A 94,260-nucleotide genomic window follows, 5' to 3' on the forward strand; every position below is an offset into this window, starting at 1 on the left:
GTCGCTCACCGAAGGATCTCTTGGAAGACACGTCGGAGGCACTGGCAGAGTCGGAACGCCTCATCGAGAAGTACCACGGTTCGTTCGACGACCGCATTCGGTATGCCGTCACCCCGCGGTTCGCTGTCTCCTGTACCGAGGAGTGTCTGCGCGGCGCTCGCGAACTCGCCGACGAGTACGAGGGCGTCAGAATCCATACGCACGCGAGCGAGAATCAGAGTGAAATCGAAACCGTCAAGGAAGATACCGGAATGCGAAACATTCACTGGCTAGACGAGGTCGGCCTCACCGGTGACGATGTCGTCCTCGCCCACTGTGTCTGGACGGACGAAAGCGAACGACGGGTCCTCGAAGAAACAGGGACTCACGTCACTCACTGTCCGTCCTCAAATATGAAACTCGCAAGCGGCATCGCCCCAATCTGGGACTATCTCGATCGAGATATCAACGTCGCGCTCGGCAATGACGGGCCACCCTGTAACAACACCCTCGATCCGTTCACGGAAATGCGACAGGCGAGCCTCCTGCAGAAAGTGGATCGGCTCGATCCGACCGCAACTCCTGCCAGCGAGATATTTGAAATGGCCACGATAAACGGCGCGAAAGCGGCCGGCTTCGACCGTCTGGGAGCACTCCGCGAAGGCTGGCACGCCGACATCGTGGGCATTCGGACGGACATCACGCGTGCGACGCCGTTACACGATGTTCTCTCTCATCTCGTGTTCGGCGCTCACGGGGAGGACGTGATGTTCACGATGGTCGATGGCGATGTCCTCGTCGAAAACGGCGAAGTAACGACCGTCGATGCAGAAATTATTCGCCAGCAGGCAGACGATGTCGGACTCTCGATCGAGTCTCACCGCGAGGCGGCAAAGGAAGTGAAGCCGTGACTCCGAACGACTGTTTCCGCTGTGGTGTCTCTCTCGATAGCGACTAAACTAGCTTCCTGGTCGAGTACGTAATACCGTGGCAGCCGGCCGCAGATCAGGGATCGTCGAGTTTCGCGGCGACAAACACACCGCATCGCCGCTAGCCGTTATTTCCAGTATCGCGCTGAGCCGGACCACTTTTCCGCACCCTGTTTCGGCGCATCTGCGTCTGCGAGCGACCGATTTTCGGTAGCGTGAACTGCAGGCGTGTTCGCATCGTCATCGCCTGGACGAGGCCGGCGTAATCCGATGTCGTGAGCAGGTCGACTGACACGTCCAGTTCGGACTCGAGATACGTGGCGAGTTCGGTATTTTGCTCGATAGCCGTGTCGGGGTCGACGTCCGGAATGACTCCCATAGTGAGCGTCGGGGAGCGCTGCCCGGTCTGGAGGCAATTGCCGACGAGGCCAGTCCCAACCGTTCCGAGAACCGACCGTCTCGTTCTACCAGTGGTCACAGATTCTATCTATCTCGAGCGGAGTATGAATAGGTTGCCGTGACAGCAATCTTCCGGAGGCAGACCCCAACGGATAGCCGGTGTGTCGCGTCGTGCCGTTTCGGTGCTGGGACAACGTTATGGGTGTGTGTGCGCTGTCGTGTCATATGGAGATCGACGTGAGTGGCACAGTGTGTCCCCAGACGGTACTAATCGTGAAACGGTGTCTGGAGGAACTCGAGCCCGGTGACGAACTCACGGTAGTCGGAGATTATCCGCCAGCAGAACGGAGCATCCGACGCTCGTGCCATAAACACGGGTACGGCGTATCGACGGCGTCCACCACGGACTCCGAGTCGGAGTTCGCGCTGCGAATCCGCGTGACCAGCGCAGCAAAATCGTGACAAACCGGACAGAATCAGTGCGGGTCCTCGAGCCGGATGCAGGGTTCCGTGAACGGATCCCTAGCCGTCAGTTCACTCGCTCGACGCGATCGCTTCGATCTCGACACCGACTCCTTTGGGGAGGTTTGCAACTTCGACGGCACTACGGGCAGGAGGCTCGTCGTCGAAGAATTCGCTGTAGGTGTCGTTCATTTCCTCGAAATCGTCGATATCGTCCAGGAACACGGTCACCTTCAAGATATCGCTCATGTCCAGTCCCTCAGTCGACAGAACGCCCTGGATGTTGGACAGAGACTGATCGGCCTGCGTGGCGATCGGTTCGTCGGAGAGCAACTCACCGTCGGGCGTCATCGGTATCTGACCGGCGGTAAACACGAGGTCGCCATCGGTCGTCGCCTGACTGTACGCACCGACTGCCTCTGGAGCATCGCTCGAGCTGATAACTCGCTTCATACAGAGAGAGTCCCAGGCTTGCCTCTTAATAGTATTCTCTGACAAGGGAGACGACTACTGGGATGGCTCATGTGTGACGTCTGTGCGCCGAACGGTGGTCCGGCCGGCTCCCGATGCGAGCCGAAAGCCCTGATCGCGCAACCACTGGGTCGCGTGGCCCTCTCCGTGAAGCAGTAATTCTGCGAGATCGTCCGGTTCATCGACGTCGGTCGCGAGACGGTACGAATCGATCTCCGCCACCGCGGCGCCTATTTCGCGCGCTGTGGACCGATGGGCGAGATAGGAGTTGCCGTGATAATCGACTTCGAAGTCGGACGTACGGGAAACGAGCGCGTTCGTCCCGCCCCCTACGCCGCGCGCGAGCACGACATCCCCCTCCCTGGTGCACAGTCGCTCGAGCGCTGCGTCTGTAATCAACGGTAGATCGGCCATGACGACGGCTACCGCTGACGAAGCGGCCTGAAGTCGTTCGTTGACAGCACGCGAAAGCGACCGTTCGTCGACAGATACGGGACAGTCCCCGATCTCAAGCGGTGTCGAAGAGAGGATGAGTGGATCCCTTCCAGTGTCCTGAACGACGGAGACGACGTCTTGTAACATTGCCCGTGCGAACTCGTTCCGGTCGCCGTAATCGAAGAGCGCCGACAGCCTCGTTTTCGGGTCCCGACCGTCAAAGGGCACGATGACTCGCATGGTGATTCTCTCTCGTGGTTACCGGTACGACACCATCAATCTCCGCGTTTTGGTGTCGGATCGCTCCCGACACAATTCGCGGCTGTGGCTCGAATCCAGCACACAGATCTGGCAAACTGTGGTCACTGGGACGACGGCGGTTGTCCGTCGTTGCTATTTATGTTATCCGGAAATACTATCAGTTCGTGTCACACCACCCCACGTGTGACAGAGTCTAACGAGCAACAGTCGAAGGTGGCATCGTTCTTCGGCTACGAGAAGTACGGTACCGACACGAAAACGGAGGTCATTGCGGGGATAACGACGTTTCTGACGATGTCGTACATCATCGTCGTCAATCCGGTGATCCTCTCAGCTGCGATCAGCATCGACGGCTACTCCGACGGAGAGGTGTTCCAGATGATCGCGATCGCGACGATTCTCGCAGCGGTCGTGGGAACGGCCGTCATGGCCTTCTACGCGAACCGCCCGTTCGGACTCGCACCCGGAATGGGACTCAACGCGTACTTCGCGTTCACCGTCGTCATCACGCTCGGTGTCCCGTGGCAAACTGCGCTCGCGGCGGTGTTCGTCGAGGGACTCATCTTCATGGCGATGTCCTCGGTCGGCGCGCGGCGGTACATCATCGAGTTCTTCCCGAAACCGGTCAAGTTCGCCGTCGGGGCTGGTATCGGGCTGTTCCTCCTTCTGCTGGGACTCATCGAGATGAACGTCGCGGCCGCACACGATTCGACGTTGGTTACCTTGGGGAGCGTCGCCTCCGATCCGGTCGCTATCCTCTCCCTCGTGGGCCTGGCGTTTACGCTCATCCTTTATTCGCGTGACGTGACCGGTTCGATTATCATTGGGATCCTCACCACGGCCGTTGCCGGCTGGGGGCTGACGATCTCCGGCGTGGTCAACGATGGTCTCCTCACCCCTGGTTCCGTCCCCGAACCACATTACGATATTACGCCGCTGTTCGGCGCATTCCTGCAGGGGTTCCAGAACATCGAACCGGTCACGTTCATGATCGTCGTATTTACATTCTTCTTCGTGGACTTCTTCGACACGGCTGGAACGCTCATCGGCGTCTCCCAGTTCGGCGGGTTTCTGGACGACGATGGGAACCTACCGGAGATGGAAAAGCCGCTGATGGCGGACGCGATCGCGACGACCTTCGGAGCGATAGTCGGAACGACGACTGTCACGACCTACGTCGAGAGTTCCACGGGGATCGAAGAGGGAGGCCGGACCGGGATGACCGCTCTCGTCGTCAGCCTCCTGTTCCTACTCTCGCTCGTCGCGATTCCGATTGTCGCTGCCATTCCGACGTACGCGTCGTACTTAGCACTGGTCGTCGTCGGTCTGATCATGCTCGAGGGTATCACCGAAGTGAACTGGGAACAGTCCGATTGGCTGATCCCGGGTGGCCTGACGATGGTGATGATGCCGCTGACGGCGTCGATCGCCAACGGTATCGCGGCGGGGATCATCAGTTATCCGATCATCAAAGCGGCCCAAGGGGACCACCAAGACATCCACACTGCACAGTGGGTGCTCGCGGGAGCGTTTATCCTCTATTTTTACGTGACTTCCGGAGGTGTGATGGGATAGCTATCACAACGCTCGTTCCGGACGGTTGAGAGCGATGCCCGGGAAGACGACACACGAACCCCACCATCTCGATAGCGCGGATATATCGCCCTTACATGACACCTGTGTCCTCACGGCAAGCACGAGGAGACGTACCGTGGACCTCTGCGATCTTTCAGACGGTGCTGGCGTGTTCGCTCATCGGTGTGATGGGTGTCACCCTGATCAGTCCCATTCTACCGGACCTCCGCTCAGTATTCAAGATCAGCGATGCGCAAATAGGGCTCATGATCACAGCGTATACGCTCCCCGGCGTGTTTCTGACGCCGTTTATCGGCCTGTTATCCGACCGTCTGGGACGCCGGACGGTCGTCCTCCCTCTGTTGGTCCTCTTCGGCCTCGCCGGCGGTGGTATCGCGCTCGGCCCGTCGTTTCGCGGGGTGCTGGCCCTCCGATTCGTTCAGGGGATCGGCGGCAGCGGACTTATGGTACTGGCGATAACGCTCATCGGCGATTTCTACGGGGGAAAACGACGGAATAAGATCATGGGCGTAAACGGCAGTGCCATTGGCATCGGTGCCGCCACGTATCCTCTGCTCGGTGGAGCGTTAGCCACTATCCGCTGGAACATTCCGTTCGCGTTCTTCGGCCTCAGTCTCGTCGTCGGTGCTATCGCTCTCTTCACTCTCGAAGAACCCACGATAGCCGATCCGCCTGCGATCGGAACGTACGTATCGCGGGTGATCTCTGCGGTCCTCATCTCGAGAGCGCTCGGACTCTGGGCTGCAGCGTTTCTCACGTTTTTCCTGTTTTACGGGTGCATTCTAACAGTTCTCTCTCTGCTTTTGAGCGACGTTCATGGCCTTTCCGCTGGACAGATCGGCCTGCTATTCAGCATGGTTTCCATCGCCAACGCCACCACGGCGTCTCAGTACGGGCGCATCTCCCAGTACTTCGACGCACGGCAGTTGATCTCTCTCGGTTTCGTCGGATTCGGTGTCAGCCTCCTCGGCGTCTGGGCTGCTTCCACGCCGATACTGATCGGTGCGATGTTACTCTGTTTCGGCCTGGGATTCGGGCTCGTGATGCCCTCCCTCGATACGACTGTCGTGAGCCTCGTCTCAGGCCAACTTCGCGCGAGCATGATGGGGGTCCTGACGAGTATGCTCTGGCTCGGACAGACCGTCGGACCGATCGCGTTCACCGGTTTCGCGGGCGCCGCTTTCGACGAACCGGTGACCGGATATCGCTTTTCGTTGCTGTTCTGGGGGACGGCTACGCTCATCGGCGGTGTACTCGCGTTTCTAGCTCTCAATCGCCGATAGCGACGAAGAGACCACACGGTTTGCCATTGTTTGGTCACGGCACCGTCTACTCGATGACCGGATACGGTATCACGCGTACCGACTCCCCGGCTGCAAGATCCGACTCCGTTATGACGATACCGTCGGCTCGCGTCGCACGTGTGCTCGAGGAGAGGACGCTCGGATCGAACGTCTCTTCGTACACTTCGAGCGGGGAATCAACGTGGCCCAAGGGGATAGCGTTCCCCTCGTCAACCGTCACCGGCACTGCGTATTCGAATCCGGCCGTTCCGATACCGACGTCGCTCGTGAGGGTCGCATCGATCGTCGGTACCGGTTCCGTCTCGCCGACGAAGAACGAACGCATGACGAGTGTCGCAACCGTGTGCGCGCCGACTGGCTTTCCCGGAATCGCGAAGGCGACCGCATCGTGATCGGGGAGTCGCGAGACTGCGATCGGTTTGCCGGGACGAATCCGGACGCGATGGAACACTACCTCGCCCAACGCCTCGAGGGCTCGGATAACGTGATCCTTCTTGCCGACGCTCGTTCCGCCAGTCGTGATGACCACATCGTGTTCGTCGGCCAACTGCTCGATTCGGTCTCTCGTCCTCTCGTATTCGTCGGGAACCGTTCCCTCGATCGTGACACCGTGCTCCCACGAACGGACGAGCGCGGCCAGCATCGGCGAGTCGAGATCGGCGGTCTTCTCCTCGTGAATTTCGGATCCAGTAGCCAGTAACCCCGCGGAGAAGGGTTCGTACACGCTGACGCGTTCGATACCGAGGTCTCTGAGCAGGATCAGATCTTTCGCAGAAATCCGTTCACCGGGCCGAAACAGCACTTCACCAGCTGACACGTTGCTTCCCCGTTCGTACGTATACGTACCCGGTTCGAGGCTACTCCCCCTGAGTTCACCTGCTTCGACGGATGCTTCCTCGATCTTGAGCACGGCGTTTGCGCGCTCTGGGAGCGGTGCCCCCGTAGCGATGCGGGCAGCTGCCCCGGCCGCTAGCGACGGTGGCTCGTCCTCCGGAAATATCTCTCCGTCACTGACCGTGAAGGGATACGACTCGGTCGCGTCGACGGCGAATCCGTCCATGGTCGCGTGGTCGTGAACCGGAACGTCTCTGGGGGCAGTTATCGACTCTGCGAGAAACCGTCCAGCTATGCCGTCTCCGACGCTCAACTCTTTCGTCTCGTGGTTCGACAGCACTCGGTCGAGCACATCGAGAACCTCCCGCACGGCCTCGGAACGAGAGAGCATCGATTCGTGGTCGTGAGCCATAATACTGAGTTGGGTATATTATCACAAACCCCTTTCGTCCGTTTTTCAACCAAACGGGAACTCTCTGCGAACGGGCGGGCTCCTCGTAACGGAAAGAGAGGCCGCCAACATGTCGTTCAGTTACCGTTACACTCATCAGGTGCGATTCTAGTCTGCGTACCGTTTTCGACCCATCACGCGATTTCGTCGTGCCAAACCGCAATCTAAAGACAGGGCCGACTTATGTGAGAAAATATATATTCAATAAGCTATTTATGCCAAACCCATGTCTATGTGAATCGACAGCACATGTCAGAGAGGGACGGATCCATCGAACTGGCGTACGGATTAGAAGACAAACCACCGGCGATCAAGGCGCTCTTTCTCGGCGTCCAGCACGTAGCGGCCATGATCGTTCCGGCGACGGCGGTGGCACTCATCGTCGGAGGAGCCGTCGGTGTTGGCTCAGCTGACACGGCGTTCCTGGTTCAAATGGTGCTCGTGTTCTCGGGACTCGCGACGCTCGTGCAGGTGTTCCCCATCGGTCCTGTCGGATCCCGCTTACCCGTCGTGATGGGAACGAGCTTCGCGTTCGTCGGTGCGGCGATAGCCATCGGAAGCCAATACGGTCTCGACGCCGTTTTTGGCGCGATAGTGATCGCGGCACTAGTGGAGGTACTGATCGGGTGGCAGTTCAAACGGGTTAAGAGGTTCTTCCCGCCACTGGTATCCGGACTCATCGTTATGATCATCGGCCTCTACTTGATCCCGGTGGGGATGGACTACCTCGCGGGTGGCGTTGGCGCCTCGGACTACGGCGCGTACCACAACCTCGGTCTGGGCTTGCTCGTCATCGCCGTAACCGTCGGATTGAATCTCTTTACGGACGGCCCTTTACGGATACTCAGTATCCTCATCGGTCTCATGGTCGGATACGTGGCTGCGATCGCGATGGGTATCGTCAACTTCTCGCCCGTCGCGGAAGCAAGCTGGTTCGCCGTTCCCGTCCCGGGTCGGTTCGGGTTCTCCTTCGAACCGGTGGCCATCCTGACGTTCACTGCCATTCACATCACGGCAGCGATCGAATCCGTCGGGGACATCTCCGGCATCACATCCGCCGAAGGGCGAACTCCGACCGAAGACGAGGTAACGGGCGGACTCTTCGTTGACGGAATCGGCAGCTCGATCGGCGCACTGTTCGGCGCGTTCCCGCTAACAACGTTCTCTCAGAACGTTGGTCTCATCAACTTCACCGGCGTTATGAGTCGCTACGTCGTCGGTATCAGCGGTGTCGTCCTACTGGTTCTTGGTTTTGTTCCGAAAATTAGTGCCGTCGTGACGACAATTCCGAGTGCGGTACTCGGTGGTGCCGTGCTGGTCATGTTCGGAATGGTGATGTCGAGCGGTCTTCGCCTCATCTTCTTGAACGAACGGATGAACCGACGGAACATGGTCATCATCGCGACCTCGATCGGTGCCGGCCTTGGCGTCGAGGTCCGACCTGACGCGCTCAGCGCGTTACCGGATCAGGCGACGATTTTCTTCGGAAATGCGATCATTGTGACTGCCATCGTGGCGGTCCTGCTCAACACGCTGGTACCCCGCGAGACGGAAGCCAATCTCCAAGACGCAGCCACGACGGGTGATCTCGATGAAGGTCTGGGTACCGATGCAGTTGGGTCGTCCGAAGATTAAGACGATAAGTTCACTTCTTTGAATGGGGTTCTTGGTTCTCTATTGCCGTCTAAGTGGTGTGGCGCTTACGTTCACACAGTCTGGTGTGTTCATACGTAGCGTGTACCGCTAGTCGGTCAGTCATGCTACACCATGGCAATCTATTTCACGATCGCACTGGACATTCCGCTATGCAGTTCAATCGTGTCGCAGTCACCGAACGGTCTCATCGCCGATTCCGCGAAGACACGGCGGATGAAAGGTTCTGGAACGGGGTGATGTATCGTGACCGAACGCGTTGACACCCTCGTCCGCGGGACGTTAGTCAACGTGAACACCGGAAACGTGGAGGATCGCGCCGTGGCGATCGACGACGGGATCATCGTCGCGCTGGAAGAGCGTCCCGCCGAACGTGAACTCCACGCGAAATACGTCACGCCCGGACTCATCGACGCTCACATGCACGTCGAATCGAGCATGGTGACGCTTCCACAGTACGCGGAAGCGGTCGTCCCGAACGGCGTGACAAGCGTCGTACACGATCCCCACGAAATAGCAAACGTGGTCGGCGCTGCGGGCGTCCGCGCCGTCATTCAAGACGCTGAACAGACGCCGTTGAAGGCTCGATTCACCGTTCCTTCCAGCGTCCCAGCGTCGGACCTCCAAGACTGCGGGGCGACACTCCCCGCCGAAATGGTAACTGATCTACTCGAGGAACCGAACGTCATCGCGCTCGGCGAAGTAATGGACGTTCCTGGATTGGTCGCGGGAGACGAGGACGTCCACGCGAAGATCCGAGCCGCACGGGAGCGCGGATTGACTGTCGACGGACACATGCCACAGGTCACGGGTGACGAACTACACGAGGCCGCACGGTATCTGGACAACGACCACGAGAGTATCACGCTCGCCGAGGCCCGCGAGAAAGCCGATGTCGGTCTCCGCGTCTACCTGCGCGAGGGATCGTCCAGCAAGAACCTCGCCGAACTCTTGCCGCTCACCGAGGAGATCGATACTCGGCGACTCTCGCTCTGTACAGACGACCGTGAAGTCACAGACATTATCGACGAAGGCGGCGTCGACTTCGCCATTCGGAAAGCGATCCAGGAAGGCGCAGACCCGGTTAACGCCGTACAGATGGCGACGATAAACACGGCGGAGAGTTACGACCTCCCGTTCGGAAGAGTGGAACCGGGTGCACCGGCAGATCTCGTGTTGCTCGAGGATCTGGACTCCTGGCGCGTCGACGACGTACTCATCGACGGTGAACTGAATCCGACGGAGGACGGGACTGTCCCTTCCGCGACCAATCTTCCGACGGACACGGTCGAGTTCCCCTCGGTCTCGGCGTCCGACCTCGCGATCACGGCTCGTGACAGCCGCAGTCGCACCGCTCGCGTCCGCGTCATTGACGCCGTCGGCGGCCTCCAGACCGATCCCATGACCGCCGAAGTCCCCGTACGGGAGCGCACGCTACTGCCGGATCCGGACGAAGATCTGCTCTCACTCGCTGTCATCGAGCGACACGGTGGGAACGGAGGGATCGGCCGCGGCTTCGTTCACGGGTTAGACATCGACCGCGGTGCTGTCGGGTCAACGATCGCTCACGACGCGCACAACTGCGTCGTCGCCGGCGCTGATCACGCCTCCATGGCAGCGGTCGCGAACAAACTCGAGGAGTTAGACGGCGGCGTCGTCGCGTACGATCCCCTCGACGACGAATTCGCTTCACTCGCGCTCCCGGTCGCCGGTCTGATGTCGAACGAGTCGATAGAAACTGTCTACGAGCAGTTCGAAACCGTAGAGACCCACGCCGCAGAGATCGGGATGGCAGAAACCGGACTGATGGAACTCTCTTTCCTCGCCCTCGAGGTGATTCCGACGTATCGGCTCACGAACAACGGCCTCGTAGACGTCACGGATGGCAAGTACGTGGACGTGACGATGTCGTAGCGCGTCAGAAATTCCGATACTGACAGTGCTCGGGTACCGACGACGGCGGCAGCGGAATCGCGCGCACTGTCGCTCACCGGTCAACCACGGCGGACAGGATCACGTCGTCCGCGTAGGTCCCGTCCAGCAGATAGTGATCAGCGCGTGTCGCTTCGACGGTCCAGTCGCGCTCGACGAGGAAATCGATTCCCGTCTGATTCGTGGCGGGGAGGTGCTGATACAGTTTCTCGTAGCCACAGCGGTCGGCACACTGCCGTGCGTACGCCAACAGTCTGGTCCCGATTCCCGCCTCGCGTCGCGATTCGGCGACGCCACCGGTCACCGTCGCCGTGTGGGCGGTTTGTGCTCTGTCCGTCGCGTCGATGTGAATCCACCCACAGACCGCGTCCTCGATGGTCGCCACGTAGACTGCGCACTCTCTCGTCGAATCACGTCGGTGGGGCGTCCCGTCGTTTGTCACCGTTGCCACGGTCGGCGCCGTTTCGACGGACGGCTGTTCGCCGGCCATTGATCGCATGACGCTGACCAGTTCCACCCGATCGTCCTCGGTCGCCGGTCGAAATTCGACGGGCAAATCGAAACCGGTGAGACCGACCGTTTTCGGCTCCGCCACGCGGTTCAGATTGGCGGTCAAACGGACCCGGTCGTCAGTCTCGACCAGCAATCCGTTTTGCTCGAGGAGCGCTAGATGATGATCGATTGCGCGCCTGTCGTTGGGGTAGAGTGCCTCCTGCAGGCGACGAGGACGAACTGGACCGTGTTCGACGACGTACTCGTAGATGGTCCGCCGCTCCTCGTTGGTAATCTCGGTTACTGACGCTGTACTCGACCGTACCACGCCATCAGTCGGACTCGAATTTTCGCGCATAGTTTCTCCTGACACGACGGTTGCAGTCCGGCCGCTGCCTGAAATCCGTGGCTATCGACAGTACAGTCGGAATCGAGGTATATAGTTGCTCGAACGGACACGCCGCCAGACGCTCGTGGCAACACCTGACACATTCGGACAATGGCCGCACTGCCGGCGACCGTTACCGTGATTCAGGACGTCTCACTGTCTGATGCTGAGTCGTCGTATCCCGCTGGGGGCTGATTCGCTTTCCATCCGAAGGGGCATCAGTCGGTGGCCCGCTCCAAATCCGACTGAGAGTCGATGTCTCTTCTCACGCCCGGGTCGTCGACATCGACGAAGACGGTGTTTTCGTGGTTCTCAACGAGGTCTCGGCCGCCTCGGTCGCCGGAAACGGTCGACAACGTGTCGTAGTGCTGTCGACCGAACAGGATGGGATTCCCACGCCGACCGTCGTACGTGGGGGCGACGATGCTCCCGTCGCCGGTCACGTATGCTGTTCGCAATGCGTCCACAGTCAGTGGACGAACGAACGGCATATCTCCGAGCATGAACACGGTCGCGTCCCAGTCCGCGCCGCGTGCCGCGTCGACGCCGGTCCGGACCGACGCGCTTTGTCCCGCTTCGTAGTTCTCGTTGGAGCGGATCGAGAGATCGAGATCGGCGAGAGCCGCCACCACACGGTCCGCCTCGTGCCCGACGACGGCGACGATATCGTCGACGGACGACTGACACAGCGTCTCCGCCGCATGTCTCACAATGGGTGTCCCCTCAACGTCCGCAAGGAGTTTGTTCCCTCCCCCGAACCGGGTCCCCTTCCCCGCCGCGAGGATCACACCCCCGATAGTATTGACTTCATTACCGCCATCCGGTCCGTCGACAGCCCGAGCCGTGTCTGACCGATCTGCCATACGACCATTTCGTGACGGACCGTACTGGTTCTTTTCCCGTCGCCATCTCTGTCGACTTGCATCCTGACAGCGAGTACGCTCGAGAGACGCAGCACCGATAGTTCGCGCTCCTATCACGACGACTCGCTCTCGACGGGGAGGCAAACGTCTCGGTCGAACGACGTCACGAGGCCTCGGGTGAACCGAGTCGTTTCCTCGAGCGCGTGCTCGAGTACCGCTCGCGCCGTCTCTTGGTGGTCCGGCGTGTCCGCCTTGTTGACTACGGGTGTGACGACTGCGATATCGGGCACGTGTCGTAGTCCCCCGTCGGGACTTGCGAGCACGGTGCCGATCGTTTCGGGCGTAATCGTGTCGCCGACGGAGAGGTCGGTGATCGCGGTGACGCGTTCGGGACGGTGAACGACGGCTTCGGCGAGCGGTTCGCCGACGGCGTGCACTGAGGCCACGGGGACGACGTGAGTCGCCTCGTCTGGAACCACCGGCTCGTCGGTTCCGGGGGCCTTGAACTCCCGCCGTCGAGCCCCATCGGCTTTGACGAGGAGCCAGTCGACAATCCCACGATCGAGAACCGACGCCAGCGGCTCGGGATCGAACCCGCGAACTTTTCGGTCGACTCGTTCGGGATCGGCGACCCTTTCGCTCGCGAACGCGACCGGTGGCTCGGTTTCGAGCAGCGCGTCCGGCAGTCGCTCGGCGTTCGTGACCGTCAGCGGCAGATCGGGTGGCGGCATCTGTGTCGTCGTCGTGAACCCGACGTCGTACCCCCGCTCGGTTCCGTCCGTCGCGAGTCGGTGCATGGCGGTCTTCTTGCCGCCGGCACCGACGAACGCGACGAGCTCTCGGTCGCCGAGGCCCAGCGCGGTCGACAGTTCCATACCGTCACTGTGCGACGAGAGCGAAAATAGATTTGCCCCATCGGAGTGCGAGCCGCGGAGTAGATCGAGCCGATACTGTTTTGCGACTCACTCGCATACGTTGACGCATGACGCGAGTAGATGTGCGCGGAGAAATCTGTCCGCGGCCGGCGCTGATCGTCCGCCAGCAGCTCGCCGAACTGGAGACGGGCGACGAGTTACTCGTGCGAGGCGATTACCCCCCGGCGGAACGGAACCTCTGTCGAATGTGTCGCAAACGCGGGTTCACCGTCGCGAAGACCGAGGACGGAAGCGACGAGAACGCGTTCGAGTTGCGCATCGAAGTGACCGACGACGCCGAGATTCCGGAGGCGTAGTCGATGAGCGACCGTTCCGACGACGGCACCGTACAGCTCACCGAGTACGCCGACCTCCACGGCTGCTCCTGCAAGGTCGGTCAGAGCGATCTCGACGATCTACTTCGGGACGCGGGGCTGACCGAATCTCGAGACGAACTGCTGTTCGGCGTCGGCGAGGACGCCGCCGCGCGGCGACTGACCGACGATCTGGCGCTCGTTTCGACGGTCGATTTCTTCACGCCGATCATCGACGACCCCTACGACTTCGGTCGCGTCGCAGCGTGTAACGCCGCGAGCGACGCGTTCGCGACGGGGGCCGTCGACAACCTCGACTGTCTCGTCGTCCTCGGGCTCCCACAGGAATTGACGGACACTGCACCGATGATCCTGGCCGGTATCGCCGATGCGATCGACGACATGGGCGGCGTGATCGCGGGCGGCCACACGATCGTCAGCCCGTGGCCGTTCGCCGGCGGTGCCATCTCTGCGACTGCACCGCCCGAGGCGCTGTTGACCTCACAGCGCGCGACAGCCGGAGACTCTCTCTACCTTACGAAACCGCTCGGAACGCAGTCGGCGATGGGAGGACTGCGCGTTTCGGACGACGAGTTCGCCGACGTCGTCGCAGAGGCCACGGAACGGTCGGTTCAAAAGATCGGCGACGAAGCGCTCGCCTGGATGACGACCCCGAACCGGGCCGCTGCAATGGCCAGTCGCGACGTCGCGACCGCGGCAACCGATATAACCGGGTTCGGGCTCGTCGGGCAGGCGCAGGTCCTCGCCGACAACGCCGACGTGGGGATCGAGGTAACTAAGCTGCCGATCATCGAAGGAACCGATGACCTCTCGAGTCTGTTCGGGTACGGCCTCAAGGACGGCGAGAGCGCGGAAACCAGCGGCGGCTTGCTCCTGTCGATCCCCGAGTCGCGAACTCCGACGCTCGAATCCCGTCTCGACGGCGCTGACGTCTTCTACCGTCGTATCGGACGCGTCACTGACGGCAACGGCGTTTCGTTACGCGATCCAACGATAGAACCGATCAGCCGGGAGAAACGAGACAACTGACCGGTCGCTAGCTGAGTTTCAGGACGGCCTCGAGGACGCCGCCGCCGAGACAGAGCGCTTTATCCGAAATTTTCGCCGGGTCGACGTCGTCGCCGCGCGGATCGATATCGCCGAGTTTCGCCCCTTCGTTGACCTCAAGTCCGCCGTGGACGAGACCGCGAACGAGGCCGTCGATTTCCGCGACTACGTCGGTGTTGCCGACGTGACCCACGGTCTCGCCCGCCGAAACGAGATCGCCGATTTCGACCACGGGCTCCCACAGTTCCTCGCCCGGCGCGCGGAGGACCCGTTCGTGCGTGTAGCCGCGCCGTTCGCCCGGTTCGCCGTCGTACGGACTCGCCCGGCCGTCGTAGAAAACGCGACCTAACTCGTGGCCTCTGTCCGTCTCGACGACGGCGTCGACGTCCTCGCCGGCTTCGAATCCGGGACCGAGACCGACGACTACGTCCGCGTCGTCGCGGCGGGTGCCCGTATCGGTCCGACCTTTCGCCAGTATCGCATCGACGACCACGGCCGCATCGAGCGTCGCCGCGATCGAAGCCCCCGGGTCCTCGAGGACCGGTACCGCATCGTCCTCGAGTATCTCGATCGCCTCGTCCACGTCGGCCGCTCGGCGGCCGACGACGCCTTCGATCGAAACCTCGTCTTCGTACATCGCTGCCGCGAACGCCACCTTCCGTCGAACGACGGTCGGTCGCTCGACCTCGGTCACCACGACCGGATACCCGGCCTGGTGCAGTCGGTAGACGACGCCGCTTCCGAGGTCGCCGCCGCCCCGGACGACGACGAGGTCGTCGAGATTCAGTCGCGTCGCGCGCTGTCCGTCAGCACCGTACCGATCCATGTTCACCTCCGAGAGGATCGCCAGCGCGACGTCTTCTGGGCCGCTCCCGCCGAGATCGAGCCCGACTGGTGCCCTGACCCGCGCGAGTTCTCGCCGGCTGTACCCCTCCTCGGCGAGCGAATCGATGACGTGTTCCGTCTTCGTGTCGCTGGCGACGAGGCCGACGTAGCCGGCGTTGCCGTCGAGCGCCGCCGCGACGGCGCGCTGATCGAACGTCCCGCTGCGCGTCGCCACCGCGACCGATGTTTCGGCCGTCATCGGGAACTCGGACAGCGTTTCCCCGTACTCTCCATGGATGACGTTTGTGTCGTCCGGGAACGCATCAGGGTCGGTGTATTCCTCGCGGTCGTCGATCACCGTAACGTCGTACTCCAACTGCTCCGCCAGCGCCGCGAGTTCGACGCTGATGTGGCCGCCACCGGCGATGTAGAGGCGCGCCCGTCCGCGAATTCGTTCGATGAAGACGTCCATCGAGCCGCCACAGACCATGCCGGTGTTCCCGCCGGGCTCGAGTTCGTACGTTTGAACGCCGGAGTCGACCTCACCGTTCAGCACTGCTCGCGCGTCCTCGACGGCGAGGTGTTCGACCGTTCCGCCGCCGATCGTGCCGTAGTCGCCGTCCGCGGTGACGAGCATCCGATCCCCGACGTCCCTGGGAGCGCTCCCGTCCTTGTCGACGATCGTCAGCATCGCAGCCGCCTCGCCGTCGTCGACCAGTTCGGTAACTCGTTCGAACACGCTCATACGAAGTTTTTCACCTCGTTCTCGACTATCAGGTCGATTAAATCGTCGTACGTGATCTCCTCGATTTCCTTGGGGAGGTCGACACCGCGGACGTCGACGTCTTTCTCGACTGCGTAGAGTTCCGCGTCGAGCGCCGGAGACAGGAACACGCCGTCCTGTACGAGGACGACGCGTGCCTCGGGGTCGTCCGCCGCAGTTCGAAGTCCGATATCGGCCATGGGTTCGTCTATCAGGTATAGCATGGTTAGAAGTCCAGAACGCAATCGGCGTCCCGAATGCGCGCCGAAACCTCGTCGCCGGCGCGAACAGTCACGTCGTCAGCGATCTCGTCGGTGGAGATACCCCGCTCCGTCAGCGCGGCGGCGTCGACGATCATCGCTCCGTTCTGTTCCCGCAGATCGGCGATGTGCCCCGGCATGTTCAGCGCGTCTCGGTCGACGTCGCTTCGGGCGGCATACGTGCCGTCTTCCGTGAAGACGACTGTGACGTCGTGCCGGTCGAACCCCGCGGCGACGCCCCGCGCCGCCCGCAGCCCCTCCGGGACGTGCACGCGCCCGTACGGTGCTCGAGTCAGTAACACGACGACGTCGCGTTTCATAGCGATATCACTCGGTCTGCATCGCCGATCGTGTCCGCCAGATCGGGGAGGAGTCCGACCTCAACGCCGTCCGGATAATCGTCCGGCGCGTCGATACCGCGGGCGTCGACACAGAGGCCACAACAGATCACCTCGGCACCGTCGGCGATGAGTTCCTGAAATTTCTCCGTCGGCATCTCGTCGTAGAGGCCAGTGTCTGAACAGTCGGGAAACGTCTGTCCGTCGACGGGCACGAGCGCCCCGTCGAGGTAGTGAAAGAACGAAACTTCGTGGCCTTTCCCGAGCGCCGCCTTTCCGAGTTCGTACGCCGTTCGCCAGCGCTCGCTGTCGAAGGGCCCGCCGGTCAGTAGAATCCCGATGGAAGCCATGCTCTACCATAGCGGAGTAGCGATAATAATAGTTCGGACGACTCCGGTACGCCTCGAGAGATTCGGGACGGGAGACGGTATTTCGGAAGACCGCTTCGTATTATCGGCGACTAGTCGTCGCGTTCGTCGAGGGCCCGTCTGATATCGTCGGGCGTAATGGGCAGGGAGTTCACGCGGACGCCGACGGCGTCACGGATCGCGTTGCTGAGCGCCGGCGGAACGCCGTTCGTGGGGAGCTCGGCGATCGACTTCGCGCCGAACGGCCCGGTCGGTTCGTGCGTTTCGACAATGATCGTCTCCATCGGCGGATGATCGGTCGTCCGTGGCATCCCGTACTGTCGGAAGCCGAGCACCTCCGGATTCCCCTCGTCGTCGAACTCCAGTCCGCCGCTGGTGGCGTACTCGAGGCTCATGTGCTCGCCACCTTCGATCTGCCCTTCGACGAGCGCGGGGTTGATTGCAACGCCGCAGTCGGCGGCGAACGCCATTTCGTTGATCTCGTACTCGCCGGTTTCTTCGTTCACGGTCACGTCGACGAACTGGGCGCCGTACGGCGGCGGACTTTCGTCCGTCGAGTGATTGCCCTTACCGAGGATGTGTTCGCGGTCGTCGTGGCCGTACGTCGCTTCGTACCCGATTTCCTTCAGCGACACGCCGTCGCCGGTCACCTCGCTGTACACCTGCCCGTCGCCCGTTTTCAGGTTCTCGACGGGTTCATCGAGCATCTTCGACCCCCAGTGGACGAGCCGTTCCCGCGCGTCTTCGGCCGCTTCCTTGACGGCTTGACCGCTGATGTAGGTCGTCGAGGAGGCGTACGCGCCGTAGTCGAACGGCGTCAGGTCGGTGTCCGAGGAGATAACGACGATATCCGTGGGCTCACAACCCAGAACCTCCGCGGCGACTTGGCTGAACATCGTGTCGGAGCCGGTGCCGGTGTCGACGCCGCCGACCTGCAGGTGGAACGAGCCGTCCTCGTTCATCTTGATCTGGGCCGCGCCGAGTTCTCGCCCGGCGACGCCGCTGCCCTGGGCGATCATCGCCATTCCGACGCCACGGTGGCGGTGTGGCTCCGCGGGTTGCTCGAGATCGTCGTAGCCGATGGCCTCCTTCCCGCGCTCGATACACTCGCGGAGTCCGCACGACCGTATCTCCCGGCTGAACCGATCGCCGTCTTTCAGTATGATGACGTTCCGGTCGATATCCCCCTCTCGAACGGCGTTGCGTTTGCGGAACTCGATCGGATCGAAGTCCAGCCGGCGCGCGACCTCGTCCATGTGCGACTCGACTGCGAAATGGCCCTGCGGGGCGCCGTAGCCGCGCATCGCCGCACCCATCGGCAGGTTTGTGTGGACGACGTCGCCCTCGAACCTGACGTTCGGAACGCGCGGATACAGCGGGAGCGGTTTCGTTCCGACGTTGTTCGCGACGGTCATCCCGTGGGTGCCGTACGCCCCCGAGTTCGAGAGCGTATACAGATCCATCGCCTCGAGCGTCCCGTCCTCGTCCACCGCTGTCCGCATGCGCATCTGCATCGGATGGCGAAACCGGAGCGCGTAGAACTCCTCGCGGCGGGTCATCTCCAGTTTGACCGGCCGGTCGGCCGCCAGATGGAGTACGAACGCGATCGGTTCGATCGCCATCTCCTGTTTCGCACCGAAGCCGGCCCCGATGCGGGGTTTCGTGACGCGGACGTCGCGAATGGGAACGTCGAACAGATGCGCGATCTGCCGCCGGGTGTGGAACGGAACCTGCGTCGCAGTGATGAACGAGTACCGGCCGTCCTCGTCCGTGTGGGCGATCGTCGTGTGGGGTTCGGGGACACAGTGTGACTGGTATGGTGTTTCCCATTCCGTCTCGATCACCCGGTCGTCGTCCGTTCGATCGAACACCCGCTCGACGTCGCCTCGCTCGCCCTCGAAGTGAGACTCGAGGTTCCGCTCGTAGTCGGCACCGCGCTGTTTGTTCTCGACCTCGTCGGGATCGAATAACTGTGGCGCGTCCGGATCCGTCGCCGTCTCGGGGTCGAGGACGGGGTCCAGTTCCTCGTATTCGACGTCGATCGTCCGCGCGGCGCGGTCTGCCGTCTCCGTGTCCGTTGCGGCGATCGCTGCGATGGGATCGCCGACGTATCGCACGTGTTCTCGGAGTACGCGCAGATCCCAGGGACTCGGTTCGGGGTAGGACTGGCCCGAACTCGAGTACGCTTTGTCGGGCACGACGTCGTCCCACGGCGTGATCACAGCGTACACGCCGTCCATCGCTTCGGCCTCGCTCGTATCGATGTCACGGACGTATCCGTGTGCGATTTCGCTCCGGATTACTTTCCCTTCGGCGAGCTCCGGGAAGCGATCACGGTAATCGGCCGTGTAACGGGCCTCCCCGGTGACGATTTTCCGAGCATCGTCTTTCTCGACGTCCTCGGTCAGATGCTCGCGCTCATCCCGGGATTTCCGGTCGTCTGCAGCCACCTCACTCTCCCCCGGAAACGCGTCCGCTTCCGTGGCCTCCTCCTCCGCCCGATCGCCGTCGGGTCTCTCGTTCCGTCCCGGTGTCTCTTCCAGATTGCTCATTTCGATCGGCCCTCCTCACGGGGGCAGGTCGAGGGGAACTCCTCGCAGCGGCTTTCCCCGCCATCTGCCGCCACGGTCTGCTCACCGTCCATTCGGTCTGCAGCTTCGAGAACCGCTTCGACGATCTTCTTGTAGCCGGTACACCGGCAGAGGTTGTCCGCCAGCGCTTCCCGCACCTCCGTCTCGGTCGGTTCCGGATTCGTCTCCAGTAGCGCCTTCGAACGCATGATCATGCCCGGGATACAGAAGCCACATTGGAGCGCCGAGTTGTCCACGAACGCCTGCTGAAGCGGGTGGAGATCGCTCTGCGTCCCCAGTCCTTCGATTGTTTCCACCGTCGATCCGGCGACTTTCGCGGCCGGCGTGACACAGGACATCGCCGGTTCGCCGTCGATTTGGACCGTACACATCCCGCACGCGCCCGTATCACAGCCGCGTTTCGGGCCGGTGTAGCCGTTTCGCCGCAGTACGTCCAGCAGGACGTCCGATTTCTCCGCCTTGAACGTCCGTTGTTGGCCGTTTAGCTCTAGTTCGAGTTGCATGAGTCTCATCGTGGGAGAGAGACCCTCCCTTCCTCCGAGTATCGGTCTCGAGAACCTAAATAGCTACTCCGAAGTGTGACGATAGCGGTCGGAAGCAAAAGAGAGAATCGCCGGCGAACGGACGATATCGCTGATCAACTGCCCTTTGCGAGTGAATCGGTCGTCCGAGCGGGCGTATTCGCCGACTGTGCCGAACTGCCAAGCGAACACGGCCGAGGCAACGTCGCGTGGAACGGGGATCGATCCTCCCACAGCGGGCAAACGTCGCACATTTTCTACGCGAACGGGACACACCAGTACGTTAATCCCGAGCCGTCGAAAACTCGAGACGGTATGACGAGCGACGATCGAACCGACTTGACGGAGCTCGAGCGAGGCAGTGAACTCGTCAAACAGGGGTTCGCTCGCATGCAAAAAGGCGGCGTCATCATGGACGTCGTCAATCGCGAGCAGGCCCGCATTGCGGAAGACGCCGACGGCCACGACGACTGGTTAGCGGATAAGATCGAAATCGAAAGCAGACGCTCTACTTTTCGTCGAGCGCCGTCTTGACTTTCTCGGCGGTAACGGGCATCTCGTTGATGCGCACGTCGACGGCCTCCCGGATCGCGTTACTGAGTGCCGGCGGCACCGTGTTGGTCGGCACCTCCGCGACGGATTTTGCGCCGAACGGTCCCGTCGGTTCGTGAGTCTCGATGAGAATGCTCTCGATCGGCGGCGTCTCCGTCGCCGACGGAAGCCCGTACTCGTCGAAATCCGAGACTTCTGCGCGGCCCTGCTCGTCGACGGTGATACCCTCACTCACGGCCATCTCGAAGCTCATGTGATTGGCACCCTCGACTTGCCCCTCCGCCATTCCGGGGTTGATCGCGACGCCGCAGTCGACAGCGACGACGAGTTTGTTGACCTCGAACTCGCCCGTCTGCTCGTCGACGGTCACGTCGACGAACTGCGCGGCAAACGGCGGCGGACTCTCCTCCGTGGAGTGCGTTCCCTTGCCGAGGATGTGCTCTCGATCGTCGTGGCCGTACACTGACTCGTAGCCGACGTCCTCGAGCGTAACCGCCTCTCCGCTCTCCTCGCTGTACACCTCGCCGTCGCGCGTCTCCAGATTTTCCGCGGGTTCGTCGAGCATCCGCGACGCCCACTCGAGGATGCGCTCTTTGGCGTCCTCGGCGGCCTTCTTCACCGCCATCCCGCTGATGTAGGTCGTCGAGGAGGCGTACGCGCCGTAGTCGAACGGCGTGTTATCGGTGTCGGAGGATTTGACGATGATGTCGTCTTCGTCACAACCGAGCACCTCGGAGGCGATCTGGATGAACGCCGTATCCGCGCCCGTGCCGATGTCCACGCCGCCGACCTGCAGGTGGAACGAGCCGTCCTCGTTCATCATGATCTGTGCGGCGCCGAGTTCGTCGCCGGCGACGCCGGTCCCCTGGGCCGACAGGGCCATGCCGATGCCGCGGTGGCGGTGTGGCTCCGAAGGTTGCTCGAGGTCGTCCCAGCCGATGGCTTCCTTGCCGCGCTCGATACACTCGTCGAGACCGCAGGAACGGATACGACGCTCCGCGCCCTCGCCGCCCATCATGCCGGCGATCTCGTCCAGGTCACCGACCTCCATGTAGTGTTGCCGGCGGAATTCGATCGGATCGAGGTCGAGATCCCGCGCGACCTCGTCCAAGTGACCTTCGAGAGCGAGCGTCCCCTGGGGGGCGCCGTATCCCCGCATCGCACCGGTCTGTGGCGTGTTTGTGTGGACGATGTCGGCCTCGAAGCGAGCGTTCGGTACCTTCGAGTACAGCGGCATCGGCTTGCTGCCGACGTTCCCGGCGACGGTCATGCCGTGGCTTCCGTACGCGCCGGTGTTCGAGAGCGCGTAGAGGGCGATCGCTTCGATCGTCCCGTCGTCGGTGACTGCCGTACGCGCACGAACCTTCATCGGGTGACGCGAGCGCATCGCGTAGAACTCTTCGTCGCGGGAGGCCTCGTACATGACGGGACGGTCTGTCGCGAGCGACAGCGCGAGCGGGATCGGCTCGACGACCATCGCCTGTTTACCGCCGAAACCACCACCAACGCGAGGTTTCTTCACTCTGATGTCCCGAATCGGGATATCGAACAGGTGCGCCAGCTGGCGGCGAGTGTGGTTCGGGACCTGCGTACTCGTGATGAGCACTTTCCTGTCGTCCTCGTCGGTGTAGGCGAGCGACGTGTGTTTCTCGATCTGTGCGTGGGACTGCCGGATGGTTTCCCACTCGGTTTCGTGGACGTGCGCGTTCTCGCGTTCGAGCGCGGCGTCGACGTCTCCGATCTCGCCCTCGATGTTGGACATCCGGTTGCGGTCGTAGTCGTGGCCGACGATTTTGTTCTCAACCTCGTCGTCGGCGAACAGTTGCGGAGCGTCTTCGTCGAACGCCTCCTCGGGATCGACGACGTGGTCGTACTCCTCGTACTCGACCTCGATGGTGTCGACCGCTGCCGCAGCGGTGGTCGCGTCCTCGGCCGCGACCGCCGCGATCGGGTCGCCGATGTAGCGGACGTGCTCGTTGAGCACGTTCATGTCCCACGGGCTCGGTTCGGGGTACGACTGGCCGGCGCTCGTGTACTTCGCGTCCGGCACGTCGTCTGACCACGGTGTAAGAACGGCGTAGACGCCGTCCAGTTCCTCGGCCTCGGTCGTGTCGATGGCCGTCACGCGGCCGTGTGGTACCTCGCTGCGGACGACTGCGGCGTGAGCGAGATCCGGGAATCGCTCTTCGTAGTCCGCGGTGTACTTGGCCTGTCCGGTGACGAGCTTGCGGTCGTCGAACTTTTCGGCCGGCTGGGAAACGCTCTTTCGCTCCCCCGGTGCCTTGTTGTTGTTCGCCGATTCGTCCCACTCGAGGGGGTGTTCTTCGAACTCCTGTGGCTCTTCCGAGGTCGGCTTCGACGCGGTACCACCGTCGGTCTGGGGATCGTTCGGGTCGTCACTCATCGGAATCACCGTCGTGACCGGTGTCGTCGGTTCCGCGAGAGTCGATCCGTGAGCCGCCGTCGGCGGCGACCGATCGATCGCCGTGCATTCGGTCGGCGGCGTCAAGGATCGCTTCGACGGGTTTCTGATAGCCGGTACACCGGCAGAGATTATCGTCGATGGCCTGGCGTACCTCAGCTTCGGTCGGATCGGGGTTATTCGCGAGTAGCGACTTGGCCTCGATTATCATGCCGGGAATACAGAAACCACATTGGACGGCGAAGTGGTCGACGAACGCCTCCTGAATCGGATGGAGATCGTCCTGTGTCCCGAGCGCCTCGATCGTTTCGATCTCCGCACCGTCGACGTTCCGGGCGTCAACGCCGCAGGCCATTTTCACTTCACCGTCGACGAACACCTTCGATGCGCCACAGACGCCACTATCACAGCCACACTTCACGCCCTTGTAGCCGTTCCGTCGCAGTACAGTCGCCAGGTCGTCGTCCGATTCGACCGCCACAGTCGTCGATTCGTCGTTGATCGTTAGTTCGATTTCCACGGAAATCCCTCCATTGGTGCAGGTGTGGCTCTCGCACACGCACGTCGTGGTGTAGGATGCGAGACAACAACACATATATCTATGGGTGACTTCCTCAATGCCGGCCCGAGACGGCCCAAACCCAGCGAACCGACTCGCCATGTTCGTTGGACAGCTGTGGCATCTCGCGTCGTCCGAGGTCCGGGTCGCCACGTGTCGAGACGCCTGTTGGCACAGTGATGTGGCAGTGTCGACTGTGTCGCCGGTTTGTCCGATCGCTGTGTGACGAGTACAGTTTTGAAGGGTACTCTACATTGTCGCTGTATGGAGATTGCACTCCTCGGAGGTACTGGTGATATCGGTCAGGGACTCGCGCTGCGCTGGGCGCGGGACACTGACCACTCGGTCGTCATCGGATCGCGGGACGCCGACAAGGCCGAGCAAAAGGCGAACGAATACTACTCGTCACTGAAAGAGATCGGCGTCACTCCCGATATCGCCGGCTATAGTAACGAAACGGCCGCCGATTCCGCCGAAGTCGTCGTCGTCAGCGTCCCGCCCGAATACGCGCCGCAGACGGTCGAAACGGTCGGGCCCGTCCTCGGCGAGGACGACGTACTCGTCAGTCCGGCAGTCCAGATGTCGCGTGACGCGAGCGGGTTTCACTACGATCCGCCCGAAACGGGATCCGTCGCCGAAGCAATCGATCGCGCAGCCCCCGACGACGTACCGGTCGTGAGTGCGTTCCAGAACCTCGCTGCGGGCGCGCTCAGCGTCCTCGAGAACGATCTCGAGGCCGACGTCGTCGTTACCGGTGACGATGGCGAGGCGAAGGAGACGGTCATGGCGCTGGCAGAGGACATCGACGGCCTCAGGGCGCTCGACGGCGGCCCGCTCGCGAACACCGGCGTCGTCGAGAGCGTGACGCCGCTTCTGATCAACCTCGCGATGAACAATGACGGCATGCACGACCTCGGCGTCCGCTTCGAGTAGCGAGCGAGGACGGTTTCTGTCGCGGTCGGCAGCGTTCATTCGGTCACACCGTCGGCTGCGATCCATCGACGGATCGACAACGGTGAGCTGCGAGTATCGCCATCGGCCTTTTGCCTGACGAACCGAGACGACGATACGAGTCGCACGAACTCGATCTCGAGGTCCCGTTCGTCCGTCGGAACGACGAACCATCGTAGAGCGAAGTCCGTCATCGGAAGGTCGGTTCGATGTCGGGATAACATTGATACATTCTCGCGTACGAGTGACGACGGAGACGCAATCCTACCGATCCCCGCGGGGTAGTATTTGCTTTCCCGCTCCGTCCGCGATTCCGGGATCATCGCTCGTCAGAGACGCCATCCATGACCGACGCAGGCCACCCATGACTGAAGACACTAAACGGCACGCCGAAGCCAATCTACACGGTAGTCGTACACTTCTTTCGAAACGATCACTATCGTACGTATTCACGGTGGCGGTAGTCCTCGTAGTGGCCGGGTGGATCGTCGATGTCGATCCGGTCCTCCTACTGTCGTCGGACGCTCGCGGCCAGATGTGGTTGCTCGTCGCTGAAGGATATCCGCCAGACGTCAGCCGCGATTTTCTTTTCGGTCACGCCCTTCGTGGCGGATTGCTGTGGGCGGTCGTCGAAACGCTCGCAATAAGTATCATCGGCACCTCCCTCGCCGTAGTCTTCGCGATCCCGCTCGCGCTCGCGAGTGCATCGACCGTCACACATCAAGGACCGCTGTATACGAGTGCGTCCTCCTCGCGAGTCGCGCTCGGATACGCACTCCATCGCAGTACAAGACTCCTGTTGGGTTTCTCCGATCGGTCCCCGGCCTCGTCTGGGGTTTTCTCTTCGTCACCGCCGTCGGACTGGGACCGTTCGCCGGCGCGCTCGCGCTCGGCGTTCACAACACGGGCGTGCTCGGTAAACTGTACGCGGACTTCCTCGAGGATACGGATCCGATGACGACCGAAGCGGTCGCGTCGAGCGGGCGACGCGGTTCCAGGCCGTCTGTCACGGGATGGTCCCGCAGATATCGGCGACGGTGGCGTCGTACACTCTCTACAGGTGGGAGTGTACCATCCGTTCGGCGACGATACTCGGCTTCGTCGGTGCCGGCGGGATCGGCTACTACCTCGTCATCTCGATTCAGCGGCTACAGTATCAGAAACTCGTCACTGCGATCGCTGCAGTGTTCGCGCTCGTGGTGATGTCCGACGCGCTCGCATCGCGACTTCGCGCTCGGATGGTGTGAACTCGGCAGTCGGTGGTCGTAATGACGCCGAACGGAACTGACACGAGGCCGTCTCGGACATCGCCTACGCTGACGCCTTCGACCGGACGGCCTCGAGGAGTACTTCGGTTCCGGTCACGATGTCCTCCCACTCCGTGTATTCGCTCTCGCGGTGGCTAATGCCGTCGACGCTCGGGACGAATATCATGCTCGTCGGCGTGATCTTGTTGAGGTAGTTCGCATCGTGGCCGGCACCGCTGACGAGACGAGTGTAGTCACAGCCGACCGTTTCGGCGGCGTCGACGACCGTCTCGATACAGCTCTGGTCGAAGGGGTCGGCGTCGACGCGCATGATCTCCTCGAACTCGTACTCGAGGCCCTCTCGTTCGGCCGCGTGGGCGATCTCGTGCTGGATCTGCTCGACCGCTGCATCGACGACCTCGTCGTCGTACGACCGGAAGTCGATCGTGAACTCGACTTTCTCGGGAATCACGTTAATCGCGTTCGGCCAGACGTCGACACTGCCGACGGTGCCGACGAGGTCGGTGCCTTCGGTCGCGGTGATCCGCCGGACGCTGTCGGTCACGTCGGCCGTCGCGACGAAGGCGTCGCGACGCATATCCATCGGCGTCGGGCCGGCGTGGTTCGCCTGCCCCTCGAACGTGACGTTCATCCAGGAGAAGCCAAACACGCCTTCGACGGCCGCGACGGGCAGGTCTGCTTGCTCGAGGAACGGTCCCTGCTCGACGTGCATCTCAAAATAGCAGTGGATGTCGTGGGGTTCGCAGGGCTCGTCGCCCTTGTACCCGATCCGTTCGAGTTCGTCACCGAACGTCTTCTCGTCCTTGTCCTCGCGCTCGTACGCGTAGTTGAGTTCGAAAATGTCACAAAAGACGCCGCTGCCGAGCATGTCCGGCTGGAACCGGACGCCCTCTTCGTTACTCCACGCGACGATCTCGAGCGGGCGCGTCGTCGTCTCGTCGGCGTCGTTGAGGGCTTCGACGACTTCGAGGCCGCCGAGGACGCCGATCACACCGTCGTATCGGCCACCGTTGTACTGGCTATCGATGTGCGAGCCGAACATAACAGGATCGGCGTCCGGATTCGCCCCGGATAGCCGTCCGAAGATATTCCCCATCTCGTCGATACGGACCGTCAGATCGGCGTCGCGAAACCATTCAGCGATGGTATCTCGGGCTTCCTTGTTCTCGTCGGACAAGCTCGGGCGGTTCACCCCGCCGTTGTCGGTCGCCCCGATCTCACTGAACTCGTCGAACCGTCGGCGGAATCGCTGCTCGTCGATACTCACTTCGGCCATGTGGGAACGCACCATCGGGGCGAACTTTAACATTCCGAAGGGGTCTACCACAGAGAAGCAGCCAAACACTGCCAGACGCGGTGCAACTCACCGAAAGAACCAAACAGCCCATCCACGAGAGTCGACACATGTCGTCTGTTAGCACGGGGTCCGTAGAGTTCCGAAACGCACGCGTTCTCGATGGCACCGGTGGGCCGGTCTTCAGCGCACACGTCCTAGTCGACGACGGTCGGATCAAACGCATCAGCGACGAACCGAGCGGTGCCGATCGGCACGTCGACCTCGACGGATCATATCTCGCCCCCGGGTTCGTGGACATGCACGCCCACTCGGAGCTGCGACTGATTTCCAAGCCCACTGCCGAGGAGAAGCTCACGCAGGGTATCACGACCGAAGTGCTCGGACAGGACGGGGTCAGCGTCGCGCCCGTACCCGAAGCGCTGAAGACCGAGTGGGAGAAGCGTATCCAGTCGCTGGACGGGACAATCGACGGGAGATGGCCGTGGAACTCCGTCGCCGAGTATCTCGCCGAACTCGACGAGGCGGCGCCGGCCGTCAACGCTGCCCACTACGCCCCGCACGGGAACCTCCGATCGCACATCGCCAGCTTCGAGGACCGCGAACTCGCGGCCGGAGAAGTGGCCGATCTACAGGACGGGCTCGAGCAGGCGATCGATGGCGGCGCGTTCGGACTGTCCACGGGAATGATCTACCCGCCGAGTTCCTACGGACGCGACCCGGAACTCGAGGCGCTCGCCGAGACGCTCGCGACCCGGGACTCGTTTATGATCTCTCACGTGTGGAACGAGACCGACCGGGTCGTCGAATCGATCGACCGCTATCTCGAACTCTGTCGGCGCGGCGGCTGTCACGCACACGTCTCACACCTGAAAGTGGGCGGCCAACAGAACTGGGGGAACTCCATGGACGTCCTCGAGCTGTTCGACGACGCGATCGACGCGGGACAACGGGTCTCGTTCGACCAGTACCCATACACGGCGGGCTCGACGATGCTCACCGCGCTGTTGCCGCCGTGGGCGCGACAGGGCGAAACGGCGGACATCCTCGAACGGCTGCGACGGGCGGACGTCAGAGAACGTATCGCCGAGGACATCTCGGCGCCCGGGGAGTGGGAAAACCTGGCTCGCGCGGCGGGCAGTTGGGACAACATCCTCATCACGCGGACCGCGAGCGGCGACTACCAGGGAGACACGATCGAGGAAATCGCGACCGAGCGAAACCTCGACCCGGTCGATGCGATGTGTGAACTCCTCGTCGAGGAGCACTTGGACGTGACGATGGCGGACTTCGTCATGTCGGAAGAAGACATCGAGCGGTTCCTCGCGGACGACCGAGGAACGTTCTGTACGGACGGCATCTTCGGCGGCAAACCCCATCCGAGAGCAATCGGGACGTTCGGTCGCATCCTGGAGCGATACGTGCGGGAGCGCGATGTACTGTCCCTGCCGCTTGTGGCGCGCAAGGCGGCCGGCCACCCCGCCGACATCCTCGGACTCGACGACCGGGGGTACGTGAAGGAGGGGTACGTCGCAGACCTCGTTGCATTCGACCTTGACGCCGTGTCGGAGAACGCCACCTACGAGGACCCGTTCCAGCTCACCGACGGCTTCGAGTATATTCTCGTCGGCGGAGCGATGGCCGTCGAGGACGGGACGACGACGGGCGTTCGGAACGGTGAGATTCTCCGCTCGACCGACGAGTGGGACGGCTCCGACCGGCCGGCACTCGACAGGTCGTCCAACGAGTCGTGACACACGAACCGTCCTGTGGCACATGATCGACAAAGGGGGACACACCGATTTGGTCTACTCGCACAACCGGTCGGTACAGATCTGTAGGCGGTTGGTCGGCATTGCCTGAGTTTATCACCCATACTTATTTAGTAGACCTCGGATTACTTCTCAACGGAATTCCAATGAGCAGTAGCAAACAGGTGTTCGATAGAGGCGACCGTGTTGGTATCTACCTGCAGGACAAACATTCGTTACAGGAGAATCTCGAACTCGTCCAGTACGCAGAAGAGCAGGGGATCGACGAGATCTGGCAGGCGGAGTCTCGACTTGCACGCGACGGCATTACGCCGCTCGGCGCGTACGCCGCCGTCACGGACCAGATCAAGCTCGGGACCGGCGTTATCAACAACTGGACGCGCAACACCGCACTCATTGCCCAGACGATGAGCACACTGGAGGAACTCGCCGGTCCGAACCGCATCCAGTGTGGGATCGGCGCCTGGTGGGACCCACTGGCAGAGAAGGTCGGCATCGACCGAAGCGGTGCTCTCCGCGCGATGCGGGAATGCGTCGAGGTCACACAGGACCTCCTGGACATGGAGAACGTCACCTACGACGGCGAGTTCGTTCAGATGCGTGACGTGGAACTCGACGTCGTCCACGGCGACTCCGGACCGCGGACGGTGCCAGTGTACGTCGGCGGTACCGGATTCAAAATGCTCGAGCTCACGGGTCATTTTGCCGACGGCGCTGTGATGAACTACCTCGTCAGTCCCGAGTACAACGAGAAGGCACTCGACGCGCTCGCGACCGGCGCAGAGCGCGGCGGCCGGTCGCTCGAGGATATCGACCGACCGCAACTGGTCGTCTGTTCGATGGACCACGATGTCGACAAAGCGCTCGACAACGCACGCGAACTCATTACTCAGTATCTGGGGCAGCAGCCCCACATCATGAAGGCAAGCGGTGTCAGTCAGGACCTCATCGACGAGGTCGGCGACGCGATCGGCGGCTGGCCGGCGGACAAGGAAGACATCAAACAGGGAATGGAACTCATTCCGGACGACGTCGTCCACAAGCTCACAGCTAGTGGGACTCCCGAGCAATGTCGGGAAAAAGTCCGCGAATACGCTGAGAGTGGCTGCCAGTGCCCGATTCTCTATCCGCTCGGGGACGATCGCGAACTGATGATCGACGAGTTCGCAGACGGCTACCTGTAGCGATACGGCACGTACTCGTTCACGTTTCGGGCGAGTGGTGGGACCGCCTGTTCCGTTCGGCGCGTTTGCATTTTCAGTTCGAGAGTAGTATCTCGGATCGAGACCGACGTTCAACAGCCGCTTCGGCGACGATCAGTCGTCGGCAGCGGCGGCCTGGGCGTCTCCGAACAGCGCTTCCACTTCGGAGAGTTCGGGCTCGATCCGGTTGACGTCGCCCGTCGCTTTCTTCGCGCTCTCGGTATCTTTCAGGCCGAAGCCGGTCGAGACGACGACGACGGTTTCGTCCCGCTCGATGATTCCCTGCTCCAGCGCCTCCTGAACGCCGGCGACCGGCGTCGCTCCTGCAGGTTCAGCGTAAATCCCCTCCGTGCTCCCAAGGAGCTTCTCGGCCTCGAGAATATCCTCGTCGGAGACCAACACGGTGTCTCCGCCGCTCTCTTGGGGAGCGCGGCAGGCCTTGATCGTGTTGCGCGGCCGGCCGACGGCGATGCTGTCGGCGATGGTGTCGGCAATATCGTCGATATCCTCGTGGCCCTGGAACGTATCGTGAATCGCCGAGGCGCCTTCCGCTTGCACGCCGAGCATCTTCGGGTAGTCGTCGACGTAGCCGAGGTCGTAAAATTCCTTGAATCCCTTCCAGGCGCCGGCGATCGTACAGCCGTCACCCATCGAAAAGACCACCCAGTCGGGCACCTCCCCGCGGACCACCGACTGTTCCGCGAGCTCGTGACCGACGGTTCGTTTCCCTTCCACCTGGAAGGGGTTGATCGCCGCATTGCGGTTGTACCAACCGTACTCGTCCGTAACCTCGACGCTCAGATCGTACGCTTCGTCGTAGGACCCGTTGACGGCGAGGACGTCGGCACCGTATACGAGCGGCTGAGCGAGCTTGCCGGCGGGTGCGGCCCCGGGAACGAAGATGCGACAGTCCAGACCGCCACGCGCCGCGTACCCGGACAGCGAAGCCGCCGCGTTCCCAGTTGACGCACACGTGATGATATCACGGCCGGCGTGTTTGGCCTTCGTCACCGCGATGGAACTGGCGCGGTCCTTGAAACAGCCGGTTGGATTGCGCCCGTCGTCCTTGACGAGCGTCTCGACACCGAGCTCCTCGCTCAGATTCGGAGCGTCGAACAGGTCCGTCCCGCCTTCGTTGAGGGTCACGACTTCTGCATCGTCGTCGACCGGTAGAAACGCTTCGTACTTCCACTGGCTCTGAATGTTTCCGTCGAGGTCGGCGTCGAAGTTGTCGTCGATGACGTCGTAATCGTACTTGACCTCGAGAATGCCTTTGACGCCCTCGTGCTCCGGACAGGTGTAAATAATCTGGTCAGGGTCGTAGTCCCTCTCACAAATCGTACACTCTAACGTAGTGACATGGTTCATTGCCATACGAGATATCAAGCAAGGCACCTACTAAAAGACACCGCACACCATTCAAAACGGTTGCCGCTGTCAGTGAGCCGTATTTTCGAGATACGGCAGAACAATCTCTGTCACTGACCGGCACACGATATCCAAATCCGTCACAAATGTCCCGAAGAGTCGTTCAGAAAACAGAGAGGGACACATTTATCGTCACGGCTGTATGTCTTCGTTTCATGTCAGACGCGTTTCGATTGGGGGTCACTGGACCCGCCGGTCGAATGGAATACAGCCACCGTCCAGACACGACGCAATCGTTCGAGAACGCGCTCGAAAAGGCCCGTAACGGAGAGCGATTAACCGTCGATGACGGTGTCGAGCTGCTTACCACGGGGACGAAAAGTCCCGAAATCGACCAGAGGCGCAAGGAGGAAGTACTCCGGATCGCCGACTACCGACGTGCGGAGGTGGTCGGTGAGGAGGTGACGTTCGTCGCTAATCTCAATAACAACGTGACGACGGCGTGTAACACGGGGTGCCAATTCTGTAACTTCAAGGATACCGCCAGCAAATTCGAAACGGAATACTCCGAAGATCACGGGGGTTTCACGAAGACGCCGGAAGAATCTCGCGAGATAGTGCGAGACGCCGTCGAGCGAGGTATCTACGAAGTCTGTTCCGTGAGCGGTCTTCATCCGGCGTTCGCGCTCGACGATGAACACCGGGAACGACTGGAAGCGTGCGATCGTAACGACCTCAATTACAAGGCCCCTGCCGCGTACACCGTCGATCCCGGGACGTACTGCGACCAGATGAAGGCGATGAGCGTCGACGGCGTCCACGTCCATTCGATGACTCCGGAGGAGGCCTATCACGCCCGGCGCGGCACCGACTGGGAGTACGAGGAGGTGTATCGTCGTCTCCGTGATGCCGGCCTGAACTCTGTCCCCGGGACTGCCGCGGAGATCCTCGTGGACGAAGTCCGTGAGGTAATTTGCCCCGGGAAGATCGGAACCGACGAGTGGGTCGCAGCGATGGAAGCAGCTGCTGCCGTCGGTCTGCCGATGACGGCCACGATCATGTACGGCCACGTCGAAAACGAGATGCATCGCGTCCAGCATCTCGATGTCATTCGAGACCTGCAGGACAGGACGGAGAACATCACCGAATTCGTTCCGTTGTCGTTCGTGCATGAACAGACTCCACTTGCCGAACACGGCGTCGTCGAGTCAGGTGCCAGCACCGACGAAGACGAACTCATGATCGCCGTCTCGCGCCTGTTTCTCGACAACATCGAGAACATTCAATCGTCGTGGGTGAAATACGGCGACGCCCAGGGGTTGAAGATGCTCAACTGCGGAGCGAACGATTTCATGGGGACGATCCTTTCCGAAGAGATCACCAAGCGCGCGGGTGGCAGTTACGGCCAGTTCCGTTCGTTCGAAGAGTACTGTGACATGCTTTCAGCGATCGGACGGCCGCCGGTCGAACGCTCGTCAGACTACGAACAGCGCCGTCGCATCGACGTCGAGTCGGATCGAATCGGCCCCCGTCTCGGACCTGCCGCCGACGGAACACCGCTCGTCGAGTAAGTCCTCGTTGCAATCTTCGTATCATATGTGTCATACGGCTACTGCGTTGTACGCCACACATCGGACGGACGTGCCACACTGGCGGCACACTCATGCCACACTCGTCGTGGCGACAGTGCTTTTATACAGTAATCGCTCGATGGTTCGCTGGACGCTAGCATAGTCCACTACCGTCGGCACGGTCGCCGATGATAGCGCACGGAGAGCTAGCAGTGAGTTACAACCATGTACGGAAGACGCTTAGCGACAATAGAGGAGATCATCGCGCTCGTCAGTCCGGATAGTGAAGAAGAATTATCGACGCTCGAAACGTGGGCGGACGATCACGAGATACCCGTCCACGCGGTCGAGGTGGGTGACGACATCGATGAGGTGTACACCCCGGAACGCGAGTACTTGGGTGTCACTCTCGGCGGTGACGGGACGTACCTCGAAGGCGTCCGGCAGTTCAGTCCGAGACAGGTTCCGATCCTCGGGATCAACGCCGGGACCCTCGCGTTCCTCGCGAGCATCTCCCCGGACGACCTCACGGACGCCCTCGACGAAACCCTGCGAGGTGGTGCGACGGTCGACCGCCGGCAGCAGTTACACGTCGAGGGCAACGGAGTCGACTGTACCGGTATCAACGACGTCATGATCGAACACGAGCTGCCGGAGAATCCCGTCGACAGGAAGATCACCGAGCTGGAGGTATTCGCGGACGGCGAGTTCGTCGGTGAGTACGAAGGGAGCGGACTCGCAGTATCGACGCCGACCGGTTCGACCGGCGTCTCACTGTCGGCTGGCGGCCCCGTCCACTACCCGATGAACAACTCGTCGTTACAGATCGTGCCGCTGCACACCCATCGGATGGGTATCCGTCCGCTCATCGTCGATGCCGACACCACCATCGAAGTCGTCTCAGAGGGGTCCGCAAACCTCCTCGTAGACGGTGGACGCGCGCAGACCCGTCTCGAGGAGGACGATACGATCACTATCAGTGGAGCCGACACGTCGGCACTTGTCGTTAACACGAGTTACGACGACGACTTCTTCACGTCCATCTCCGAGAAACTCGGCTGGAGCGTTCGTGAAGACAGACACGATCAAGGTGATACCGACCGAGTAGTCTCGACCACCGAAGCGGAAGACGTCGTCCCCCGGGCCGAGCAGGTAGCGGAGGACGCTTCGAAGGCGGCCGGTGAGGCGCTCAGAGAACTCCACGGACAGACGGAGTCCGTCGAGTACAAGTCCGATAAATCGGACATCGTCACCGAGGCCGACTACAAGGCGGACAACATCATCACGACCGTCATCGAGAACGAGTTCCCCACTCACGGGATCCGATCGGAGGAGAGCGGTGAGCAAGTCGGGACGAGCGAGTACACCTGGCTGATCGATCCGCTCGACGGTACGGGGAACTTCGCACATGGCAACCCCAACTACTCGATCTCCATCGCGCTTCTTGAGGACGAGGAACCCGTAATGGGCGTCGTCTACGCGCCGGAAACGGACGAAATGTTCACTGCGATCGAAGGTGAAGGAGCGACGCTGGACGGCCTTCCGATTTCGACGACCGATCGAACGTCGCTGGACGAGTGTATGCTCCTCTCCGGTTACGATCCGAACGGAGCATTCCTCTCGCACTGCTATCAGGAAACTCGCGGTGTTCGAAGTATCGGTTCGGCTGCGCTGAACCTTTGCTTCCTGGCGGCCGGAAGCGCCGACGCGGTGTGGGAGTTCGATACGTATCCGTGGGACGTCGCTGCTGGGGTAGTTATCGCCCGCGAGGCCGGCGCCACGCTCACGAACGCGGACGGCGAGCAGTATGACCCGATCGCGGCACACGAGACGCGAAACGAACTCGTCGGATCGAACGGACCGGTCCACGAGGACCTGCTCCGTCATCTCGACGACGAACAGGAACTGCAAGCTACGCAACAGACCAGCGCAGACTGACGTACCGCGTCACGTTATACCTGCCTGCGCCGTTGCCGTCCCCTTCTCGTTTTGGTTCGACACTCAGTGGGGATCCACGTCCGTTTCAGCGGTAGGCTACGGCCGCGAGAGGAACTCGCCCCGGCCGGGCGAAGACTGGACCTCGTGATCGCTGGCGATAACGTCGCCGTTCGCAATGACCGTGTCGACACGTGCGCTCCACTCGCGACCTTCGTACGGCGTCCAGCCGCCGACGTACTGAAGATCATCGGCCGAAACCGTAAACTGGTCTTCGCGAACGAGAACGATGTCCGCGTCGGTCCCCTCCTGGAGCGATCCTTTCCGCGGGTAGATACCAGCCTCGCGTGCTGGCCGCGAACAGATAAGCTCGTGAAGCCGTGTCCAGGAGAGTCGGTCCTCGTGAACGCCGGCACTGACAAGGAACTCGAGCATCGTTTCGATGCTGGGCAGTCCGGCGTACGGCTCCCAAATATTCTCCCAGCCGCGCTCTCGGTCTTCCCGGTACGTCGGGAAGTGTTCGCTGGCGATGAGATCGATCGTTCCGTCGCGGACGGCGTCCCAGAGTCGATCGACCTCTGCGGGCGATTTGAGGCTCGGATTAACCTTCAGGAACGGTCCCTTCTCCTCGACGTCTTCCGCCGAGAACGCGAGGTAATGCGGACAGGTCTCAAGGGTCACCGGAACGTTCGACCGCGATTTGAATCGTCCGCCTTCGCGTGCCCCGCTTCCGCTAGAGACGTGGACGACGTGAAGGGGACACTCGGCGTATTCGGCGAACCACCCCATTCGATTGATGGCGTCGAGTTCCGCTTCGAGCGGGCGGGACTCCATGTACACGTCCGGCGTGGTTTCGTCTATCGACGCTCGAGCGTGGTCGAGGAGTCCCTGCGTTTCGCAGTGAACGCGGACTTTCCCGCCGGCGTTTCCGACGGCCTCCATCAGGGACACGATCATCTCGTCGGAAGCGAGGTATGGCTCGGCCGTGAACGTCTTGAAATCGCGCGTGCCCTCCGCCATGATCCCCTCGACGTTGATATCCGCTTCTTCGACGTTTCCCGCGACTAGTCCGAAGTCAATGTGTGCGAGGTCGGCACATTCGTCTCTCTTCTTCCGGAACGCGTCCGGCGACGTGATCGGGCTCTGCGTCGGGAGCTCGACGACGGTCGTCACTCCGCCGGCCGCGGCACTCGCCGTCTGTGACGCGAAATCGATACCATCCGGAAAGAGGTTCGGATCGTGCAGATGATTGTGGACATCCACGACACCCGGAATAGCGATCTTCCCCGCAGCGTCGATCACGTCTGTCGCGTCACCGTATTCGCTCGCGACGTTCGGGCCGATCGCCCGTATCTGGCCGTCGTCGATGGCGATAGATCCCGCTCGAACGCCGGTCGCACTGACGATACGCGCGTCTTCGATGAGACGATCAATCATGAACGACAATCGTATCGCGAACGACCAAAACAGTTGGCGAACCAATCGTTACCTTGTCACTTTCCGGAGTGTGACGCCTCGGCCAACGCGTCCACACCGAGAACACGTTTGTGGCAGCGATGTGTTGCGATATGGGAACCGTCGACGAAGTCGATCAGAGGTACCTTTTTGTAGAACGACAGTATTTGCCATGGTGTGATACTGAACGCAGGCACGCTCATCACGATGAACGATGAGCGCGAGGTCAGAGAGGAGGTCCACGTCGTCGTTGAGGACGGCGAAATCGTCGACATCGCCGACGGATACGAATCCGCCGAGGAGACGATCGACGCTCGCGACGAGGTCGTTATTCCCGGCCTCGTGAACTGCCACACGCACATGTACGCGCTTCCGATTCGCGGCGCGCCGCTGACCGCGTCCCCGGAGAGTTTCTACGAAGCGCTCGTCGACATCTGGTGGGAAGTCGACGAAGCGTTCACGACGCGTGACGCCCGGTTCTCCGCCCTCGGATCGGCCGCCGAGATGGTGGAGAGCGGCGTCACGGCGTTCTGTGACAACTATTCCGGACCGAACACACTTCCCGGCGCACTGGACGCCGTCGCCGACGGCGTCTCCCAGACGCCGATCCGCGGCATGATTTCGTTCGAGACGACTGCACGTAACTCCGAAGCGGAGGCCCTCGAGGGGATTGACGAGAACCAGCGGTACATCCACGAGGCAGAGGAGGAGTACGACGATATCACCGGCCACTACTGCCTCCACACCCTGTTTACGAACACGAAGGACGTCGTCGACGAGTGTGTCGAGCGTGCGGTCCAGGACGATCGGCCGATCCAGATCCACTTGGAGGAGGGACTGGTCGACGTCCACGAGTCGATCAAGAAGTACGGGGAACGACCCGTTCCCGCGCTCGATTCGATGGGGTTTTTCGAGGCAGACGTCATCGCTGCCCACTGCGTCCACTCCACGGAACGTGAACTCGAGATCCTCGCCGAAAACGATGTGAAGGTCGCGCACAACCCGTACTCCAATATCAACAACGCGGTCGGCATCGCCGACATCGAGACGATGGAAGAACTCGACATGACGATCGGCATCGGCGACGATGGCTGGGACCCCGATATGTTCGAAACAATGCGGTCGGCCGTTGGCATTCACAAACTGAAACAGAACGATCCGAGCGGCTTTGACATGGCGAAGGCCCTCGAATGGGCGACTATCGGTAGCGCGGGAGTCCTCGGAATGGAAGACCGGATCGGCAGCATCGAAGTCGGGAAACGCGGTGACTTCGTTACGCTCGACCTCGGTCCGAACCCCGTACTCCCCGAGAGCGCGCCCTACTACGTCGTCAGTGCCGCAAGCAGGGCCGACGTGACGCGGACCGTAATCGACGGGAAGACCGCGTACAGTCCGGATCAGGGCGTCCGCGGTGTCGACGACGCGGAACTGGAGTCCGTCGGTGAGGCGAGCGCCGAACTCTGGAATCGCCTCTGAACTGACGGGACCGACTGTCAGCCAGCGGCGTACTTCCGCACTGTCAGCGAAAGATCAGGGAACGAACTATAGTTAACAGGCTTAGCTTGTTAACCATCTGTTTGCCTCTTATCCGCCCACAGTCTTAACAGGCTAAGTCTGTTAAATACAACACGCACCGATCGGGCATCCAAACGAAGGAGAGAGACGAAACGTACACGCTTCGTCAAGATTTATCACTGATGCGCAAGTAAGAATGAGTAATGCCAACTGATCTTGGTTGCAAGGTGGATGCAGCCGTAAAACGGTACGGTTTGGAATCCGCCGATCCGGTGTACGAATCGATCGACAGGGGGCTCCTCGCTCGGTGGAAAGGGTCCGACGACCGGACACCGATGGGGTACCGATCGCTCACGGAGTGGTTCAACAAACGCCTCCTCAAACGGGTGTACGACGAGCACGGCCGCGATTCGCTGGGCGCTCGTGTCGATAGCGATTACGAGGCGCTACGCAGCGACGACGAACTCGTCCGAGAGGAGATGATCGAGAGCCTATCGGCAGACGGAATCGACGCCGAACGGGTTCTCGAGGACATGGTGTCGTATGGGACGATGAGAAACCATCTTCAGGAATGCCTCAACGGGGATAAAGCACCGCAAACTGCCGAGACTGAGTGGGAACGCGAGAGCATCGAGGTAGCTCGTGAGGTCGCCAGGGAGAAAGCCGAACGAGCACTGTCGTCACTGGAGACGAAAGGTCAGATCGACGGCGTCGAATCATCGTCCATCGAGGTCCAGATCCAGCTGAGTTGCGAGTCCTGTCCGACTCGTATCCCGCTCGAAGTAGCGGTCAAGCAGGGCTACGTCTGTGAAACGCACGACCAAACACCCGCCGCCTCACACTGATCATGACCTGGAATATCGAAATCGAAAACATCGCAGGAATACTCGACGGAAGGACGACCATTGAGCCGGGGTTGAACGCTGTTAGAGGGTCGAACTGGCAGGGGAAATCGAGTTTCATCGAGGCTATCAAGACCGCACTCGGAACGTCGACGGAACTCACCGAAAGCAAGGACAGCGGACGGGTGAAGCTACAGACACCCGACCGCGATATCACGGTTACGCTCACCCGCGAGAACGGAACCGTTCGGCGGAGCGGTACCCCGTATCTCGAAAACGAGTACGACGTTATTCGGACGGAACTGTTTGCCTGTCTCGACGAGCGAAACGAGGTCCGCAGTGCCGTTCGCCGGGGCGAGAACTTAGAGGACGTTCTCATGCGCCCGCTCGATTTCCAGAATATCGATGAGCAGATCACCGATCTGAAACGCGAGCGCGAGCAGATACGGTCGGAACTCTCACAGGCGAGAGAGGCGAAAAAACGCCTTCCCGGTGTACAGGAACAGGTCACCCAACTCGAGAAAGAGATCGAGGAGTTACGCGAAAAGCGCGATGAAATCGCCGTCAGCGACTCTGATGAAGCAACTGGCGAAGACGAGAACGATGACGCGTCTCCCCAGAAACGGTTGAGTAACGTACAGACGGAACGGAATCAAGCTGAAAACCAGATCGACAGATTAGAACGGACCATCGAACGAACCGAAGAACGTCTCCAGCAGCGAAGATCCGAACTCGAGTCGCTCGAAATTCCAGCGGACGACGATATCGAGGATAAACTTGCGGCAGCCCGGGACCAACTACAACAAATCGAACGGGATACCGAAGTACTGCAGTCGGTATACTCGGCGAACGAGATGGTTCTAAAGGAGAACCGACTTGATCTCTTGACGGAGGTCGAACGTGAATTAACTGAAGACAACGTGGTTTGTTGGACATGCGGGAACGAGGCCAAGCGCGAGGAAATGGAGGAACGACTCGACCACCTTGGTGACAAAATCACGGATCAGCGGGCACAGAAAGAGCGGTATCACGATAGAGTCCAAGAACTCGAAGCCCGCCGCGAAGAGATCGATCAGGCGGAGCGTCGAAAGCGCGATCTGGAAAGTGAAATAACGGAACTGGAAGACACGCTTGCCGATCGACGTCAGAGTCTCGACGAAGCGGAGGAACGATACCGAGACGCTCAGGAACGGGTCGAAGAGCTCTCAGATACCGTCGACGAGACCGTCGAAGCGATCTCCGACGTCGAAAGCAAAATAAAGTATCGGGAAGCCGAACTGAACGATGTCAAAGACGAGCTATCCCAGCTCGAAACCCGGGCCGAACAAGTCGAGATGCTCGAAGCCGAGAGCGCGGAAATTCGGTCCGATATCGAAGAACTCCGGAATCGCAAAGACAGAATCAAACACCGCGCTCGAGAGGCGTTCGACGAAGCGATGGATGAAATCCTCTCCCGGTTTGGAACGGGGTTCGAGACCGCTCGTCTCACCGCCGACTTCGATCTCGTCGTCGCTCGTGACGGTCGAGAAGCCAGTCTCGATGCACTCAGTGAGGGAGAACTCGAACTTATCGGCTTCGTCGCAGCGCTTGCAGGCTACGAATCGTTCGACGTCGACGAGGCGGTGCCGCTTCTGCTCGTCGACGGTCTCGGCGGGCTAGCGGACGACAACCTGCACACTCTAGTCGAGTATCTTCACGAACGGACGGAATACCTCGTGTTCACCGCATATCCGGAGTACACGGCGTTCGAGGGCCGCGAGATCGACCCCGGTAATTGGACCGTCGCGACGAACAGGCAGGCCATCACTGACTGAGTGACTGTTCTTTCTCCCATCTTTGCGGTTCGTTCCGTCACAACTGTTTTATCCGGGCGCAGTGACGCGAGAGCTGATGGACACTGCGAACGAATACCCGGGGTCGAGGCTTCAGTTCGGCGAAGACGAAATCCGGATCCAAGAAAACGAGATCGAGGAACTCCTCTCCGTTTCCCCGGATGACGCCTCCTCGCCAGAGACGTTGTCCGTCGCGAAAAACGTATTTCTGCCGCTGACGACGGCATGCCGGTACACCTGTACGTATTGCACGTTTTTCGATCCTCCGGGCGAAGCATCGATAATGTCTATGGACGAGATCCGAACAGTGCTTCGTCAGGGCGTCCGGGCCGACTGCACGGAAGCCCTGTTTACGTTCGGCGATAAACCGAACGATCGGTATACCGAGATCCACCACCAACTCGACGAATGGGGATACGGATCCATCCACGAGTATCTTCACCGGGCTTGCGAAGTCGCGTTGGAGGAGGGCATCCTCCCACATAGCAATCCCGGTGACCTCACCCACGATGAGGTGGAATATCTCTCATCGGTCAATGCGAGCATGGGTGTTATGTTAGAGACGACTGCTACTGTCGACGCTCACGCGGGTAAACGACAGAAGACCCCGGAACAGCGTCTCCGGACTATCCAGACCGCTGGTGAACTCGCCGTCCCGTTTACGACGGTTTTTCTCGTCGGACTCAGTGAGACGTGGCGCGATCGTGCAGAGAGTATACTCGCGATCAAAGCGCTCCACGAGCGGTACGGTCACATTCAGGAAGTGATCGTACAGAACGTGGTCCCGAACGACCGGTCCGAGTTCGAGTCGCCATCGGTCGAAACCATGCGCCGTGTGACAGCGATGGCGAGATACGGGTTGCCGGATGCGATTGAACTCCAAGTACCACCGAACCTCTTCCCGGTCGATGAACTCCTCGACTGCGGTATCGGTGATTTCGGCGGTGTATCTCCGATCACGCAGGACCATATCAATCCGAATTACACGTGGCCGGAACTGCGGCGACTCGAAGAACTGGCGGATACTGCGGAGAAGCGCGTCGTTGAACGACTTCCGGTCTACGAACGGTATCTCGACGAGCAGCGAGAGATTCACGAGCCACAGCGCCTCGATCGACCGTGGGTGACGGACCCGGTCCGAAACACCATTAGATCGAACGACCACCTCGCCCAATTGACCTCGACAGTGGATTCGCCGACGTGAACCACCGCTCTATACTTCGTCACACTGCCCTCTTATCGCTCATTCCTCCCTATACTGTGAGTTCGCGGATTTACCGGTAACAATTCCCGGTATGTAAACCCAATAATGTGGCCGTGTCGAACCTTGCCATATGGGAGTCAGTGACGCATTTGGGGGACTAACTGCGGTACTCGAGTACCTAGAAACGACCGACGCCGAGGTCAAGAACGTCGAAATCGGCAAGCAGGCGATCCAGGAACGTGATGAAATAACCGCGAACCTGACTGTCGGGGTACCGGTCCTCGCCGATGACGAGTTCCACGATGGAATTTCGATCCGAGGAGACAACGTCGACCTCAAGGACAGTTACGCGAATATCGATCTCTCGGTGACTCTATCGGTCGAGGAGTCACAGAGAGGCTACGGTTCTTCACCGACCAGCGTCGGCATGTCCTCGGAACGAGCTAGCTCGAACGCTGTTCCAGCATACAAAGATCCAAATGCGTTACGGGACGTTTACGAACAGTACGATACCTTCCCCGAGATGACCGAGGCGCTGGGTGTCGATGTAACCTCAGAGACGGTTCGACGATATATGGTTGAATATGATATCCACGACCCCAGTGATACCAAACAGGTGCGAAATCATACCGACCTCGATCAGAATACCCCTGATCCGTCGAGCAAAGACCTCGCAGAGGAAAGCGGGTCTGGGAAGCCGAACGCGGCTCCCTCCGAGACGATTGGGGGTGAGACTACCGCATCGTTCGGCGAAGATAAGTCAGCGGGATCGGTTGAGGACGGCGTTCCAGTAACGGCGACGAAGAAACGACCAGCATCTATTAGAACCGAAAACTCGGACGCTACGACCGGTACTAACGGGGATGGCACTGGCGAAAACAGCCGTGACGATGCTCCTGAAGGCGGCATCGACGATGAGGACCCATCCGAGAAAGACGATACGTCCGTGGCCGAACTCCTCGCCGAGGCGAACAGTGAAAGCGGTGACGACTCGCTCATGGCCGATGGACACGGTATTCCCAAGGGTTTGACCGTGGGTGAACTCACAACGATCGTCAACGAGTCGAGCACGGTCTACGAGGTCAAAACCAAATTGGGTGTTAATCAGGATCTCGCCCGGCGACTCCTCAAAGAAACTGCGCTGATAGACCTCGTCACACAGCGCCTCGGTGCCGAGCAGATTAGAGTATCTCCGAGGGAGGTACGGCGACGAATCGCCCCGAACGACCAGGATAGTTCGTAGCGTATTCTATACGGATGTCGCCGTGTAGATGACTGGTAATTCGTCTTCTCTTTGCTGCTAGCGTTGTCTTGTTTCATCTGTTTATTTTACATACTGATTTGGGTGAATAGACGGGAAGCGTTATTTGGGTGGGTGAAGAGTTCACACACAATGGCAACAATCAGGGTGCGAGATTGGACGAAAAAACAGATTGAAGAGATTCTCGAGGAAGAGTCTCACTCTTCGCACGACTCGGTGATCAAAGCGCTGTTGAAGGACCGAGAACTAGCTAAATTTGCGGGGAAGGACATCGAGACCGAAGAGAGCACATCGAACGCAGATCAGCAGCCGCCCGAAGACAAGGCCTTCGACGAGCTCACGGTCCTCAGTGAGATGTACCGTGCGGACAACGATGTTCTTTTCCTCTGGTGCCCGAACTGCGGGAAGGAACTTGTCCACCTTACCCTGGAAAACCCGGTAGATATCTCTATCTTCGAGATGGAATGCCAACGATGTCTCAATCACCTCGATCAGCATGCGATCATCGCGATCGAGATCGGCTATCCGATCGAAGAGAAACTCGTCGAAGACAACCTTCAGGCTGATCTGAAGGAGTGCACTATCGACTATTGGGACCGTCATCTCGAACAGTCGACCGAAAACACCGTCACTGAGGAGAGTGCAATCGAACAGTTGGTCTGGCAGTTCGATCAATATGTTCGGAACTTTCAGTGGGACTGGCCTGACGACGTTCCAGTTGTCGGTTTCGAAGCCGGAGATACGCTCCATAACAAAGTCGATGGTGAACTGATCGAGGTTATCGAACCGGTCACGGAAAACCGGAACGCTCTCGATTCGTTCGAGGTAAAGCGGTATTCCGAGGGGACGGATCCTAACGAGGCCAGAACTGAAATTATGGACAGTAATACGATCGCTAACCTCATTATCAACCGGAGTCTGCACCTCGTAGAAGATGAACCGTAAAGACGGCAAACCGTTTCGCAGAACGTGACTCGTTTTCTGGTCGTTCGTCTCACAGACGGGTGTTCGATATCCTATCCCGTATTCTTCATCCCAGCAGCGATTCCTTTGACCGTCAGCCGTAACGTCCGCTCTTCGATGCCCGTCCGATCGGTCTGGTCGAGTAGGTGTACCTGTAGTATATTCAGCGGGTCGACGTACGGATTCCGAAGTTCTAAGTTCTCACTGAGCCAATCGCGGGTGTGAAGATGGTCGCGCTGCCCGATCTCGGTCAGCAGGTCGATCGCCCGCTCGTACTCGTCGGTCACGCGTGGGAAGAACCGCTCGCGAAGCTCCTCGTCGGCCAACCCCGCGTAGCGCTCGGAAATCTCGAGTTCGGTCCGCGACAGCGAGAGCGCCGCGTTGTCGAGGGACGTCCGGAAGAATGGCCACTCGTCGTACATCGTCCGGAGCGTCTCCATCGAGCCGCCGTCGTCTAGGTAGGAATCGATGCCCGTCGCGACCGCGTACCAGCCGGGCAGGATACACCGCGACTGGGTCCACGAGAACACCCACGGGATCGCCCGCAGGTCCTCAACGGTGCGCTCGCCCGATCGGGAGGCCGGCCGTGAGCCCAGATCGAGATCTTCGATGACCGTGATCGGCGTCGCCTGCTCGAAATACTGGACGAAGCCGTCGCTCTCGAGGAGATTGCGGTACTCCCGTCGGGCGGCGTCGGCCATCATCTCCATGGCCTTGAGCCACTCCTCCTGGTCCTCCTCCTCGGGCTGTTCGATCGCCTGTTTGCGTGCTCGGAGCTGGGCGTTGAGCATCTGTTCGATGTTGCGTTCGGCGATGCGCGGGTTGCCGTACTTCTCGGCGATGGCCTCACCCTGCTCAGTGAACTTTACCTGGCCCGTCACCGTCGAGTTCGGCAGGGACAACAGCGCCTCGTTCATCGGGCCGCCGCCCCGGGAAATCGAGCCGCCGCGACCGTGGAACAGCCGCATCGTCACGTCGTGATCGTCACAGATCTTCCCCAGTCGGCGCTGGTTCTTGTACAGCGACCAGTTCGCGGCGAGGAAGCCGTTCTCCTTGTTCGAGTCCGAGTAGCCCAGCATGATCTCCTGGGTCCACCCCCGGGCCTCCAGCGCCTGTACGTAAGCCTCGTTCTCGAACAGCGTCCCCATGATCCGACGAGCCCCCGAGAGGGCGTGCTCGGTCTCGAGGAGCGGCACGATATCGATCCCCGAATGCTCTGGAAGGGACACGACGCCGGCCTGGTCGGCTAGGAACAGCACCTCGAGGACGTGGCTGGGCTCCTCGGTCATCGAGATACAGTAGGTGTCGATCGCCTCGACGCCGTACTCGGTCTGCCACGCCGCGAGGCTGTCGAACAACTCGAGGACCCGCGCCGAGTCTTCCGAGAGCGGTTCGGTATCCCCGAGATCGATCACCGGTTCGTCCTGCAACACGGCGTCGGTCAGGAACTCGACGCGCTCGTCCTCCGACAGGCCGTGGTAGCCGATTCCCTCCGCTTCGAGGGCCTCGGCGATGGCGTCGGTGTGTTTTTGCTGGTGGTCCCGCAGGTCGAGACTCGCGAGCGAAAAGCCAAAGGTCGCGACCTGCCGGCGGATCGGATCGACGTGGGACTCGACGACACTCTCGGCCCCGTTGTTGCGTAGGCTCGTCGCGATAACCTCGAGGTCCTTAAGGAGGTCGTCGACCTCGTCGTAGCCGCCCGGTCGGACGTCGCCGACGCGGCGGAGTCGCTCGCGCATAAGTTGGAGTTTCTGGCGATAGGGCTCGCCGGGGTAGCGCTCCTCGGCCGTACGTGCGCTACCCGGCAACCGTTCACGATCGCGCTCCAGGGAGGCCTGAAACGCCGAGCCGGCGTCGATCCGGCTCCCGTCCTGGCTCAGGATGCCCGAGAGGCGTTTGAGCTGATCGCGGTAGCGCTCCAAGATGACCTCGCGCTGGCGCTCTAAGGTGTTCGCGGTCACCTCGGGGGTCACGTACGGGTTGCCGTCGCGGTCGCTACCCGCCCACGAGCGGAACTCGAAGAGCTTCGGAATGTCGAGGGTTCCGGGGATTTCCTCATTGATCGTTTCGGCGAACTCATCGTAGACCTCGCCGACGACGTCGAACAGCGTGTTCTCAAGGTACCACTGGACGTTACGCGCCTCGTCTTCGGGCGCGGGCTGGCGGTTGCGGACCTGCGGGGTCTGCCAGAGACTCGTCACCTCGGCGTCGATATCGCGCCAGACCTGCCTCTCTTCCTTGTCGGTCAGCAACTGTTCGTCCAGCGTCTCGAGACACGTTGCAATCTCACGAAGTTTGGATTTGACCGTCTTACGCCGTGCTTCAGTCGGGTGAGCGGTGAACGTCGGTTCGATCAGCATGTCGTTGAGAATCTGTCTGACGGTTTCGATATCAGCTTCGCCGAGTTCTTCGGCCGCCGTCTCGAGGCTATCGTCGAGGATTCCTTCGTGAGATTCGGTTCGGATCGTCCGAACCCGCTCGCGCTCTTCGGCGAGGTTGATAAGTTCGAAATAGGTTGTAAACCCGCGAGCGACGATCTGCTGGTGATGAGACGACAGGTCTTCGAGCTCCGCGATCAGCGGCTTCCGGGACTTCCCGTCCCCGGATCGGTATTCGATCGAGGACCGACGAGACGATTCGACCGCTTCGAACGCTTTGCGAGAGGTCTGGTCCTCGAGGATGTTACCGAGCAACACGCCGAGCTCGCGGACATCCTGACGGATATCCCTGTTATGGAGTCGCATAACCCAACCTCTGTCGCTGTCGCCAAAAAGGACTAGGAGAACGACTATCGAGGCAGACTGGGCTGTTTCCCTACGGTGATCCGTCCGTCCCGCGAGCGGCGGTTGCGCTAAGCGGAAGGGTCAACCACAAGTATGCGATCTGTGAGTAGTGTGTCGTGTGTGGCACAATGTGCCAAACACCGAAGGGAGGCACAATCTTTCTCTCGTATTGTCTGTCCGAATACTGACCGCGAACCGTAACACGTCCCGAGAGGATCGTCCGTATGAAACCCCTTCCGGTTATATTCTGGCAAGTATGTTATTTATATTGATTACTTATAATGGGTCTCCGCGAAGAGCTACTATGATACGGTCTATCACCTCACGATCCGCGATTCATGTTCAAAAGCGGGCGATCGTCAAAACCATTTGTTATCGACTGGCCATGCTCCTGATTACAGTAACTGTTGCGTGGTCGGTCATCGGTGACGTGAATGCCGCGCTAAATATCGGTCTCGTCGCTAACCTCGTGAAGACCGGAACGTACTATATCTACGAGCGGACGTGGGATCGCATTATGTGGGGAGTCGCAACCTGAGTCCTACTACTCCGCCCCCATCTAGTTGCATATTAAGAGATTATATACTATGGCACAATAAATACTATATCCGTGCATATCGCAGAACGTGGTGATGTTTGACATCCAAGATAATCCTGGAAAAGAATCGTCGTATGAATGTTTACAGTGCGGTGAAATCACACGTTCAACGTCTCACCCTGGAAATTGTCCAACATGTAATAGGGTAATGCAGAACCGGGCAAATTCCCTCGAATAACTTTCAATCCTCGTTTTTAGCCTGCTATCTCTACAGGGTAGCCAAAGCAGTAGGTATTGGCCGTCAGTACGAAGAGAGAGAGAGACCCGTTATTTACACTCTGCTAACTCGACCGTGTCGCAGAACATCTTGCGTTAAGACTGAGTGGGAGGTGTAGTACCGCTAGCTGGTGGTGGGTATAAATCTAAACTACCAATCTCTGAACTGAAACTATTGTGGAACTTGAAACTCGTGTTCTCATCCATGAGAACCAGCTAGAGACCCCTTCAGCCGGGATTCTGTTTCAATACCCAAATAGACTAAGCGGTGTAGATCATTTCCGCCCACACTTTCGAATCAGCCGATAGATGAATCCGCGGAGTGATCGCCCGTTTCAGTCCCGATTTCGTGAAACAAGTGATCAGCCGCATCTCAGATGACAATGCGCTCTCTTTGGTTAAAACATCGGTTTGAGTGCCAATGCTTATTCGGTGAACGGATCTACTTAGGTTGATGGCTAAGATCGAGATCACTGCCGAGGAATTGCTTGCTGAGGCCCGCCAGCGCATTGATGAAATCTCCGCCGAGGAAGCAATCAACCGCCACGGCGACGGGGAGGTAGTGTTCGTTGACGTACGAGATGAGAACGAACTTGACGACGGGTTGATTCCGGGCACGGAACACGTACCCCGCGGCATGATCGAGTTCAAGGCCGACCCGACCAGCAACTACCATAACCTCGCATTCGATCCAGACAAGCAGTATGTCTGTTACTGCGCGGTTGGGTTACGCTCGGCATTCGTGACGGACCGCCTCAGGAGGATGGGCTACGATATCGTCAACCTTGACGGCGGGATTAAGGCCTGGCGCGATGCTGGCGGGGCGGTCGTCCCCTATGAGGTGGCGACAGCGTAACCTGTTCGTAGCGTACACTGCGATAGCGACCCTGTCGATAAACGATCAATCATCGGCGGGATCAACGACTTCTGCGTCTCTCGTTCCCCACATTTTCCGGAGACCGGCATGGACGATGAACGCTGATAGTCCGAGTAGCGACACAACGGTGAGGATTTGCACGGCGGTTGAGACGAGCGAGAGTGGTGACGTAGACTCAACCCACGCCGGATCGAGAAGCCGCGCTACATTCGAGGACGTGAGATAGACCAATGCCGAGGCGCTCATTGCGAAGACGAAGGCAGCTCCCGCGAGCATCGCCACCCGGATTCGGTTCCTGTCACTGGACGCCAGCCAGACCGCAAGCGTGAACATCGAGAGGCTGGCGAAAATTTGGACCGACCCGCCGAACAGCGGCCACACTATATTCCACGAACCGCTGGCGACAAGCAGGTAGGCGGCGATGGTCTGGAGACTCGCGCTTGGAACGGGCCGAGAAAGGAGGCTACTTGTCGGTCCGTCCGTCGATTCAGTAATTTCGTCGAGGAAGTATCGTCCAAGACGGATCGAAGTATCGACAGTGGTGAGCGCAAACGCCGAGAGCATCAACGCCAGGAAGGCTGCGCCGACGCCTGGCGGGACGCCGACAGCACTTAGAATAATGCCGCCGCCGGTGGCGAATGACGGGAGGGCGAGCTTCAGGCCAGTTCCTGTTGGGATTTGAGGAACGACCGCGATGGCACCCACGGCGATAACGGCAAGGACCCCCTCGAAGAGCGTTGTCCCGTACCCAATAGCCTGAGCATCGGTTTCACGGGAGAGTTGCTTGGGCGTCGTCCCACAACAGACCATGGAGTGGAGTCCACACACTGCGCCACAGAAAATGGTCGGAAACAGCATCGGAACGAGCGGTCCAACTCCGCCGAAGTCGTCACTCATGAACCCGGTGAACGGCTGCAGGTTCATGGTCAATGGCTCTGTAGCGGTGCCGAAGATGGTCCCGATGACGACGGCGAGGAGCATCCCAAAAAGGCCGGCGTACAGCAGGAACGATGAAAGATAATCCCGCGGCTGAAGCAACACCCACACTGGAAGGACGCTAGCGACGCACGCATACCCGAGGATAAGGAGGAACCACGCAGAGACGTTGGGGTTCATCACCGTTGGAATGGGAAGTCTCGTGCCGTCCGAGACCAGCACGAGCGGGTGATCGAGACCGAGGAATACACCGGCCATGACGCCCGCGCCAAACAGTATCGATCCCACCAGAAACGGCAGATTGAGGCGCTTCCAATAGACGCCGAACAGAACCGCAAGTACAACGTAGAAGACGCTTGCCGTCGCGGCACTCGGGAAGGCATCGAAGATGACTGCCGTCATGAACGAGAGGACGCCGATGACGAGCAGGTTCGCGGCCACGGCGATCGACAGCAGCATTCGCTTCCCATCGCCGCCGACGTAGCGGTTGAAGATGTGGCCAATCGAGCGTCCATCATGACGGATACTGGCGACCAGCGTCACAAAGTCATTGAGCCCGCCAAAGATGACCGTTCCAACGACGATCCAAAGTACTGCGGGGACCCACCCCCAAGCGAGTGCCGCAGTAATCGGACCGATGATCACTGCCCCGCCAGCGATACTAGAGAAGTGGTGACCGAATAGTACGGCCTTCGGTGATGGCACGTACTCCATGCCGTCCCGATGGCGGTGTGCAGGCGTCGTACGATCCTCGTCGAGGTCGAACGATCGATGCAGGAATCGACCGTACACCATGTAAGCGATAGCAAAGATGACAACCGTCACGCCGAGGACCGTAAGTAACTTGGTCATCTCTGCGTCACTCTCCTCCGGGTACACGTTTCTGCCTTACGAATCAGTCGGGGGGCGCTGTCAGATTAGAGTTTGAAGGAGTGAGGCGGTAGAATTCGTTGAGCTATGCCAGAATTCCACCGCCTCACCGGATCTAGCATCGAGATAGTTAGATTTTGTGGAGCGCGAGCAGACACCGCGCGAGCTCATGGAACTCAGTATCCACTCTAGTTGTGCGGATTATCACTTTCAGATACTGTCTCTGTCTTAGAGTGCTTCGGTGTCGAACGGGCGCGCTCGACCGTTCATAACTGGGTCCAAAAAGCCGACTTACAGCCGACAGACGGTGCCCAGCCGGATCACATCGCACTCGACGAAACCGTGATCCACCTCGACAATCGGCGCTACTGGCTGTACGCTGCTGTCGATCCCGAAACGAACAAATTTCTCCACGTTAGGCTGTTTCCGACGCGGAACGAGGGTGTTACCTCGATCTTTCTCTCTGAACTCACCGAGAAACACGATGTCGACAACGCCGTGTTTCTCGTCGATTCTGGACCGTGACTGATAGCTGCATTCAACCGACACGGCCTCCGATTTCGACACGAAACACACGGAAATCGGAACGCCGTTGAACGTCTCTTTAAAGAAGTAAAACGATGAACCTACCAGTTCGGAAATTGTTTCAGAAACGCCGAACCGAATACCGCCAAAACTTGACTCCAGAGCTACGCGTACGTATGGAATCAACTAATCTGAACACGGCCAGTCGGGGTGACACCCCATGCATTTTGATCTCACAGCCGCTCGTACCGAACTATTCTACCGCAGATATGCCTTTAAACTGCCGAAACGCCAGAATAGCTGGTCTCGCTTAATACACTTGATTAACTCAATAATCAAGCGTGATTTTATGGGAGTCGGCTCCCTTTCCGAACCACGAACGATGGAATCCAGCAGGAAATCGGCTCTCGAGGGTGAACGAGTGTGAATCGCGAATCAGCGTCAGTGCAGAACCGCTCGAAAAATTCCTTCGATCGAAGTCGAAGGGTGGGAAGGGAAGTGGGAACTACCAGCGGAATCTCGAGCGCTGCGTCGACGACTTCCTCGAGTGGCTCGAGGGGGATCCCCACTCGGGCGGGACGTTCGACGAACTCGACGAGCGAACCTTCCGGCGATACGCGCGCGAGCTCACAAGCCGGGACCTCGCACCGGGGACGGTTCGAACGTACTACGCGCAAGTCAGCGCCTACATCGGCTGGTGTGTTCGCGAGGGGCTCCTCGAGGCGAACTACCCCCAGCGGAACGTCGCGAAGGAGCCGCTCCCCGACAACGATGGGCGACGTCCGGGGATCAGCAGGCCTGGACCGACGAACACCGGTCACTGATCACACGGTACGTCGACGAACGCGCACACGATGCTGCCGACGAGAAGGGGTTCGACGCTATTCAGGAGTTCCGGGACCGAGCGCTCGTCTACGTCCTCTGCTACTCCGGGGTTCGCGGCGGAGAGATTGTTGCTGATCCCAAGGACGAGCGGCGCAACGGCCTCAAGTGGGGTGACGTCTCCCTCGAGGATCGGAAGATGACCGTCCTCGCGAAAAAACAGAACTGGTCCGATCGATCGCTGACGAAATAAGTGACAAATCTCATGTCGCGATACGAAGAACTGATCGACCCGGCTGGGGACGACTGGCCGGTATTTCCGACGTTCCATCTTCCGATGCTCTACGAGACGCTTCGAGCGGGACTCCGTGAAGAACATGATTGGCCCGCGGACGATATCGAGGAGTTCGTCGACGGGTTCACGGGCCAACTGGACGTGTTCGACGCACTCCGTGACTACGAATTAGCGCCGTCCTCGATCAACACGGACGGTGCTCGCCGAATCATGCGATTGTTGTGCGAGGAAGCCGAGATCGACCTCGAAGGGAAACACGGCTATCTCGCACCACACGGTGGACGTCGCGGTGCCGGCGAGGTAATGGTCCGACAGCGCGGCTTCACTGCCGCTGCTCGTCTTCTCGATAACAGCGAGGAAGTAGTTCGGAAGTCCTACTCACATATCGAGGTGAAAGAAATGGCCAAAGACGCCGGCGATGCGTTCGCAGAGCACGATACATGAGCGCTTTTTGATGGATCCCGGAACAACAGATGGAATTAAGAAACTCCCCTCGAGGAAGCCCCAGTAGCGGAGCTCGAAAAGAAGCTTCACGACCATTACGTGGATCTAACCAGAGAAACGGGGAGCAGACTGCAGGCCCTACTATCCAAACGCTGAGGGAATCGGAGAGTCGGAAGGGCGCGGATCTCCGGCTTGCGTGACTCGGAATTCATCCCCCCCTCAGGTGGAGGGAGATGTCAACCTGTATTTTTCATTCCTGCTGCAATCCCCTTGACCGTCAGTCGGAGCGTTCGCTCTTCGATATCCGTTCGGTGGTTCCGACCTCGATCTCGAGGCCAACTGAGGGGGGTTCGAACTCTTCTTCCGTAAGTTTCGACGGAGCGTTTCCACCAGAGGCTCAGAAATACCGCACAACTTAATCGAGAGACCTGCCAACTAGCAGTATGGTTCGTCGAAGCGTGCTGTTCGCCCCCGGTGACAAACCCGCTCTCATGCGGAAAGCCGCCGAGAGCGACGCCGACGTCGTTGTCTTCGACCTCGAGGACGCAGTCGCCCCGGCAGACAAACAATGCGCACGCGAGGCCGTCCGAGAGGTGCTCGACGACGTCGAGTCCGACAGCGAAGTCTGCGTTCGCGTGAACCCGATCGGCATCTCGGCTGCGATCGACCTCGAGGTCGTTCTCGAGGGGCCCAACCCGGACAGCGTGATGCTCCCGAAGACGGAGGCAGCCGAGGACGTCCGAACGGTCGATCGGCTGCTCGAGGAACGCGACGCCGAGTTCCCGGTGCTGTCGCTCATCGAGTCCGCTGCTGGTGTCCTCCGGGCCGACGATATCGCGACGGCCGACGCGACAGATGCGTTGCTGTTCGGGGCGGAGGACCTCGCGGCAGACATCGGCGCAATTCGAACCAGCGAGGGAACGGAGGTGTTGTACGCCCGCGAGCGGACCGTGATCGCGGCCAGCGCCGCCGGCGTCGACGCGATCGACATCGTCTTCACCGATTACACAGACGTGGACGGACTTCGAGAGGAGACGACGTTTGCTGCGGGACTCGGTTACGACGGCAAAATGGCGATCCATCCCGACCAGGTCCCGATCATCAACGACGCGTTCACGCCAGACGACGAGGACGTCGAGTGGGCCGAACGCGTGCTGGACGCGCAGGGTCAGACGGACGCGGGCGTGTTCGAAGTCGACGGCGAGATGATCGACGCTCCGCTCATCGCACAGGCCGAGCGCATTGTGGAACGCGCCCGACAGGCGGAGTGACAGCCGGCGCTGTACGTCCGAATCCGAACGGAACGGAGCTCTTCCTGCCCGTTGTGTGCTCTCGCTCTCGTCGCGTGAGCCGAGGTTATCCGTCGATTCGAGTGCGAGACGGACGAATGTGCTCGACTATTCGATGGGAACGCCTATTCCGCCACCCGTCGCTTCAGAGCGTATGAAGGCTGTCGTTCGGGCTAACTTCGACGAGAGTGTCTCCGCCTACGACGCCTCCGAGCGGCGAACCGGCCGGTTCACAGCGCTCGCGTGGCTGCTGGCCGCCAAGATGTCGGCTCGAGCGGACGGTCCCTTCGCGACCGTCCTCGACGCCAGGATCGGTATGGGCGCGAGTACGCACGTCTTCGCCGCCCTCGACTGGGAGTCGCGGTCGCAGTCAGGAGCAAACGAGATCGAGGCAGCGCCCGACGATGTGTTCACCGTCACCGCAGGCACCTAGCGGTTCGCAACGACGACCGCGGACGTCCGGCGCTTCCACGCTATCCCAGCGATGGCGGCGCGCCTCTACCCGAAATCGAGAGCGAAGAACGCGTCGCGAAGGCGCGCGACCTGCTCGACGGTCTCGAGGGAACCGTCGAACAGCGATGGCGATGGATAGTCGACGTCGTCGAATAATCTCCGGTACGTACCGTTTCGGCCCCGGTCGACCGGAATCGCTACGTTTCGCGCTCTCGTTTCAGCGAGAGCGCCGTCCGATCGAACTCGCAGACCAGCAGCTCGTCAGGATAGTTCACTTTGAACACCTCGACGTGCATGATGACGATGCCGCGCTCGCCGTCGCTGGTCTCGCGCTTGTCTGTCACCATCGACTGGACGCGGATGGTGTCCCCGTGGTGAACGGGGTTCGGGTGCTCGACGTTGTCGTAGGATAGATTCGCGACGATGGTCCCGTCGGTCGTGTCCGGAATCGTGATCCCAACGGCTAGGCTCATCGTGTAAAGGCCGTTGACCAGCCGCTCGCCGAACTGCGTCTCCGAGGCGAACTCCGCGTCGAGGTGGAGCGGCTGCTGGTTCATCGTCATATCACAGAACTGCTGGTTGTCGCGCTCGCTGATTGTCCGTCGCTTCTCGTGTTCGATGGTCTCGCCGACCTCGAACTCCTCGTAGTAGCGTCCCGTCACAGTCAGATGATGGTCCCGTGTTTCTTGTCGGGCAGGTCCTTCTCGACGCTCTCGTAGAACGTGAAGCGGTTGGTGAGTTCCTCGCGCAGCGAGCTCGGCGGGACGATCTCGTCGATAACGACCTCGCTGGCCATCCGATGGATGTCGATGTCCTCGCGGTACTCCTCGCGGAGCTCCTGCTCCACACGCTCGCGCTCGTCGGGATCGTCGATCTCGGCGAGCTTGCGGGCGTAGACAGCGTTGATCGCCGCTTCGGGCCCCATAATGGCGATCTCGCCAGAGGGGAGGCCGATGACGCTTTCCGGATCGTAGGCCGGCCCCGACATCGCGTAGATGCCCGCACCGTAGGCCTTGCGTACGACGACTGACTGCTTGGGGACCGTCGCCGACGAGGTCGCGTATATCATCTTCTTGCCCTGCTCGAGGATGCCCTCTTTTTCGACCTGCGAGCCGGCCATGAAGCCAGGGGTGTCACAGAGGTAGAGGAGTGGGATGTCGTAGGCGTCACAGGTCCAGATGAATTGGGCCGCCTTCTCCGCGGCGTCCGGGAAGATCGCGCCGGCCCGGTGGGCGGGCTGGTTGGCCACGATGCCGACCGGGCGGCCGTCGATCCGGGCGAAGGAAGTGATGATCTCCTTCCCGAACTGCGGTCGCAACTCGAGTGTCGACCCGGCGTCGACGACCCGGTTGATAACGTCGAACATGTCGTAGCCCTTGTTGGGCTCCTGCGGAACGATAGCGTCGATCTCCGCCGGGGAGTCGGATGGCACCCGTCCGTCTGTTCGGGGCGGCTTCTCGTCGCTGTTGTTCGGCAGGTAGCCGATGAGTTTCGCGACTAGTTCTCGGGCGTGCTCCTCGTCCTCGGCGATGAGGTCCGCGCTCCCGGAGTACTGCGCGTGCACGTCTGGACCGCCGAGTTCCTGTAAGTCGATCTGCTCGCCGGTGACCATCTCGACCATGCGCGGAGAGGCGATCGCCATTGCGCTCACGTCCCGGACCATGACGGTGAAGTCGGCGAATATGGGCGTGTAGGCCGCCCCGGCGATACAGGGCCCGTAGAGGACGCAGATCTGGGGAACCCGCCCGGAGAGCATCGAGTGGTTGTAGTAGTACTTCCCGATTCCCTCGCGGTTCGCGAAGAAACCGGTCTGCTGGTCGATCCGACCGCCCGAGGAGTCCATCAGGTACAGCACCGGCTTACCGGTCTTCAGGGCGCGCTGTTGCATTCGAAGGAACTTTTCGACGCCCTTCGCGGCCATACTGCCGCGCTTGACCGTGTAGTCGTTGGCCATGAAGTGGACGTCTCGGCCTTCGAACTCGGCGGCGCCCGTGATGAGACCGTCGGCCGGCAGCCGGTCGTCGGTGTCCTCGTCGGCGTTCGCACCGCCCGGATGCCAGTCGTCGAACGCCGCGAACTTTCCGTCCTCGAAGAGGAAGTCGTCGCCGAACCAGAGGTCGAGCCGGTCCCGGACGAACAACTTCCCTTGCTCGGGCAGTTGCTCGCGGTACTTCTCCGGACCGCCCTCGAGGATCTCGTCGATCTCCTCGAGCAGTGCTTCCTCGCGGGCCGTCGGTCCGAGGTCCGCGTTCGGTTCGGTCCCTGTTGCCGCGTCGACCCCGCTGCCGGCCGTCGCGTCAGACCCACCGTCGTAGGACGCGCTGCCGAGTTCGTTGCCGCCGTCGGTGACGACGGTCACGTCGTCCCGGTACTGCGACGCCATCGCCTCGGCGATCGCCCGTGCCTGTGCTTCGGTCGCGTCGTCTGAAATTCTGACTCGCATTGTGTTCACTCTAACGTAACGAGGGTGTCGCCCATGTCGACGGAATCGCCCTCGGAAATCGGGACCGATTCGACCGTCCCGTCGCTGACGGCGACCACGTCGTTCTCCATCTTCATCGCCTCGAGCACGCAGACGACGTCACCGGCGGCGACTTCGTCGCCCGGTTCGACGGCGACCGAGAGAATAGTTCCCTGCATCTCGGCGGTGACGGCGTCGGCGGTGGCGACCTCGGGGGTCACGTCCGATCCCGACTCACCGCCGGTAGCGGTCCCGCCGTCGGCGTTTCCGGCTGTCGTTTGCGGGACCCCGCCCTCGATGACGACGTTGAACCGACGGCCGTCGACCTCGACGGTGACCTCCGTGGTCTCGGTCCGCGTGCCATCGCCGCCGGTTGTCTCCGCGGGTCCCCATCGATCGACGGCCGCCTCGAGTGCATCGTCGTCGAGTTCCCGGTCTAGATATTTCGTGGTGTGCTCCCCGGCGACGAAGGTCTCGTCGTCGAGCATGAGTCGGTGGAACGGGATCGTCGTATGTACGCCCTCGACAGCGAAATGCTCGAGCGCGCGCTTCGAGCGCTCGAGGCAGTGCTCGCGGTCGTCGCCCCTGACGATCAGCTTCGCGATCATCGAGTCGTAGTCGCCACCGATCTCCGCGCCTTGCGCGACCGCGTGATCGAGGCGAACGCCGATACTCGCCGGCGGTCGGTAGGTCGTTAGTTGCCCGGGCGTGGGAGCGAAGTCGGCGGCCGGATTCTCGGCGTTGATGCGGTACTCGATCGCGTGGCCGTCGATTTCCACGTCATCCTGGGCGAAGGCGAGTTCCTCGCCGGCGGCGACCCGCAATTGCCACCGGACGATGTCGATACCGGTCACCTCCTCGCTGACGGTGTGTTCGACCTGAATGCGGGTGTTCACCTCCATGAAGTAGAACTCGCTGTCCTCGACCAGGAATTCGACGGTCCCGGCGTTCGCGTACCCGGCTTCGCGGACGCCCTGACGGGCGGCCTCGCCGATGTCCGTGCGCAACTCGGCGTCGAGCGCCGGGCTCGGAGCTTCCTCGATGACCTTCTGGTGACGGCGCTGGAGCGAACAGTCGCGCTCGCCGAGGTGCCGGACGTTTCCGTGGCAGTCGGCGATCACCTGCACCTCGATGTGTTTGGGCGCCTCGAGATACTTCTCGACGTAGACCGAATCGTTGCCGAAGTACGCCTCGCCCTCGCGCCGCGCGCTTTCGAGGGCGTCTTCGACTTCGGCCTCGCTGCGGACGATCTTCATGCCGCGGCCGCCACCGCCGCCCTCGGCCTTGATGGCGATTGGGTAACCGAACTCGTCGCCAAGTTCGCGGACCTCTTCGGCGTCGTCGACCGGCTCGATCGTTCCGGGGACGACCGGAACGCCGGCCTCCTGCATGACTGACCGAGCCTTCGTCTTCTCGCCGAGCGTCTCCATGGCGTCGCTGGGCGGGCCGACCCACGTGACCCCGACCATCGATTCGACGCGGCGAGCGAAATCGGCGTTCTCCGCGAGGAACCCGTAGCCGGGGTGGATCGCGTCCGCGCCGGCTCGCTCGGCGATGTCGACGATCTCCGCCTGGTCGAGGTACGATTCGCTGGCGGGCGCCGGACCGACGTTGTACGCCTCGTCAGCGTACTCGACGTGGCCGGCGTCGCGGTCGGCGTCGCTGTAGACGGCCACCGTCTCGATGTCGAGTTCTTCGCATGCTGCCATCACGCGGACTGCAATTTCGCCGCGGTTCGCGACGAGTACTTTCTCGAACATGGTCAGTAGGACTTGGGGAAACCGAGTTGCTGGCTGATGTGGTTGTACGCCATCTGCTGGGAGACCGGCGCCAGGCGCGTGAGGTTGATCTCACGCCACCAGCGCTCGACGTCGTACTCCGTCGCGTAGCCCCAGCCGCCGAAGGCCTGCATCGACTGCTTGACCGCTTCGATCCCGGCGCTGACGGCCGTCGCTTTCGCGACGTTGGTCTCGTAGCCACAGTCCTTCCCGTGATCGTAGAGCCAGGCGGCTTTCTCGCGCATGAGCGCAGCCGTTTCCATCCGTGCGTAGGCCTGCGCGATGGGGAACGAGACGGCCTGGTGGCTTCCGACCGGGGCACCGAACACCTCGCGGTCGTTGGCATATTCGATAGCGGTATCGGCGGCCAGTTTTCCGATCCCCGTTCCGGCCGCGGCGAAGCCGATGCGCTCGGGGTTCAACATGTCGACGAGTGCCCACCAGCCTTCGTCTTCTCCCCCGAGCAGGTTCTCTTCGGGCACGCGAACGTCCTTGATGAACACTTCGCAGGACTTCGAATAATTGATGCCGTGTTTGGGGATCGGAGAGACGTCGATCCCGGGATCGTCCATATCGACGATGAACAGGCTGATACCGTCGGTGCCACGGTCGACCTCATCGCGCGGGGTCGTCCGTGTGACGAGGATCATATTGTCCGCTCGATCGGCGAAGGTGATCCACGCCTTGTTCCCGTTGAGAACGTACTCGTCACCGTCCTTCTCGGCGCGCGTGGCGACGTTCAGCGTGTTCGTTCCCGCTTCGGGCTCGGTGATGCCGATCGAAAAGTTTCGCTCACCGGTGGCGATGTCGGACAGGTACCGCTCCTTCTGGGCCTCGGTGCCGTTCTCGCGGATGCCGACGGCGGCCATGCCCCCGGTGAGAACCAGATACCAGGTCCCGGCCATGCCACAGCCTTCGGCACAGAGCGTTTCCATCGCTAAGCCCATCTCCTGCATGCCCATGCCGGCGCCATCGTACTCCTCCGGGACCAACAGTCCGTGAAAGCCGGCCTCCGCGAGTTCGTCCCAGAACCCCTGGGCGAATTCGCCCTCTTCTTCTTTCTCTCGCCAGTACTCCGGCCCGTATTCGGCCGCGACCGCTTCCGCGGTCGACCGGATCATCGAACGTTCGTCGGTAGACTCGAAATTCATTATGTGGTATGTCGAACGAATCACTCATGACAGGTCGTCTCGCGAGACGGGCGCTTACGGCGACGCCTCGGCCTCTTCCTCTGCATCGTCCCGCAGTTCGGTGCGACGAATCTTCCCGGTGACCGTCTTGGGAAGTTCCTCGCGGAACTCGATTTCGCGGGGGTACTCGTGGGCCGACAACTCGTCGCGCACGTGATTCCTGATGTCCTCCTTGAGATCCTCGGAGGGTGTCGCGCCCTCGCTGGGCACGATGTAGGCCTTCACGATGTTGCCCCGCTCCTGGTGGGACTTGGGCACGACGGCCGCCTCGGCGACAGCCTCGTGTTCACCCAGCGAACTCTCGACCTCGAACGGGCCGATCCGGTAGCCCGACGAGAGAATGACGTCGTCGGCTCGCCCCTCGAACCAGAAGTAGCCGTCCTCGTCTTTGTGGGCGAGGTCACCCGAGAGGTACCACTCACCGTCGGACCCGTCGACGAAACACGACGCAGTCTTTTCGGGCTTCTGCCAGTATTCGGCGAAGAAACAGGGATAGTCTCCCCGCTGGGCGATCTCACCCGTCTCGCCGGGCTCGAGCACTTCGCCGGTTTCGGGGTCGACGATGTCGGCCTCGATTCCGGGAAGCGGCTTGCCCATCGAGCCAGGTCGGAGCTCCATCGTCGGGTAGTTGTTGATGATCATGTTGCCCGTCTCCGTCTGGCCGTACGTGTCGAGGATGGTGACGCCGAGTTCGTCCTCGCCCCACTCGACGACGCCGGCACTGAGCGGCTCGCCGATCGAGAGGGCGTGGCGTAGGTCGAGGTCGACGTCCGCCAGAACCTCCTCTTTCTCCCGCAGCATCCGGTACGCCGTCGGGACCGAGAACAGGACGGTGATCGGGTACTCGTCGAGCAGGTCGGCCCACTCCTTCGGGTCGAACTCGCCTTCGTACGTGAACAGCGAGGCCCCCCAGAACCAGGCTCCGAGCGTGTTGATCGCGCCCGTCAGCCAGCCCAGGTCGCCGGTACTCCAGTAGAGGTCACCGGGTTGGAGGTCAACGGCGTACTTCTGGGTCGCGGCGACGCCGGCCACCCAGCGCTGTTTGTGAAGGACGCCTTTCGCCAGGCCGGTCGTCCCCGACGTGTAGTACAGCAAGGCGTCGTCCTCGCCGCCGGTCTCAGCGGCGTCGTACGCCGTTCTCGCGCCGTCGAGCGCCGTATTGAACATGACGTCGTCGGTTGGCGCACCGCCGCCGCGATCGACGGTGATGACGTGTTCGACCGATGGCGCGTCGTCGAGCGCGTCTTCGACGGTGTCGCGGTTGTCGGTCGTCGTCACGACGACTTTCGCCTCACAGTCATCGAGTCGGTAGGAAATGCCGTCCGGACCGAAGCGCTCGTTGACGCTTCCCCAGACGGCGCCCCGCTTGAGCGTCCCGATCAGCGCCACGTAGTGTTCCGGAATCCGTGGCATGTACGAGAACACGCGGTCGCCCTGCTCGACTCCCAGATCCTCGAGGACGTTCGCGAACTGGCTCGAGCGGTCTGCCAGCTCCCAGAACGTCAGCTTTGTGAGCTCCCCGTCGGTATCGACCTGGTAGAGCGCGACCTTCTCACGGTCAGTAGCGTGTCGGTCCGCGACCTCGTATGCGATGTTGAGTTCCCCCGGTGCGTCCCAGTCGGCTTCCGCGTAGATGTCTTCCCACGAGAACTGCTCCCGTTCAGCCTCGTAGTCGGACAGGTTGTGGCTGGATACCATACACGGCACCGGATTCCGTTCCCCTACATAATCATGGTGGTAAATTCTGCGGGTGAAACAGACATATACTACACACAACTAAACACGATAGAGATATTGTACCGATCCCATAATGCGTAAACGGTTTCGTTTACAAGTCTTAAGGATACTAATGTATTAGGGGCGATGGCTACACGGCCGTCTCCACACCTCAGTCACCGTTTCCGGCCGCCGCATCGTGACGGTCGTTCCACGTCTTCCGGGCGGCGTCGCGAACAGACACCGGAAACGACCGTTCGAACGAGACCCGCGGGGCGATGTAGGAATCCTCCCAACGGGGGTCCCAAGCCGCGTTCACGTACAGCCGGGCGCCAGTCGTTCCATCCCGACGGTACCGTGGCCGTTTCGCTGCTGGCGCGGACGGCTCGCTGAAAATCCAGTCCCGAGACGGATGGGCCTTCACCCAGATATCGCCGAGAACGCGTCCGAAATCGTGCGGCGAGACGCCCTCGTCGACGATGATGACGGTATCGAACAGCGACGAGAACGTAAAGAGGAGGTTAGCGAGCTGCCATTCGAAGCCGGCGTAGAGGATATTCGTAGCGACGAAGCAGATCCCGAGTTCGGCCTCGGCCGGCAACAGAACCCACTCGATGGGTGAGATGCCCCAGTAATCGTTGACGCGACGGTACAACATCGCCGCCGTCGCCAGTCCCGTGAGTTGCAGGTCGTCCGCAAGCGGTCGTCCGACGGGCGAGAACGGGATCACCGGATCATCGGTCGCGATCACCCGCTCGACGGAGAGGGAAAGCGGCGTGCTCGCGACGCCGTGTTCCCACGCTTCGCGCCGATCCGACTGGAAGTCGGGGTGCCGATCCGCGACCGTCGTCTCGACGACTATCTCCGTCGCACTCGGAACGAGGCCGCCGTTCGTCGGAACCAACGGGACATCGTCCGCGACGCCGCAGGCCTGCACCGGCACGTCGACACACCCCGTCACGGCGAGCAGGTAGGCGGTCGCGACGGCCGCCGGCGGCACGCCGAGCGCGATCGAGAGCGTTCCGTCGTCGTCCAGCAGCGACGACAGCGCGGCCGGCGTGCGCACGCGGAGCTTATCGTCGCTGATGACGGAGCCGTGGATCGGTGCCCAGTGTGACCCCTCCGATGACGATACCGACGCGACGCCCAACGTCAACGAAGGCCAGACGTCTTCGGTTCCCCGCGGCAGGTTCAGATCCTGGACGTTATCGACGGTTCGCGACGCTGTCTGTCCGGCGTACGTCGGGTTCGCGTCGCCGCCGGACGGGCCGAGTCCCATAATCGTATCGAGTACGGTGACGAACGATGCATCGGGATTCAGGCCGAAGCCCAGCGCCAACCGCGACCACGGCTTCGATTCCCGGCGTTGCATCTGATCCGGGCCGCTGAACGTCCCGCTTGCGAGATCGACGCTGTCGGCTCGTCGGTATCGGATTGCCGGCCCGCTCGCACGAAGGGCTTCCGCCGCGACGACGTCCGGAGGTACGTCGGCGGACTCGTCGATGGTTATCAGATCACCGTCGCTCGCCAGCCCTCGCAGGTACTGTGCGAACGGGATCATCGCGCCCCATAACCTCCCCACTCGAGGAGATCGAACGCCTCCGACGAGACGCCCGCATTGACGAGGAGTTCCTGTGCTCGCCTTCGCAGTTCTTCGTCTCCGGCACTGTCCCCCGCTGGACGATCACTGGTGGCGTCGATGTATGCTTTTGCGGTCTTGGCTTTCGAGGTGCCGACATCGGCACTGCCCTTCTCGTCGGGTGTCTGGTAGATGTTGAGCGGCACCTTCGGCATGCGCTCGACGCCGAACTGGTGGAAGTCAGCGTCCGGGTCGGCCTCGAGCGCGATCGCAGTCAGCACGGCGCGCGGGTCGAGCGGGTCGACATCGGCGTCGACGAATACGAAGAAATCGATGTGGAGCATCCCCCAGGTGGTGAAGATGAAGTTCGCCAGTTCGTGGAGGTAGCCCGGATACGGGCGATCCGTTGCGATGACCCAGACGGTCTGGGAGGTAAACCGCCACGGGACGGCCAGCGCGACGTCGAAGCCGGCCGCCTGCAGGCCGAGGGTCGCGTCGGGGCCGGCCGCGGCCGTCTGGAGCGTGCTGCTCGAGTTCTGGCCGTAGCCGACGCCGGTTCCCTCGACGCAAAACGGTACTCGCGGTTCGCCTCGACGGGTTATCGCGTCGACCGCGAACACGGGCATGGACCGTCGCGGGCCGTTCATATAGCCGAAGTAATCGCCGAACGGCCCCTCGTCGAGCCGCTCGTTCGGGAGCACGCGGCCCTCGAGCACCAGCTCAGCCGTCGCTGGGACGTAGAGGTCGTTCGTCTCGCACGAGACGAGGTCGACCGGACCGTCTTTCAGTCCGCCCGCGAAGGCAGCCTCGCTTCGGCCGGTCGGAATCCACATCTCCGTACTGCACTGGACGGCCGGTTCGGTACCGAGGACGACCGCGACCGGCATCGGCTCCTCGCGCGGTTCGTACTCGTAATAGTACAGGTTCGGAGCCTGCTCGCCCGCCAGAAAGAGGAGGCTCGCGAGGTCGTCGTCGTGGATCATCATTCGGTGGCTCGACCAGTGGCCCCACCGGGTCTTCGGGTCCGGTCCGACGACGGTGTGGAGGTTCGAGTACCGCCCGCCGTCGCCCCGGTGGATGTACGGCCAGGGAATCGACAGGAGGTCGACATCCGTCCCGGTGTGGACGACATCCTTGCAGGGGGCCGCGTCCCGGTCGACTATCTGCGGCTCGCGGGGCGATCGGAGCCGGTCGATGACCGCTTCGTAGTACTCCGCTCCGGACAGGCCAGCCGGCAGTTCGAACACCCGGGCGAGGTGTTCCCACGGCCGACATCGCGGACCGCGGTACGGATCGCCAACGAGCGCCGCGTCGATCGTCGTTTCTTCGACCGACTCGAAGATCGGGACCTCACCGTCAGTCCGGTTAGCGAGGGTCGTGACCGCGCTCGCCTCGAGGTCCCACGACACCAACTCGGCGAACGAAACGAGGGCGTCCTCGTCCTCGAGAAGTCGGAGATACTCCCGAAATGAATCGGCCGACATGACTATTCCTCGTCCGTGAGGGCACGACGGAGCGGGTCGGCCTCGAACTCGGTTCGGACGTCTTCGTACGTTTCCAGCAGTGCGGGTCGATTCTCAGCGAGGTACTGAAACGAGATTTCCCGGAGTGCCTCGGCCGTCGAATCGTATTGGCCCGATTCGACGAGATAGCGTAGAATCACTTTGAGGTCGTCTGATCGAGTGTTGACGATGTTCGAGGTCGTTTCCTGCTCGCCCGCGAGCCGACGGAGGCGGTCTTCGTCGATTCCCTCCGAGGCGATTTCGTCTATGAGTTCGACGTACCGTTCCTCGCTGACGTCCTCGTGCGGTCCGGTAACGACCCGTAGCGGCCGCGGATCGGTGAGCTCATGGGGATCGTGGGCGATTCGAACCCGCGCTTCGAAGATCCGCTTCGTCTCGGCATCGGTGATCTGGAGCGTCGTCTCCGTCAGGTCCTCGTCGGGCAGATGTTCCTCTGCTGTGATGTAATGGTTCGACATGGCCTCCACTGGATACGTAGCCTGTGTCTGGTGATTGCACACGCCAGTCGGACGTTTCTACTCTCCACCCTTCCTAAAGAGTGGGGTTATTTCCTGACTGTTTCCGTTCCTCAAGCACGAACTCAGCGACGATATCACTGGGTAGACTGAACTATTTAACGTTCTGTACGACTCGTGTATTGCGTACTTGTGTATTGCGTTTGCCTATCGCTGCCGAAGCCGCATTGGGAGGCCGTTCTTTGTCTGCGTAGTGATCTCCGGTTCGATTGTGATCGTCGGGTCCCCATCAGCCCATTCGAGAGTCCACTGTTGACCGATCGTCGCCAGCACCAGCGTCGCCTCGAGGCGAGCAAACTCCCGACCGATACACGTCCGACGACCACAACCGAATGGGATGAACGCGTGGTCAGTGAGTTCCTCTTCGAAATCATCTGTCCACCGGTCGGGCCGGAATGACAGGGATCGGCGTAGAACCGCTCATCACGATGAGTCGAGATGATGGACAGATGAACTTCCTCCTCGGCCGGAATCCAGTAGCCATCGACCTGGACATCTCGAGTTGTCTCCCGGGGAATCGTATGGATGGGGGGATACAGTCGGAGGGGCTCGGTGACGATTCGGTTTGTGAGGTCGAGGTTTGCAATGTCTTCAGGTGTCGGTGGTTCATCTTCCAGAACAGCATCGAGTACATCGTGGAACGCTTGCCGAATATCAGAATTTATCGCCAGCGAGTACCAGGCGAATCCGAGCGCAGCGGCGGTGGTTTCATATTCAGCAAAGGTCATCGTGAGCATCTGGTCTTCGACTTCCTCCGTGCTCAGACGGTCTTGGCCACTTGCCTCGCGTGCCTTGTGGAGTTTCGATAAGAGCGTCTCTTGCTGGAGGTCGTTCGGCTGTGAGCTGTTCGCTCGTTCCGAATCTGCACTATACTCCGCAAGCAGTTGTCGAACTTCCGTTCGGAGACGCTCTACTGAGTTGCTGAACTTCCGGTTCGACGACATCCGTTGGGTACAATTCCTCGATTTTGGCGCGGTAGTGTTCGGCCCACGGGCGATTCTGTTCATGAGTCTCGATCGTCCGCTCCTAGTGATTAACCATGTAGACTCGGAACACCTGCTGCCAAGGTAGTTCCCGTCTGATCAGTTGTGTCTCTTTGATTCGACCGATTGCTATATAAATAATTTGGATGGAAACAAAAAATCTATATAGTGTAACGACCAACAATTCAATTGAACATTCAAGATAGTATATATGATTGGAAACAGTACAAAGACGATCGGTTTGAGGAAACGTGCCGACACAGTACTGATCACCAGAGATACGGGGGTAAATGCGTCTAACTGGTTTCGAACGGTATTGGCCGAACGGACGGCCTACCGTAATACTGCTCTTTGTGGCACGGAAACTGAACAGGGTCATTTACCCGATATGACGACGGATATCGCGGCCCTCGAAGCGCTGCTCGAGATAGTCCATGCAGATTACCACTATAATGAGTAATAGTTCTTCACGTAGTTCGTCCGAACCGCTCAGTAATCGTCATGATTCGTCGTACAGCCGATCGAGTGATTCCCGACAATTGCTCAGTTGGGTGAGGTCAACAGTGGTTTCGGCCACGGTATGGGCGGCTCTGATAGTCGTTCTTTCCGGGACAGCAGTTGCGCAGTCGGATGTCGGCAATGTGTACTGTGGTACTGGCGTTGAGACCGGTATCGGCATTGTCTTTGGTGCCGTTGCTGGTCTCGGCCTCCCTGCGACCGGCTTCTACATCGGTCGAGCCGGCCTTTCGTACATGCGCGCTGGCGGGAACCCTGAGAAGAAGAATCGAGCCAAGGAGAAACTCGTGATGTCGGGTATCGGATTTGGGATCCTCGTCCTCGCGCTGATCTCACCGGAACTCATCGACAAGGTCGGCAGTCAGATGGGATTCGGCTTCTCTGACTGTGTGAAACCGTTCTAATACAGCAAACAAACCGTTTCACCGAAATTCAATGACCACATCACGTGTGATCGTCATTGCCGTCGCGTTCCTCGCCGTAAGCGGAGGCGTTGCGAGTCTGACTGCAGGTGTCGCTGCAGTTGACCCAAACTCGAGTACGGCTATTCCTGCTGACGGACCGGATTACGGTGTAAACGAAACGCGGTTCCCGCTGTTGTGGTCGGAAGACATCGATAGAGGGGACCGCTCAAGTGAGGAGTTCACGGATACCGTTTCTTCCGACGCGGAGTTTTCCGCTCGGCTCGCAGGGTCGACGGATGTTCCGTTCGAAGAGCCGGTTGAAGCCGTCGAAACCTGGAACAGTGGCGACGTCCAGGATTTCACCCCTGGGAATGAGAAGACATCAGTTCATCCTGAGGAAGCACAGCTCGAGGACGGACTCTACGTCAGGGATGCGTACGCGAGCATCTTTGCAGTCCAGCCGTCGACGGTGTTGCATTCAGGAATCAACTCGACACAGTACATCGCTCCAGACGGAGAGGTCCTCGCGATAACCGATTACCGAGTGCATGTTCCAGATGACGATACCACTGGCTCGGTTCGCGATCAGTGGTCGATTGCTGAGACAGATATTGACAGTGTCGAACTACGGGCAGACGGTCGGGTACTCGACTCCGGTAACGATCATCGCTCTACTCTCGAGTACAGTGAGCTGTCAGGGACGCAGAACCTCTCCGTGGACGTTGCCATTTCCGTTCGCCTTCGCCATGAAATACGAACGTGCGATGATTACGACAGTGATGCAGAATCCTGTGATGGGGCGTGGGAGACTGAAACCGAGAATGTGAGCGAACGGGTAACAGCAACCGAATCCCGTCAGACGGTCGTTTCTCGGATCGACAATAGTGACGGGAAGCGCGTGACGTTCGAAAGCGACGAGAACCGCACTGGTGTCGTCGTACATCCGGGCACTACGTGGGCAGCAATCGATGTTGACAGTACCGCTCGTCTTCGGGGAAATTGGCGGTTCTACTCCGTGGGAGTAGACGGCTGGCATACGATGGTGTCCCGAACGGAAAGGGACACTACCCTGAAGAACTCATCCGTCCGCCCAGCGCAAATCCACGCCGTACCGACGCAGAAACGGCCAGATATGCCAAGCGAGGCGACGGATACTGCTGAGCCGCCGTTAGTTATCGAAGAAACTTGGGGAAGTGAACAAGACGGTCCCTCCCTTTCGAACGAGATCGATATTGCGACTGTCGATCGCTATGTGAACGCAACGTCAGTCGCTATCCAATCGGAGACGCTTCCAGCAGCGACCTTTGACGAGGTAACCGTTCACGGCATCGTCCGTGGCCAGTCGAAGTCCATCTCGATCGATGACGATGGAACCGTTCGCGAAACGAACCTCGAGCTGACGGTCCTCGAGGCGAACTCGTCAGGAGCCCTCGTTCAGGCAACTGTCACAGAGAAGGCAACCGGCGATCCGGTCACAACCGGCCGGGTCGAAGTTGGGAATCAGTCCGCTACCGTCAACGCTAGTGGAATGACCGTTCTCGAACTCGAGAACCGGCCGTCTGTAGTCGTTGATGGGCAGTACGTTCCAACGGAGTGGTGGCGCGCGAATCAATTGTACTCCGCAGCAGAGGACCGGGCGAAGATTCCACCGAAATATCCCGGTTTCCAGAAGATCATTCAGTTGATTCTCGTAACACTGCTCTGGTTTCTGCCGGTTGCTCTGGCCGTCTACGGTTTCGACTACCTGTCCGGAGGCACGTTCCTCGGACTTACAGATCAACAATGACAGAAAACTCCAATACGGACGGCAGTCGTATCGCTCGCAGGTCAGTCCTTGCTACCCTCGGCGTTAGTACAGCCACTCTTGCTGGCTGTGCGTCAGGGTCAGACCCATCGAACAATAGTACAGATGGGAACGGAATCAGTGCTGGAGACAGTGATGTCTTCACATCCGTCGAAATAGCGGAGGAGAGCCTCGAGATCGAAGTTTCCGATGATACGTCGGTTGAGTTCATCAATCTCGTTGATCCGAGTGGAGAGCTGTACGATCAACAACGTCTCGAGAATGGCGAGACCGAGACATCGTTCGAAATTCTTGGCCAATATGAAGATGACTTCCCCATTGGAAAATACGAGCTAGTCGCCCTCGATGGAGACAATCAGGTCGATACAACGACACTCACGCTCGAGGCTAACTGTACGATCACAGATGTCCTGTGGGCGGCAGAGAATCCCGACATGGAGTGGGACAAGAATTCGTCCGAGTGGGAGACATATGCGGCAGTCGTTATTGAGAACACGGGGACGATACCGTCGTTACTCACTGAACTCGAGTGGGCAGGTGCTCCAGTTGCTCGACTGCAATCGAAGGAATCGCAGTCATACTTTCACGAGACACGCTTACCGCCGGGGGAGACTACAGTTCAATCAAAACGTCCTGTCTACCGAACCGGAAACGCAGTTAGATCACTTGACTGTGGAGAACTCGGCACAGAACCGATGGCGGTGACGGCTGTCGTACAGGTAGGTGGAGATCCATCCTATACTCAGCAACTCCGCTATGATGGTGATCAGTCGTGTGAGCTTTCTATTGTAGAAGGCAGTCCAAATGAGTCAATATCTAATGGGGGTGAGAATTGAATGGGATGGCTTCAAAACGAAGTTGAGAATGCAATCGAGAACGTCATCGAGGATTTTACCGATGCACTTCTCGGCCTTGTCAATGACATTTATGAAGCGATCTTAGGTCCAATCGTCGGAGTTCCGACCCCAAAATCGGATTCGGGGTATATGGTTGTTGGAACCCCGGACAATGCGCCATGGGAGAGTCTGTACCAAGACGTATACCTCTCATACATCATGCCGCTGGCGATCATGCTGTCGGTTATCGCCTTTGCGTTCGTTGGACTCCGGGCAGGTTCGATGAGTGAGTACCGACGAAAACAGCTCCTGCGACGACTTGGTCTCGTATTTATGGGGACTTTTGTTTGGTTTCCACTTGTATCGATTCCGTTGCAGTTCATCGACGCAGTAGGTATGACGATTGCCCCAATCGACGAGATGTCGGCAGGACTCGGTGGCCTCATCCAATCCTCGCTTGGAGGCATGTTCACCATTCTTGCGATGGTCGTCATATCGAACTTCTTCTTAGTTATTGCAGGATTTGTCGTCGCTCTCCGGTGGATCGCACTCTGCGTCTTGACGCCGATCATGCCGCTACTGGGCGTTCTCTGGTCGATGGAAGTCTGGCCATTTAGTCCCGCGGCAAACATGGCACGTCAGGCTTCAGGGATCTATCCAGGCTTAGTGCTCGCTGGGATTCCGCCAGCCATCCTCTTCCGAATCGGCTGGGAGGTCGGTGGTCTCGAAACCTCTGTTGATGGACTTTTTTCGTTGTTCATCGGGTTGACGCTGATTCCTGCGGCGATTATCACGATGATCATGACGGTGTACTGGAGCAGCCCAGCAATACGGACCGTCGCACAGAAGGGCGTCTCGGCAACGAATCCTGCAGCAGCCGCATCTGGGGCTGCAAAGGCAAAACGCACCTCCGGAAAGGCTGTCCGGGGTGCCCGAAACGTCCATCGGGGATACGCGAACAATCAGGTTGGCGCAGTAACGAAGAGTGGCCAGACGACGCTTGGAGGTGGCAACTCGAAAGCCTATCAGCTCGGCGCATCGGCTCGGTCAACGAAGGCTCACGCTGGTCGGTACAACAATCTGCGGAAGTCGAAGACGGGCCGTATGCGAGACAAAGTCGCCGATGACGCTCGTAAGGCCACACAGAAGACATCGACTCGAGCAAAGCGCGGGCTCAAGAACACGAAACAGAAGGTCTCGCGGTGGTGATTTTGGATGAGTACGAATACAGCTGATAGCGAGTATAGTACGAGAAAGATCCATCAGTCATTGGGCGGTACTACGGCGTTCTTCCGAGGGTACACGATCGGCGAACTCATGCTGTTTCTCGCGGTGGCGTTCGTCACTGTCGTTGCAGCGACGTTCGTCCCTGCTGCACTGACGATCCCGGTACTGGGCTTCGGAATTATGCTCACGATCCTCCTATTCTTGCTCCATAAGGTGAAGCCCAGATACCTATGGCTCACCGAGTGGCTCGCTGCCCGGTTCGGCTGGGCGCTCAAGAACAAGGAGTATACCCACGGTGGTGAGGACAACAGCGAGGTTCGGTATCTGACTCGCTTACAACGGGTATATCCCCACGCTGTCGAGCGAACGGATGGTGCACTCGTCGGAGCGATGAAAGTCGAGCCAGCGAACATGGCCCTCGAGGACGACGATGCATGGGCGAAGGCTGTCCAGTCGCTTTCTGAGTTCGTTAACTCGACTGTGGACTTCCCGGTGAAGATCTATATCACCAGCCGAGAGGTCGACGATGACGATGTTATCCGTTCACACCAGGAACGACTCGGTGACGCTGATGTTCGGTCACGACCGGTCTTGAAGCGGCTTCTCGAGGAATACGTCACCGCGAACACGACCGAAAGCGGAGATATCGATTCAGAGACGACAACGATTCGCGAGTACTACCTCATCACTGCAGTGAACGATGATGATGTCGAACAATTCGACAAGACGGGTGATAGCGTCCTCGCCTATCTCGCAGAGATGCCCATGGTAGGTCGATTCTTCGACCGGTTCCAGACCGATGATCTGACTGACCCCGAGCGTGAGCGGCTCAAAGAAGAGCAACTCGAGGCACGACTCACACAGCTCCGACGCAGCGGCTCGTCGCTCTACCGGTGTTCAATTAGTCCGGTCGACGCATACGACCTCGCTCGGATCACGAAGGAGTACTGGTCGTGTCAGCCCGAGGAGTACGCTGATATCACGGATTCACTCGGCACGTTCCCGGTCGTCTCCCACGGGATTAGCGATGGTGTTCCAGCAACGCCCGACCCTGATGATGTCCTCGATGCAATGGACGAACCGACCAGTACGCCGGAATCGGCCTCGGACGATCGTACTGAAGATACTATCGACGAGGATCTCTCGAGTTCCTCCGGCGATCGATTGCCAGATACGTCGACGATGCACCAGTCGGTTCTCGCCCCGGCGACGGTCGATTGGGAGACGACCTACGCCGTGATCAACGACGAGGCGTACGTCCGTACATTCTGGGTCGAACAGTTCCCTGAGGAACCGTCGGATGGCCTCCTCGAGCGTCTGTTGCTCGAGACCGACCTTCAGACGGATATCAGCATCCACCTCGACCCGTTCGACAGCCAGTCGGCCCAAGACATGATGGCGGACTGGATCTCGGATTTGAAGATCAATCAGCACGACTCGAACAGCCTCCAATCCGAAGATCTTCAGGACGATATCGATCAGGCGAAATACATGCGGTCGCTTGTTCGCGCGAACAAAGCGTCGTTTTACCGCGGTGGCGTGTTCATTCGCCTCGCTGCTGACAGCGAGCAAGCGCTCGACAATCAGACGACTCGCTTGCGGTCGATCGTCAAGGATGCCCCGGCGAACTGTACGCTCAAGGTTGCGAGCCGGTGGCAGGAACGTGGCCTCGCAACAGTGTCACCGCTCGGGACGAACGAACTCGGTCGCGATCGGATGTCCACACTGACGAATCAGGCGATCGGCGCGATGTTCCCGTTCTCGTCGAACTACCAGATGATGGACGGCGGCATCGAGTATGGCTATCACGGTCACAACGGCTCCCCCATCCGAATCAACCCGTGGGAACTCGAGACTGGGCATAGCGAACTCGTTGTCGGAATGCCGGGTGCTGGGAAGACGTTCGGCGACATCATGCGCCACCTTCGGATGATGAAGCGGCACAACGACACGATGCTCGTCCTCGTCGATCCAGTCGGCGGCTTCCGTGGTATCGCGGACGCTTTGAACGCGAAAACGATTACCGTCGGCGGCGACACGAAGCTGAACCCGCTCGAGATCCGAGAGACGCCACAGCACGTCCTCGAGTCCAACGGTGGCATCTCTCCACTCTCAGCGAAGAAAGACGAGGTCTACGCCATTCTCGAGAACTTCCTCGACGCTCGTGATATCGAACTCGGAGCCGAGACTGGTGTCCTCTCGTATGTCATTGACGAGGCCTACCGACTAGCGGGGATCGTCGAGGATGATGTCTCGACGCATACCTCGAAGAACTCACCGACGATGCAGGACGTCCATCAGATTCTCTGTGATATCGCCGAGAATCCAGATGAGCACAATATTGCGGCATCCGAATCCGCTCGCGAGCGTGCCGCACAATATGCAGACGAACTCGCAATCGCGTTTCAGCCCTTCCGAGAGGGCGGTGCCTACGAAAATCTCTCACACCGCTCGGAGATCAATATCCTCGAGGGCGACAACAAGGTCATCTACATCGATCTCGGTCAGATCGAGGGCAGCGCATCAGGAATCGACCGCCAGACGTTCCTGATGCAACTCCTGCTCTCGACGATCTATCAACAGGCGAAGAACACCCAACGGAACGTCGAAATCGCGATCGACGAAGCGCACTACCTCTTCGAGGACCAGGCGAACCTGGACTTTCTCGAGACGGCGTTCCGGCACCAGCGCCATGCTGGCCTTCGAATGGTTCTCCTCTCTCAGACAGCCCAAGAGTTCTACGAAACCGAGCAGGCCGAGAAAATTATCGGGATGTGTCCAATCAAGGTCTTTCACAAACTGCCCGATTTGGACGACGAGACAGCCGACAAAATCGGCCTCACAGAGGAACAACGTCGGTACGTTCGACGGGCTGATGCAGGCAAGGAAGACCTCGGCTACAGTCAATCGCTTGTTCGCGTCGAAGAACACGGAACGTATCCGCTGCACGTCGTCGCCGACGACTTCGAGAAGCGCGTCATCAACTACGAACCCGACGACCGGGAATTCATCCAACAGGCGATTAGCGACCAGCCTGAAGAACTCGTTGACTTCGAACGGTTCGTGGAAAATGAGGCGCGGATGAACGCACTCACCAGTCGCTATGGACTCTGTGAGGCAGAGGCGACTCGAATTCTCGATAATGGCTTCACTGAAGACGAGATCATCGAGGCGATAGTCGCGACCGCGCGACAGAGCGACACGGCGGAGACATCTGCTCTCGCCGATAGCGGTGACGATGCAATACGGTTCGACGAGGAGGTGAATGACGATGTTTAGCTGGCTTTTCAGCGGCGGTGCACAGTACGACGCAACACAGATAGAGTTCGAAGAGCCGTTCGTCCAGCACCCGGAGAGTGCGCCCGGTATTCTGCTCAGAATCCGACCCTTCAAAGAGAATCAAGGAGTCGTCGACGGCGCTGGACTGCTCCAGTCGGTCCACGACGTGACGACGAACTTCCGGGGGAAGAACATGAGCAACCATCACACCTTCGAGGTCTGGTTCGACGAGGGGAAGATCAAGTTCTACATGCACGCTGCAACCGAGGCAGCCGCCGACAAGTTCCGCCGCCGCGTCGGGAATAACTACGCTAACAGCGAGGTCTTTCCCGTCGAGGGTGGCCACGCGTTCCCCGTCATCGAGCCCCACGAGTACGTCGCTGGCGCATGGCTGGAGATGGAGAAGATTCCTTATTACCCGATTCGCCACCACAATAGTGAGGGATTCGAGACGGACCCATACGGCGAGATCACGAGCGAGATGCTCTCACTCGACGAGAGTAAGGTTGTTACGCAGGTCGTCTTTCGACCGGCGAAGCAGTCCTGGACGGACGGCGACCAGTTCAAGCACAACAGCGTTGATGACCTGGCCCACGCGCTCCGCCAGGGAACGTCGGTCGGATGGTTGAATCCTCGGACGCGACCAGCGAGCGAGAAGGACAAGCAGGCGGCGAGAACCATCGAACAGCAGCGCGGCGAACAGGCGTTCCACGTCAATATCCGTATAGTCGCAATCTCAGCGGACAAAGACGAAGCTGAGGCCCGTGCGCGCGGCGTCGCAGGGATGTTCAGAAAGTACTACAACGCGATTACTGAGCAGGGTCTCGACGATATGCCAGTGTACCATCGGAAGCAGGGCAAGCGTGCAAGTCAACTCCGCCAACACGTCACTCGGATGGCCGACCGCGAGTGGACCGACCGGCGCATGATCATGACCGTCGACGAACTCGCCGGCGTCGCACATATCCCGAACAACGAGATCGAGACGCCGAACATCGACTGGCGATACACGCAACGGGGTGACCGCGTCCCCGCCGATGCCGTTCAGTATGAGCGACACACGACCAGTGACGGTCCCCAGAAGCGCCAGGCTGGACAGGGAGGGCAGGATGGTGTTTGAACGCTTCTTCGGTCGTGGAAACAGTGACCAGTCGGTGCACTCTGATGCAGGCTCGTCTTCGAAAGGACCGACAAGAGCCGAAGAGGCGAGTGCCGATCTCCAGACCGAACCAGACGAACGTGCAGACGTGAGTGATACGTCCGACCCAACACCAGATTCGCGGTCTCGAGTCAGTAAAACGTATGAAATCACCGAACAAGATACTACCTACGTCGGTGGGAAGCCTATCATCACCGAAACAGCCAGTGAGGGCACTGTCGCGGGATCGCACGTCCGCGAGATGTTCGAATCAGGTGCCACAACGTCGACCGCGCCGCTTTGGATCGGCTACGACGAAGATGCGCAACGTGGGTTCCGCGAAGCACCGCTCCGATTCGAGTCCCTCTTCCGGCATATCTGGATCACGGGCACCACCGGCTACGGGAAAACAACGGAGTTGCTGAACATGATGGTCCAGTGGGCGTATTCAGGATATGGATTCGTCTACTTCGATCCGAAAGGGCGAGACTCCCGTGAGCTCCTGCGGAAACTCCCCGAAGACCGTCTTGACGACGTCGTTTGGATTGAACCTGGGTCGTCAAAGCACGACAAGACGGTCGGGCTGAACTTCCTCGAGGTTCCCGACTGTGATACAGAGGAAGAGCGCGAAAACGAGATTGAGAATCGCATCGAGAATCTGAAGGCGATCTTCGATACGGACGAGTACTGGGGCATCAATATGGAGTCGATCACCGAGTCAATGGGACGAGCGATGATGCAGTCCGAGAGACCGTTCTCAGTGATCGACATGTACTTCACGCTGTTGAACGCCGAGCGGCGTGAAGAGTTTGCTCTCGATGTCGACGATCCGTATGTGCAGGAGTTCTGTCTCGAAATCGCACGGATGGATGACGAGACAGTCCGGCCACTCCTGAAGCGAATCAAATCCTGGGTCGAAAACTCGGTCATCCGACGAATCATCTCCCACCGCGAGAGCACGATCGATTTCCGCGATATTATCGACAACGACCGAATCGTTATCGTCCGCACGCCCGTCGAGAATACGGACATCAAGAAGATGGTCACACTCGGCGTGATGCGGAATCTCTGGAGTGCAATTCAGCAGCGGTCGTATGAACGCGATACCGACCCAGATCCGTATTTCGTCCTCTGTGACGAGTTCGACGACATCGCCAGCGACAATCTCGATATCGAGTCAATGCTCGCTCGTGCTCGGTCGATGCGGCTCTCCGTGACGCTCGCCTCTCAGTACCCCTCGCAGTTCGACGAGGACACGCTCAAGGCGATGCAGAACAACTGCGACAATCTCATCGCGTTCTCAGTGAATGACGTAGACGATGCCCAACTCCTGATGAAGCGGTTCCGAGACTACACTGCAGAGGACCTGATCTCAACTGACCAGTATCAGGTCTGGACGAAACTGCCTCTCGATGGCGGTCGGTACTCAGAACCCGTCCTCCTCCGCTCGTTCCCACCGTATCCACCACTACGGTCGGCTGATGCGGTCGACGACATCATCGAGCAGAGTTTGGACCGTTACGGGACCGAGCCGCTGACCGACGCTGAAATCATGCAGAATCTCATCTACAGCGACCCCCACGAGGCAGCGAACCCGACGAAGATATTGGATGAAACGATGGCGGAGTCGATCCGTGCAGTACAGATTCGGGAGGGTGTACGGGCGGAAAACGGCTGGGTGGATGTCACTGCCGTTGACGAGGAACTCTCGATCCGCCTTGAGAACACCCAGCCCGACATCGACTATGCATACGAGGACCTTCCGGACGTGCGTGAAGCATCGCGGTTGCTTGAAGTCGATCTGAAGAACGACGATATCGTTGCCCGCCTCTCTGACGAGGGGGAAACGACAGTCCAGCCTGAGACGGGGACTGTCGGATCGGCAGGGGGAACGAGCCATGATGCAGTCCTCATGGATACCGAAACGGCGCTTACCGAACGCGGATTCAGTGTCAATATCCTCGAACAGGACGGGAGCGAGCAGCCCGACGCCACCGCGACCCACCCAAACCACGACGTCGTCTTCAACATCGAGGCCGAGACGACGACACCGGACCGGCCAGCGAAGGTCTTGCAGAACCTCAAACGGGCCCACGAGACCGACCGGATACCACTCTTTGTCGTCCGGCCTGGTGACTCCGATACGAAGTGGGCTAAACGAATCGAGAACATCCTCTCGCCGCCGTTGCGAGAGCGGGCGGACGGCACCGAGCAGTTCTATAATCGCGACGAGCTCGTGATGTTCGGCGGTGGCGCGACGGCTCACGGTGGAGTAACCGCCGTTCGACCACGCACTGCAGACACAAATCGGACTGTCTGGACGCGCGATAACGGCGAGCGCGTGCTTTCGGACGGCGAGACGGAGTTCGCCCGCGTTCCAGACGAGGGTACGCTCTCCAAAGACGGTGTTCCGGCCTACTATAGCCACGACCGAGAAACCGGCCAGTACACGGTCCACAAACCCGGAGAGACCTGCGTCTATGACTCGAAAGACGATTTCGAAGAGGATTGGACGCCCATCAAACGACCGTTCATCCCCAACATCGAGTTGCCGGATGCAGACTATTCACGTGACAGCTACATCGTACTGATTCTGCCAGCTGACGGTAGTCCACTGATTTTCCAGCATGGAGAAACGTATGTGCTGTCCGAGAACCCCGACTTCGAGGAGCTATGGCCCGACGATTCCAACGGTGATTCAGGCCGAGTTGAGGTTTCGACGATTCGTCGTGGTGGAAATCCTCCGTCAGATGGTGAGGCATCTGATTCGCCATCGAAAGATGAGACGGTGGACATCGACCCGGACGGTGACGGTGTTGAAGCGTTCACGGCAATGTACGTCAGGCAGGCCGATGGAGCCAAAGTTCCACAGGATGATCTGTTTCAGGCGTACGCTACCTGGACTGACCAGCACGATATTGACGGGACAACCAAAGGCTGGTTTACCCGGAAGCTACGGAACGTCGTCAACCTCGAGACCGACCGGTCCAGAGTGGACGGTGACCGCGTACAGTTCTACGTCGGACTCTCCCTGACAGAAGAGGGGCAGACACTCCTCGGACAATGATATCTGACAGAATTATGATGTACTGTAATAGCGGTTCTACGGGTATCCTTGTTCGAGGGAATCGAGTCCTCCATTCTCTCCGAGATAGCCCCTTACACAGCCAGAATACAGCATCTGAATTATCTGTCCACGCAGACTGGATTTCCAAGGAAACTCTATGGAGGGAGTTGTCCACGCAGAACCGCATGACGGGAGTGCTGTCCATGCAAAATAACCCGCCAAAGCCAACTAGTATACACTGGGTTCCATCCGCAGAACGATGCGGGGACAGGCAGCTTGAACATTATACACAAAATCGACATTTCTATCTGTATCCTGATATAGTTTGTTCGAGGGATTCAGTAAGTGCCTCCCGAGGGAATCACTAATGAGTTTTATTGCATCACTCGATAGGACAGTACTCCCAGCAGACTTGCGAGACCGCGACCAGTGGGTCTGTTGGAAAGAAGAACTTCGAGATGGGAAGCCGACGAAGATACCGGTGACGCCAGGTAGTGGTGCGTTCGCGTCATCAACGGATCCGGAGACATGGATGTCGTTCGAGATAGCGCTTGAGTACGCCGACACGGAGAACGCCGATGGCATCGGATTCGTCTTTACCGACAATGATCCCATCGTCGGCGTAGATCTGGATGACTGTCGAGATCCCGAAGGCGGCGACATCGACGATACAGCGCTGGACATCATCGAGCGACTCGATTCCTATACGGAGATTTCTCCGTCAGGTACTGGGTTTCATGTGCTCATCGAGGGAGAACTCCCAGATGGGCGGAACCGCCGTGGCAGTATCGAACTGTACGACACCGCTCGGTTTTTCACCGTTACCGGCGACCGCCTCGAGGACACGCCAACTCGCGTTGCACGTCGGCAGGATGCGCTGGTAGCGATCCATCGTGAGTACGTTCAAGACTCTGAACCGGATCCAGAACACGAATCTGGAGACTATAGTTCCAGTGAGAAGCAAGCAGCGACGGGCAGTGCAGCCGATACCAACGTCGACCTCAAGGACGAGGAACTGCTCGAGCGAGCACGGAACGCATCGAACAGCGAGAAGTTCGAGCGGTTGTGGCGTGGCTCGACTGCTGGTTACGAGAGTCAGTCAGAGGCGGACATGGCATTGTGCTGTCTGCTGGCATTCTGGACTGGTGGTGACCACCAAACGATGGACCGGCTTTTCCGCCAATCAGGACTGCTCCGAGACAAGTGGGATGAAGTCCACTACGCTGACGGCTCTACGTATGGCGAAAAGACTATCGAGCGAGCAATTGCGAGTACCTCCGAGTTCTACGATCCCGACACTCGAGATACGTCAACCGAATCTGTTTCCAGAACGAGCGAGTCGTCGACCAGTGCTAGCCGTGACGACTCGGAGCAGAATCGGAATCATGCGTATCTGGTTGAGAAGAACCGACTGTTGACTGACCGCGTCGATGAACTCGAGGCCACGCTCGAACAGAAAACTGAACGTATCGATCGCCTCGAGACAACGATCGAAGATCTCAGAACCGAACTTTCAGAGCGTAACCGAGAGATCGAGCAGGCTCGAGAAGAACAAGCCGGGACAACGTCCGACTGTGATACCGCTTCAGAGACATCCTCTCTATGGGGACGATTATTCGGCGATAGGTCCAAGTAACAGTCATTGGGAGGACCGTTTCTTCAATTCAGAATAAGGTATGAAGGGACACTCGACAGAACAATGGTTATGAGGGAGACGACCTCGTTGAGGAGAGAGGAGTACACTTCCACCGAAAGCCCTCGGCCGCTCGGCATCCCGCGCCTCGCTCCCTAGGATTTGGTTTCGTGGCGCTCCTTGCAGTTACACCGGGAATGCGCATCGGCGAACTCGACAGCGTACGAGTGAACTTCCTCAGCTAGCTCGTGCATCCCAACTGCCAGATCTCGACCGGGTCGATCAATATCGTAATAGATCCGGGCACGATGTTCCGATCGGAACGCATCAATCCGGGCAGGCACACCCGTATCAGAGAATACCCCGCGACTTTCGATGTCTTCGAACACTTGCTCATGCTTTCGGAAATCAGACGATTCAGCAGCAGTCTGATCCACCAAGTAGAACTGGAACGACCGTTCGATGGCGTTGAACGACAACTCGACAATACTGACGTAGTTATTTGTCCCGCTGCGTAATTGACGGCACGTTCCTAGCATCGCACATGCTTTCCCCAGTTGTACGTCAGCATCCGTTTGCTGCCACGACAACGAGTCTTGAACAGGGCCTGTTTCCTCGTCGGCTAACAACGACTCAACGTGCTCGACAGCGTCAACGACGTCTTCAAGTCCCATCCGCGAACACCTCCTGTTTCACCGCGTCGAGAACTGGGGTGTCGTGAAGCGTGATCCCTTCCACGAGCACGTCACGGATTCGGTCGTGCGTTACTGCTGAGTCGCGCGTCTCAACGACGATGTGCGGTTCGAATCGATCTCCATCGAACTGTTCCGACGTGATATCTTCCTCAATGTCGTGAGCCGCTCGTTGCGCCGCCATTCGACCATCATCGACAACGACGAATACGTCGATATCGCTTGCCCGGTCGGCGTCACCACGAGCGACACTCCCGAACAACACAATCGCTGCATGATCACCGATACGGTCTATAAGCCGATTCCGAACAGTTCGCACTGGGTCATGGAACTCGGATTGCGGAATTGTGGTAACAGGATCATCACTGTGAACGAATCTTTTCGGGTTGATCTGTACGGCATTTGACCTGCCGTCGCGATCAACGTGAATTATACCGAGGGCTTCGAGGGAGAGAACAGCGGCATTCACGTTCGACATTCCTCTTTCCGTCAACCGGTGGAGTTCACGGTTCGAGAAGGCCGTATCTGGATTATCTGCGAGTACGTGAAGGATGTCAGTCGCTGCGCGGTGTCGGAACGCCTCGCGGTCACCGAGCGGAATCGGGAGGCAAACGTACGTTCCCTCACATCCATCCGATGTCCGAACGGTGTCACGGTTCATGAACCGTAATGCGGTTCGGTCGCTATTAAGTGTTCCGTCCACGTGCACTACTTCAGGTATGTTCTTCGAACCGGTGATCGGTCGATGATACATAGACACCCTGTACTTGTCGTTTGTTCGATATCCGTGTCGAGGACGTGAGGATTATTTTACGACATGTCTGTGTGAGTGTCTCGGACTATCGGGGTTGGACTGGAGGTAACGCTCGAGGAGGAAGATATCTCGAGAAGAGAGGGAAAGAGGAGTACATTACCCCGAAAGCCCGCCAGGCAGAGCTGAAGTTGGGGTGCTTTGAGCGTTCCTTGACTGGTGTGAACGGGACGGCACGCTCTGCTCGCCTTCCCTCCCTCTGCATCGCTCGCGACCGACCATTCCGGGCTGCTCGCTCCCGGTGGTCGCTGTGCTGCCGGGCTTTGGTTTCGACGCCAGCGGGTAACCGCGAGGGGTTGCGCGGCGTAGCTGCTCACCCCCCACGGTTACTCCGCTGGACGCTCGCGCCGGTCGTCTCGGCGCGCGGTGCTGGCTGGTGGGGGTGAGTGTCCCGCTCTACTCGCGCCTCAGGGGACCTGAAGGCGCGAGCGAGAGCGGTTGCAGGAGACGAGTATAGTTGGGACTGAGAGGTGTTGGAGTGAAGACGCGTTGGAAAGCGCCTTCGGAGCTAAGCAATGAGTTCTACGAACTTCCGAGATGATAAAACTTCGGCTGAATCGACTGTCAACCAAGATGCGGCTGCGGAGAAGACGGACGCAGGCGTGGAAGATCCGTTCGCGGAAGACATCGTGGACGAGACGCCGGAGTTCTCGCCGAGTGTCGAGCAAGAAATCAATACGAAAGTCGAGACGAACCACCCGGAGACGGTGGTTGGACGTGAGGAGAACGAGTTCGGACACCTGCCACTGGCACAGGAAGAGCGGATTCGGGCTCGAGAGGAGGAACTCGAGTTGATCAGCGCAAAGGCGACGTTCGGAACGCAAGAGGGGCGAGAGAAGCGGACGCGAGAGATCGTGGTCGAGCAGCGCCGAGAGCGGCGGGTCGAACGGGTGGACCCCCGTTCGGAGCTGGAGCAAGAGCAGTTGGCGGAGGTCAACACACAATCGGTGCGAATCACGGAGACGGTGCGTGGGGGTCCAAGCCGGGCGGCAGTGAGCCGTGGACTGGCGGAGAAGGTGACGGACGGGACGTCGATGATCGACGCAACCCTCGAGGAGATGGACGAAGTGAAAGCCGAGTCGGGAACGATCGTCGACCTCGCAGACGTACCGGAGGTGGAGGCAGGCGAAGTGGACGTGGAAGGCGAGATCATCAAACTGTGGGACCCCTCGCAGCCGTCGATCAGCCAAGTTGGGTTGATCGCGGATGCGACCGAGAAGATGAAGTTCACGATCTGGGAGAACTCATACCAGACGAACGTGAGTGAGGGCGAAACGGTGCGGATCAGGAACGCGGCGAAGAACTGGCACAACGAGCGATGCAGCCTGGCTGTGACCGGCTGGAGCCGCCTCGAGTTCCCCGAACGCGGGCGGTGGTGGACTTAGGAATAGCGTAGCCGCCCTCTTTTTTGTGTGTCCAACCACACGCTCGCTTCGCTCGCGTCCTCCCCAGCCTCCTCGCTTTGCTCCCTGTGGTCGCATCGCTCGTCCCTCGCACGTTCTGCGCGCTAAAGCGCGCATTCATCGCGCGCCACCGCTGGCACGGCGAACTACGGTGCGGCAGCCGCCGTGTCGCCAGTCTCTGGATCGAAGGGGAGGTTGATGACGAGTTCGTCGAACCAGACGACCGGGCGCTTACTCTGGCCGTCTTCCTCGAAGAAGATGATGCCCAGCTGGGCGAGCCGACTGAGTTCCTCGTGGACATTCTTCACGTCCCGGTCAACGACCCGTGCAGTCTCGTTGATGCTGGCTGGCTCTTCCCGGCGGATGGCCTCGATGAGATCGAGGACGCGCGGCGTCAGTGTCTCCATGAGGTCGTCGTAGCTGGTAAACGAGAGCATCGGCGTGGAATCCACCGAATTGCCCCGCTCGAGCGCCTCGATACCGTCGGTAACATCATTGTGGAACTCACTGGACGACTTTACGGTCACGACGAGGGTTGATTCGGCCCGAAGCTGTTCGCGCTCCATCGGATGCAGCGGCGGCGTAGTATCGTTCATGGGAATCACCGTGGTGTGATGGCCTCACTTGACCTCGAACTCGGATTTCGGGATCTCGCTCCAGAATCGTTCCCAGAGTTCGACCATCCCGGGGAACGTGATTATATCTGGGTCGGGGTCCGGTGCGACGTGCAGTTCGTGCCCTTTCGTGTCCTCGTGCGAATTGTCGTACCGACGAATCGTCCCATCGTCAAGCGTGCGGGGTGGATCCGGCTCCGTCGCGCCGTAGTGGAGCTTGTAGGCCCACCTAGACGGGTACGCGTCGCGGTCTGTCCGCATGCAAAACACACGGACGACGGTCCCGTTGGAGTACTTCCTCCCCTCGCTCACGCCATCGAGGTCGTCGTCGGTCAGTGAGGCCATCCTCGTCCATTGGTACACCGACCAATACAATAAGACTATTGGTCAGGAGAACAATAGCAGTCGTCCCACTCCCAATACTCATACAATTCCTCTTCACCAGTCCATTCCACCACGTCGTGTCCTTCCCATTCGCCTGTCTTCTCGTTCCTTCTCGGGACCATATCGAAAGATGGTTTCTCGCAGTTTGCCACTACCTTCACCGTAAGAGTCGTCGTTTGGACTCACAGGTAATGGACGATTCAGAAGCCATTCGAGGTTCATCTTTGCACTCTTGAGATTCGTCGTATAGTCAGCGTCCGAGTCCAAGCCTTTCGGATGGCCGAAATGAGAGCCGATCGACTCGAGTGACTTTTCCTCAACCGGGGTATCGAACTGGAAGACATCAGCAGCGTCTTCGCGACTGTAAATCGGGTAGGCGTAGGCTTCTTCCATCTCAGAATCACGCCCAGCACGCCCGATCCACTCGCTTAGTACAGGCGGAGAAGTGTACACTCACCGCGAGCGAACCGAGTGAGCGAGCGGGCCGACGACCGACCCGTAGGGGAGGGAGGAGTGCTTTTAATCAACATTTTGCCGAGCGACCGAGCGCTAGCGAGGGAGCGCAGAGCAAAATGTTGGCACATGTAGTGAACGGATAGTTCGCTCCAGATTCGGTGAAAAGAACGCTATGCGGATCGTTCGATGACACTCTCGAACCGACCTCTGCTGCAGTTTTCGGTATTTGATTGAGTGGAAAACCTATCAAACAGATCGCGATATTCTACTTTCACAGTGCGAAGACATACAATTCTCCGTGGAAAGAAGTCAAATGCAGCATCGTTGAATACTCTCGTAATATGGATGACCTCACCGGCTTCCAGCGAGACCTCCTGTACGTGATCGCAGGTGCCGACCGCCCGTCCGGCCAAGATGTCAAGGAGGAGATAGAGAAATACTATGAGAGCGAGATCAATCACGGCCGGCTGTACCCCAACCTCGACACGCTTGTCAACAAAGAGTTGGTCGAGAAGGGCGAGCTCGACCGACGGACGAACTATTATGCGATGGGCGACGCAGGGGAGCAAGCGATCCAGGATAGACGAGAGTGGGAAGATCAGTACGTCGAGTTGTAATGCATCCATATTCGTTCGTTTGAGAGCGTTGGAAATTCCGACCGTTTCGCTAACGAGAAGGCTTATATTGGCAAAATTGAGTCTACCACTGTATGCCAAGTGAGAGAACGATGACAAATATCGTTACAGTGATCGGTCGTGGAGTGCCATCCAACTACGAAATTAGCGTCGATGGTAATATCGAATCAATTGAGGCTAACTCACTCGAGGAACCCACAGTGGTCTCGGAACATGCTGTCGAGGGGACGATCGAAACTGGGGTCCAACGGTTCCGGTTTTCTGGAGAACTGGCGAACGTGCATGTTCTCGATTGGAACGGAACTCCGGCATCTGAATCACCGAGCACACCGGAAGTCCACATCGATTACGGCGTCCCCAGCCGGAAGAACAACAGCTAGACTGCCAACGCGATCTCGCTTCACTAAATCCTACGGAGTTGTATGAGAAAGTGCTTGCTGCTCAAGCGGTGGGCCCATCCGTACGGCCTGGTTGTTCCCGGTAGATCCTGTTGCTGTGAGCGCAGCTGCTAATCACAGCCACGGCCCGACCGACGGATGATCGAGTAATCGCTGGGGGTCCGGCGGTCAGAACAGTACGCTGTCTAGTGGGTCGTCGGGATCACTATATCGCTCTGGCGGGAGGATTATCTCGAGAAGGGTGTCGGCGGCGTCGAGGAGTGTCTGGTTCTCCTCGAGGACAGTTGGAACAACCGAATCGCGGCGTTCGGAAGTAGTCTGGAACGATAATGCCAGACGATATCCAGTCTCGTCAACACGGATGAGATCGAACGCCTCGAGCTGTACGAACTCGGTGATGTGCAAGCGATCGACGCAACCGGCGTGGATCGCGTCCAGGCCAGCCAGCACTACGCCAAACGCATCGACTACACATTCGAGGCGGTGAAGACGACGCTGCTCATCGATTGTGAAACCAGCGCGGTCCTAGATATACACTGTTCGATGAAACAACCACACGACACACAGGTTGGCTGGCAGGTGTTAACCCGGAACCTCGACGTATTGAGTACTGTCGCGGCCGATAAGGGCTACGACTGGGAGGAGCTTCGCACGCGGTTGCGTGCGGAACATATCACACCGTTGATTCCGCAGCGCGACCCTGGAATGCGGGGATGGGCGAAAAATCTGCTCATCAAGGACCGAGCGTATCACCAACGCTCGAACGCTGAATCAGTGTTTTTCGGGCTCCGGAGCAGATACGGCGACACGCTCTGGGCGCGAACCTGGTTCGGACAATTCCGTGAACTTGTCATGAAATCCGCCGTCCGCAACATCGAACGCGTTATCGAGGACTCACACCCGGTGAAATCACGCATTTAAACAAGGCCGAGAACTTCTCTTCAGCAGGACCCGATGCTGATTTGCCTACTGAATGTCGAGGTCCCATGTTCGCAGGCAGTCGGCGGAACGAGGAGGACAGTCTATGACCTCTAAATCCACGGGACCAGTCCACTACCGACAGCAATCGGTCACCCGCGAATCACTTATAGGATTTTAGTGAACGGGACGAGATGCATAGATATGGACACACTCCAATCGAACGGCAGCACTTTCTGGGAGCACCGATGGTAAACGTTGCGCTCTCGGCGGCACAACTCGTCTTAGCGCTGTTTCTCGTGGTGCTCAACGGCTTTTTTGTCGCTGCAGAGTTCGCCTTCGTTCGGATTCGGGGGACATCGGTTGACCAGCTTGTTGAGGAGGGGCGGCCCGGCTCGGGGACGCTCCAAGAAGTGATGACGAATCTCGATAACTACCTCGCCACGACGCAACTCGGTATCACCATCGCATCTCTCGGGTTGGGATGGGTCGGCGAACCCGCAGTGGCGGCGCTCATCGAACCCGTACTGGAATCGGTTCTCCCGGCGAATCTCATCCATCTCGTCGCGTTCGCAATTGGCTTTAGTATCATCACGTTTCTTCACGTCGTCTTCGGTGAACTCGCGCCGAAGACGATCGCAATTGCCAAGACCGAGCGACTCTCGCTGTTCCTCGCCCCACCCATGAAGGCCTTCTATTACATACTCTATCCGGGAATTGTCGTCTTCAACGGGGCGGCCAACGCGTTCACGCGGTCGCTCGGTGTGCCACCCGCTTCCGAAACGGATGAGACACTCGGTGAGCGGGAGCTCCTTCGGGTACTAACACGATCCGGCGAGGGCGGGGACATTGACGTGGCAGAAGTGACGATGATCGAGCGCGTCTTCGATCTTGACGACACCGTAGTGCGGGAGGTCATGGTCCCACGACCGGACGTGGTGAGCGTTCCGGCGGATGCCACACTATCCGAACTTCATTCGATCGTCTTAGAGGCCGGACACACGCGCTATCCGGTTCTTGATGCCAACGACGGTGACCAAGTGGTCGGATTCGTAGATGTCAAGGACGTGCTGCGAGCAGAGGTGGACAATGGGGATGCCGAGATAGTCGGTGATATCGCCCGTGAGATTCTCATCGTCCCGGAGACGATGGCAATTAGCGATCTCCTGATACAGTTCAGGGAGGATCGCCAGCAGATGGCCGCAGTCATCGACGAGTGGGGAGCGGTTGAGGGGATTGCAACGGTTGAAGATATCGTTGAGGCCCTCGTCGGAGACCTTCGAGACGGGTTTGATCTCGATGAGCGCGAACCCTCGATACGCCAGCGTGACGATGAGGGGTACGACATTGACGGAGGAGTCCAATTGTCGAACGTAAACGATGCTCTGGCTGGGGACTTCGAAAGCGAGGAGGTCGAAACGATCGGTGGACTGGTGCTCGGGCAACTCAACCGCGCGCCAGAACCTGGCGACCGCGTCGAGGTCGACGGTCACGTCGTTGAGGTAACGAGCGTCGAGGGGACCCGAATTTCGACAGTATGGGTCCATGAAAAAGATCTCGGTGATCCAGCGGTGGACTGAGTGGGAGTATGGACTTGATCGTTTGGTCTGTTCGACTTCTCGCCGTTATCTAGTGTGGTTCGTTCTCTACCGGTCTGATTAGTAGTCGTTCATCAATCGGATCAACAATTGAAGCGTCCTGGGTTCCAGCGGTGGAACCAGATCTGCGGTAGAATCAGATGGAAGGCACTGTAAGATACGCGCCCTGTATCTCGCACAAGTATCGAAACATCTATCGAAACTGGCAGAACCTTTGGCGGTCAGTTTGCACACGTAATTGCCGCTCAGTACAGGTGAAGCACGGGGCGAGCCCCGAACATATCAGCCTCGCGTGACTCCGCGAGAAGGGGTAAGCGCCGTTCCGAGGGCCATGAGCACGGCGCACTTTCGGGAGAACTCATTCAGTCTCGGTGTGGGCCTCGACGACGAGGACGTGGCGACACTGGACGCCATCGAGGGCGCCGCGCATCTCGAGCCCGCCAACGCGCCGTGGAACCGTTAACGCGTGAAACAGCACCCGTTATTCAGTGTCGCTCGGAGGAAACACGACGCCTACTGTGATCACGCACCGCCGTCGTGCGATCGGCTGTGGATCGCCTCTCAATAGCGCCGATATTCGGCAGGATTCCGTCGGGTGTCAGTGGGCGGGAACGGAATGTCTCCGTTCTAGAGGCGTGTTCCGGCCCGCAAACGCCGGTAGAACTGTTTTTGACAGTGGGACTCTAGACGGAATCGGATACGATGAAACGCTCAATGCTAAGAGAATTGGCCGGGTCTTCGGAGACCGACATGGATGAACAGATTCCAGAGTCGGTGGTCGATGCGATCACGGAGTCGAACGACAAGACTATCGAGATCAAGCCGGCAAAGAAGTCAAGCGGTCGAAAGGTATTGCCGCTACTGGTGCTCATCGGCGGCGCGTTCGTGGCCGGTTACTGGTTCCGAAAGTCGCAGAAAGCGACACAGAAGCTCCAGAGCGTGGCGAGCGAGACCGCTGACCGAACCAAGCAGATGACCGAACAGGCCGCCGATACGATCCAAGAGGGCGGTGAGACGATGGCCGATCGCGTCGAGGAGGGATCGCAGAAAGCCGGCGAGCAGGTCCAGCAGACGGGCGAGAGCGCGGCCGAAAAAACCGAACAGGCCAGCGAGAAGGCGGCCGAGAAAGCGGACGGGAGTGGTTCGGCCGGCAGTTCGTCAAGCAGTTAGGATGACGGCACGGACGCATTGCCTGAATTCGGCTCTGTTGAAGTCCTATTCTTCATATGTATTTTAGCGCGAAACGCATGCTCACTACATGTGCTTACCTTGTGGCATGACGCCTGCCCAAGATTCATGTAGATGGAGTGAAGTTATTTGACTGTTGGAATCATGGATTGGGCCTTTCGAATTCGCAAAGACGTTGATCCAAAGATACAGCTTTTGATACTGGCTTTAGCAATTGCGGTTATCGCATCATTGCAGTATTTCAATATACTCTGATTTGGAACCGCTTCTCTGTGGCGACTGGTTTCGTTTTGCACTGACCGAATTGTGTCTTCCCTGCACTGAGCGGTAACTACACCTGCGAACAGTTCGGTGGAGTTTCTATCAGGTGCAGATGATGCTCGTCAAATCATACTGAGTACAGAGGATGAGTTCAGCGTGACGGCTTTGTTTGTTTCATCCTGAAGCTAATGAACCAGTTGTTCAGTAGATATGCTTACTCAGCAAGGTTATCCCTCTCCAGCAGGTACGAGTAGTATGATTGACCAAATCGTCGGTGATGTGATGACACAGTCAGTTCAAACGATTCCGCCAGAGACGACGGCCTGTGATGTGGCGACACTGTTCGCGGATCAGGATATCGGATCAGCAATCGTGGTCGACCCCGAGACAGGCGAGTACAGCGGTATCGTAACTGAGTCCGATATCATGCAACAGGTGGCAGCAGGGGCTGATGTCGAATCCATTCGTGTAACTGCGTTTCTGAGTACGCCACTCGTTACGATTGCCAACTCAGAAGAGATCCACACCGCTGCCGCTCTAATGAAAGAGCACTCAATCCGGCGACTCCCGGTCACCGACGATGGAGACCTCGTCGGCATCCTCACGACGACTGATCTCACTCACTATCTGCCTCGGCTCAGGAACACGATCCTCCGTGGACGGAACGACCTGGCCAGTCAGTGAGAGTCCTGTACCTCGCACGCGATTTCTAACACGATATAGATGGGTTGACGCTCTACGTCAGTATGTGGGTCTCCTGTACTGAGCGAAATCACTCACCACATCGAGGCGGATTCTCACCATCTGATTTGGGGTGAAACAATTGGTCAGTAGGTGTCCGAGTACTACACTTCTTTCTTCCTGTTTATTATAATAAGAACTGTTGCGATAACCACGAAGATAGCGACCTGTATGAGAATCGCGCGGGGACTCAGACCCAGCAAAAATTCGATTGGGGTTCCTTCTGCCAGCCGCTGACCAATCGAGGTCTCTGAAAAGTTGAAAACAACGTTGAACAGCAGATACGCTAATCGCGCAAGTAAGACGATGCCGATAATTGCGATTACCCACTCAACGACCGTTTCGACGCGTGAGTCAGACTCGTTATTGCTCATCTGACTCGTAGTGGTCCTTCAGTGGGGATAGTTGTTACTCCGGCCGACCACGTTCTCGCTGAGGGCGCGCTTTACATTGGCTACTACCCGTTTTCGCGGTGTCCTATGTATCCTACTCGTCAGTTACAACAGAGCTCAGTTCCAATGGGATGGAGCGCATGAGCGATCAATGATATACACACGCTCTGTACTTACCGTCCGATAGTCACAGAGGGACGCGCGAACTGTTTCTACCGGATCGACGCCGGCTACAACGCGGACGGGCCGGTGTTGAACAACTCGGACGAGGACTTCCCCGCGCGTATCCAGGTCGCGACGAAACATTCGTTCGGGGAACTGCGACTCTCCCGTGATGACTATGAGTGCGTGCTCGGGCTTGTCGCGGACGTTGTGGCCGACGGATTCCCGTCCGAGTGCGAGATCGACAGTGGCTCACTCGCGGGTACGTCAACGCGATCGCCGACGCCGTCGAGCACGCGAACGCCCACCCGTCGAACAGCGCTCGCGAGGACTACGACATGGAATATGTCGTCTCGGAGGGCTACTATCCGGGCGATAACACGCACGAAATCGATCTGAGCGAGATTCCCGAACACCTCCGACAGAGCGCGATGATTCAAGCGCAGTCCCAGCTCGCAGACCGCGGGCTCATGGTCAACAGCGTGGCCTTCGAGGCGGCGACGTTGCACGTCGTGACCGCAAACTGGTTACTCGAGCGCCTGCCGGGGATGGGGGCAGAGCATCGATGAGCAACCGCCCGATCGACCTATGGGAACTCGCGGGTACGGTGCTCTGGTTTGCCGCCTCGGGTGTCGTGTTCGTTCTCGAAGGGGCACGGGCAGGGTTCAGGGTCGCCGTCGGACTCATGCTTGTCGCCGCGATCGTGGTCGCCGGCTACGCACTTGGGGTGGCCGACCGATGGATAGCGACCTCGAGACCGACAGACGGTTCGACGCGTTCTGTGTGTTCCACGCGGCGATCGGATGGGTGCGACTGTTCGCTGGGCTCCATATCGCACGGCAGCCGTTGGTGGCCCCTGTAAGATTTGAACGCTATGTCCCTCGCGGACAATTGGTGTACGAACTGTTGGTCCTGTTAGCTCTCGTCGTTGGACTGGCGGTATTCCTCGGCGCTCTCGGGGTGTGGCTGATTTACGGCGAGGCCGACTCGGAACGCAAACAGCGAATTATGAACTGGAGTAAGGCCGATGAGTAACGACTCGAGTCCGGACCTTTCGGGCTGGCAGCTCGCCAAACACGTCGCGGGCGGACTCCCGATCGGGCTGTTACTCGGATTTCTCGCGGGGTCGCTCGCCTACGTAGTGTTCATGTCTCCGCTCGCCAGGACCGAGGCGGCGTTTCTCCAGTCCGACTCGCTGGTACTGTTGTATCACGCGACCGGTGTCATGCTCGCCGTGTACGTCGGCCTTCTTGTGACCGGCGGTTGGATCTGGCACGCCGAAGACGTGGACACCGGAATCAGACTGAGCGAGGCATTCGAGGAGGACACGGATGCCGAGTAACGACGATACACGGCACGGACTCGTGGGCCGCCCGATCACGCTCACTGTCGCGCTCGCGTCGGCAACGATCGTGGCCTACGCGCTCGCGAAGTACGCGGGTCTATTCGACTACGTACTGGTCTACTCGACAGTGTGGGAGGTCCCACCGTCGCTGGTCGAACTGGTAACCGAGACGACGCCGAACGCCGAGTCCTACCTCTTGGTTTTCCGTGTGATCTACGGCATCGGTCACCTTCTGACCGTGCTCGTTGGCGCGATCATCCAACTCGTCACCGTTGCGGTTATAGGCCTACTGGCGTTTGCGACGGCAGTCATGGTCGCCCTGTTACTCGCGGACGTCGTCGCGGCTTGTCGGAGACGGGCTCGAGGCGCACTCACGAACTAACTCGCTTTCTATACACGACAGTAGAACCCCAAGAGCCCCCAGCCCGGCGAGAGCGTCTGGCAACGACTACCACCGGGAGGGATGATCGAATCGTCGCGCCTGGAACGCGACAGGCGAGAGTATCACGACCTTTGATAAGTACTTCGTGGCCCGGAAGATCGGGGTTTGAAAACCGCCCGCCGATAGATGACTGGGGGTTCGGCGGACAGGTCGCGTGGTGGGGGATGACGCGACAGATACACAGACAATCACAATCATATTGAGTCCAACGCCAACACAAATTGGTGGACGGTCAGTAGGAAAGCTCAACCAGTGGAAGGTCCGACGGCGGGAGGGGTAGCCCGCCGACGGACAGGGTTGAGAAGTGGGACAACTGGTGGTGGTAGATGCCTATCGGTTTGCGTCGCGTGTGGGAATACGCGACATGAGGTATGTTCTCTTGGACCTATATCAACCTCACTCCGATTCCAAGCAACTTGGAATCGACGCGAGTCACTACACCCATGGATACACCGGCCCGCCCACCACGCGCATGCGCGCTGGCCGTTAAATAGCGTCTGCCCGGTCTGTCACGTATGGATGATCCCGACACCACTGGTATCGAGGACCCGGAGCGGTTCTGTAATGCGATGGCCGAACTGATCGATACACTCGAGGACGCTGATCTACTCACCGAGGACAAGGCAGCGGACTTACGGTCTGACATCTACCAGTCTGTTGAGCCTCGAGAGCCCTCTGATGAGGACCTACTCTAAGATCCGTTGCCACCACAATCGCTATACAGCGCCGCCCGAAAGCCAACGCTAGCCGTCGCGTCTGCCGCTCGCTCGGAGGTTGCTCTGTTGCCCCCTGCGAGGCCGACCGTCACGGTGGCGGCCGATTCTCAGCCTTCGAGTGTCGTGTCGAATACGGAATACCACGCTCTCTTGTCCTGCCGCATGTGATTCCAAGCAATACAAAGTCCTGCCAGATACCGTGACTCCCGATCGGAGAGGATCAACTGTAGACGACCCCGTTACAGTCCTCTGGAATCAATCCCGATATCGTCTGCAATGTGAGCGTCCCAACACCCGAGAGAATACGGAACGGATCGATATCACTCTTGTAGAGAGCACAGAAGACCATCTCATATTCTCGAGATGAGTCGTAGCCGTTAGACGGACTTCTCGAAGTCGTACACACATCTTTGCCGAATTACCGTCTTGTCCGGCCTTCCAGATCGTCAGGGAAATCAGGGAGTTCACGATCTATCTGAGACAAAGACGGTGCAGATAAACCTCGGCAGTCATACTGTTCAGTAACACTCTTTGCCACATCACCGCAGGCGTCTAAATAACCCAGATAGTATCCTGCTTTCTCACCCTCACTGAGGTCTGGATATTTGAAATGCCGTGGAAAGTCGCCAAACTCGTACTCATACCGTTTCTTTGTCCTACTCATACATCGGAGACCTTCTAGCGCAATCTGTTCCATCGCCCGGTCGAATCGGTTGCTCTTGCCCTTCTCGACGCCAAGCTCGACGTAGAACCGTTTGTTGTACAGCTTCTCCACAGCACTATGGCAACTCGCACACAGTGTCACGAGGTTTTCGTCGGCATCGCTCCCGCCGTGACGCTTCGGCACGATATGGTGTTCCTCGAGCACTGCGGGATTCTCTCGCTCACAAATGAAGCATCCCATACCGACACATTCCTACGTAGTATTATGAGTGTTACTGACTGGTAATACTGGCTGCAAAGACTGAAT

Annotated in this window: 81 protein-coding genes and 6 pseudogenes (1 of these 87 cut by a window edge); 49 read left to right on the plus strand and 38 right to left on the minus strand. The window is 59.5% G+C overall.

What is annotated here, in order from left to right:
- Window positions 1–890 carry the 3' portion of a 5'-deoxyadenosine deaminase gene (locus tag LDH74_RS22180; protein ID WP_226042639.1) on the plus strand. The gene continues 439 nt to the left of window position 1, outside the view, so the window shows 890 of its 1,329 coding nt (coding positions 440–1,329); its start codon lies off the left edge, out of view; the stop codon is at window positions 888–890.
- 139 nt (window positions 891–1,029) lie between these two features.
- On the opposite strand, the gene LDH74_RS22185 is transcribed toward LDH74_RS22180, so the two are convergent.
- Entirely contained in the window at window positions 1,030–1,287 is a 258-nt protein-coding gene (locus LDH74_RS22185) for a PhnD/SsuA/transferrin family substrate-binding protein (protein WP_226042640.1), read from the minus strand.
- A gap of 245 nt (window positions 1,288–1,532) precedes the next feature.
- Here LDH74_RS22185 and LDH74_RS22190 point away from each other — a divergent pair, with 245 nt between their 5' ends.
- Entirely contained in the window at window positions 1,533–1,769 is a 237-nt protein-coding gene (locus LDH74_RS22190; protein ID WP_226042641.1) for a sulfurtransferase TusA family protein, read from the plus strand.
- A gap of 72 nt (window positions 1,770–1,841) precedes the next feature.
- Here the strand turns inward: LDH74_RS22190 and LDH74_RS22195 are convergent, their stop codons facing one another.
- Both LDH74_RS22195 and cofC read right to left on the minus strand, forming a co-directional pair.
- Window positions 1,842–2,222: a Rid family detoxifying hydrolase gene (locus LDH74_RS22195; protein WP_226042642.1), complete on the minus strand. Its 381-nt coding sequence runs from the start codon at window positions 2,220–2,222 to the stop codon at window positions 1,842–1,844.
- Between the two features lie 54 nt (window positions 2,223–2,276).
- On the minus strand, window positions 2,277–2,915 hold the full coding sequence (cofC, locus tag LDH74_RS22200) for a 2-phospho-L-lactate guanylyltransferase (RefSeq protein WP_226042643.1): 639 nt from the start codon (window positions 2,913–2,915) through the stop codon (window positions 2,277–2,279).
- 204 nt (window positions 2,916–3,119) lie between these two features.
- Here cofC and LDH74_RS22205 point away from each other — a divergent pair, with 204 nt between their 5' ends.
- Both LDH74_RS22205 and LDH74_RS22210 read left to right on the plus strand, forming a co-directional pair.
- Window positions 3,120–4,511 carry an NCS2 family permease gene (locus LDH74_RS22205; RefSeq protein ID WP_226042644.1) on the plus strand — a complete coding sequence of 464 codons (1,392 nt, stop codon included), beginning with the start codon at window positions 3,120–3,122 and terminating at the stop codon, window positions 4,509–4,511.
- 95 nt (window positions 4,512–4,606) lie between these two features.
- Window positions 4,607–5,815 carry an MFS transporter gene (locus LDH74_RS22210; protein WP_226042645.1) on the plus strand — a complete coding sequence of 403 codons (1,209 nt, stop codon included), beginning with the start codon at window positions 4,607–4,609 and terminating at the stop codon, window positions 5,813–5,815.
- A gap of 46 nt (window positions 5,816–5,861) precedes the next feature.
- Here the strand turns inward: LDH74_RS22210 and LDH74_RS22215 are convergent, their stop codons facing one another.
- Window positions 5,862–7,082: a molybdopterin molybdotransferase MoeA gene (locus tag LDH74_RS22215; RefSeq protein WP_226042646.1), complete on the minus strand. Its 1,221-nt coding sequence runs from the start codon at window positions 7,080–7,082 to the stop codon at window positions 5,862–5,864.
- Window positions 7,083–7,370: 288 nt separating this feature from the next.
- Here LDH74_RS22215 and LDH74_RS22220 point away from each other — a divergent pair, with 288 nt between their 5' ends.
- Window positions 7,371–8,756: a nucleobase:cation symporter-2 family protein gene (locus LDH74_RS22220; protein ID WP_226042647.1), complete on the plus strand. Its 1,386-nt coding sequence runs from the start codon at window positions 7,371–7,373 to the stop codon at window positions 8,754–8,756.
- Between the two features lie 264 nt (window positions 8,757–9,020).
- Entirely contained in the window at window positions 9,021–10,688 is a 1,668-nt protein-coding gene (ade, locus tag LDH74_RS22225) for an adenine deaminase (protein WP_226042648.1), read from the plus strand.
- Window positions 10,689–10,761: 73 nt separating this feature from the next.
- On the opposite strand, the gene LDH74_RS22230 is transcribed toward ade, so the two are convergent.
- From LDH74_RS22230 to yqeC, 3 genes are all read right to left on the minus strand, one after another.
- Window positions 10,762–11,556 carry a GNAT family N-acetyltransferase gene (locus tag LDH74_RS22230; RefSeq protein ID WP_226042649.1) on the minus strand — a complete coding sequence of 265 codons (795 nt, stop codon included), beginning with the start codon at window positions 11,554–11,556 and terminating at the stop codon, window positions 10,762–10,764.
- 248 nt (window positions 11,557–11,804) lie between these two features.
- Window positions 11,805–12,374 (minus strand): nucleotidyltransferase family protein, encoded by a 570-nt coding sequence (locus LDH74_RS22235; RefSeq protein WP_345778567.1) that lies wholly within the window; start codon window positions 12,372–12,374, stop codon window positions 11,805–11,807.
- A gap of 188 nt (window positions 12,375–12,562) precedes the next feature.
- A complete protein-coding gene (yqeC, locus tag LDH74_RS22240) occupies window positions 12,563–13,324 on the minus strand; it encodes a selenium cofactor biosynthesis protein YqeC (protein ID WP_226042651.1) in 762 nt (253 codons plus the stop codon).
- Between the two features lie 107 nt (window positions 13,325–13,431).
- Between yqeC and LDH74_RS22245 the strand changes: the two genes are divergently transcribed.
- Window positions 13,432–13,680 (plus strand): sulfurtransferase TusA family protein, encoded by a 249-nt coding sequence (locus tag LDH74_RS22245; protein WP_226042652.1) that lies wholly within the window; start codon window positions 13,432–13,434, stop codon window positions 13,678–13,680.
- Window positions 13,681–13,683: 3 nt separating this feature from the next.
- Window positions 13,684–14,727: a selenide, water dikinase SelD gene (gene selD / locus LDH74_RS22250; protein ID WP_226042653.1), complete on the plus strand. Its 1,044-nt coding sequence runs from the start codon at window positions 13,684–13,686 to the stop codon at window positions 14,725–14,727.
- Window positions 14,728–14,734: 7 nt separating this feature from the next.
- Here selD and yqeB read toward each other — a convergent pair whose 3' ends face one another.
- The 6 genes from yqeB to LDH74_RS22280 form a co-directional block, all read right to left on the minus strand.
- Window positions 14,735–16,315 (minus strand): selenium-dependent molybdenum cofactor biosynthesis protein YqeB, encoded by a 1,581-nt coding sequence (gene yqeB / locus LDH74_RS22255; RefSeq protein ID WP_226042654.1) that lies wholly within the window; start codon window positions 16,313–16,315, stop codon window positions 14,735–14,737.
- The gene (locus tag LDH74_RS22260) at window positions 16,312–16,557 is read right to left on the minus strand and encodes a DsrH/TusB family sulfur metabolism protein (protein WP_345778568.1); all 246 of its coding nucleotides are present in this window, start codon (window positions 16,555–16,557) and stop codon (window positions 16,312–16,314) included. Before LDH74_RS22260 ends, yqeB begins: the two co-directional genes overlap by 4 nt.
- Before the next feature lie 2 nt (window positions 16,558–16,559).
- The gene (locus LDH74_RS22265) at window positions 16,560–16,913 is read right to left on the minus strand and encodes a DsrE family protein (protein ID WP_226042656.1); all 354 of its coding nucleotides are present in this window, start codon (window positions 16,911–16,913) and stop codon (window positions 16,560–16,562) included.
- Window positions 16,910–17,281 carry a DsrE family protein gene (locus LDH74_RS22270; protein WP_226042657.1) on the minus strand — a complete coding sequence of 124 codons (372 nt, stop codon included), beginning with the start codon at window positions 17,279–17,281 and terminating at the stop codon, window positions 16,910–16,912. The genes LDH74_RS22265 and LDH74_RS22270 overlap by 4 nt, the downstream gene beginning before the upstream one ends.
- A gap of 110 nt (window positions 17,282–17,391) precedes the next feature.
- Window positions 17,392–19,851: a molybdopterin cofactor-binding domain-containing protein gene (locus LDH74_RS22275; RefSeq protein WP_226042658.1), complete on the minus strand. Its 2,460-nt coding sequence runs from the start codon at window positions 19,849–19,851 to the stop codon at window positions 17,392–17,394.
- Entirely contained in the window at window positions 19,848–20,393 is a 546-nt protein-coding gene (locus LDH74_RS22280) for a (2Fe-2S)-binding protein (protein ID WP_226042659.1), read from the minus strand. The genes LDH74_RS22275 and LDH74_RS22280 overlap by 4 nt, the downstream gene beginning before the upstream one ends.
- Window positions 20,394–20,726: 333 nt before the next feature.
- Here LDH74_RS22280 and LDH74_RS22285 point away from each other — a divergent pair.
- A pseudogene (locus tag LDH74_RS22285) lies at window positions 20,727–20,864 on the plus strand (pyridoxal 5'-phosphate synthase lyase subunit PdxS); the annotation flags it as partial.
- A 55-nt stretch (window positions 20,865–20,919) separates the two neighbouring features.
- Here the strand turns inward: LDH74_RS22285 and LDH74_RS22290 are convergent.
- Together LDH74_RS22290 and LDH74_RS22295 are read right to left on the minus strand one after the other, a co-directional pair.
- Entirely contained in the window at window positions 20,920–23,367 is a 2,448-nt protein-coding gene (locus tag LDH74_RS22290) for a molybdopterin cofactor-binding domain-containing protein (protein ID WP_226042660.1), read from the minus strand.
- Window positions 23,360–23,905, minus strand: coding sequence for a (2Fe-2S)-binding protein (locus LDH74_RS22295; RefSeq protein ID WP_226042661.1), 546 nt, complete (start codon window positions 23,903–23,905; stop codon window positions 23,360–23,362). Before LDH74_RS22295 ends, LDH74_RS22290 begins: the two co-directional genes overlap by 8 nt.
- Window positions 23,906–24,208: 303 nt before the next feature.
- Here LDH74_RS22295 and npdG point away from each other — a divergent pair, with 303 nt between their 5' ends.
- On the plus strand, window positions 24,209–24,877 hold the full coding sequence (gene npdG, locus LDH74_RS22300; RefSeq protein ID WP_226042662.1) for an NADPH-dependent F420 reductase: 669 nt from the start codon (window positions 24,209–24,211) through the stop codon (window positions 24,875–24,877).
- A gap of 1,031 nt (window positions 24,878–25,908) precedes the next feature.
- The gene (locus LDH74_RS22305) at window positions 25,909–26,142 is read left to right on the plus strand and encodes a hypothetical protein (protein WP_226042663.1); all 234 of its coding nucleotides are present in this window, start codon (window positions 25,909–25,911) and stop codon (window positions 26,140–26,142) included.
- A 64-nt stretch (window positions 26,143–26,206) separates the two neighbouring features.
- Here LDH74_RS22305 and LDH74_RS22310 read toward each other — a convergent pair whose 3' ends face one another.
- The gene (locus LDH74_RS22310; RefSeq protein ID WP_226042664.1) at window positions 26,207–27,439 is read right to left on the minus strand and encodes a Zn-dependent hydrolase; all 1,233 of its coding nucleotides are present in this window, start codon (window positions 27,437–27,439) and stop codon (window positions 26,207–26,209) included.
- Window positions 27,440–27,567: 128 nt separating this feature from the next.
- Here LDH74_RS22310 and LDH74_RS22315 point away from each other — a divergent pair, with 128 nt between their 5' ends.
- Both LDH74_RS22315 and LDH74_RS22320 read left to right on the plus strand, forming a co-directional pair.
- Window positions 27,568–29,211 carry a D-aminoacylase gene (locus LDH74_RS22315; RefSeq protein WP_226042665.1) on the plus strand — a complete coding sequence of 548 codons (1,644 nt, stop codon included), beginning with the start codon at window positions 27,568–27,570 and terminating at the stop codon, window positions 29,209–29,211.
- 164 nt (window positions 29,212–29,375) lie between these two features.
- Entirely contained in the window at window positions 29,376–30,413 is a 1,038-nt protein-coding gene (locus LDH74_RS22320; protein ID WP_226042666.1) for an LLM class flavin-dependent oxidoreductase, read from the plus strand.
- A gap of 132 nt (window positions 30,414–30,545) precedes the next feature.
- On the opposite strand, the gene thrC is transcribed toward LDH74_RS22320, so the two are convergent.
- Window positions 30,546–31,805 (minus strand): threonine synthase, encoded by a 1,260-nt coding sequence (thrC, locus tag LDH74_RS22325; RefSeq protein ID WP_226042667.1) that lies wholly within the window; start codon window positions 31,803–31,805, stop codon window positions 30,546–30,548.
- Window positions 31,806–32,014: 209 nt separating this feature from the next.
- Between thrC and cofH the strand changes: the two genes are divergently transcribed.
- Window positions 32,015–33,370 carry a 7,8-didemethyl-8-hydroxy-5-deazariboflavin synthase subunit CofH gene (cofH, locus tag LDH74_RS22330; RefSeq protein ID WP_226042668.1) on the plus strand — a complete coding sequence of 452 codons (1,356 nt, stop codon included), beginning with the start codon at window positions 32,015–32,017 and terminating at the stop codon, window positions 33,368–33,370.
- A 225-nt stretch (window positions 33,371–33,595) separates the two neighbouring features.
- Window positions 33,596–35,308: an inositol monophosphatase family protein gene (locus tag LDH74_RS22335; protein ID WP_226042669.1), complete on the plus strand. Its 1,713-nt coding sequence runs from the start codon at window positions 33,596–33,598 to the stop codon at window positions 35,306–35,308.
- 96 nt (window positions 35,309–35,404) lie between these two features.
- Here the strand turns inward: LDH74_RS22335 and LDH74_RS22340 are convergent, their stop codons facing one another.
- A complete protein-coding gene (locus tag LDH74_RS22340) occupies window positions 35,405–36,742 on the minus strand; it encodes an amidohydrolase family protein (protein ID WP_226042670.1) in 1,338 nt (445 codons plus the stop codon).
- 195 nt (window positions 36,743–36,937) lie between these two features.
- On the opposite strand from LDH74_RS22340, the gene LDH74_RS22345 reads away from it, so the two are divergent.
- The 6 genes from LDH74_RS22345 to LDH74_RS22370 all read left to right on the plus strand — a co-directional run bounded on the left by LDH74_RS22345 (window position 36,938) and on the right by LDH74_RS22370 (window position 44,359).
- The gene (locus LDH74_RS22345) at window positions 36,938–38,236 is read left to right on the plus strand and encodes an amidohydrolase family protein (RefSeq protein WP_226042671.1); all 1,299 of its coding nucleotides are present in this window, start codon (window positions 36,938–36,940) and stop codon (window positions 38,234–38,236) included.
- A 242-nt stretch (window positions 38,237–38,478) separates the two neighbouring features.
- Window positions 38,479–39,120, plus strand: a complete 642-nt coding sequence (gene rdfA, locus LDH74_RS22350) for a rod-determining factor RdfA (protein ID WP_226042672.1) — start codon at window positions 38,479–38,481, stop codon at window positions 39,118–39,120.
- A gap of 2 nt (window positions 39,121–39,122) precedes the next feature.
- A complete protein-coding gene (locus LDH74_RS22355) occupies window positions 39,123–40,931 on the plus strand; it encodes an archaea-specific SMC-related protein (protein WP_226042673.1) in 1,809 nt (602 codons plus the stop codon).
- Window positions 40,932–41,007: 76 nt separating this feature from the next.
- On the plus strand, window positions 41,008–42,153 hold the full coding sequence (gene cofG, locus LDH74_RS22360; RefSeq protein WP_226042674.1) for a 7,8-didemethyl-8-hydroxy-5-deazariboflavin synthase subunit CofG: 1,146 nt from the start codon (window positions 41,008–41,010) through the stop codon (window positions 42,151–42,153).
- Window positions 42,154–42,283: 130 nt separating this feature from the next.
- Window positions 42,284–43,396 carry a hypothetical protein gene (locus tag LDH74_RS22365; RefSeq protein WP_226042675.1) on the plus strand — a complete coding sequence of 371 codons (1,113 nt, stop codon included), beginning with the start codon at window positions 42,284–42,286 and terminating at the stop codon, window positions 43,394–43,396.
- A 150-nt stretch (window positions 43,397–43,546) separates the two neighbouring features.
- Window positions 43,547–44,359, plus strand: a complete 813-nt coding sequence (locus tag LDH74_RS22370) for a hypothetical protein (protein WP_226042676.1) — start codon at window positions 43,547–43,549, stop codon at window positions 44,357–44,359.
- A 71-nt stretch (window positions 44,360–44,430) separates the two neighbouring features.
- Here the strand turns inward: LDH74_RS22370 and ppc are convergent, their stop codons facing one another.
- Entirely contained in the window at window positions 44,431–47,121 is a 2,691-nt protein-coding gene (ppc, locus tag LDH74_RS22375; RefSeq protein WP_226042677.1) for a phosphoenolpyruvate carboxylase, read from the minus strand.
- Window positions 47,122–47,464: 343 nt separating this feature from the next.
- On the opposite strand from ppc, the gene LDH74_RS22380 reads away from it, so the two are divergent.
- The 3 genes from LDH74_RS22380 to LDH74_RS22390 all read left to right on the plus strand — a co-directional run bounded on the left by LDH74_RS22380 (window position 47,465) and on the right by LDH74_RS22390 (window position 48,830).
- Window positions 47,465–47,698 carry a DUF2061 domain-containing protein gene (locus LDH74_RS22380; RefSeq protein ID WP_226042678.1) on the plus strand — a complete coding sequence of 78 codons (234 nt, stop codon included), beginning with the start codon at window positions 47,465–47,467 and terminating at the stop codon, window positions 47,696–47,698.
- Window positions 47,699–47,792: 94 nt separating this feature from the next.
- Window positions 47,793–47,936: a rubrerythrin-like domain-containing protein gene (locus tag LDH74_RS22385; protein ID WP_226042679.1), complete on the plus strand. Its 144-nt coding sequence runs from the start codon at window positions 47,793–47,795 to the stop codon at window positions 47,934–47,936.
- A 492-nt stretch (window positions 47,937–48,428) separates the two neighbouring features.
- Entirely contained in the window at window positions 48,429–48,830 is a 402-nt protein-coding gene (locus tag LDH74_RS22390; RefSeq protein ID WP_226042680.1) for a rhodanese-like domain-containing protein, read from the plus strand.
- Between the two features lie 45 nt (window positions 48,831–48,875).
- Here the strand turns inward: LDH74_RS22390 and LDH74_RS22395 are convergent, their stop codons facing one another.
- A complete protein-coding gene (locus LDH74_RS22395) occupies window positions 48,876–50,639 on the minus strand; it encodes a carbon starvation CstA family protein (protein WP_226042681.1) in 1,764 nt (587 codons plus the stop codon).
- A gap of 105 nt (window positions 50,640–50,744) precedes the next feature.
- Between LDH74_RS22395 and LDH74_RS22400 the strand changes: the two are divergent.
- The 4 genes and pseudogenes from LDH74_RS22400 to LDH74_RS22415 all read left to right on the plus strand — a co-directional run bounded on the left by LDH74_RS22400 (window position 50,745) and on the right by LDH74_RS22415 (window position 54,641).
- A pseudogene (locus LDH74_RS22400) lies at window positions 50,745–51,338 on the plus strand (IS6 family transposase).
- A gap of 278 nt (window positions 51,339–51,616) precedes the next feature.
- A pseudogene (locus tag LDH74_RS22405) lies at window positions 51,617–52,743 on the plus strand (hypothetical protein).
- A gap of 443 nt (window positions 52,744–53,186) precedes the next feature.
- Window positions 53,187–54,014, plus strand: a complete 828-nt coding sequence (locus tag LDH74_RS22410) for a CoA ester lyase (RefSeq protein WP_226042682.1) — start codon at window positions 53,187–53,189, stop codon at window positions 54,012–54,014.
- A 172-nt stretch (window positions 54,015–54,186) separates the two neighbouring features.
- Window positions 54,187–54,641: pseudogene (locus LDH74_RS22415) on the plus strand (hypothetical protein).
- A 41-nt stretch (window positions 54,642–54,682) separates the two neighbouring features.
- Here LDH74_RS22415 and LDH74_RS22420 read toward each other — a convergent pair.
- The 10 genes and pseudogenes from LDH74_RS22420 to LDH74_RS26555 form a co-directional block, all read right to left on the minus strand.
- Complete coding sequence (locus LDH74_RS22420) at window positions 54,683–55,147, minus strand: MaoC family dehydratase (RefSeq protein ID WP_226042683.1); 465 nt, start codon at window positions 55,145–55,147, stop codon at window positions 54,683–54,685.
- Window positions 55,148–55,149: 2 nt separating this feature from the next.
- On the minus strand, window positions 55,150–56,928 hold the full coding sequence (locus LDH74_RS22425; protein ID WP_226042684.1) for an acyl-CoA carboxylase subunit beta: 1,779 nt from the start codon (window positions 56,926–56,928) through the stop codon (window positions 55,150–55,152).
- A 5-nt stretch (window positions 56,929–56,933) separates the two neighbouring features.
- Window positions 56,934–58,706, minus strand: coding sequence for an acetyl-CoA carboxylase biotin carboxylase subunit (locus LDH74_RS22430; protein ID WP_226042685.1), 1,773 nt, complete (start codon window positions 58,704–58,706; stop codon window positions 56,934–56,936).
- 2 nt (window positions 58,707–58,708) lie between these two features.
- A complete protein-coding gene (locus LDH74_RS22435; RefSeq protein ID WP_226042686.1) occupies window positions 58,709–59,875 on the minus strand; it encodes an acyl-CoA dehydrogenase family protein in 1,167 nt (388 codons plus the stop codon).
- A 54-nt stretch (window positions 59,876–59,929) separates the two neighbouring features.
- Window positions 59,930–61,612 (minus strand): AMP-binding protein, encoded by a 1,683-nt coding sequence (locus LDH74_RS22440; protein ID WP_226042687.1) that lies wholly within the window; start codon window positions 61,610–61,612, stop codon window positions 59,930–59,932.
- Window positions 61,613–61,802: 190 nt separating this feature from the next.
- Window positions 61,803–63,191, minus strand: a complete 1,389-nt coding sequence (locus LDH74_RS22445; protein ID WP_226042688.1) for a UbiD family decarboxylase domain-containing protein — start codon at window positions 63,189–63,191, stop codon at window positions 61,803–61,805.
- Window positions 63,188–64,693 (minus strand): UbiD family decarboxylase, encoded by a 1,506-nt coding sequence (locus LDH74_RS22450; RefSeq protein ID WP_226042689.1) that lies wholly within the window; start codon window positions 64,691–64,693, stop codon window positions 63,188–63,190. Before LDH74_RS22450 ends, LDH74_RS22445 begins: the two co-directional genes overlap by 4 nt.
- A 2-nt stretch (window positions 64,694–64,695) precedes the next feature.
- The gene (locus LDH74_RS22455; RefSeq protein ID WP_226042690.1) at window positions 64,696–65,190 is read right to left on the minus strand and encodes a ubiD operon protein; all 495 of its coding nucleotides are present in this window, start codon (window positions 65,188–65,190) and stop codon (window positions 64,696–64,698) included.
- Between the two features lie 204 nt (window positions 65,191–65,394).
- Window positions 65,395–65,649 (minus strand): cytochrome P450, encoded by a 255-nt coding sequence (locus LDH74_RS26550; protein ID WP_345778573.1) that lies wholly within the window; start codon window positions 65,647–65,649, stop codon window positions 65,395–65,397.
- Window positions 65,650–65,708: 59 nt separating this feature from the next.
- Window positions 65,709–66,254 (minus strand): annotated as a pseudogene (locus tag LDH74_RS26555) (cytochrome P450); the annotation flags it as partial.
- A gap of 428 nt (window positions 66,255–66,682) precedes the next feature.
- Between LDH74_RS26555 and LDH74_RS22465 the strand changes: the two are divergent.
- The 8 genes from LDH74_RS22465 (at window position 66,683) to LDH74_RS22500 (ending at window position 80,137) form a co-directional block, all read left to right on the plus strand.
- Entirely contained in the window at window positions 66,683–67,150 is a 468-nt protein-coding gene (locus LDH74_RS22465; protein WP_305082478.1) for a hypothetical protein, read from the plus strand.
- Window positions 67,151–68,402: 1,252 nt separating this feature from the next.
- A complete protein-coding gene (locus tag LDH74_RS26705; RefSeq protein WP_345778569.1) occupies window positions 68,403–68,936 on the plus strand; it encodes a hypothetical protein in 534 nt (177 codons plus the stop codon).
- Window positions 68,933–69,790: a hypothetical protein gene (locus LDH74_RS22475; protein ID WP_226042693.1), complete on the plus strand. Its 858-nt coding sequence runs from the start codon at window positions 68,933–68,935 to the stop codon at window positions 69,788–69,790. Before LDH74_RS26705 ends, LDH74_RS22475 begins: the two co-directional genes overlap by 4 nt.
- Window positions 69,791–70,999 carry a hypothetical protein gene (locus LDH74_RS22480; protein ID WP_226042694.1) on the plus strand — a complete coding sequence of 403 codons (1,209 nt, stop codon included), beginning with the start codon at window positions 69,791–69,793 and terminating at the stop codon, window positions 70,997–70,999.
- A 6-nt stretch (window positions 71,000–71,005) separates the two neighbouring features.
- A complete protein-coding gene (locus tag LDH74_RS22485; RefSeq protein ID WP_226042695.1) occupies window positions 71,006–74,296 on the plus strand; it encodes a conjugal transfer protein in 3,291 nt (1,096 codons plus the stop codon).
- A complete protein-coding gene (locus tag LDH74_RS22490) occupies window positions 74,289–75,416 on the plus strand; it encodes a hypothetical protein (protein WP_226042696.1) in 1,128 nt (375 codons plus the stop codon). Before LDH74_RS22485 ends, LDH74_RS22490 begins: the two co-directional genes overlap by 8 nt.
- The gene (locus tag LDH74_RS22495; protein ID WP_226042697.1) at window positions 75,406–78,501 is read left to right on the plus strand and encodes a type IV secretory system conjugative DNA transfer family protein; all 3,096 of its coding nucleotides are present in this window, start codon (window positions 75,406–75,408) and stop codon (window positions 78,499–78,501) included. Before LDH74_RS22490 ends, LDH74_RS22495 begins: the two co-directional genes overlap by 11 nt.
- Window positions 78,502–78,868: 367 nt before the next feature.
- Window positions 78,869–80,137, plus strand: coding sequence for a hypothetical protein (locus LDH74_RS22500; RefSeq protein ID WP_226042698.1), 1,269 nt, complete (start codon window positions 78,869–78,871; stop codon window positions 80,135–80,137).
- A 152-nt stretch (window positions 80,138–80,289) separates the two neighbouring features.
- Here LDH74_RS22500 and LDH74_RS22505 read toward each other — a convergent pair whose 3' ends face one another.
- Both LDH74_RS22505 and LDH74_RS22510 read right to left on the minus strand, forming a co-directional pair.
- Window positions 80,290–80,808, minus strand: a complete 519-nt coding sequence (locus LDH74_RS22505; protein ID WP_226042699.1) for a hypothetical protein — start codon at window positions 80,806–80,808, stop codon at window positions 80,290–80,292.
- Complete coding sequence (locus LDH74_RS22510) at window positions 80,798–81,487, minus strand: nucleotidyltransferase domain-containing protein (RefSeq protein ID WP_226042700.1); 690 nt, start codon at window positions 81,485–81,487, stop codon at window positions 80,798–80,800. Before LDH74_RS22510 ends, LDH74_RS22505 begins: the two co-directional genes overlap by 11 nt.
- A 665-nt stretch (window positions 81,488–82,152) precedes the next feature.
- Between LDH74_RS22510 and LDH74_RS22515 the strand changes: the two genes are divergently transcribed.
- A complete protein-coding gene (locus LDH74_RS22515; protein WP_226042701.1) occupies window positions 82,153–83,022 on the plus strand; it encodes a DNA-binding protein in 870 nt (289 codons plus the stop codon).
- A gap of 164 nt (window positions 83,023–83,186) precedes the next feature.
- Here the strand turns inward: LDH74_RS22515 and LDH74_RS22520 are convergent, their stop codons facing one another.
- From LDH74_RS22520 to LDH74_RS22530, 3 genes are all read right to left on the minus strand, one after another.
- Window positions 83,187–83,636, minus strand: a complete 450-nt coding sequence (locus tag LDH74_RS22520; protein WP_226042702.1) for a hypothetical protein — start codon at window positions 83,634–83,636, stop codon at window positions 83,187–83,189.
- A gap of 24 nt (window positions 83,637–83,660) precedes the next feature.
- On the minus strand, window positions 83,661–83,999 hold the full coding sequence (locus LDH74_RS22525; RefSeq protein WP_226042703.1) for a DUF6516 family protein: 339 nt from the start codon (window positions 83,997–83,999) through the stop codon (window positions 83,661–83,663).
- Between the two features lie 93 nt (window positions 84,000–84,092).
- Window positions 84,093–84,431, minus strand: coding sequence for a hypothetical protein (locus LDH74_RS22530; RefSeq protein ID WP_226042704.1), 339 nt, complete (start codon window positions 84,429–84,431; stop codon window positions 84,093–84,095).
- A gap of 404 nt (window positions 84,432–84,835) precedes the next feature.
- Between LDH74_RS22530 and LDH74_RS22535 the strand changes: the two genes are divergently transcribed.
- Both LDH74_RS22535 and LDH74_RS22540 read left to right on the plus strand, forming a co-directional pair.
- A complete protein-coding gene (locus LDH74_RS22535) occupies window positions 84,836–85,111 on the plus strand; it encodes a PadR family transcriptional regulator (RefSeq protein ID WP_226042705.1) in 276 nt (91 codons plus the stop codon).
- Window positions 85,112–85,203: 92 nt separating this feature from the next.
- On the plus strand, window positions 85,204–85,509 hold the full coding sequence (locus tag LDH74_RS22540; protein WP_226042706.1) for a hypothetical protein: 306 nt from the start codon (window positions 85,204–85,206) through the stop codon (window positions 85,507–85,509).
- A 186-nt stretch (window positions 85,510–85,695) separates the two neighbouring features.
- On the opposite strand, the gene LDH74_RS22545 is transcribed toward LDH74_RS22540, so the two are convergent.
- Window positions 85,696–85,932 carry a hypothetical protein gene (locus tag LDH74_RS22545; protein ID WP_226042707.1) on the minus strand — a complete coding sequence of 79 codons (237 nt, stop codon included), beginning with the start codon at window positions 85,930–85,932 and terminating at the stop codon, window positions 85,696–85,698.
- Here LDH74_RS22545 and LDH74_RS22550 point away from each other — a divergent pair.
- The 5 genes and pseudogenes from LDH74_RS22550 to LDH74_RS22565 all read left to right on the plus strand — a co-directional run.
- Window positions 85,906–86,448: pseudogene (locus tag LDH74_RS22550) on the plus strand (IS5 family transposase); the annotation flags it as partial. The gene LDH74_RS22545 and the pseudogene LDH74_RS22550 sit on opposite strands and share 27 nt — an antisense overlap.
- 245 nt (window positions 86,449–86,693) lie before the next feature.
- Window positions 86,694–88,025 (plus strand): hemolysin family protein, encoded by a 1,332-nt coding sequence (locus LDH74_RS22555; protein ID WP_226042708.1) that lies wholly within the window; start codon window positions 86,694–86,696, stop codon window positions 88,023–88,025.
- Window positions 88,026–88,374: 349 nt separating this feature from the next.
- A complete protein-coding gene (locus LDH74_RS26560) occupies window positions 88,375–88,506 on the plus strand; it encodes a hypothetical protein (RefSeq protein ID WP_255681006.1) in 132 nt (43 codons plus the stop codon).
- Between the two features lie 287 nt (window positions 88,507–88,793).
- Window positions 88,794–89,213 (plus strand): hypothetical protein, encoded by a 420-nt coding sequence (locus LDH74_RS22560; protein ID WP_226042709.1) that lies wholly within the window; start codon window positions 88,794–88,796, stop codon window positions 89,211–89,213.
- A gap of 534 nt (window positions 89,214–89,747) precedes the next feature.
- Complete coding sequence (locus tag LDH74_RS22565) at window positions 89,748–90,176, plus strand: CBS domain-containing protein (protein WP_226042710.1); 429 nt, start codon at window positions 89,748–89,750, stop codon at window positions 90,174–90,176.
- Window positions 90,177–90,337: 161 nt separating this feature from the next.
- Here the strand turns inward: LDH74_RS22565 and LDH74_RS22570 are convergent, their stop codons facing one another.
- The gene (locus LDH74_RS22570) at window positions 90,338–90,607 is read right to left on the minus strand and encodes a hypothetical protein (RefSeq protein WP_226042711.1); all 270 of its coding nucleotides are present in this window, start codon (window positions 90,605–90,607) and stop codon (window positions 90,338–90,340) included.
- 413 nt (window positions 90,608–91,020) lie between these two features.
- On the opposite strand from LDH74_RS22570, the gene LDH74_RS22575 reads away from it, so the two are divergent.
- The 5 genes from LDH74_RS22575 (at window position 91,021) to LDH74_RS22595 (ending at window position 93,269) form a co-directional block, all read left to right on the plus strand.
- Window positions 91,021–91,356, plus strand: coding sequence for a hypothetical protein (locus LDH74_RS22575; RefSeq protein WP_226042712.1), 336 nt, complete (start codon window positions 91,021–91,023; stop codon window positions 91,354–91,356).
- 169 nt (window positions 91,357–91,525) lie between these two features.
- Complete coding sequence (locus tag LDH74_RS22580) at window positions 91,526–91,822, plus strand: hypothetical protein (RefSeq protein WP_226042713.1); 297 nt, start codon at window positions 91,526–91,528, stop codon at window positions 91,820–91,822.
- Window positions 91,815–92,129, plus strand: coding sequence for a hypothetical protein (locus LDH74_RS22585; RefSeq protein WP_226042714.1), 315 nt, complete (start codon window positions 91,815–91,817; stop codon window positions 92,127–92,129). The genes LDH74_RS22580 and LDH74_RS22585 overlap by 8 nt, the downstream gene beginning before the upstream one ends.
- Window positions 92,119–92,514 carry a hypothetical protein gene (locus LDH74_RS22590; RefSeq protein ID WP_226042715.1) on the plus strand — a complete coding sequence of 132 codons (396 nt, stop codon included), beginning with the start codon at window positions 92,119–92,121 and terminating at the stop codon, window positions 92,512–92,514. Before LDH74_RS22585 ends, LDH74_RS22590 begins: the two co-directional genes overlap by 11 nt.
- Before the next feature lie 575 nt (window positions 92,515–93,089).
- Window positions 93,090–93,269: a hypothetical protein gene (locus LDH74_RS22595; protein ID WP_226042716.1), complete on the plus strand. Its 180-nt coding sequence runs from the start codon at window positions 93,090–93,092 to the stop codon at window positions 93,267–93,269.
- Between the two features lie 439 nt (window positions 93,270–93,708).
- On the opposite strand, the gene LDH74_RS22600 is transcribed toward LDH74_RS22595, so the two are convergent.
- Window positions 93,709–94,194, minus strand: a complete 486-nt coding sequence (locus LDH74_RS22600) for an HNH endonuclease (protein ID WP_226042717.1) — start codon at window positions 94,192–94,194, stop codon at window positions 93,709–93,711.
- Window positions 94,195–94,260 lie beyond the last annotated feature (66 nt).

Origin of the sequence: Natrinema sp. DC36 (assembly GCF_020405225.1) — an archaeon.
Classification (GTDB): domain Archaea; phylum Halobacteriota; class Halobacteria; order Halobacteriales; family Natrialbaceae; genus Natrinema.

Excerpts from the sequence above, each read along its gene's own strand:
- LDH74_RS22185 (WP_226042640.1), bottom strand. The coding sequence starts at position 1,287 with ATGGGAGTCATTCCGGACGTCGACCCCGACACGGCTATCGAGCAAAAT.
- LDH74_RS22190 (WP_226042641.1), top strand. The coding sequence starts at position 1,533 with ATGGAGATCGACGTGAGTGGCACAGTGTGTCCCCAGACGGTACTAATC.
- LDH74_RS22195 (WP_226042642.1), bottom strand. The coding sequence starts at position 2,222 with ATGAAGCGAGTTATCAGCTCGAGCGATGCTCCAGAGGCAGTCGGTGCG.
- cofC (WP_226042643.1), bottom strand. The coding sequence starts at position 2,915 with ATGCGAGTCATCGTGCCCTTTGACGGTCGGGACCCGAAAACGAGGCTG.
- LDH74_RS22210 (WP_226042645.1), top strand. The coding sequence starts at position 4,607 with ATGACACCTGTGTCCTCACGGCAAGCACGAGGAGACGTACCGTGGACC.
- LDH74_RS22215 (WP_226042646.1), bottom strand. The coding sequence starts at position 7,082 with ATGGCTCACGACCACGAATCGATGCTCTCTCGTTCCGAGGCCGTGCGG.
- LDH74_RS22220 (WP_226042647.1), top strand. The coding sequence starts at position 7,371 with ATGTCAGAGAGGGACGGATCCATCGAACTGGCGTACGGATTAGAAGAC.
- LDH74_RS22230 (WP_226042649.1), bottom strand. The coding sequence starts at position 11,556 with ATGCGCGAAAATTCGAGTCCGACTGATGGCGTGGTACGGTCGAGTACA.
- yqeC (WP_226042651.1), bottom strand. The coding sequence starts at position 13,324 with ATGGAACTGTCGACCGCGCTGGGCCTCGGCGACCGAGAGCTCGTCGCG.
- LDH74_RS22245 (WP_226042652.1), top strand. The coding sequence starts at position 13,432 with ATGACGCGAGTAGATGTGCGCGGAGAAATCTGTCCGCGGCCGGCGCTG.
- selD (WP_226042653.1), top strand. The coding sequence starts at position 13,684 with ATGAGCGACCGTTCCGACGACGGCACCGTACAGCTCACCGAGTACGCC.
- yqeB (WP_226042654.1), bottom strand. The coding sequence starts at position 16,315 with ATGAGCGTGTTCGAACGAGTTACCGAACTGGTCGACGACGGCGAGGCG.
- LDH74_RS22260 (WP_345778568.1), bottom strand. The coding sequence starts at position 16,557 with ATGCTATACCTGATAGACGAACCCATGGCCGATATCGGACTTCGAACT.
- LDH74_RS22265 (WP_226042656.1), bottom strand. The coding sequence starts at position 16,913 with ATGAAACGCGACGTCGTCGTGTTACTGACTCGAGCACCGTACGGGCGC.
- LDH74_RS22270 (WP_226042657.1), bottom strand. The coding sequence starts at position 17,281 with ATGGCTTCCATCGGGATTCTACTGACCGGCGGGCCCTTCGACAGCGAG.
- LDH74_RS22275 (WP_226042658.1), bottom strand. The coding sequence starts at position 19,851 with ATGAGCAATCTGGAAGAGACACCGGGACGGAACGAGAGACCCGACGGC.
- LDH74_RS22280 (WP_226042659.1), bottom strand. The coding sequence starts at position 20,393 with ATGCAACTCGAACTAGAGCTAAACGGCCAACAACGGACGTTCAAGGCG.
- LDH74_RS22290 (WP_226042660.1), bottom strand. The coding sequence starts at position 23,367 with ATGAGTGACGACCCGAACGATCCCCAGACCGACGGTGGTACCGCGTCG.
- npdG (WP_226042662.1), top strand. The coding sequence starts at position 24,209 with ATGGAGATTGCACTCCTCGGAGGTACTGGTGATATCGGTCAGGGACTC.
- LDH74_RS22305 (WP_226042663.1), top strand. The coding sequence starts at position 25,909 with ATGGTCCCGCAGATATCGGCGACGGTGGCGTCGTACACTCTCTACAGG.
- LDH74_RS22310 (WP_226042664.1), bottom strand. The coding sequence starts at position 27,439 with ATGGCCGAAGTGAGTATCGACGAGCAGCGATTCCGCCGACGGTTCGAC.
- LDH74_RS22315 (WP_226042665.1), top strand. The coding sequence starts at position 27,568 with ATGTCGTCTGTTAGCACGGGGTCCGTAGAGTTCCGAAACGCACGCGTT.
- LDH74_RS22320 (WP_226042666.1), top strand. The coding sequence starts at position 29,376 with ATGAGCAGTAGCAAACAGGTGTTCGATAGAGGCGACCGTGTTGGTATC.
- thrC (WP_226042667.1), bottom strand. The coding sequence starts at position 31,805 with ATGGCAATGAACCATGTCACTACGTTAGAGTGTACGATTTGTGAGAGG.
- cofH (WP_226042668.1), top strand. The coding sequence starts at position 32,015 with ATGTCAGACGCGTTTCGATTGGGGGTCACTGGACCCGCCGGTCGAATG.
- LDH74_RS22335 (WP_226042669.1), top strand. The coding sequence starts at position 33,596 with ATGTACGGAAGACGCTTAGCGACAATAGAGGAGATCATCGCGCTCGTC.
- LDH74_RS22340 (WP_226042670.1), bottom strand. The coding sequence starts at position 36,742 with ATGATTGATCGTCTCATCGAAGACGCGCGTATCGTCAGTGCGACCGGC.
- rdfA (WP_226042672.1), top strand. The coding sequence starts at position 38,479 with ATGCCAACTGATCTTGGTTGCAAGGTGGATGCAGCCGTAAAACGGTAC.
- LDH74_RS22355 (WP_226042673.1), top strand. The coding sequence starts at position 39,123 with ATGACCTGGAATATCGAAATCGAAAACATCGCAGGAATACTCGACGGA.
- cofG (WP_226042674.1), top strand. The coding sequence starts at position 41,008 with ATGGACACTGCGAACGAATACCCGGGGTCGAGGCTTCAGTTCGGCGAA.
- LDH74_RS22365 (WP_226042675.1), top strand. The coding sequence starts at position 42,284 with ATGGGAGTCAGTGACGCATTTGGGGGACTAACTGCGGTACTCGAGTAC.
- LDH74_RS22370 (WP_226042676.1), top strand. The coding sequence starts at position 43,547 with ATGGCAACAATCAGGGTGCGAGATTGGACGAAAAAACAGATTGAAGAG.
- ppc (WP_226042677.1), bottom strand. The coding sequence starts at position 47,121 with ATGCGACTCCATAACAGGGATATCCGTCAGGATGTCCGCGAGCTCGGC.
- LDH74_RS22380 (WP_226042678.1), top strand. The coding sequence starts at position 47,465 with ATGATACGGTCTATCACCTCACGATCCGCGATTCATGTTCAAAAGCGG.
- LDH74_RS22385 (WP_226042679.1), top strand. The coding sequence starts at position 47,793 with ATGTTTGACATCCAAGATAATCCTGGAAAAGAATCGTCGTATGAATGT.
- LDH74_RS22390 (WP_226042680.1), top strand. The coding sequence starts at position 48,429 with ATGGCTAAGATCGAGATCACTGCCGAGGAATTGCTTGCTGAGGCCCGC.
- LDH74_RS22395 (WP_226042681.1), bottom strand. The coding sequence starts at position 50,639 with ATGACCAAGTTACTTACGGTCCTCGGCGTGACGGTTGTCATCTTTGCT.
- LDH74_RS22410 (WP_226042682.1), top strand. The coding sequence starts at position 53,187 with ATGGTTCGTCGAAGCGTGCTGTTCGCCCCCGGTGACAAACCCGCTCTC.
- LDH74_RS22425 (WP_226042684.1), bottom strand. The coding sequence starts at position 56,928 with ATGCGAGTCAGAATTTCAGACGACGCGACCGAAGCACAGGCACGGGCG.
- LDH74_RS22430 (WP_226042685.1), bottom strand. The coding sequence starts at position 58,706 with ATGTTCGAGAAAGTACTCGTCGCGAACCGCGGCGAAATTGCAGTCCGC.
- LDH74_RS22435 (WP_226042686.1), bottom strand. The coding sequence starts at position 59,875 with ATGAATTTCGAGTCTACCGACGAACGTTCGATGATCCGGTCGACCGCG.
- LDH74_RS22440 (WP_226042687.1), bottom strand. The coding sequence starts at position 61,612 with ATGGTATCCAGCCACAACCTGTCCGACTACGAGGCTGAACGGGAGCAG.
- LDH74_RS22445 (WP_226042688.1), bottom strand. The coding sequence starts at position 63,191 with ATGATCCCGTTCGCACAGTACCTGCGAGGGCTGGCGAGCGACGGTGAT.
- LDH74_RS22450 (WP_226042689.1), bottom strand. The coding sequence starts at position 64,693 with ATGTCGGCCGATTCATTTCGGGAGTATCTCCGACTTCTCGAGGACGAG.
- LDH74_RS22455 (WP_226042690.1), bottom strand. The coding sequence starts at position 65,190 with ATGTCGAACCATTACATCACAGCAGAGGAACATCTGCCCGACGAGGAC.
- LDH74_RS22465 (WP_305082478.1), top strand. The coding sequence starts at position 66,683 with ATGAGTAATAGTTCTTCACGTAGTTCGTCCGAACCGCTCAGTAATCGT.
- LDH74_RS22475 (WP_226042693.1), top strand. The coding sequence starts at position 68,933 with ATGACAGAAAACTCCAATACGGACGGCAGTCGTATCGCTCGCAGGTCA.
- LDH74_RS22480 (WP_226042694.1), top strand. The coding sequence starts at position 69,791 with ATGGGATGGCTTCAAAACGAAGTTGAGAATGCAATCGAGAACGTCATC.
- LDH74_RS22485 (WP_226042695.1), top strand. The coding sequence starts at position 71,006 with ATGAGTACGAATACAGCTGATAGCGAGTATAGTACGAGAAAGATCCAT.
- LDH74_RS22490 (WP_226042696.1), top strand. The coding sequence starts at position 74,289 with ATGTTTAGCTGGCTTTTCAGCGGCGGTGCACAGTACGACGCAACACAG.
- LDH74_RS22495 (WP_226042697.1), top strand. The coding sequence starts at position 75,406 with ATGGTGTTTGAACGCTTCTTCGGTCGTGGAAACAGTGACCAGTCGGTG.
- LDH74_RS22500 (WP_226042698.1), top strand. The coding sequence starts at position 78,869 with ATGAGTTTTATTGCATCACTCGATAGGACAGTACTCCCAGCAGACTTG.
- LDH74_RS22505 (WP_226042699.1), bottom strand. The coding sequence starts at position 80,808 with ATGGGACTTGAAGACGTCGTTGACGCTGTCGAGCACGTTGAGTCGTTG.
- LDH74_RS22510 (WP_226042700.1), bottom strand. The coding sequence starts at position 81,487 with ATGAACCGTGACACCGTTCGGACATCGGATGGATGTGAGGGAACGTAC.
- LDH74_RS22515 (WP_226042701.1), top strand. The coding sequence starts at position 82,153 with ATGAGTTCTACGAACTTCCGAGATGATAAAACTTCGGCTGAATCGACT.
- LDH74_RS22520 (WP_226042702.1), bottom strand. The coding sequence starts at position 83,636 with ATGAACGATACTACGCCGCCGCTGCATCCGATGGAGCGCGAACAGCTT.
- LDH74_RS22525 (WP_226042703.1), bottom strand. The coding sequence starts at position 83,999 with ATGGCCTCACTGACCGACGACGACCTCGATGGCGTGAGCGAGGGGAGG.
- LDH74_RS22530 (WP_226042704.1), bottom strand. The coding sequence starts at position 84,431 with ATGGAAGAAGCCTACGCCTACCCGATTTACAGTCGCGAAGACGCTGCT.
- LDH74_RS22535 (WP_226042705.1), top strand. The coding sequence starts at position 84,836 with ATGGATGACCTCACCGGCTTCCAGCGAGACCTCCTGTACGTGATCGCA.
- LDH74_RS22540 (WP_226042706.1), top strand. The coding sequence starts at position 85,204 with ATGCCAAGTGAGAGAACGATGACAAATATCGTTACAGTGATCGGTCGT.
- LDH74_RS22555 (WP_226042708.1), top strand. The coding sequence starts at position 86,694 with ATGGTAAACGTTGCGCTCTCGGCGGCACAACTCGTCTTAGCGCTGTTT.
- LDH74_RS26560 (WP_255681006.1), top strand. The coding sequence starts at position 88,375 with ATGAGCACGGCGCACTTTCGGGAGAACTCATTCAGTCTCGGTGTGGGC.
- LDH74_RS22560 (WP_226042709.1), top strand. The coding sequence starts at position 88,794 with ATGGATGAACAGATTCCAGAGTCGGTGGTCGATGCGATCACGGAGTCG.
- LDH74_RS22565 (WP_226042710.1), top strand. The coding sequence starts at position 89,748 with ATGATTGACCAAATCGTCGGTGATGTGATGACACAGTCAGTTCAAACG.
- LDH74_RS22570 (WP_226042711.1), bottom strand. The coding sequence starts at position 90,607 with ATGAGCAATAACGAGTCTGACTCACGCGTCGAAACGGTCGTTGAGTGG.
- LDH74_RS22580 (WP_226042713.1), top strand. The coding sequence starts at position 91,526 with ATGGATAGCGACCTCGAGACCGACAGACGGTTCGACGCGTTCTGTGTG.
- LDH74_RS22585 (WP_226042714.1), top strand. The coding sequence starts at position 91,815 with ATGAGTAACGACTCGAGTCCGGACCTTTCGGGCTGGCAGCTCGCCAAA.
- LDH74_RS22590 (WP_226042715.1), top strand. The coding sequence starts at position 92,119 with ATGCCGAGTAACGACGATACACGGCACGGACTCGTGGGCCGCCCGATC.
- LDH74_RS22595 (WP_226042716.1), top strand. The coding sequence starts at position 93,090 with ATGGATGATCCCGACACCACTGGTATCGAGGACCCGGAGCGGTTCTGT.
- LDH74_RS22600 (WP_226042717.1), bottom strand. The coding sequence starts at position 94,194 with ATGGGATGCTTCATTTGTGAGCGAGAGAATCCCGCAGTGCTCGAGGAA.